The sequence below is a fragment of the Hungatella hominis genome (assembly GCF_014288005.1).
Lineage (GTDB): Bacteria > Bacillota > Clostridia > Lachnospirales > Lachnospiraceae > Hungatella > Hungatella effluvii.
In genome coordinates this window covers 230,685-346,027 of record NZ_JACOPB010000005.1, presented here as the reverse complement: position 1 = coordinate 346,027, position 115,343 = coordinate 230,685, and the positions used below count along the sequence as shown (strand labels likewise).

Sequence of the window (115,343 nt, the reverse complement as noted above, 5' to 3'; positions counted from 1 at the left end):
ATATGGAAAGGAGAGTTATGCCATTATATAACAGGTTGAAGGAGCACCGGGCAAGGCTCGGCGTGAATCAGGCGGAGTTGGGTAATCTGGCAGGTGTGTCCAGGCAGACGATCAGCTTAATTGAGCGGGGCGATTACTCCCCCTCGGTGACATTGGCGCTTAAGCTGGCACGGATTCTGTCCGTGACAGTGGAAGACATTTTTGCGTATGAAGAGGAGGAGACAAAATGAAAGTGAAAAATTCATATTTAAAATTAATGCTGTGGACTCTGTCAGGGGCGGCGATCGGAGCAGTGCTTGGAGCCGGATCCATCATGTTTGCTAAAAGGGGGGCTGCATCCCTGGCAGAATTGCTGTATGTAGGAGCGGTACGGTCTGCCTTATGGATTCAGCTGATAGTCTGGCTGGTACTGGGAGGCTGCTCCCTGGTTTTGATGAACAAGGCGAAAAAGTGGTCTCCCCTTATGGATTCCGATGAGGAAGGCGTAATGGAGAAAAAGGTAGGTAACGCTCAGAATACTGTTTTGACTCTTACCAATGTCAATTTGGTCATTCAGTTTATGGCATTCGGCATAGGATTTGATAAGAGAAACACGTTTGCGCTTTTGTCTGTGGTCGTATTTTTAGTATCCACAATCTCCATGGTTTGTGTGGAAATAGCGGTTATTAAACAGGTGAAAAAAACGAATCCACTGAAAAAGGGAGATCCCGCGGATTTTTCCTTTTTGAGGACGTGGGAAGAGAGCTGTGATGAAGCGGAACGGCTGCAGATTTACCGCTGCGGCTATAAGGCATTTCAGATAACGAGACATTCACTTTTGTTTGGACTTGTGATCGCATTTATAGGAAAGATAAACATGGGAACGGGCAGTATGTCGATCCTGCTGTTAGGCCTGATCATGTTGATTCAAAGCATTTCCTATGGGATCTATTCCTTGAGAGAAGGAAAAGGATTGCGGGAATAGGATTGTAATTTTACATGATATAAGGGCATGATATAAGGAAAAGGAAGTGATTCGCCGAAATCACTTCCTTTTCCTTATACCCTTACGGCTGCAGACCGAATATCCGCTTTACTTAAGGCCCATTTCTTCCCGAACTTCCATGAAGCATTTTACAATAAAATCAATGTCTTCTTTTGTATGGCTTGCGCATACCTGGGTGCGGATTCTCGCCTTCCCCTTTGGTACGACCGGGAACGAGAAAGCCACGACATAGACACCCTTTGCCATCATTCTCTTTGCAAATTCTCCAGCCAGTTTTTCATCATACAACATGACCGGCACGCAAGGGTGGGTTCCTGGAATGATATCGAATCCGTTGTCCGTCAGCTGCTTTCTGTAGTATGCGGTGGTTTCCTCAAGATGATCCCGCAGCTCCGTGCTTTCCTCCAGCATGTCAAACAGTTCTAAGCTGGCGCCGACGATCGCAGGGGCCAGAGTGTTGGAGAATAAGTATGGACGGCTTCTCTGACGAAGCAGATCGATGATTTCCCTGCGCCCGGAAGTGTATCCGCCTGACGCTCCGCCCAGGGCCTTGCCGAGAGTACCAGTGATGATATCCACGCGGCCTTCCACACCGTTGTATTCCGCCGTTCCGCGGCCGTGCTTTCCGATGAAGCCTACTGCGTGGCTGTCATCCACCATGACCAGCGCATGGTACTGGTCTGCCAGATCACAGACCCCCTTTAAGTTGCAGATAATTCCATCCATGGAGAAAACACCGTCAGTGGCGATCAGCTTTATTCTTGCTCCGGCCGCCGCCGCCTCCTGAAGCTTCTTTTCCAGATTGGCCATATCATTATTTTTGTAACGATACCGTTTGGCTTTGCAGAGCCGGACGCCGTCGATGATGGAAGCGTGGTTTAACTCGTCGCTGATAACCGCATCGTTCTCTGTGAGAATCGTCTCGAACAGGCCGCCATTGGCATCGAAGCAGGAGGAGTAAAGAATCGTATCATCTGTTCCAAGAAAATTGGAAATCTTTGCTTCCAGTTCCTTATGAATGTCCTGGGTTCCGCAGATGAAACGGACAGAAGCCATGCCGTAGCCCCGGTTGTCGTACGTTCTCTTTGCGGCTTCGATCAGTCTCTGGTTGTCGCCAAGGCCAAGATAGTTGTTCGCGCACATGTTGATGACTTCCCTGCCATCCTCCAGCTTTACGCGGGCGCCCTGGGCGGAAGCGATCGGTGCTTCTCCCTTAAACAGGCCGGCTTCCCTGATGTCTTCCACTTCTTTCGTATAAATACTTAAAATATCGTTTTTGCGTGCCATTTTCAAATCTCCTTTTTCCTTAATCATTGATATGGGACCAGTCCAGAATTACTTTGCCCGACTGTCCGGAAATCATAGCTTCAAATCCCTTTTCGTAATCGCGGATATCAAACCGGTGAGTGATAATCGGCGATATATCCAGACCGGCCTGAACCATGGTGGTCATCTTATACCAGGTATCCCAGACTTTTCTGCCGTAAATGCCGCGAAGATTCAGGCCATTGAATATAACGGTCTCCAAGTCAACCGTGGTTTCCCGTCCCTGGAGTCCCAACAGCGCAATCTTACCGCCGTGCTTCATGTTATGGATCATATCGGAAAGACCGGCCGGACTTCCGGACATCTCCATGCCCACGTCAAAGCCTTCCGTCATCCCGATGGATTTCATCACATCGGCCAGCGTCTCTTTTCTTAAGTTGACCGTTCTTGTAGCCCCCAGCTTCTTCGCCAGATCCAGCCGGTAATCGTTTAAATCCGTCACGACCACATGGCGCGCTCCGCAGAATTTTGCGATGGCTGCGGCCATGATACCGATAGGGCCTGCCCCGGCAATCAGGACGTCCTCGCCCAGAAGGTCGTAGGAGAGCGCTGTATGGGTGGCGTTGCCGAACGGATCGAAGATGGAGTAGAGTTCCTCCGGAATATTCGGATTACAGGGCCACACGTTGGAGGACGGAATCACCAGATATTCCGCAAACGCTCCGTTTCGGTTTACACCGACTCCTTTTGCATCCCGGCAGTTTTCCTTATGGCCTTCCAGACAGTTCCTACACTTACCGCAGGTGATATGGCCTTCACCGGATACCAGATCCCCCACCTGATGTCCGGTTACGCCCGCGCCTGTCTCCACGATCTCGCCCACATATTCGTGGCCTGCGGTCAGGCCGATCGGAATGGTGTGCTGTGCCCAGTCATTCCATTGATAAATGTGTACGTCCGTACCGCAGATGGCCGTCTTATGGATCTTGATTTTTACATCGTTCGGTCCAACGGCCGGAACCGGCACGCGCTCCATCCAGAGCCCTTCCTCCGGTTTCTTTTTCGTCAATGCCCACATGGTTTGTTCCTGCATGATATTACCCCCTTTACACTGCTTGATTATGGAAAAAATACGGTTTCCGTGTATCTGATACCTACATTATAAGGGGAGGCAGGGCAAATAGCAAGAAAAATATTCCGCATTGGGCGGACATTTTCGAAAGAAGTGTATTTGTATCACGAACACGAACGATTGTTTTTTTCTGGCATACACTTGGGAATCCCGATGGAATCCTGAGTGCTTTCCTGGCTCAATTTTTTGTTGCTGCTGACGGTCGCCTGTGTTAAACTACTGTGTAGTAATACAGAAGATTGGCAGGCATAAGGAGGGACTATGGTAAGATACGTACTACAGGAAGATAAAGAAATGATTCTGTCTATGATGGAATTGGTGAAAGATGATTTTGCAGGATATAAGGAAGAGGATTTTCTGGCGGCACTTAGTGAGGCAATCGGTATGAATGAGGCTTTCATAGACGACAGGAATGGCACATCGGCAGGTCTGATTCTATTCACAAAGGCGGGAAAAGAACTCACGTTTCTGGCAGCCCATCCGGATTATCGGAAAAATGGGGTGGCAAAAGGGCTTATTCGTAAGATGGCTGAGTGCTTCGAAACCGGCGATCAGGTCTCTGTCGTTACGTTTCAGGACGGTGATCCAAAGGGAATCGCGGCGCGGGCATGTTACCATTCCTGCGGGTTTACAGACGCGGAGGAACTGGTTGTCTTTGATTATCCCTGTCAGAAGATGATTTTAAAATTATAAAGAGATATTGTGTAATTTGACAATTATATATCACATATAGAGGTGGTGCATATACAATATATACAAATATATTTTGACTTTTGGGAAATGTAGGAATATAATAAAATTATGAAAGAAGGAGGTAATTATGGATACAAAAGCGAAAAAACTGACCAATGAAGTAGGAGCACCTGTCGCTGAAAATGAGCATTCGCTGACCGCGGGTCCGAGAGGCCCTGTCATGATGCAGGATGTCTGGCTTATGGAGAAATTAGCACATTTTGACAGAGAAGTAATTCCTGAGAGGCGTATGCATGCCAAGGGCTGGGGCGCTTATGGGACCTTTGAATGTACCGAGGATATCTCCGCTTTTACGAAGGCAAAGGTGCTGCAGAAGGGCACAAAAACAGATCTTTTTGTACGTTTTTCAACGGTAGCGGGGGAACGGGGCGCGGCTGACGCAGAGCGCGATATCCGCGGCGTGGCAATTAAGTTTTATACAGAAGAAGGAAACTGGGATCTGGTCGGAAATAATACACCAACCTTCTTCCTCCGTGATGTCCATAATTTCCCGGATTTGAACCGTGCGGTAAAACGCGATCCTCAGACCGGCATGCGCTCTGCGCAGAACAACTGGGATTTCTGGACGCTACTGCCGGAGACGTTCCATCAGACGACCGTTGTGATGTCTGACCGCGGAATTCCCGCGTCTTTCCGTCATATGAATCTCTATGGAGAACATACCTTTAGTTTTTACAATAAAGACAATGAGCGATTCTGGTGTAAATTCCATTTTATTACCCAGCAGGGGATTAAAAACCTGACGGACGAAGAGGCCGGGGCGCTGATCGCAAAAGACAGGGAGAGCCATGGCCGTGATTTGTATGAGTCGATCGTAAAAGGCGAATATCCGCGCTGGACTATGTATGTCCAGATTATGACAGAGGAACAGGCGCGGAATCATTATGAAAACCCGTTTGATATCACAAAGATCTGGCGTCATAAGGAATTCCCGCTTCAGAAGGTGGGCGTGCTGGAGTTAAACCGCAATCCGGAAAACTATTTCGCAGAAGTCGAGCAGTCCGCGTTTACACCGGCCCATGTCGTTCCCGGAATTGGTTTTTCACCGGATAAGTTCCTGCAGGGCCGCTTATTTGTCTACGGCGACGCGCAGAGATACCGTCTTGGCGTCAACTACAATCAGATTCCGGTTAATCGTCCCAAGGTCGAAGTTCACGATTACCACAGAGACGGACTCATGCGGACGGACGGCAATTACGGCGGCGCTCCCGCATATTCACCGAACAGCATGGGAGACTGGGCCGCTCAGCCTGACGTCATGGAACCGCCGCTGGATTTATCCGGGGCGATGTATGCCTATGATCCCCAGGATGATCCAACAGACGACTGCTTCCGGGCAGGCGGCGACCTGTGGAGAGTTTTGAAAGAGGACAAGCGGGAGCTGTTGATCGGCAACACCGCGAGAAATATTGCGTCTGTCACGGAGAATATTAAATACCGCCATGCCGTTCATTGCTACTGGGCCGATGAAGAGTATGGCATCCGGATCACGGAGGCCATGGGCCTTGACTTAAACCGCGTTCTGGAACTGGCGGAGCCTCACAGCCATGAGAAGCTGATTCAGGCTACGCTAAAGTGATATACAAGGAAGGGATGGTTCCGTCCGGGGATCGTCAAAGCAGATTTCTATTATTGAAGATACAGGAAAAAGCAAGGCTTTTGGGGAAGACTTAAGAAGCCTTGCTTTTTCCTGCGTCGGAGGTACCGTACTGATTCCCTTCATCGGGCAAATGTTGCTTTCATCCGGACAATCTGGTATACTTTTCTAATAGAAAACAGTAACCGGACGCGGAAGCACACAGAGGAAGCACACAGCGAATTCCCGCAGAGGAGGATGAGCTATGAAGGTAAAAACGGTAACCAGATATAAAAATCCCGGATACCCGGTAAAAGAGGAGATACTGGCGGATCCGCAGCTGATGAGACGAATTCCGTCCAGATGGGAAAAGAACGCATACGTTATGACTGCATTAGGTCTGACCGTATCCTTAAGCGCCTGCGGTGCAAGCACGGAAGGCGTCCAGGAAGTATCGGACCGGGTCGCTCCGGTCTTTATTCACGGCGGTGGAAGCGGAGCCTACGGCTGTGTTTCTGTCGTTTCGCCATACTTTCTGTCTGAAGAGGAGGCATTTGAGATCATACGGGCAGAGGCGGAAACCTACGGCGGCCTCTTACTGACACAGGAGGCCGCGCCGGAGTTAAAAAATGTAAAGCTTCCCGTCACACATATCTATCCCGAACCAGAAAAGACGAAAGAAAAAACGGTGAAAGGCAGTCTCCAGACAGATGGCTGGGATCCGGATAAGAAGATCGCCATTGAGTTTGTATCCAAATCAGATGTCGGGAACTGGAAGGAGACGGAAGAAGGCGTATATGCAACCGTAGAGAACTATGCGATGCGGAATACCGCGGTGAGGCTGCAAAAAAGCCTGGAAAAGACTTCTCCGGAAGAGGTCGTGGGAATATTCTATGATCCTTATTATTACAGCGATTTGATCGAAGAGTACAATAAAATCCAGAAGAAGTACGAAGGCAGAGAAGGAAACTACTGGGCGGCTATGTCAGAAGAGCAGGATGAGATGGCACGGGCAGCTGCCGAAGAGAATTTAAAGGCGCAGGTAAGGGACTTCATAGACTGGCTGAAGGGGCAGGGGGTAATCTGATGCATATGACCCTGCACCTGACCAATGACTGTAATTTGCAGTGCGGTTACTGCTACGTATGTCAGAAACCGGAGTATATGAACCGTTCCACCGCGGAACACGCAGTCCGTCTGGCAGCCGCTTTTGGAGAGCCTTCCTGCGGTATTATATTCTTTGGAGGGGAACCTCTTTTGTGCTGCGATACGATTCGCGATACGGTGGCATACTGCAGGACCATGGAACGGGAAAGTCCTGTCCGGTTTCATTTTAAGATGACGACCAATGGAACGCTGCTGGACCGGGATTTTCTGGAGTTTTCCCGAAAAGAGAATATATTTATCGCTCTGTCCCACGACGGAACGAGAGCGGCTCACGATTTCTTCAGGCGGGATCACAGCGGAGCGGGCACGTATGACCGCCTGGAAGCCGTGACGGACATGCTCCTGGTCTCGCGCCCCTATGCGCCGGTGATGATGACCGTCTCACCGGAAACAGCGGCAGAGTATGCGCAGGGGGTGAAGGAACTGTGGCAGAAGGGTTTTCATTATTTTATATGCAGCCTGAATTACGCGGGGAACTGGACGAAGGAATCGGTTCACGAATTAAGACGCCAGTACCGGGAACTGGCTGATTTTTACTATGAACTGACGAAGCGGGAGGAAAAATTCTATTTCAGCCCCTTTGAGGTGAAGATAGCCAGCCATATACAGGGAAAACAGTACTGCCACGAACGGTGTGAGCTGGGGCGTAAACAGATATCCGTCGCCCCTGACGGTCTCCTCTATCCCTGTACCCAGTTTGTTGGACACAGAGAGTTCTCGATTGGGGATGTCGTGGGCGGAATCGATGAGAAAAAGCGTACGGAACTGTTTGAACGCAATGAATTGGAAAAAGAGGAGTGTAAGGGCTGTGCCGTCATGGGCCGCTGCAACTGTCACTGCGGCTGCCTGAATTATCAGGTGACAGGCAGTATAGACCATGTGGCCCCCATGCTGTGCCAGCATGAACGAATCGTGATACCAGTCGTTGACAAGCTGGCCAAACAGCTGTTCCAGGAACGAAACGGTATGTTTATACAGAAACATTACAACGATGTGTTTCCACTGATCTCCATGGTGGAAGACATGGTGAAACCGGAAAAACGTGGCACGCAGTTTTCCAATGACCCAATTTTTCCGATAAAGCATAAAAGCACCGACAACGATTGAGTTCAACCGTTGCCGGTGCTTTTGAATTCTTACATTAGAAAAGTAAGGTTATTCTTTATCCCTGATCTCGCTGTGGAGAGACTGGAGGGAATGAACCTCTCCATGTCCGTGTTCCTTCACATACCGGATGCCGCTGGCCGTTGCTTTGGCGGCAGCGATGGTGGTCATGTACGGAACTTTCCCCTTGATGGCAGCCTTTCTCAAATAGCTGTCATCATGGATGCTGTCTTTTCCGACCGGGGAATTGACAATTAACTGGATCTGTCCGTTGGTGATCATATCCAGGATGTTGGGGCGTCCTTCGTAGAGCTTGTTGACGCGCGTCGCCGGGATTCCGGCGGCCTGGATCAATTCGTAGGTATTACCGGTTGCCACGATCTTTAATCCGTCCTCATGGAAACTTCTCGCAACGTCCACGACCTCTGCCTTATCCTTGCGGTTGACGGAAATAAGTACGGTTCCTTCCAGCGGCAGTTTGTTCTGTGTCGCCTCCTGGGCCTTATAGAACGCTTCGCCGTAAGAGTGGGAGAGTCCCAGCACTTCTCCGGTAGAACGCATCTCCGGCCCTAAGATCGGGTCTACTTCCTGGAACATATTGAACGGGAATACCGCTTCCTTCACGCCGTAGTTCGGAATAATCTGTTCCTTTAAAGCCGGCACAGGCGACGGACGCCCGGTCAGTTCGGAGGTGATGATATCAGTAGCCAGCGGAACCATACGGATGTTGCAGACCTTGGATACCAGCGGTACGGTACGGGAAGCGCGCGGGTTGGCCTCCAGAACGTATACTTTATCATTTTCTATGGCGTACTGCATATTCATCAGACCGACCACGTGCATCTCTTCCGCGATTTTGCGGGTGTACTCTTTGATAGTCTCCACATTTTCCGGAGAAATCTGTACGGACGGAATGATGCAGGCGGAGTCACCGGAGTGAACGCCGGCCAGCTCGATATGTTCCATGACTGCGGGCACAAACGCATGGGTGCCGTCGCTGATGGCGTCTGCCTCACATTCCATCGCGTGATTTAAGAAACGGTCGATCAGAATCGGACGGTCAGGAGTCACTCCGACTGCGGCCTTCATGTAACCGATCATGCTCTCGTCGTCGTAGACGACCTCCATGCCGCGTCCACCCAGTACGTAGGAAGGACGAACCATCACCGGATAGCCAATCTTTGCCGCGATTGCCAGCGCTTCTTCCACGCCCACTGCCATACCGGACTCAGGCATCGGAATCTCCAGTTTCTCCATCATGGCCCGGAATAAATCGCGGTCCTCGGCGAGATCGATGACAGAAGGCGGTGTTCCCAAAATCTTCACGCCGTTCTTTTCCAAATCCGCCGCAAGATTTAACGGTGTCTGGCCTCCGAACTGGGCGATCACGCCTGCCGGCTGTTCCTTCTTATAAATACTCAGCACGTCCTCCAGCGTCAGCGGCTCGAAATACAGCTTGTCCGAGGTATCGTAATCGGTGGATACGGTCTCTGGATTACAGTTGACGATGATGGTCTCAAAGCCCAGCTTCTTAAGGGCGAGAGAGGCGTGTACACAGCAGTAATCGAATTCTATGCCCTGGCCGATCCGGTTGGGACCGCCGCCCAGGATCATGATCTTCGGCCTGGCTGTGCTGACCGGGTTCTGATCCGGCGCGTTATAGGTGGAGTAGTAGTAAGCGCTGTCCTCAGTACCGCTTACATGAATGCCTTCCCACGCTTCCTCCACACCGATGGCGATACGGCGGCTGCGAATGGTTTCTTCCGGAATCTGGAGCAGCTGGCTTAAGTATTTGTCGGAGAAACCGTCTTTTTTAGCAGTGGTGAGCATCTCGTCAGACGGGAGTCCGCCTCTGCAGGCGAGGAGTGCTTCCTCCTCCTCAACCAGTTCCTTCATCTGCCCGATAAACCAGGCCTTAACCTTGGTAATCTCATGGATTTCTTCCACAGAAGCGCCTTTTCTCAGTGCCTCATACATGATGAAATGGCGTTCGCTGGAAGGGGTAATCAGCATGTGGAGAAGCTGTTCTTTCGTGTAAGTATCGAAATCCTTCGCATGGCCCAGACCGAAACGCCCCGTCTCCAGGCTGCGGATCGCCTTCTGGAAGGCTTCCTTATAGGTCTTGCCGACACTCATAACCTCGCCGACGGCACGCATCTGGGTTCCAAGCTTGTCCTCCACGCCTTTAAACTTTTCAAATGCCCAGCGGGCAAACTTGATAACCACATAATCGCCGTCCGGCACATACTTGTCCAGGGTGCCGTACTTTCCGCACGGAATGTCCTTTAAGGTCAGGCCGGTAGCCAGCATGGCGGACACAAGGGCGATGGGGAAGCCGGTGGCCTTGGAAGCCAGTGCGGAGGAGCGGGAGGTACGCGGATTGATTTCGATGACAATAATGCGGTCAGAAACAGGATCATGGGCAAACTGCACGTTGGTGCCGCCGATCACCTGCACCGATTCCACAATTCGGTAAGCCTGTTCCTGAAGGCGCTTCTGGCATTCTTCAGAGATGGTCAGCATGGGGGCGGAACAGAAAGAATCTCCCGTATGAACGCCTAACGGATCTATATTTTCAATAAAGCATACGGTGATCATACGTCCTTCCCTGTCACGGACAATCTCCAGCTCCAGTTCCTCCCAGCCGAGAATGGATTCCTCTACCAGAACCTGGCCTACCAGGCTGGCCTGTAAGCCTCTGGCGCAGACTGTCTGAAGCTCATCCCTGTTGTATACGAGACCGCCGCCGGCGCCTCCCATGGTATAAGCCGGGCGCAGAACGACCGGATAGCCCAGCTGGTCCGCGATCTTCAGCGCCTCGTCCACACTGTAAGCCACCTCGCTGCGCGCCATCTCGATTCCGAGTTCATTCATGGCCTTCTTGAATTCGACACGGTCCTCGCCGCGTTCGATGGCATCCACCTGTACACCGATGACCTGTACGTTATATTTTTCCAGAATTCCCGCTTTATTAAGCTCAGAACAAAGGTTTAAGCCAGACTGGCCGCCGAGATTTGGAAGCAGGGCATCGGGCCGTTCCTTTGCAATAATCTGCTCTAAGCGTTCCACATTGAGTGGCTCGATGTAAGTTACATCCGCTGTCTCCGGGTCTGTCATAATCGTAGCCGGGTTGGAATTAACCAGTACAATTTCGTATCCCAGTTTCCGAAGCGCTTTGCAGGCCTGAGTACCGGAGTAGTCAAACTCGCATGCCTGACCGATGATGATCGGGCCGGAACCGATAATTAGTACTTTGTGAATATCCGTTCTCTGTGACATAATAATGTCCTCCTTTTTTCTCTTCAGTCTATTCTAGTATAAGGCGGCTCAGTTTGAAAGTATTTTTTTCAATAATTTGCAAAAATAATGCATATTTTTTCCTTTTGGGGTGGGTGAATTTTCAACCTTCCCGTATTTATATTCAGTGCTTATAATTACTTATAATAAAAGAAAATGAAAGAGAAAACGGGACGCCGTTTCAGGAGGGACACGATGAAATTTACAGAAGGATACTGGTGTATAAAAAAGGAGATTACACCGCTTTATGCGGTAGAGTATGCGGACAGCAGACGGAACGATAACGAACTGATCGTCTATGCGCCGGGAAAACACATAGCAGACCGCGGCGACTGTCTGAATCTGGGCATGCTGACGATCCGGCTGACCAGCCCAATGGAGGATGTCATACGGGTTTCGGTCCGCCATTTCGACGGAACGGTCTGCCGCGGTCCCTTTGCCAGGATTTACGGGACATCACCTCGCACCGTAGTCGAGGAGACCGATGAGGAGATCCGTTACAGAAGCGGACGAACGACCGCGGTAATCGACAAGAGGCCCAATTCCTGGGGGATTCGTTTTCTGGATGGCGACCGGGAACTGACAAGTACCGGCTTTCGAAATATGGCTCACATGACAAACCGGGAGACCGGAAAATGCTACATGGTGGAACAACTGGCCCTCGACGTGGACGAGTATGTCTACGGGCTGGGAGAACGCTACACCCCGTTCATAAAAAATGGCCAGTCTGTTGAGATGTGGAATGAAGACGGCGGAACGGCCAGTGAGATTACATATAAAAACATTCCGTTTTACATTACTAACAAAGGATATGGCGTGCTTTTAGAAAACGAAGGGGATGCTGCCTATGAGATTGCCAGTGAGAAGGTGGAGCGTATACAGTTCTCTGTGGAAGGTGAACGCCTGGATTACTGTGTGATCAATGGCTCCACGCCTAAAGGGACCATATCCAAATACACGGCGCTGACCGGAAGGCCGGCTCTGCCGCCGGCCTGGTCCTTCGGTCTGTGGCTTACCACCTCCTTCACGACCAATTACGACGAGTCGACGACCTCAGGATTTATTGACGGTATGGCGGACCGGGATATTCCCCTGCACGTCTTTCACTTTGACTGTTACTGGATGGAGGCGTATGAGTGGTGCAATTTCACCTGGGATCCGAAGACATTTCCGGATCCGGAAGGCATGCTGCGGCGCTATCACGACAGAGGTTTGAAGATATGTGTGTGGATCAATCCCTATATCGGACAGAAGTCCCCGTTATTCGAGGAAGGGATGAGGCTGGGATACCTGATGAAAAAGACAAACGGGGACGTATGGCAGACGGATATGTGGCAGGCTGGTATGGGACTGGTGGATTTTACAAATCCCGGCGCAGTGGAATGGTATCAGGCAAAGCTGAAGACGCTTCTGGACATGGGCGTGGACTGCTTCAAAACGGATTTCGGTGAGCGGATTCCAGTAAAGGATATTGCATATTTTGACGGCTCCGATCCGGTGAAGATGCATAATTATTACACATACCTTTATAATCGGGCGGTCTTTGAACTTCTGGAACGGGAGCGCGGAACCGGGGAAGCAGTAGTATTTGCACGGTCCGCGACGGTGGGCGGCCAGCAGTTTCCCGCACACTGGGGCGGCGACTGTTCCGCGGCGTATTCTTCCATGGCGGAGACTATCCGCAGCGGCCTTTCCCTGGCATGCGCGGGATTCGGCTTCTGGAGCCACGATATCAGCGGCTTCGAGAATACGGCGCCGGCCGACATCTACAAAAGATGGTGCCAGTTTGGCCTCCTGAGTTCCCACAGCCGCCTTCACGGGTCCTCATCCTACCGGGTTCCGTGGCTCTTCGACGAGGAGGCGTGCTGTGTGCTTCGGAAATTCGTAAAGCTGAAATGTGCACTGATGCCGTATCTCTATCTTCAGGCGGTAAAGGCTCACGAGGAAGGTATTCCGATGATGCGGCCGATGTTCGTGGAATTTCCGGGCGACCGCGCCTGCGAAACGCTGGATAAACAGTATATGCTGGGTGATTCCCTGTTAGCTGCTCCGGTCTTTAAGGAATCCGGGGAGGTGGAATACTATCTGCCGGAGGGAACCTGGGTGAACCTGCTGACCGGTAAAGCCGTGACAGGCGGACGCTGGCATAAGGAGACCCACGATTACTTCTCCCTGCCGCTTATGGTCCGTCCCGGAAGTGTGATCGCAGTTGGCGCAAACAGCGAAAAACCTGATTACAACTACGCAGAAGGGGCGAAATTTCTTCTGTTTCTGCCGGAGGATGGTATGGAGGCTGCATCGGCTGTGACGGACCTGTCCGGAAAAATCGTGATGACGGCCTGCGCACGGAGAGAAGGAAACAGAATCTCTCTCTTTGTAAATGGCGGAAACGGTAATTATACGTATGAAGTTCTGGGGAAGGACCTGCTTTCCGTAGTCTGCGGTTAAATACAGTCAGTATTTTTTTGACTCTTTCAGGTATATTTCAGCTTTCTGTGGTACTTTTATTACAGAACAGAAAGAGGAGGAACATATATGCGTATTGTGCAAAGAGTGACAGCTTTTTTCCTGGCGGCAGTACTGATGACCAGTCCATTTACAGCCATGGCGGCCACGAGTACGAAGATAAGCGGCGTATCCCTTCGGATCGCCTCGGATATTGAAGTCGGAAGCAGCGGAGCAGATGTGTCGGTCTCCACAATTTCCAGCAAGTATTATGTGGAAGAGGTGGAGATAAAGAATGAACCTTCCGACGAGTGGGAGGACGGAGACAAGCCGAAGATCAAGGTAACTCTGGAGGCGGCCGATGATTACTACTTTGCCTCCGGTTTTTCGAAGGGAGACGTCAACTTAACCGGAAATGACGGCACGGTCACTTCGGTGAGCCGTACCAGCAGCACTCTCGTCGTCTCGATCACCCTGGAGGCACTGGAAGGAGAGAGCGAGTACGATCTGGATGTAGACGGCCTGGACTGGGATGCGGAGGATGGGACCGCCTACTGGAATGAAAATGAGGAAGCTAAAAAGTATGAGATCCGCCTTTACAGGGGAAGCACCGCCGTCACCTCCGTCATTACCACGACCAAAACCAGCTACCACTTCGGCAGCTACATAACGAAAGGCGGATATTACACCTTCCAGGTGCGCGGAGTCTACAATTCTTCAAACAAGGGAAGCTGGAAGGAGTCGGAGTCCTGGTATGTGACCTCCGCAGAAGCCGCTGAAATCAGTTCCAACAGCAGCTCCGATGACAACTCCGATGGAAGCAGCTCAGGAAGCAGCTCGGGCGCCAGCGGTCCGGGGGCCACGGCCGGTAGCGGGGCCTGGTTAAAGGATGACATCGGCTGGTGGTACTGCAACGCAGACCGGAGCTATACTGTGAGCAACTGGCAGTACATCGACAACGTCTGGTACTATTTTAATGAGACCGGCTACATGGTAACCGGCTGGGTCCAGTGGAACTCCAAATGGTACTACTGCAGCGACAGCGGAGTGATGCTCGCAAATACTACGACGCCGGATGGGTATTATGTGGGGAGCGACGGGGCGTGGATCTCGTAAATCCGCCTCTCAGTCGATCGCCCGCGCCTGTATACTGCCAGGATATAGACATCCTGGATAGAACATGATAGTATAAAGTCAGTTAAGAGAGAAGGAGGAAGCCATCATGTTTCGATTATCTGTACATCACAGCCATAAGGACCAGCGACAGGAAAACGCTTATAAACAGCGTGTTATTTTGTTACCCTTATGGTATACGCATAATCGGAAAGTATGATGCAGGGCGGTATCTGCCTGTAATTCACTCGTATTCCTTCAGCCGCAGTCTCACTAATCGTATGCAGTGTATCAACATTACAGAAAATAAGAGTATGAGTCCATATTGGAAATCTCTCCCTAAGATGGTATAATGGAAAAAGTGAAGCTCCAGGGGGAGGGACTTATGGACGAGTTTATCAGATCGGAAAAACAAATTCGGCGGAAGCAGGCTGTCAGGACCTTGATATGTATGGCCCTGTTGATCCTGCTGTCCGCCGTTTTATATGGATGCAGCAAAACAGAAGAAACCGGTCCCGCGGCCGCGGCCGGAACCGGGGGCAGTCGGCAGGCGGAAGGTTACGGAGTCAGCGAAGACAAAAAGCTGATCGTATACACCTCCCATAAAGAGGAAGTATACGGCCCTATTATCAGGGAGTTCGAAGAGCGGACCGGCATATGGGTCGAGGTGAGGGACGGCGGTTCCACCGAGCTTTTAGAGGCCATCGGCCGGGAAGCGGGACAGCAGACGTGTGACATTATGTTCGGAGGCGGAGTGGAAAGCTATGAGGCTTACCGGGAGTATTTTGAGCCGTACCGGTGTAAGCTGAGCGATAAACTGGACGATCAGTATTTGTCTCCGGATGACAGCTGGACCGCGTTTACGGAGCTTCCTATCGTGTTTATCTACAACAACAAGCTGGTAAGTGCGGAGGCGGCGCCTCACAGCTGGAAGGACTTTTTAGATGACGAGTGGCGGGGGAAAATCGCATTTGCGGCGCCTGGAAAATCGGGTACCAGCTATACGGCTCTCGCTACCATGATTCAGGTGCTTGACATGGACGAGCGGGAGCTGATGGAGGACTTTGTATCCGCTCTGGATGGAAAGGTCTCAGCCGGTTCCGGGGAGGTCGTGGATGAGGTCAGTACGGGAATTCATCTCGTCGGGATCACGCTGGAGGAGACAGCAAAAAAGCGGATAGCCAAAGGGGCGGATATCACCATGATTTATCCGGAGGAAGGCACCAGCACCGTGCCGGACGGCTGTGCCCTGGTCAAGGGGGCTCCCCACGAGGACAACGCGAAGCTGTTCATTGATTTTACGGTCAGCGACGATGTCCAGAATCTGATTATGGACCAGTTCTGCCGCCGGACAGTGAGGAAGGATTTACAGATGAAAACGGCCGGTGAGGAGATGAAGATCATGGATTTTGATCTCGAATGGGCCAGCGCGCATCAGGATGAGATCCTGGCGCTGTGGTCGGAACTGATCCGGTAGAGAGGAATCGCCATGTGGAACTTTATCAGAAAATCGTTTAAACGGGAACTTCTCGTAAGTTTTGTGGCCGTCGCGCTGCTTCCTCTGGTCCTCAGCTGTATCTTCCTGATTCAGATGTTCAAAGTGAAACTGGAACGCGACTACCAGAAAAAAGATATGGAACAGGCGGCTGTCATGGAAGAAAAGCTGACTACCCTGTTTCAGACCATCGATGAGGTGACGCTGCGTCTGAGCGAAGAGCCGGAGATTGCGGCTTCCATCAGGGAATCCGGCAACCGGGGCAGAAGCGCGGTCTATGCGAAGCTGTACGAGGAGACTGCCAGCCTGCGGGAGATGGCTCAGTTTGATCTCTACTCAGAAGAGGGCGTCTGCCTCTACTCTACCGGCGCAGGCATGTTTCATACCCAGCTTCCGGTTTACTGGGGAATCTTAAAGGTGGCAGAGGCTCACCCGGACGAGATGACCGTACGGCGTGAGAAGGAATATTCAGGATCGTCCAATATTCTGCTGCGGGCCGCCCGTCCCATCCTGGATTCCGAAGACAGCAGCGTGGGGTATGTTCTTGTGAGTATCAATGGCTCCAATTTTGAAAAGATTCTGGGCGGAACTTACGGCAGCCAGGATGGCGTCTGTATCTTAAACAGCTTTTGGGAAACGGTCTACAGTACGGGAACCGCGGTCCGTGAGGAGATCGGGACGGTTCTGAGGCACCGACTGATGGCGGGCGCGGCAGTTGATGAGCCATTTCATAATAACAGCATCTATATTTCTGAGATCGACGGGACGGGACTCTACAGCGTCTTTCTGCGGCCGAAGGTATTTACGGCTGATACGACGAAATCCATGTACAGCGTGCTGATCGTCATGACGGCCGCCAGTCTGATGCTTTGTGTGGCGGTGGCAGCGAAGATGAGCAACCATCTGTCGCGTCCGATCCAGAGCCTGAATGAGGCCATGCACGAGGTGCAGAACGGAAATCTCGACGTGAGGGTCATTTCCACGAGGAATGATGAGTTCGGCCAGCTGTCCGGCAGCTTCAACACCATGGCGTCGGAGCTTAAGACCTATATGGAAATGCAGGTCAGCCAGCAGAAGAAGCTAAACGAGGTACAGATCGCAATGATGCAGGCCCAGCTGAATCCCCATTTCCTGTACAATACACTGGATACGATGAAATGGGTCGCCAAGGCGAACCACATCCCGGAGATTGCCACCCTGGCGGCAAAGCTGGCAAAGATTCTGCGAACCAGCATATCCAATGCCCAGTTTATCACCCTGAAGGAGGAACTGGAGCTTGTGGGCTGCTACGCGGAGATACAGAAGATCCGCTTTCAGGGGAAATTCTGTTTCGATTACGAGCTTCCAGAGGAGCTTGCAGACTGTGTGGTTCCGAAACTGGTCGTTCAGCCAATTGTGGAAAACGCCATGATACACGGACTGAGAGACTGTGAGGAAGGCCATATCCTCGTCAGGGCATTTTCAAAGGAGGAGCGGCTCTTTATAGAGGTGATGGATGATGGCTGCGGAATCAGCGACGAGGTACTGAACCATTTAAATAATCGGACGGCAGGAGCGGGCATACCGTCAGAGGGCGGAGAGGAAGATCTGCTCCGGCTGGGACATATCGGTTTTTACAATGTGGATACGATTATCCGGCTGCACTACGGTGCAGAGTATGGGCTGTCGGTCTGCAGACCGGAAGAAGGAGGCACGAAGGTGACCATCATGATTCCGGTCAGACAGGGAGAGGAGTTAGGAGATGCTTAAGGTATTGGTAATTGACGACGAGGTATTTGTAAGAAAAGGAATTGTCATGGAGACGGACTGGGCGTCCTTAGACTGCATGGTGGCCGGAGAGGCGGCCAATGGCCTCGAGGGCCTGGAGGCGTGCCGCAAATACAACCCGGATCTGATCATCTCCGATATCCGGATGCCGAAGATGGATGGAATCGAGATGCTAAGAGTCCTTCGGGAGGAGGGAAACCATGTCTCCGTCATCTTTCTGACCGCCTACAGCGAATTCGAATACGCCAGAAACGCGTTAAAGCTTTTGGCTTTCGATTATTTACTGAAACCGTTTGAGGATGGCGAACTGGAGGACGCAGTCAGCAGGGTGCGCGATAAGCTGGTAAAAGAACGGGAAGAAAAGGAACGTCAGGAGGAGTCAAAGATTCTTTCTCCCGGAATCAAGACGGGTGATAAGAGCCGGTATATCAAAGAGGCAATCGCCTACATAACCGAGCATTACAATGACAGTGACTTAAGTGTGGGAACGATCGCCGAATCTCTTGGAATCAGCGAAGGACACTTAAGCCATCTGTTCAAGAAAGAGACGGATTACACCGTTATGGCCTATATAACCCGGTGCAGAATCAGGGAGGCGATGAAGCTTCTGACCAACTGCCGCTATAAGGTGTATGAGGTGGGAGAGATGGTCGGCTACCGGGATATCACTTATTTCTCCAGCACATTTAAGAAAATAGCGGGCGTCACCCCCTCCGAATACCAGGCTGTGAATTCTTAAGGCCAATCTTAAGGCTATTCGGCGCTTTAGCAGCAGTCAAAGATCGTCTTGGCAGTGAGTAAGCTGCCGTACTTTGCTTTCCAGTCACGGTGAATATCGGAAGCGTCGAAAACAGCAAGCGCCTCGCGCTCCAGCTCTATTAAAATCATGAAATCGTATCGGTTAGGCAGATCAATCACGGAAGGATAGAAGGATACCTGGTGTATACCTTCTATTTTTTCTGCCTTTTTAAACAGGACTTCTATTTCCGGATACAGGGCTTCTTTCTCTTTGACGGTTTCAGAAAATTTTACAATGATATAATGTTTCATGGGATGACGGCTCCTTTTCATGTGGAAATAATGATTGGAAATAAATGTTGGGGAGATTGTTTCTGTATTGTATCAAGTATAGCATAAGCGGGGGATTTCGAAAAGTATGGCAAGAAACAGTTAAAACCGGCAAAAAGCGCCACTATACACAGTTACATTAAGCTGTTACGTCGGTATGATGTGCAATATATATAATAATGCCGATGCAGGAACAGGAAAAACATACAAAAATATCAGAATACACAAAGGAATAACAGTATTGTCCAGTTCAAAATGACGAAGAGACCAGATATAATAATTACATCAGATGATGCTGCAGCATCGAAAAGGCAGGAAATAAGAAGCCACTCCACTAAGCTCGTGAAAGACCTCGCTAAGTGGAGATGACATGTATCGCACGTAGGAGACCAAAATACGGTCTCCAAGTGCTCATAACAAGGAGGAGTAAGAAGTGAAAAAACAAATTTTATCAGCAGTTCTAATCAGTACCATGTTGGCGGCAACACTTGCCGGATGCGGTTCTAAAGCGGCGGATCCAACGACCGCAGCACCAGCGGCTCAGACAGAGGCCGCGAAGGGGGAGGAGACAAAGGCCCCCGAGACCGATGCAAAGGCAGAGGAACCGAAAGTGGACGATGCAAATCTTTCGGAAGTGGAAAAGATTATTAAAGAAGCCCAGACCATGAGCATGGAAGAACTGGCAAAGAAGGCAATCGAAGAGTCCAACGGAAAGACCTTCTACGGAGTTGGCAACTCCAGCCGTGGAAAGACCGCTTTACCGCTGTTCATCGAATACTTACAGTCCATCGATCCTTCCTATACCATGGAATATGAGTGGCAGCAGCCAAAGAATAATAAGATCTTCGAACAGCTGTCGGCTGACTCTTTGAAGTCTTCCGGAACATTTGCCATGACTCTGATCCAGGATGGCAACCAGATCGAATCCAAGATGGTTCAGACCGGTATTTTAAAGACCTTTATTCCGAAGGAATGGGCAGATGCCAACGGCACTACAGCAGACGCTTACACAGGATTCCTTCCATTGCAGACTTTGAACAAGGTATTCATGTACAATTCCACCGGAAATGCGGAATTCAATAACTGCTGGGATTTCGTGGCAGAAGGCGTTCACCCGTTATACATGGACATTGATTCAGAGGTTGTAGGAAAGAACTTCCTATACATGCTGACAGAAGATAAGTACGCCGGATGGTTAAAAGAGGCATATGATGCGTTAGACAGCAGTAAACAGGCGTATTTCAAGCCGGTGGTCGATGAGATGGCAACCGATGCCGAAGATTTGGGACTCGGTGAAAATGGCGCCTACGCCCTGGCATGGATCAAACTCTGGGTAGAAAATTACAATGAACAGACCGATGACGGCCCGATCTGCAACACCCTGGTATCCAAGACTGCTACAGACCAGTGCGGACTTCTCGTATATTCAAAGCTTCGTTCCGTTGAGGAATCTTCGGAAGTATCCGTCAACAATATTAAAGTTGCAGCCTACCAGGATGGCTACAAGGGCATCGGCGGCTACGGCTACTGCCATTACTTATTCCTGACCAACAACAGCCCGCTTCCGTGGACCTCCTGTGCATTCATCGCCTATATGACCAACACAGCAGACGGATTCTCCGCATGGGGCAAAGATATGGGCGGTTACTCCTCTAACCCGAAGGTTATGGAAGAGACCGAAAAGATCTACGGCCACAGCAAGGGCGGCTACAATGACAAGGGCGAGAACGAATTCGACAGCAAGAACGACAGAGGATATGAGTGGTGGACCACTGACGGCGAACTGGTTCTGGAAGATCCGGAATACTGTGCGGACGTATCCTTTACAGTAGGAAGCTGGATTGAGCTGCTGACAAAATACAGCGATTCTGCTCAGTAAACGATCACTCGCAGAAGCTCAAGAGGGTCACCGCAGCAATGAGATAACGGGAGTGCCGCATTAAGGCTGTTCTTAATGCGGCAGCCCATTTTATAAGGAGTTAGTTATGGACCAGACAGTTAATCGTAAGTCAAACAATAAGGTCATCGTGCTTAATAAGATCAAGACATACTTTTCCAAACCGCAGAATGTCATCCTTCTGTTGTTCGGCATTGTGCTGACTTTTACAACGGTTGCACCAATCGTGGCAATTGTGAAGGATACGCTCATGATCCATCCGGGAACCATCGATGCCCATTTAACGGGAAAGGCATCTGGCTATACAATTGTCAACTATGTTGACTTATTTACCAGCCGGCTGGCCAGAACGAATCTGTGGAAACCGTTATGGAATACGCTGCTTTTAGCGGTATTGACCTGTCTCATCTCGATTCTCTATGGCGGCGTGTTCGCATTCCTTGTCACGAGGACCAATTTAAAATTCAAGAAGTATTTAAGCTCTATCTTCATTTTCCCGTACATTATGCCTCAGTGGACACTGGCGGTCGTATGGCAGAACTTATTTAACAGCAACGCGGTCGTGGGAACGTCCAATGGGCTTTTGGCTTCGCTGTTCGGGATTCTGGCGCCCAAATGGGTATGCCAGGGACTCTTTCCCAGTGCGGTCGTCCTGGGCCTTCACTATGCGCCATTCGCCTATATCCTGATCGGCGGTATTTTCCGCAACATGGATGCCAATCTGGAGGAAGCGGCCACCATTCTCGATACGCCGAAATGGAAAACCATGTTCCGGATCACGCTTCCAATGGTAAAACCGGCGATTCTCTCCACCGTTCTTCTGGTATTCGGAAGCGCCATGGGAAGTTATCCAGTACCGCATTATCTGGGCTTTACGACGCTTTCCACCAAGTATATCTCCATGAACTCCAAGTATACCGGTGAAGCCAGTATTCTTGCCATTATTATGATGGTATTCGGCGTGGCGATCCTGACCATGAACCAGGTGAGTTTAAAGAGCAGAAAGAATTACACGACGGTTACCGGTAAATCGGGCCAGCTCTCCAAGATCAATCTCGGGAAAATGGGGAAATATGTCATCGGTATCGTGATGATCGTGGCAACCTTCTTTACGAGTATTTTCCCGATCCTTTCCTTCGCACTGGAGACCTTCCTTCCGAACCCGGGAGATTACAGCTTCCTGTACACGAGAAATTTAAGCAACTTAACGACCAAATGGTGGATCACCAGTGAAAATATTACGGAAAACGGAATGTACGGCCAGAAGGGAATCCTATATAACTCCACGATCTGGCACGCCTTCTGGGGAACGCTTCTCGTTTCCATATGCTGCGCATTGATTGCCGGAACGATCGGTACCTTAATCGGATACGCGGTATCGAAGAACCGGAGGAGCAAATGGGCCAACTACGTGAACGGAATGGCTTTCCTGCCATACTTGATGCCGTCCATCGCAGTAGGCGCGGCGTTCTTCATTCTCTTTTCCAATGAGAAGATCAATTTATTCAACACCTATACGCTGTTAATCATTGCAGGTACCATAAAGTACATACCATTTGCCAGCAGGAGCGCATTAAACTCCATGCTGCAGATCAGCAATGAGATCGAGGAAGCGGCGATTATTCAGGATCTGCCGTGGTTTAAGAGGATGTTCCGGATCATTATTCCGATTCAGAAATCGGCCATCATCAGCGGATACATGCTTCCGTTTATGACGTGTTTAAGAGAGTTATCCTTATTCCTGCTTCTCTGTACGCAGGGCTTCATTCTTTCCACGACTCTGGATTACTTTGACGAGATGGGCTTATACGCATTTTCCAGCGCCATCAACTTAATCCTGATCGTAACGATCCTGATATTCAATACATTAGTAAATAAACTGACCGGAGCGAGTCTGGACGACGGTATCGGAGGTAATTAACATGCCAGAAATAAAATTAACAAATGTGACAAAGAGATGGGGGAAGTTTTACGCAGTAGACAACTTGAACCTCGATATAGAAGATAATTCTTTCATCACCCTGCTAGGCCCCTCCGGCTGCGGAAAGACAACAACACTTCGTATGATCGCAGGTTTGGAGACACCTACCAGCGGCCGGATCTCCATCGGCGACCGGGTAGTATTTGACAGTGAGGCAGGCATCAATGTGCCGGCCAACAAACGAAAAGTGGGATTCTTATTCCAAAACTACGCGCTGTGGCCCAATATGACCGTCTATCAGAATATCTCCTTTGGACTCAGCAACATCAAGGAGGAACTGCCGCAGATCGATTTCGAGGCAAAGACCACCAATGATTTGATCCAGGCCTTAAAGAGCGGAAAACGAATCGGTGAACTGGTGGAAGAGTGCCGCGATAAAAAAGGCAGGCTGGATATGGATAAGGTCTATTTAAAGCTGATCGACGCCTACACACTGTCGATCTACACAGCAAAGACACTGTTCGGCTTGGGTATTCAGGAAAGCTCTGATCCGGAGGTTGCTGCGAAGGCAAAGGCCGCAGAGCTTCAGGCAAAGCTGGATTCCCTCCGTGCTTCCTACAGGGGAAAAGGCCAGGAATTAAACAATGACTTCGCCGTAGTAAGCGGCGGAAAAGTGCTGACAGAAAACAGAAAGCTCCATAAAGAAGAGGTGGAGCAGGCGGTGAGACGTGTCTCCCGTATCGTCAAGATCGGACCGTTCATGAACCGTTACCCGGCAGAGTTATCCGGCGGGCAGCAGCAGCGAGTCGCCATTGCCAGGACCCTGGCGCCTGAACCTGCGGTGCTCTTCATGGATGAGCCGCTGTCGAACTTAGACGCCAAGCTGCGTCTGGAGATGCGTTATGAGCTTCAGCGTCTGCATGTGGAGACGGGCAGTACCTTCGTCTATGTTACCCATGATCAGATGGAGGCCATGACACTGGCTACAAAGATCTGCCTCATCAACAACGGCGTACTCCAGCAGTATGAGGCGCCCTTAGACGTTTACAACCGTCCGCGCAATCTCTTTGTGGCAGACTTCGTCGGCAATCCTTCCATCAACTTCATGGAGGCAAAGGGCAGACAGAGATCGGATGGTTCCATGGAGCTGACCGTCCTGGACGGTGAAAAAGCCGTATTCCTGCCGGAAAAACCGCTTTCCATGGATCGCTGGTTTATGGAACGGAACCAGGCTGATGAGGAGGCCGAGAAGAAAAAACAGGAAGTCTTAAAAGACAAGAAGGCCGTGGAAAAAGGAAATAAAGATGAGACCTTTAAATACCATATTGCGAAGGTAGACGAAAGCGATTACGCGGTGGAAGACGATCCCGTGATCACAGACGAGGACTTTGTCATCGGTGTCAGACCGGAATGCCTGAAACTGAGTCCCGCCGGCCAGGGAAGCTTAGAAGCCACCGTCTACGGCGCCATGCCTACCGGTATGGAGTCCACCGTTAAACTGCGCGTCGGCGATTTCCTGCTGACAGGAGTAATCTTCGGAGGCGTTACCTATCAGATCGGAGAGAAGACGGGCGTGGATATTGAAGGAAATGATATCCTGCTGTTTGACCGTAAGTCCGGAAAATGTGTGACTGCGGGAAAGATTGAGTTTATCAGATAACGTGTATAGAAAAGGTGCAGCTTTACCAGGCAATTCATATACCTGGTAAGGCTGCACCTTTTACGCTAAAGGCCAAATTCCTCAAAAAGCTTCTCCTGGAACTCCCGGTCCCTGGCTGCGCGGATCATATCTTCTGTACGGGAGGCCTCAATCAATTTAAGATTCAGCTGATTGACCCGTTCCAGCCCTTCTTCCAGCCCTTCTTTCAGACCTTCCTTACGGATCATCTGTTCCCGTTCCCATGATTTCATATAGTTGATTCCAACCTCCTTATCCCGTTTTACTTTATCGACAAATCCATGGATTTTGGCAATGTTCTCATCCGTTACATTGTCGTCCGTACTGTTCTCTATATATTTTAACATATCACGAAGGGCTTTTCCAGGATTTCCGGCGGTTCCTTTCGTGTAAAGATAGATTTTTTTCAGCCCGTCATCATAAGAAACTGACGAATCCTCCACGCAGCGGTTCTGTACTGTGTATACCATACGTTTTCTGTCAAATGGGTCATACGGAAGAATCATAATAATTATGACATTTTTCATATGACCGTAATCTGTCCCTGATTCTAAAAGCTGAGAGTCAATGAGCGCATCATAATAACGCGTCCGCCTGGGCAGAGATTCCTTTTCATAGGTATTGTTTGGCTCGATATTATAGACATCCGTTGAAACCTCTATGTCATCTGTGGAAATATCATCAGAGGATATCTCCTGGACATAAGCGTCAAGCCGGATCCCGTGGTTGCCGGTATCAATTCCTGCCACAGTTTTTTGCGGGATGATTCTCACTTTCTGTATAGTTCTGTTCAGGATAGTACTGAGGAGAATCCGGCAGAATTCCTCCCCAATTCCTTCTTTGGATACCATCTCCTGAAACAGGAAATCGTCTGGGAATTGCGTCGGCGGAATGCCGGGGATTTTTTCGTTCTCCTGGCAGGAGAACAGAATGTATGCCGCAGCAAAAAACTGCGGCGATTAAACTATAATATGACTATAAACCATCTCAGCCGGTATGACAAGCAAAAATTCATCAGCCAAAGCTTCAGTAAAAATTCATCAGCCAAAGCTTCCGCTGCGCCTGTCGTTACTCACCGAGCTGTTCCTGATAGCGCGCCCTGTAGTCGTTGGGCGTCATCCCTGTAGACTTCTTAAACTGGCGTGAAAAGTATTTTTCATCTTCGAAACCGACCTCGTGGGCGATCTGGCGGATTTTTATCATGGGATCCTTCAGCATCTGCCTGGCCTGGTTGATTCTAAGATCGTTCAAATACGTGATCATGGTCACGTGGAAGGTCTGCTTGAATTTCCGGCAAAGGTATTCCTGGTTGACGAAAAAGGTCTGGGCACACGCTGCCTGACTGAAAGGCTGGTTATAATTCAGTTCAATATAGTGTGCGACCTGATAGATCATATCAGCCTCCGGAGAGTGAATGGACTTCAGCTCCCCATGGAGAAACAGGATATCCGCCCGCATTCGGCGGCGGAAGCGTTCAAAGGATATCCGCATCGATCCATCCATGATGTCGCGGAAGTTTAAGACCACATACTCCGTCTGATGGCGGAATCCTTTGTGACGGTTTTCGAACAGTTCAGCCCAGGAGGCAAACAGACGGTTTTCATCCTGAACTGCTTCCAGCACAATGGCAAGAAGCGGAGCATCTTCCGGAATGCGGCTGCGAATCCAGAGAGAGATACTGTCGTCAATCAGCTGCTCATTCCCTGTCAGCAGAGCAGAAAGCAGCATGCGGTCATTCACTTCCTTCTGTTTTTCGGTCAAACCATGGAATGGCCTGTGGAAACCGGGTTCCAGACTGCAGAGTACAGGAGAGAGGCTCGCCATATTGCAGGCTCCAAAGGCGGCTCTTGCCTTCTGGTACGTCTCCATAATTCCTCCGGGAAAAATACCGGCTGCCGCCCCCATGCAGACCGGAAACGGCAGTGACTGCCGCACTGACTGCAAAAAATTCTTTAATTGCTCCTGAAAGGCCGGACTGTAATCGGTGAGAAAAACAGCGATCTCATACCGGCTGTCCGCAGGCAGCAGAAAGCCCGCACCAGAATCGGCCAGAAAGCAGGCGAGCGCGTCTCTGTAGCGGTGAAAGGACTCGTTCCAGGAAGCTTCTTCCCCGGATATAAATGGTTCCAGATTGCAGTAGGTAAATCCGCAGGCGGTAAGCTCCGAAAGCTCGGGAGACAGCTCCATCAGTTTTCTGCAGGCCTGCTCCGGATGGTCGCCGTGAATCAGACGCGACAGCAGATTCTCACGGCACAGGGTGGCCATGGAATCGATCTGGTCCTTGTGGATTTGAGCCGTATGGTATAAATCGTGCTCCTGATTCCAGGCGCCAGCCGCCTTCTTTACGGCCTCGATCAGCTGATCCTGATCCAGTGGCTTTAAAAGATAATCCACACCTCCATGCTGGAGAGAGCTTCTCACATAATCGAAGTTATTATAGCCGGAAATAACGATGACCTTGATATGCTTCAGGGAACCCGCAATATATTTCATCAGGTCAATTCCGCTTAAATCCTGCATGACAATGTCGGTGATTAAGATCTCCGGCTGTTCCGCCTCAATGATGCGGATCGCATCCTGGGGCGTGAGCGCTTCGTAAGTTTCCGTAATTCCCAGTTCCTGCCACGGCACCAGGAGTTTTACGGCCCTGATGACATGGGCTTCATCATCTACGATTAAGACTTTCATGATTTTCTCCATTCTTCTGTGATATTCAGTGATGCTCCAGCATCCGGTAATCTGCCTGGATATGGATCACCGTCCCGCTTTTTCCATCAGAACTGATCTCCATGGAGCACTGGTTCTTGTAATTTAACAGGAGGCGCTGGTAGACGTTGCGCATGCCGATATTGTTTGACACGTATCGGTTTTCCCGGTCTGTCTCCAGCTGCTGTTCACTTTGAATATCAGCGGTTCTGGAAGCGGGACGTTCTTCGGAAAATCGGTTAAGCGCATCGACAAAGGTTTCCGCATCGGATGAGGAGGCAGCTGCCTTTACCTGCTGAAGCGAGTGCGTGAGCTCCTCCAGTCTTTCAGCAGAAATGCCGGTTCCGGTATCTTTGACGAATAAATGGAGGTAATTGCCTTCCACAAAAGCGCGTATGGTCAGGCGGCTGTTGTCAAGCTTCAGAAGATTACCGTGCCGGATCGAGTTTTCAACCAGCGGCTGCAGCGTCATCTTCGGAATCAGCATGGCGCCTGCCTCATCGGATATGTCAAATTCTGTCTCCAGCGTGTTGGGAAAACGCAGCTTTTGCAGCTTTAAATACAGCTCGATGTAATGGAGCGCATCGTTTATGGGCACGAGATTGTGAGCGGTGTCCATGGAGTAGTGCATCATCTGTCCCAGGGCCGTGATGGACTGGTACAGAGGCAGATTGCCGCCCTCCAGGGCATTGGTCGCCAGGCACTGGAGCGTATTGTGGATAAAGTGAGGATTGATCTGGGCCTGAAGGGCCTTTAATTCACTTGTCCGGTTTGCCAGCTCCAGCTGGTACTGGTGAATGATAAAGTTTTTTATGGAGTACATCATCTTGCGGATCGTGATGAGCAGAGAGCCAATCTCGTCATTTTTCGTATAGGTGATGTAGGACGACATATTGGCATCCAGATCACCGGCGCTGACGGCTTCCGCATAGGCTGTCACCTTTCGGATCGGCGCGGTAAAACGTATGACGGTTATGACGATCAGAAGAATCTCCGCCAGAGTCACGATGATAAAGGAGTAAAGCATCATGTGGAAGAAGCGGCTTGCCTTTTCATAGACAAAGGCTTTCGGAGATATCTTGATTAAATACCAGTCCACCGGATCCTCCAGAATGCGGCTGCAAATGACGATGTCCTCGGAATCCGTGTCGAGGACCAGCGGGACGCCAGGCTCCAGGGAAGAGGAAAGGATATCCTGAATAACCGGATTGCGGGTCTGTGTGGCGATCTCTGCGGGAGTGCTGCTGTAGACGTAGCTGCCATTTCCATCCACCAGACAGAGGTACTCCTTTTCTTTGAACAGGGGAGAGCAGATGGAATCCAGAACCGATATGGGAATGTCGATGGTAATTTCTCCCAGGGAATCGGTGACGGAAGGAATCTGATAAATGGGCATATGCAGAGAAAAAACCAGGGAAAATTCCCGCCCCGAAAGCTCATGAAAATTATAGTTGGACTGCATGTGGGCCGATGTCACATAGGAGTGGTACGGTTCACATGGGAAACGCCGTTCCTGGCTTAAATAGATATGGTCCTTTTCATACCGCTGCATATCGGACTGAAGCAGCAGGGACTTTTTTAAGTTAAATGCGGAAAGCTGGATCTGTGAGGCATCCGGCACACTGGAATAAAGGGTCTGAAGGAAATCGAAGATGCGGGACTCCGTCTGAAGCAGGCGGTAGCTGGATACAGACTGTTCCTTTTCCGACAGGATGTCCATGACCTCAGAGTTGAAATAGAGGCCCCGCGCCGTATAATCCACCAGCTTCACGTAATCGGAAATACTGTTTCCGGTGGCGCGCATCGTATCAGTCGTCTGAGAGACGAACTCTTCGTCCAGTGACGTTTTGATATACTCATAGGAAAAAAACCAGTATACCAGAAACGGAACGAGAATGCAGATAAAGAGCAGTGATAATAATTTGATTCGGATACTGACAAAACGCTGACTGTTCATACTTACTTCCCCCAAAACACAGTTATCTGGCACCATTCTACCACAAACAGTAAATTCGCGAAAGACCATGAAGTCAAAATAGTCCTCCTATCATATCAAAAACATGAGTGTAAAAAGAAGTCACGTTCTATTACAATGAAGGCACAACAAAGAAAGAGAGAGAAAATCCAGGAAACAGAGTGATGGTTATTTTTAGTTCCCGCCCCTGTAACTGTCATGGTATACTATAAAAAATACTGTGACAACAACACATCAGGGGGAGTGTTTTACGATGAAGAGAAGGGTTAGAATCGGTTTAATAACAGCAGGTATTGTGCTGGCCGCAGTGGGATGCAAAAGTCAAAACACAGAAACCGGCGCGGCAGAAGCAGCCGCAGAACCAGGAATTGTACTTACCGTAAGCATGCCGTCTTCCGAATGGAGCGGATATGTGAAGGAACTGTCGGATCTGTACAGAAAGGAGCACCCGGAGATCGGGAGCATCGAATGGAATCTGGTGGACCGGAGTATGTATTCCGATTTGCTGCGGGTCAGCCTGGCGTCTCAGAAGCTTCCGGATATTATCTACGTCGGCTTCGAGGGTTCCATGGAAGAGTGGAAGGACCATCTGCTTCCGCTGGAAGCTCAAAACGTACTGCAGAAGCTTCCGATGCCGTACCGCACCATGGGAAGTCTGGAGGGAACGGTCTACTCGGTACCGCTCCAGATTCAGGGGATCGGTATCGCCTATAACCAGAAGCTTTTAAGGGCAGCCGGCTGGGAACGTTTTCCTGAAACGACATCCGAATTCGAACAGTTATGTTTGGATCTGGAGGAACAGGACATAAAGCCCATGATGAACCATTATAAAGAAACGCTGCTTACCATGGCGGGCAACTTATTCATGCTTCCTGCGATGGCGGAGGACAATCCCACCGCGTATATGGAATCCCTGTTAGAGGAAGACCGTCAGCAGGAGTATGAAGAGAACTGGCAGGCGCTGGCGGACTATTTTGATCTGACCCTGCGTTTCGGAAACCGGGATTCCTTAACAACCGGAGCCCCGACCGCAAGAGATTACTTCTTCATTGAAAAATACGCAATGCTGAATGACGAGGGCAGCTGGCTCGCGCCGGTTCTGGCAAAGTCCAAACCGGCTCTGGAACGGGATATCTCCATCGGAGCGATTCCCCTCTACGAGGAAGCGGAGAGAAATAAGCTGATCGTGGAAGTCCAGGCACTGTCTGTGGTGAAAAGCAGCCGGCATCCGAAGGAAGCCGAGGAATTCTTATACTGGCTCGCCACTTCAACAGAGGCGTCCCGGTATTTAAGAGAGACGATGGGCTGCCTTCCGGTCATGGCCATGAACGACGAAAGCCTGGAGGGGCTGTCCCCTCTGGCGGCCGAAGTAAAGGAAAGCATCAAGAAAGGCGGGACCGCGCTCGACGTGGTAAACTGCCTTCCCGGGGAACTGAAAAAAAAGAGTGCCGAACTCTGGGGCTTTTATCTGACCGGCGATTTGAGCCGGGAGGATGTTTTACAGGAGTATCAATCTCTCTGGAAAGATTATATGAAACATAATTAGGCCACTCCACTAAGCTCGTGAGATACCTCACTAAGTGGAGATGACATGCATCGCACGTAAGCGGTTAAAATACAACCGCTAAGTGCTCATAGCGAGGAGGTTATTTAAGATGTCAGTGATTCATTACCAGAAAAAAGAAGACATGAAATTTGAGACAGCAGGAAACGGAATTTTAAGAGCGGAGATGCTTCCGGGCATGGTAGACGGCGTACATACCTACAAATGCAAAGTGGCAGCCGGTACCGTGGTTACGCTGGAAACCTTTGGCGATCAGACACAGATTTACTACTTTACCAGGGGCGAAGGCTATGTGGCCACACCGAAGAAGGCGTTTAATATCGAAGAACCTTCTCTGTTTATCCCAAACATGGACAAAGAAGCGAATATTTTACACGCCGCAACAGACATGGAATTTTTACAGCTGACTTCTGTCATGCTTCCGGAGGATTACGAGCAGTTTGAGCACTGGCACATTGCACTGCCTAGATTCTGTCCATTAAGCGGCTGTATCGAATATATCGAGGGCTTCCGTCCGGAAGGCATCAAGGCGCTTTCCATTCTGGATACCCATTTCCTCACCCGCATGACCATGGGTGCTATTATCGGTAAGGGACCGAACAAGGCGGCTCCTCACAGCCATGATAACCTTTATCAGTGGTATTACGGAATGCCGGGAACGAAGTTCATCTACCGCGCGGCGGATGAGGAAATCGAGCTTCATGAGGGAGACTGGGCGTTTATACCGACCGATATTGAGCATGCGATCGAAATCGAAGAGGATGAAAATGTGAACTACGTCTGGTTTGAAATTGAGCTGACGAAAGCCGAACTGGAAGCAAAAAAAGCGCAGTAACCGATAAAAGGAGAGGGAAAGATCATGATGAAAAAAATGACAGCTGCGGTTTTAGCCGCGGCAATGGCAGCATCACTTACGGCATGCGGGGGCAATGCCGCGAAGGAGACAACACAGACTACGGCACAGACGCCGCAGGAGGCAGCCACCGTTGCGGGAGGCGCATCCACGACGGACGGAAAAGAACCTGTTACCCTGCGGTTCTCCTGGTGGGGCGGGGAGACGAGACATAAGGCGACCATGGCGGCCGTCGAGGCATTTGAACAGGAATATCCCTGGGTTACCGTAGAATGTGAATACTCCTCCTGGGATGGATGGACCGATAAGGTGGCTACCCAGCTGGCAGGCGGAACAGCCCCTGATTTGATGCAGATCAACTGGAACTGGCTTTACCAGTTTTCATCTGACGGCTCCAAATTCGCAGATTTGAATCAGTTTAAAGACATTATTTCCCTGGATAACTGGTCGGAGACCAACCTGGCGGCCATGACCGTCGGCGGAAAGCTTCAGGGCGTACCGGTTTCCATCACGGGAAAGCTTCCGATGTACAACAAGACTACCTTTGACAAGGCGGGAGTGGCCATTCCTACTTCATTTGAAGATCTTCGCGCCGCAGGCAAAGCGTTCCGGGAAAAACTCGGCGACGATTACTATCCGCTGGCTGAGGAAGGCTACGAGAGAATGATCTGGATGGTAATGTACCTTCAGGAAAAGTACGGAAAGGAATGGATTAAGGATTTATCCGTCAATTACACGGTGGAAGAAGTGACAGAGGGCATGGAATGGATCAATTCTCTGGAAGAAGACCACGTATTCCCGAAGATCTCCACGATCGCCGGAGATGGTGCGGAAAACTTCTTATCCAACAAAAAATGGATGGATGGCCACTACGCCGGACTGACCGAATACGATTCCAACGTCCAGGAAATCGCTGATTCCTTAGATGAAGGCCAGGAGCTGGTACTTGGAGATTACCCAACTGATTTAGGACCCAATCCGGCCGGCATGAGCAAGGTTTCCCAGGGCTTCGCCATCACCGAGACCTCCGAACACAAGGAAGAGGCCGCCTTACTTCTGGAATACATCACTTCCAATGAAAACGGTGTAAAATTAATGGGAACCGAGCGCGGCACCGTTTGCAACACGGCGGCAAAGAAGATCCTGGAGGATGCGGATATCTTAGGCGGACAGACTCTGGAAGGCAACCAGAAGGTGCTTGCGTTCTGTCACTATACCTTTGATCCGAACTTCGAAAACTCCGCGTTAAAGGAACGTACCGGTGCTTATTACGAAGTATTTGACAACTTAAGCGCGGGAGCAGATCCGGCGGAGATGGCACAGTATTTAATCGATTCCATCAATGACGTGAATGCGGCTAACCCATACTAATTAAGAGCGATAGGATATAGCAAAAAGGGACGCTGCCGGGGCGGCGTCCCCTTTTTGTACCCGAAAGTGTGCAGTGTTTGGAAAACTCAGCTATAAACAAAAAAGGAGAAGGAGCACATTATATGAATCTTACACCAATTTTCAAAGAATATATGAAAAATTACGAAGGGCTCGATGATTATCTGGTGGAAATTGACGGCCAGTCCATGTATGAATGGAACTATGAGGATGGCTGCTTATTTGTCGGTGCCTCCCGTCTTTACAAGCTGACGGGAGACCGTGAGTATCTGGATTTTATCGTTAAGATGGTGAGCCCCTATATTGAAGAGAATGGAGCCATAAAGAGTTATCACCGTGAAGAATACAATCTGGATTTTATTAACGCGGGGAAAATCTTCTACTTCCTCTATGATGAGACGGGAGAGGAAAGGTACCGGAAAGCATGCGATACCCTGATGACCCAGCTGATCTACCAGCCCCGCCTGACTACAGGAAACTTCTGGCATAAGCTGATCTATCCCTTTCAGGTATGGCTGGACGGCCTTTATATGGGACAGCCGTTTTATATGGAATATGAAAACCGTTTTAACGAGAGGAGGAATTACAGCGATATCATGAATCAGTTCAACCAGGCGAGAAAGCTTCTGTACGATGAGAAAACCGGCCTGTATTACCATGCCTATGATGAGTATAAAGACAGAAAATGGGCCGATCCCGCAACAGGGCTGTCCCCAAACTTCTGGCTTCGATCCATCGGCTGGTATTTAATGGCTCTCGTTGACTGCTGCGAGCTGGCCTCCGAGGAGATTTATGAGGTGAAAGCCAGGTTTGGCGAGCTTTTAAGAGAAGCAGTACACGGGATCTTAAAGTACCAGGATCAGGAGAGCAGGCTTTTCTACCAGCTTCCGGCACTTCCGGAGCAGGAGGGGAATTACCTGGAAACCTCCGGATCACTCATGGTGGCTTACGCGGTCTTAAAAGGCTGCCGCCTGGGGGCGCTTCTGGAAGAAAAATATGCTGCAAGGGGAAGGGAAATCTATGATGCCGTTCTGGAGCAGAAAATATACCAGGCAGACGACGGTGCATACCATTTATCCGGCACATGCGCAGTGGCAGGCCTTGGACCGCGCACGGAGCGGGATGGAAGCATTGACTACTACTTGTCGGAGCCGGTAGTCGATGATGATGTAAAGGCCATGGGGGTACTTATGATGGTAACGGCCGAACTGATGAAAATGGAATGATAGGAGTGAGAGTATGGAAGCACAGCCCGTAAAGATACGAAACTGGAAGAACTTTTGCCGCAAATACAGAGGATTTTTTTACATTCTGCCGTGGATCATTGGATTTATGATTTTTAAGTTTTATCCATTTATTATGTCCCTGTTTTACAGTTTTACTAACTACAGTTTATTTAAGCCGGGAACGGAATTCATCGGTCTCGACAATTACTTAAGCATATTTCATACGAAGAAATACATAAAGGCATTTAAGGTTACATTTCAATATGCGTTTCTCACGGTGCCGCTGAAACTGGCATTTTCCCTGTTCATCGCATATATCTTGAATTTTAAACTGAAATTCGTCAAAATGTTCCGGACTATCTACTACATTCCTTCCATTCTGGGAGGTTCTGTGGCGATCGCGGTCGTGTGGAAATTCATTTTCCAGGGAGACGGTTTGATCAACCAGTTTATCCAGATGTTTGGCGGTGAAAAGATTAATTTCCTCGGCAGCACACACTACGCGCTCTTCGTCATCTGCCTGCTTCGCGTATGGCAGTTTGGTTCCGCCATGGTGATCTTTCTCGCCGCGTTAAAGGGTGTTCCGCAGGAGCTTTACGAGGCCGCCTCTATCGACGGTGCCGGCAAATGGAGACAGTTTTTCTCCGTTACAGTACCGCTTATTACACCAGTTATTTTTTATAACCTGATCACACAGCTCTGTGAGGCATTCCAGGAGTTCAACAGCGCATTTATCATCACGAAGGGCGGACCGCTGGGATCGACGACGCTGATCTCCCTGTTAATTTACCAGAATGCGTTCCGTACGTATGAGATGGGGCTTGCCAGTGCAATGGCGTGGCTGTTGTTTATCATCATCTGTACTCTGACCGTGGTCTCCTTTGCCAGCCAGAAGTACTGGGTGTATTACTCGGATGATGAGAGATAAGGGGGACGATTGAGATGAGTAAGAAAACAAGAGAACAGATCAGTACCGTGGTTCGCTATACCGTTCTGATCCTGGTAGGCTTCGTCATGTTTTACCCTATGCTCTGGATGGTGGGCGCATCGTTTAAGGCGAGCAACAATGAGATTTATTCAACCATCAGCTTCCTTCCGAAGAGTCCGTCGTTTCAGGCTTACATTGACGGCTGGACCGCGACAGGCAATCCATACAGCCTTTACCTGATCAATACTTTTAAGATTGTCATACCGAAGGTGATTGGAGCGGTGGTGGCCAGCATTGTTACGGCATACGGATTTTCCCGTTTCGAGTTTCCGGGAAAGACTTTCTGGTTCTCCATCCTGCTGGCGACGCTGTTCCTGCCGCAGGTAGTGCTTAACATTCCACAGTTCCTCTTATTCCGGACATGGGGATGGACGAATTCCTACCTGCCGCTGGTGGTTCCGGCCTTTTTCGGAGCCGAACCATACTTCATCTTCATGCTGGTTCAGTTCATGCGGTCTGTATCCAGGGAACTGGAGGAAGCGGCAGAAATCGACGGCTGCAATTCCTTCGAACGGCTGGTATACATCGTGGTGCCCATGGTAAAGCCAACCATCGTTTCAGTGGCGCTGTTCCAGTTCATGTGGGCATTTAACGACTTCCAGGGACCGTTAATCTATATCGACAGTGTAAAGAAGTATCCGACTTCCCTTGGGCTCCGCCTTTTAACGGATGCGGAGACCGGCTTTGAGTGGAATAAGGTTCTGGCGCTGTCGGTCGTCACCCTGCTTCCGTCTCTGATCGTATTCTTCCTGGCACAGGATCAGTTCGTGGACGGCATTGCGGCAGGCGGTGTAAAGGGGTAAAAATATGAAAGCAAACGTGATTTTCAAGACTTCCCGGAAGTTCCTTCTGGAATGGGAGGACTTCGGAGTCTTCTATACGGAAAAAGAGTATGAAGTATGGCTGGATGACCGGTTCATCTTAACAAGCAGCCGCGTCATCCAGACTGTGCCGGGCCTTACGCCCGACACGGAGTACCGCGTATCCCTGCGGTGCGGCGGAGAGATTTATGCGGAGTTTTCGGTCCGTACCGATTATGAGTTTGTTACGCTGAACGTGCGGCGCTTTGGAGCAAAGGGCGACGGAATCCATGACGACACGCTGGCCATCCAGACGGCGATCGCCTCCTGCCCGAAAGACGGGAGAGTGTTTATCCCGGAGGGAACGTATCTCGTAACCAGCCTGTTTTTAAAGAGTGACTTCACACTTGATATCGGGAAGAACGCCGTGCTCCTGGGCCATGCAGAGCGGGAACGGTTCGGCGTGCTTCCCGGCATGATTCAGAGCTATGATGAGACAGCGGAGTACAATCTCGGATCCTGGGAGGGAAATCCCCTCGATATCTTTACCAGTATGATTACGGGAATCCATGTTTCAAATGTGGTGATCACCGGAGAGGGAATCCTGGATGGAAACGCCACCTTTCAGGACTGGTGGGAGGACGACAGGGCGAAAATCATCGCATTCCGCCCCCGTATGGTATTTTTGAATCACTGTGATCATGTGGTGCTTCATGGAGTCACCGTGCAGAACAGTCCTTCCTGGAATATCCATCCCTATTTCTCGAATGATCTCCGTTTCCTGGATTTGACCATCTTAAATCCATGGGATTCACCGAATACAGACGGCATGGATCCTGAGTCTGTGAATGGTCTGGAAATCGCCGGCATCTATTTCTCTCTGGGAGATGACTGTATTGCACTAAAGTCTGGAAAATATTATATGGGGCACAAATATAAGATACCGTCACAGAACGTCGAAGTACGCCAGTGCTGCATGAATAATGGGCACGGAGCTGTGACCATCGGCAGTGAAATGGCGGCAGGAGTGAAGCATGTTCATGTAAAAGACTGTTTATTTCTGCACACCGACAGGGGACTGCGGATCAAGACGAGACGTGGGAGAGGAAAAGATGCCGTTGTTGAAGATATCTGTTTTGAGAATATCCGCATGGACCATGTGCTGACGCCCTTTGTTTTAAATTCTTACTACAACTGCTGTGATCCCGACTGCCATTCGGATTATGTGAAATGTAAATCGCCACTTCCAGTAGACGAGCGGACCCCATCGGTAAAGCAGATGATTTTTCGAAACATCGAGGCTCATAACTGCCATGTAGCTGGAGCATTTTTATACGGATTGCCGGAGATGAAGGTGGATTACGTGGAATTTGACCATGTGACTATTGATTACGATGAGAATCCGGAACCGGATGAACCAGCCATGATGGATGACATCCAGCTGACTGCAAAATTAGGCCTCTACATCAAGAATGTTCAGGAACTTGTTTTAAACGATGTTTCCATAAGCGGATGCGACGGTGAACCGCTGCTTTTGGAGAACATCGATAAAATAACCGGAAATGGAGCCATTTCCAATTCTGCCGCTGAAGGAGAACAAATATGAGTATGACGATTGCAGCTACAGCAAGTGTATCCGCAGGCGGGGATGATCCCATCCTGTTTCGGGGACCGTTTGAAGAGACGGTTCCTCAGATGGCCGCGCTGGGATATCGTGCTGCAGAACTTCACATTTACGATTCGGATCAGATCGACCGAAAACAGTTATACCTGATTTTGGAGGAGAACCAGGTAGTACTCACCTCCATCGGTACAGGTTCCGCCTATGAGAAAGACGGAATCTGTCTCGGCAGCGCAGATCCGGGGAAAAGAGCTGCAGCCATCCGCCGTCTGACCGGGCACATGGTGACAGCCTCTCCATATCATGGTATAGTTATCATTGGTCTCATCGCTGGAAGATTTTCCGACTGCGGTCAGGATGGAGAAGCATTTAAAAGGAATCTGACGGAGAGCTTAAAACTCTGTGTGAAAGAAGCGGAAGTACACGACGTAACCTTAGGTTTTGAGGTGATGAACCGGTTTGAGAGTGATTATGGTACCACGATCAGAGAGGCATTAGAGCTTCTTCGCGTGGTTGGCTCTAACCGGCTGAAGCTTCACCTGGATACGGTACACTTAAATATCGAGGAAGATGATATCGGGAAAGCCATCGAAAGCGCCGGCGGCGCCATCTGCCACGTCCATGTGGCAGATAATAACCGCTGGTATCCGGGGCATGCGCATTATAACTTTGCGGAAACGCTGGCAGCATTAAGCCGTGTCGGTTATAACGGAGCACTGGCATTGGAAATCACGAATGATCCGGATACGGAAACAGCCGCCAAAAACAGCCTCTCCTACTTAAACGCAATACTTGAGACACTATCATATTGAGGAATATTTCCCTCAGGGAGGTTTTATTTTGTTATTAAAAAAGTTTTTCAAGTTCGTAATTCCATCTATTGTATCCATGTGGATCTTTGCGCTGTATACCATGGTGGACGGGATGTTTGTGGCATGGGGAGTCGGTGAGAGCGCGCTGGCATCGGTGAATCTTTCCATGCCCTATGTAATCTGCATTTTTTCCATAGGTCTGCTGATGGCGACGGGCACTTCCACGCTGATTTCCATTGCGCTGGGACAGAAGAAGGAGGAAGAGGCGAGCAGCCTATTCTCCATGAATCTGGTCGTCTTAACCATTGTCTCCCTTGTAGTGACCGCGCTCACGTTCCTGTTTCTGGAGCCTCTCGCCATGTTTCTTGGCGCATCCCCGGACAATCTGGAGTACGTAAAGAGCTATGTGGGAACCATCGGGGCCTTTGCCGTATTTTTTATCCTGTCCTATAATATGGAGGCACTGGTGAAAACAGATGGAACGCCTGTCGTTTCAACGATCGGGGTCATGGTGTGCGGACTGACTAATGTCATCCTGGATTATGTCTTTGTCATGGTATTTCACTGGGGTGTCTGGGGAGCGGCATTCGCTACCGGACTGGCTCAGGTTGCCTCCACAATCATATTCTTTACATATTTTGCATGTTTTCGGAAGAAACTCTGTTTCCACAGATTCAAATGGAATCCGGGCGTTTATAAAAAGATCATTCCCCTCGGTCTGGCCAATGGCTTCACGGAGCTTTCAGGCGGTCTTGTGGTGTTCCTGTTCAATCAGACCATTCTTCGCGTGATCGGGGAGAGCGGTATCGTCAGCTATACGGTCATTTCCTATATAAATACCCTGGTACTGAACACCATGGCTGGGATTGCCCAGGGGATGCAGCCAGTTACAAGCTACCATTACGGTGCCAGGGAACTTGGTCATTGCCGGAGACTCTTAAAGTATTCGCTCCTGATGGAAGTGATTGTGTCGGTTGTCTATGTATTTGTCCTGGAATTCTTTCCGCAGATCTTTGTCGGCGCGTTTCTGGACCGGAGGGACGGCGAACTGTTTGTCTATACCATTAGGGCGCTTCGCCTTTATTCGCTGTCGTTTTTGTTTATTGGCTTTAACGTGGTGTCGGCCGGTTACTTTACCGCGATGGAGCGGCCCTGGCAGTCCTTTGCTGTCTCGGCGGGAAGAGGACTTTTCTTCCTTGCTGCGGCTCTTGGCGTCATGGTTGTTCTTCTGGGAGAGAATGGAATCTGGCTTTCACCGGTTGTTTCGGAATTTATCTGCGCCATTTTGGCGGCGGTATTTTTCCTTCATAAAAAGACAGGTCCCGTGAAATTAAGGAAGTGATAAGATGCTATTTGACAGAAAACAACTGGTTAGGCTGATTGTACCGCTGGTTTTGGAGCAGGTGATCATGGGGACCATCGGAATCGCGGACATGTTGATGGTCGCATCGGTGGGGGAGACAGCGATTTCGGGTATTTCCCTCATAGATTCCATTAACATGCTGTTTAGCAGCATGTTCGCTGCGCTGGTGACGGGGGGAACCATCATCTGTACCCAGTATCTGGGGAAAAGGGACGAAGATATGGCCAATCTGGCCGCAAAGCACCTGCTCCTTGTCTCCCTTCTGTTTTCCCTGATGATTGCGGCACTGTGTTTTCTGTTCCGCAAAACGGTCGTTTACGGCCTCTATGGGGCCGCGGAGACGGAGGTTCTTCGTCAGGCCATGATCTATTTCTATTTTTCCATGGCTTCCTACCCCTTCCTGATGATGTTTGACAGCGGCAGTGCGATTTTCCGTTCCATGGGGAATGCGGCGCTGCCGTTTACCGTATCATTTCTCATGAGTGTAATTAATGTCGTGCTAAACGCCGTCTTTATCTTTGAATTGCACTGGGGCGTATTCGGAGCCGGATTCGCTACCTTACTGGCGAGAGTCGTCAGCAGCGCGGCGATTTTTATTCTTTTGTACCGTTACCAGGGAGTCATTCGGCTTCAGCTGTTCTTAAAGAGCGGCTGGCACGGCTTCATGGTAAAAAATATTCTGAGATTGGCGGTCCCCACCGGCCTGGAGGACAGTATCTTTCATATTGGTAAGCTGCTGGTTCAGGGGATTGTCACCTCCTTCGGGACAACGGCAATTGCCGCCAACGCGGTGGCGCTGACTATCTCCGAGTTCACCCATATGCCTGGATTTGCCATCGGCCTTTCGCTGATTACCGTAGTGGGAAGATGCGCAGGAGCTGGAGATTTGGAGCAGGCGCGGTATTACGTGAAGAAAATTACCAGACTCTCTTTCCTGGTGACTGGTGCCGTGGCGGCGCTGTCCTGGATTTTTGCCGGTCCGGTGGTGGGGTTCTACCAGATGAACCATGCCACATGGGTGCTGGCGGTGGAAATCGTGAGATGGCAGGCTCTGGCATGTCTTTTCGTCTGGGTGCCGGCCTTTAACATCTCCGATGCGCTGAGAGCGGCCAGCGATGTGAAGTTTACGATGGCTGTCTCCATGATTTCCATGTGGATATTCCGGGTGGGCTGCAGTTTTCTGTTCCGGTCTCTTCTGGATGTGGGCGTCATCTGTGTATGGTTTGCGATGTTTCTGGACTGGATGTTCCGGGCCGGGGTTTTCACACTTCGTTTTCGCGGTACGAAATGGGAGGGCAGGATGTTTCTTTGACGAAACATCCTGCTTTTTTGTTGACATTACTTCGATATCGAAGTATTATAAAAGAAAAACATTCGATATCGAAGTAAATCGGGAAAGAGAGGACGGACCATGATCTATGAGGGCGAGGAAAAATTAAAAAGACAGGCAGAAAACGGATTTCCAAAAGGAATTACGAAGATCTGTGACCGTGTATATTTTGCTTTGGGATATGGCGGGAGCACGTGTACACTTGTGATAGGAGAGGAGTCCTGCATTTTGGTGGATACGTTAAACGGTGTCACACCAGCCAAGGAAGCCAGGAAAGCGTTTGAGAAGCTGACGGATAAGCCTGTCCGGACGATCATTTATACGCACTATTTTCATTTCGACCACACCTCAGGCGCATCGGTATTCGCAGGCCCCGATACGCGGATTATCGGGAGAAAGCCGTCGTATCCCCAGTATGGAAGGACCGGCCTGATCAAGGACATCTGCGGCGTGCGCGGAGCGAGACAGTTCGGCGTCGGTTTGCCGCCGGAGGAAAACATCTGTGTGGGAATCGGGCCCAGAAATGAAATCAACGGGGAAAAGGGAAATCTTCCATGCAGGGAGCTCTTCGAGGAGGAGCTGCTGGAACTGGAAATCGACGGTACGAAGGTCGTTCTCGGGGCCGCCCCCGGGGAGACAGACGATCAGATCTTTGTCTGGTTCCCTCAGCACCGCGTTCTCTGCTGCGGTGACAATTATTATGAATCCTGGCCTAATTTATACGCCATCCGCGGCGGCCAGTACCGGGATATCAGCGGCTGGATCGATTCCCTGGATAAGATGAGGGAGTACAGGGCCGAGTATCTGCTTCCCGGTCACACCAGAGCCGTGATTGGAAGCGCAGAGGTGGAGACGACGCTTAAAAATTACCGGGATGCGCTGGAATACGTGCTGACAGAGACGCTTCGCGGCATGAACGAGGGCCTTACACCGGATGAACTGGCTGACAGCATCCGCCTTCCTGAGCGCCTGGCGTCACTTCCCTATTTACAGGAGTACTACGGAACCGTAGAGTGGTCTGTCCGGTCCATTTATACCGGTTATCTGGGGTGGTTTGACGGAAATCCAACGAAGCTGGGTCACATGAATACGAAGGAACGGGCAGAAAAGATCACAGCGATGATGGGAGGCGCCGGTCAGGTGCTGGCTGAGGGAAAGGCCGCCCTGGAGCGTGGTGAGGCGCAGTGGACCGCAGAGCTGTGTGATCTCCTGTTAGACTGCGGCCGGGAGATAGAAGCGGCCTCCGGCCTCAAGGCTGATGCGCTGACCGAGCTTGGCCGGAGGCAGACGAGTGCCAATGCCCGCCACTATTATCTGGCGTGCGCCAGACAGTTGAGAGGAAACGGCAAGCCCCTTAAGCTGAACGGCGCCATGCTGGATGTGGTGAAAAGGCAGGACGATAAGTCATGATTGACAATACCTTTACGCTGATCAGCCGCATAGATGGAGAGATACGCCGTTTCATTGCCGAAGAGCTGGCGGGGGACGGCATCACGGATATCGTACCCTCACAAGGCGCCATTATTTTGGAATTGATGAAGCATGGGCAAATGCCCATGAACGAACTGGCGCATGATATTGACCGGACGCCTCAGACCGTGACCCATCTCATAAAAAAGCTTGTAAAAGCCGGTTACGTGGAGACCAGAAAGGCACCGGAGGACAATCGGGTGACAATGGCCGTGTTGACAGAAGCGGGAATTCATCTTGCTGATGCACTCTGCCACATTTCCGAAAAAATCTATGACCTCCAGTACAATGGAATAAAGGAAGATGAGATTGTAGTCCTGCGCGGAGCATTAGCACAAATGTATGCAAATTTTACGGGAAGCGCAGGCAGGTCTGATTAAATGTGTCACAGAATTTCCTGTATTTCCAAAGACCATCCGGGGCCGCCGTACATATAGGATTCAGTAAGCGCCACCGTATGCAGACGGCCGTTAAGCCTGACGGTGGCCGGAATGTCTTTCTTAATGTATTCCAGCGCGATAGAGCTCTTTTGACAGTAGGTTTCCAGAACTGCAAAGAACTCTTCCGGGGTAACCGGTTTTTTCTCCAGATCTATGAGGAGAATCCTTCCGGCTGCACCACTGTTCAAATCTTTTGCAACAGATTTTAAATATCGGTACTCCGCTTCCCACAGCAGCAAAAGCACTGCGGTACTGGTCAAAAACATGACCTGGATGGAACGAGGGAATAGGTGTGCCAGAGAAAACAGGCAGAACAGGAAAATATAGCACCAGGCCAACGCGGCTGCACCGCGAAAGAACGAGGAGTCCAGCCGTGCAGCCAGGCCGCGCAGCAAATGCAGGAGACAGCCTGCAGCCATGTATCCCAACAGGACTGCTGGGAACAGGGACCATACAGGCCCGATTTCTTCCGGCGCAGCCAGCCTCAGCGCCGTGAGAGAGCACAGCAGCAGCAGCGTTCCAAGAAGAAGGCCCTGCTTAAGGGTTTCCACAAGATTTTCTTTCATTTCGCACCTCCATTATCTGACTGCGAACGTCTTTTAAGTATTTTCGTGATATATAGACGGTTTTGTTATTGGGAAAAGATACCTCCATTAAACCATTTACCATTGGGCGGTATGACGATACACGGTCCATATTAATGATGACGGATTTGGAAATCCGGATAAATCCGGCCGGAAGAAGATGCTCCAGTTCATACAGCCTTTTCTTTACCTCAAGCGTTTCGGAATCCGTGTGTACCAACTGCTTTTCACGTACCGTCTCAATAAAGCAGATCGCACGCTCTTTAAGCTTTACGATTTCATCTTCGCGATAACATGTGAGCATCATGGTGTGATACCGTTCCTGTTCCACATATTCTACCAGCCTTTCTATGGACTGGTCTTTACAATGTACATAGAATTCCGCATGTTCAGGTTCCTTTTCCGGAATCACTCTGATCAGAGTCTGCATGTCTGTCTCCTCCTGCCCTTTTCTTCTTATTTTTGTTCCCTATCCGTTTTTTATTCTCCTATCAGGGATTTGCTCCAGATGGGTTTATTATAAAGGAAGTGTCGGAAAATATCCATGAGTTTCCGGTAAGCGGCAGTTTTTCAGGGGTAAGCGGCAGCCACGGGCAGCGGCTGAATTCCTGCAGCCGTTTTTGAAAAAGTGACATTATTTCATAAAAAGGTTTTTTTAAGCGGAAAAATCTGGTATGATAAAAATCAGGGAATTAAGTACGACAGATCGAGGAAAATACCATATGAAGATACAGCTGGAAGAAATGTACAAAGATCCTGTAACAGGAGGCGGAAACGAGTACTGGATCAAAGAAAAATACCAGGAAAACTGTCTGCGCCGGATGAGTCATTATGCGGTTATGACCATCAACATAAAAAAATTCAGAAAGTATCATCTGCGGTACGGAAAGATAGCGTCTGATGAGATATTGAAGGAGATTTACGATATTTTAGACGGTTTTCTCCATGAAAATGAATATCTTTCCAGAATTTATTCCGACAATTTTGTTATACTGCTTCACCGGGAGAATAAGGAGGCTCTCGTACAGTTTATTTATGATACTGACTGGGCGGGATATCAGTGTGAGGATCCCAGGATTTATATGAAGATATTCTTTTCCTTTGGTGTCTATATGATCGATAATCCGGACGACGATTTCCATACTGCTCTCAATAAGGCGGAGCTGGCCCGAACGATGTGCGGACACGTTCATCTGAGGAATACCTCTTATGATTTCTACAGCAGCAGTATATCAAAAAGGTATTTGCATGACTGCGATATTGAAGAAAAAGCGGTGGAGGCAGTGAATCAGGAGCGCTTTACCCCCTATCTGCAGCCTAAAGTGCGCCTGAGTGATGAGAAAATCGTAGGAGCGTAGGTTCTGCTTCGCTGGTTTGATGAGAACGGAAAGCTGATTCCGATTACGGACTACCTCCCGGTTCTTGACAGCAATGGTTATATCAGAAATGTAGATCTGTATATTTTTGAAAAGATCTGCCAGAAGCTGCAGGAGTGCAAAGAGAGCAGTATACCGGTGGTGCCGCTGTCTTTTAATATATCCAAATCCTATTATAATGACGATGATCTGTTTGCTGACTATATGGCGGTGTTTGAACAGTACGATGTACCGGAATCCTGGATTCAGTTTGAGCTGATGGAAAGTATCTCCTTTGACGACGGCGCCAGAATGATGCGGCTGATCCCCGGATTCAAGAGGAGGGGATTCGCCTGTATGCTGGACGATTTCGGAAGCGGGTATTCGTCCTTTCAAGTAATTTCCAGCCTTCAGCTGGACGCTCTGAAGATAGACCGGCAGTTTTTTGCAAAAGATTTTAACCCCCAGGACTGCGCTGTTGTGGCGACTATTATTCATATTGCAAAAGCACTTCACATGGAGACAATCGCTGAGGGGGTGGAGCAGAAGGAGTACATCGATTTTCTGAAAAACGCGGGCTGTGACATGGTACAGGGGTTCTATTATTACAGACCTATGCCGGTAGATGAGTTCCTTGCCCTGCTTGCTTCTCAGAATGAGTTCTGATTTCTGAAATTTTATATTGATTTATAGAATAATATTTAGTATATTATGTAATAGGTTATCTTAGGCCAGACTTGAAAGGGGAATTGTGATGATAAAAGTAGCTGTTGATGTCATGGGCGGCGATTATGCACCGGCTGAGATGGTAGCAGGTGCCGTGCAGGCGGTGAACGCGAACAGGGAGATCTCCGTTCTCCTGGTAGGGCAGGAACCGGCAGTAGCTGAGGAGCTGAAAAAGCATAACTTTCCGGTGGAGCAGATACAGATTGTTCCTGCAACAGAGATAATCGAAACGGAAGAACCTCCGGTGAATGCCATACGAAAGAAAAAAGACTCTTCCATTGTGGTTGGCATGAATCTGGTGAAAAAGAAGGAAGCGGATGCCTTCGTTTCAGCCGGCAGTTCCGGCGCCATATTAGTTGGCGGTCAGGTCATTGTCGGAAGAATAAAGGGTGTGGAAAGACCTCCGCTTGCGCCGTTAATCCCCACGGAAAAGGGCGCGTCTCTGCTGATTGACTGCGGTGCCAATGTCGACGCCAGGGCTTCCCATCTGGTACAGTTTGCACGCATGGGCTCCATCTACATGGAACATGTGATGGGGGTGAAGAACCCACGGGTCGCCATCGTCAATATCGGGGCAGAGGAAGAGAAAGGAAACGCACTTGTTAAGGAGACGTTTCCGCTTCTCAAGGAATGCAGGGACATAAACTTCATCGGAAGCATTGAGGCGAGGGAGATACCGCACGGCGGCGCAGATGTTATCGTATGCGAGGCATTTGTAGGCAACGTAATCCTGAAGCTTTACGAAGGAGTAGGTGCCACTCTGATCAGTAAGGTCAAGAGCGGCATGATGGTGAACTTAAGAAGCAAGGTTGGAGCACTGCTTGTAAAACCAGCGCTTAAGGAGACACTGAAATCCTTTGATTCGTCTCAGTACGGAGGAGCACCGCTTCTCGGTCTGAACGGTCTGGTGGTGAAAACCCACGGGAATTCCAAGGCAAAGGAAGTGTGTAATTCCATTCTTCAATGCGTGGCCTTTAAAGAACAGGGGATTAATGATAAGATAAGAGAGAGCCTGACTGCTGAAAATCAGGAAAATAAAGAATAGGAGAGAGGAAGGGAAAAGATGGAATTTGAAAAGTTACAGAATATTGTCGCAGAGGTACTTAACGTTGAACCGGAGGAGGTAACCATGGCTTCTACATTCGTAGATGACTTAGGTGCAGATTCCCTGGATGTATTCCAGATCATCATGGGTATCGAAGAAGAATTCGATATCGAGATACCGTCCGAGGTAGCGGAGAAGATCGCTACAGTCGGTGATGCGGTAGAACAGATTAAGAACGCGCTGAATTAATAGATGTGGGTGTTGCAGGGCGGCATAATGCCGCCTGTCCGCAACACCTTCTTTCATAGTAAAGGAAAGAGGACCGCAATGAACAAAAAACTGAATGAGCTGGAAGGGCGGATTGGCTACCGTTTTTCGGACAGGCAGCTGCTTACAAGGGCCATGACCCACAGCTCCTACGCCAACGAACACCGCTTAAACAAGCTGGAATGCAATGAGCGGCTGGAATTTTTAGGTGATTCCGTGCTGGAGGTCGTTTCCAGCGATTTTTTATATCACAAATATCCGGATAAGCCGGAAGGGGATTTAACGAAGATCCGCGCCAGCATCGTATGCGAACCGACGCTCGCCTACTGTGCCGAGGACATTGAATTAGGAAATTACTTACTGCTGGGAAAGGGAGAAGAGGCGACCGGCGGACGCGGAAGGGCCTCAGTCGTATCGGACGCCATGGAAGCGCTAATCGGCGCAATATATCTGGACGGTGGTTTTGCTAATGCAAAAGAGTTTATCCTTCGATTTATCATGAACGACATCGAGCATAAACAGCTCTTTTTTGATAGCAAGACTATCTTGCAGGAGATCGTACAGAGTCAGACGGAAAAACCGCTTGCCTATGAACTGCTGCGGGAAGAAGGGCCTGATCACAATAAGATCTTTGAATCCCGGGCTCTCATTGGAGCGGAAGAGATCGGCCGGGGGACCGGAAGGACGAAAAAGGCTGCGGAAGCAGTAGCCGCCTATCACGGAATTTTAAAGCTTAAGAAAATGGAAAAGGAAAGGCAGGCATAGACGTCTGCCAACATAAAGTATGTATTTAAAAAGCATTGAGATACAGGGCTTTAAATCATTTGCCAATAAGATCGTATTCGAATTTCATAACGGAATCACCGGCATCGTGGGACCCAATGGCAGCGGCAAGAGCAATGTCGCTGATGCGGTGCGCTGGGTGCTGGGAGAGCAGAAGGTCAAACAGCTTCGAAGCTCCAGCATGCAGGACGTCATCTTCTCCGGTACGGAGACGAGGAAGCCCCAGGGCTTTGCCAGTGTAGCCATCACTCTGGACAACTCTGACCACCAGCTGGCCATCGATTACGATCAGGTGACGGTTACGAGACGTGTCTACCGCTCCGGTGAAAGCGAATATATGATCAACGGAAGCACCTGCCGCCTGAAGGATATCAACGAACTGTTCTACGACACCGGTATTGGCAAGGAAGGCTACTCCATCATTGGACAGGGCCAGATCGACAAGATATTAAGCGGTAAACCGGAGGAACGGCGGGAACTCTTCGACGAGGCGGCCGGAATCGTAAAATTCAAACGCAGAAAAGCCATCGCCCAGAAGAAGCTGGAGGATGAGAAACAGAATCTGGTCCGTGTGACCGATATTCTAACGGAATTGGAGAAACAGGTCGGCCCTCTGGCAAAACAGTCCGAGGCCGCGAAGGAGTATCTGCGTTTAAAGGAAGACTTAAAGAAATACGATGTGAACCAGTTCCTGCTGGAAACCGCCGGAACGCGCAGCCAGTTAAAAGAGACGGAAGAAAAAGCAGCCATCGTATCGAAGGATTTGGAAGATACGAGGCAGGCTTCCGAACATATCCGTGTGGAATATGAGACCCTGGACGCCCTTTTATCCGGGCTGGAGGTAGCCGCAGGCGAGGCCAGAACGGCTCTTGGCGAGACCAACATGGAAAAGGGCACCCTCGAAGGCCGTGTAGGCGTGCTGAACGAGCAGATCAACACGGAAAAGATGAACGCGGAACATATTGGAAAGCGAATGACAGCGATCCATGGGGAAATCGCGGATAAGAAGACGAAGGTCTCCGCCTATGAAGAAGAGCGAAGCGGCATTGCCGCCCAGGTTAAGGAATCCTTAGAGCGTCTGGCCGCGGCCGAAGAGGCGCTTAAGAGGAAGGATGAGGAGATCCGGGCGCTGGAAGAAGAGATTGAATCCGGCAAGGGCAGCATCATCGACACCTTAAACGAGAAGGCCTCCATTAACGCCAGACAGCAGCGGTACGAAACCATGCTGGAACAGGTAAATGTCCGGCGTTCCGAGGTGTGCCAGAAGCTTTTAAAGTACAAAAGCGACGAATCGGAGCAGGACGGCCAGTTAGATGAATTAAACCGTCAGCTGGAAGAGATCGAGGCAGAGATCGCCAGTCTCGGAGATGCCCAGGCGGCGGCTGAGACGAGGACGGAGGAGCTGGAACACGAGGTCCGCCGTCTGAACAAGAATTTAAACGACAGGCAGCAGGAATACCACACCAGCTATACGAAGCTGGAATCGCTGAAGAATATAGCGGAACGGTATGAGGGCTACGGCGGAAGCATCCGCCGCGTCATGGAGGTCAGAGACCGCATTCACGGCATCCACGGCGTTGTGGCCGATTTAATCACCGTTCCAAAGAAGTATGAGATCGCGGTGGAGACGGCGCTGGGCGGAAGCATCCAGAACATTGTAACGGATTCCGAGCAGACGGCGAAGCAGCTGATCGAATATCTGAAGAAAAACCGGTACGGAAGGGCGACCTTCTTACCGCTTACCAGTATCGGCAACAGGAACACCTTTAATCAGGACAAGGCGTTAAAGGAGCCCGGTGTCTTAGGACTAGCCAACAGTCTGGTGGAGACAGACGGCCAGTATGAAGGGCTGATCCGGTATCTGCTGGGGCGGGTCGTGGTGGTGGATACCATCGACAACGCCATTGCACTGGCCAGGAAATTCCAGTATTCCCTGCGGATCGTCACCCTGGAGGGCGAGCTTTTAAGCGCGGGCGGGTCCATGACCGGCGGTGCGTTTAAGAACACCAGCAACTTACTGGGCAGAAAGCGTGAGATCGAGGAACTGGAAGGAGCCTGCACCAAGGCGCTGACCGATGTGGACCGGATCGAACAGGATCTGGTGATGAACGAGGCGCTCCTGGCCGAAAGCCGGGAAGAGCTGGAATCATTGAAATCCAGAAGGCAGGAGAGCTATCTGCGTCAGAATACGGTCCGCATGAGCATTTCCAGGACCGAGGATAAAAAGGAAGAGATTCGGGAATCCTATGGCGATCTGGAACGCGAAAACAGCCAGCTGGAGGATCAGATCCGGGAGATCGGCAAGAGCCGGAACGAGCTGGCAGGCGAGGTCATCCGGCTGGAGGGGCAGAATCAGGATATCAACAGCCGTCTGGATTCCTGCCACGAGCGTCTTGACGCGGCCAAGGCAGAACGGGAGGAGGCTTCCAAAGCGCTCTCCACCGTCCAGCTGGAGGCGTCCGGACTCAAGCAGAAGGATGACTTCGAACTGGAGAATATCCGGCGGGTGAGGGAAGACGTCCGCCGCCTGGAGGAAGAGCTTTCCGGTCTCTCCGGGGGCACTGATGACTCCAACCTGGTTATCGAAGAAAAACTGGCGGAAATCGCCGGATTAAAGTCACAGATTGAGAATACCGTTATACGTGCCGCCGGCCTTGAGGCCGTGATTGCGGAGAAGACGGCAGAGAGAGAGGAAAAGTCGAGACAGCAGAAGGAACTCTTCCAGAAGCGGGAAGAACTTTCCGACCGAATGAGCCGTCTGGATAAAGATTTATTTCGTTTGCAGAGTCAGAAGGAGAAGCTGGAGGAGCGCCTGGAAACTTTTGCAAACTACATGTGGGATGAGTACGAACTGACCTATTCCGCCGCACTGGAGCTTAGGAGCGGGGAGGAGGAATCTCTGGCGGAGATCCGAAAGCATATCGCCTCCCTGAAAGAAGAGATCAAAAAGCTTGGCAATGTCAATGTCAACGCCATCGAGGATTATAAGGAAGTATCGGAGCGGTATGTGTTCATGAAGACCCAGCACGACGATCTGGTTACGGCGGAAGAGACGCTGCTTAAGATCATCGAGGAGCTGGACACCGGCATGAGAAGGCAGTTTGAAGAGAAATTCAGGGAGATTCGCACCGAGTTCGACAAGGTGTTTAAGGAGCTCTTCGGCGGCGGCCGCGGCACTCTGGAGCTGGTGGAAGATGAGGATATCCTGGAAGCGGGCATTCAGATTATCTCCCAGCCGCCGGGCAAAAAACTGCAGAACATGATGCAGCTTTCCGGTGGAGAGAAGGCCCTGACAGCCATTGCGCTGCTGTTTGCAATTCAGAACTTAAAGCCGTCGCCGTTCTGCCTGTTGGATGAAATCGAAGCGGCGTTAGATGACTCGAATGTGGACAGATACGCAAAATATTTACATAAACTGACGAAATATACACAGTTTATCGTTATCACCCACCGTCACGGAACGATGGTGGCGGCAGACCGTTTATACGGTATTACCATGCAGGAGAAAGGCGTTTCAACGCTTGTTTCGGTAAATCTGATAGAAGAAGATTTAGATAAGTAAAAGGAGGCCGTCTATGAGTGAGAAAAAGGGATTCTTTGGGAAACTGGTAGCAGGACTGCAAAAGACAAGGGACAATATTATATCGGGGATGGATTCCATTTTCAGCGGCTTTTCAGCCATCGATGATGAGTTTTATGAGGAGATCGAAGAGACTCTGATTATGGGAGATCTTGGAATTCAGACCACCATGTCGATTGTGGAGGATTTGAGAAAAAAGGTAAAGGAACAGGGAATAAAGGACCCGGCCGAATGCAAGGAGCTTCTGATGGAAAGCATCCGGGATCAGATGGATTTAGGGGAAAATGCGTATGAATACGAGAACCGCCAGTCCGTTCTTCTGATCATCGGGGTCAACGGAGTGGGAAAGACCACCTCCGTCGGCAAGCTGGCCGGCCAGTTAAAGGACGACGGGAAAAAGGTGATTCTCGCGGCGGCAGACACCTTCCGCGCGGCGGCCATTGAGCAGCTGACGGAGTGGGCCAACCGGGCGGGCGTGGACATCATCGCCCAGCAGGAAGGCTCCGATCCGGCCGCTGTAGTCTATGATGCCGTGGCCGCAGCCAAATCACGCCATGCGGATATTCTGATCTGCGATACGGCGGGACGGCTTCACAATAAGAAAAATCTGATGGAAGAGCTTAAGAAGATTAACCGGATCATCGACAAGGAGTTCCCGGAGGCGTACCGGGAAACGCTGGTGGTACTGGACGGAACGACCGGCCAGAATGCGCTTTCACAGGCCAGACAGTTTATGGAAGTGGCGGATATCACAGGAATCATCTTAACGAAGCTGGACGGAACCGCCAAGGGCGGAATCGCCGTGGCAATCCAGTCGGAACTTGGAATACCAGTCAAATACGTGGGGGTTGGAGAGAAGATCGACGATTTGCAGAAATTTAACGCAGGGGAGTTTGTGAATGCATTATTCCATGTAGAAGAGAAAGAAGAGGCGTAAGTTATGTTGACATTGGAGAAATTTGAAGAGGCAACAGAGGTTGTAAGCAAGGTAACGCAGGAGACAAAGTTGGTGTACAGCGAGTATTTTTCCTCCCAGACCGGCAACAGGGTCTGGTTTAAGCCGGAAAACATGCAGTATACAGGCGCTTATAAGGTAAGAGGCGCTTACTATAAGATCAGCACCTTGAGCGAGGAGGAGAAGGCTAAGGGCTTAATCACCGCTTCCGCCGGCAATCACGCTCAGGGCGTGGCCTACGCCGCGAAGCTGGCCGGAATCTCCGCGACCATCGTGATGCCGACGACAACGCCCCTCATGAAGGTAAACCGGACGAAGGGATACGGCGCAGAAGTCGTTCTGGAAGGCGATGTATTCGATGAAGCCTGCAGTTACGCTTACAGGCTGGCAGAGGAAAAAGGCCTTACCTTTATCCATCCGTTTAACGATTTGGACGTAGCTACGGGCCAGGGAACCATTGCCATGGAGATAATCAAGGAACTGCCGACCGTGGATTACATACTCGTTCCCATCGGCGGAGGCGGACTCTGTACCGGCGTTGCCACACTGGCGAAGATGCTCAATCCTAAGATCAAGGTGATCGGTGTGGAGCCGGCTGGTGCCAACTGCATGCAGGAATCCCTGCGCCAGGGCAAGGTAGTCTCCTTACATGGTGTCAACACCATCGCGGACGGCACGGCGGTACAGTGCCCCGGTGATCTGCTGTTCCCCTATATCCAGGAGAATGTGGATGACATCATCACCATCGAAGATTCGGAACTGATCGTTTCCTTCCTCGACATGGTGGAGAATCACAAGATGATCGTGGAGAACTCCGGCCTTCTGACCGTAGCGGCCTTAAAGCATATGAAGGTGGAAAACAAGAAGATCGTCTCCATCCTGAGCGGCGGCAACATGGATGTCATCACTATGGCCTCCATCGTACAGCACGGCCTGATCCAGAGAGACAGAGTCTTTACCGTCTCTGTCCTGCTTCCGGACAAACCAGGCGAGCTGGCCAAGGTTTCCACACTTCTCGCCAAAGAGCAGGGCAACGTAATCCGTCTGGAACACAACCAGTTCATCAGCATCAACCGAAATTCGGCTGTGGAACTGCGCATCACACTGGAGGCTTACGGCACCGACCACAAGAACTCCATCATGGCCGCGCTCACCGAGGCTGGATACCGACCGAAGCTGGTGAAGTCCAAAGGAACTTATGCGGATTAAAACTATATGGATTAGAATTATGCAGATTAGAAGATTATAAAAAGGCATCAGAACTGCGGGGAATGACGATACTGCGGCTCTGATGCCTTTATTTTGCGTCACGGAAAAGTCGTTTTTTTCAGCCTTCTCTGTGTACATCAGGGCTAATAAATTGACATATGCTGTTTTTTATGATAAACTTATTTGACACAGGTACACAGAATGACAGCACGTAAGTATGGAAATCAATACGAAATTCAGAGAATCTTTTGTCCGTTCAATCAGAAGAATGTCCTAAGAGGAAAAATAAGATGAAGTACGAAAAATTTCAATATGACAGAATTTTTGAAATATTAAGGAACAAAATCGAATCCGGACTGATACCGAAAGGCACTGTGCTTCCCTCCATTGCTGATCTTTGCAAGGAGTACAAAGTATCCAGCAAAACGATACGCCGCGTGGTGGCTATGTTGTCTGACGCCGGACTTATTGAGACAAGAGAGCGGCAGCTTTCTGTAGTTATTTATGATCAAGCCAACTCCGTATACGATTCTGTACACAATTTGCAAGAGCCGATTATCCCTATTATGACAGACATCTTAAAAACAGCGGAAATTGTTTATTATCCTTTTATTTGTTATGGAATTTCTCTGTGCAACAAGTACGATTGGGATATCCCCGAACGTATAGTTCAGCAATTAAATCCTAAGAATCCCAAACTTTTTTGGAAAAATTCTAAACTGATTTGGCGCTTTTTTATCGCCAGATGTGAAAACGAGTTGAGTCTTCATATCGTTGATTGTCTTGGATTTCTAGGGGTAGAATATAGGGAAAACAATTTCTGTTCACGCGTTGCATATCAAAAGACAATGATGGATTTTATCCAAAAGAGCAGAATAACGGCGCCTGCAGGCGATGCAGTCAAAGATTTCCTTGCCTATATTCATTTTATTACGATTTCAAGGGAAGATTTTCAATGTTACGTTCCTGCTGATTCGCCTTTTCGCCTCGGTATTCGGGGACTGGATCAAAGGATGAAAACAGCAGAAGAACGCTACTCCAGTGTATACTTAGATATTTTGGGCCTCATTGCGATCGGTTACTATCAGCCGGGAGATAAGCTGCCGTCTCACGATCAATTGCGCAAACAGTACGGTGTCAGTGTAAACACGACGACACAAGCCATTCAATGCCTGCAAAAATGGGGGATTGTAGAGGCGACCCCAGGGAAGGGGATTTTTGTTTCTGCGAATATTGAAGCGTTAAATGATATTTATGTGGACCCAAAACTGATTGCCAGCCATATCAGAAGATATTTCGACAGTTTGGAGCTGCTTTCCTTAACCGCTGAGGGGGTAGCTTACCATGTTGCGGCTCATGTTTCTTTTGAGCATATACAAACACTCATTCAGCGCTTGAACGAAGTGAAAAATTACGGTAACTTATATCAACCTGCACCTGTTATTCTGCTGGAATTTTTAACAGAACATATTCCATATGAAGCCCTGCGATCTATCTATACGATTATACTCAAAAACTATCGAATTGGTCGTAAAATACCAAAACTAATCAATAGAGGAAAAGCGTCAGTAAAACATGAAATACACTGCAGGTGTGTAGAAGCGGCAAATATTTTGATCGGAGGGAATCAAAGCGCTTTTGCAAAACAAACGGCGGAGATATTCAGGTTTACCCATCAACTTACCATTGAAGAGTGTAAAAAGCTGGGTTATTGGCAGACGGTTCAGGACCTGTACGATGGCTCTCAGCTATGGAAATAGTATGAATTAGCCAGTTCAGCATAAAGCAGCCGGCACAATTGTAATACTATTCTATACCGAAGGAGGAAGAGAACACAAATGAAAAAGAGGCTCTGGAGAGTAACCATTTTGCTGGCGGCGCTGCTCCTCTCCGAGATTTTTTTGTTTATCGCTACATATCGTAATTTGAACCAATCCATTCAAAATGAGCGGATAGACTCTATCGAGCAAATGAGCACCCTCATTTCTGAAAAGTTACTTCTGTTGAGGCAGCATTATGATGATATGGTACGGCAGGCAGCCTATATCATCACAAGTAACCAGGTCCGGTTTCAGGATATGGAGACGCTTCTGGCCTTTGAACAGTTATACCTGCTGGCCGAGGACGGTTCCTGTGTCTCTTTAAAAGGAGAAAAAATCGTACTGTCTGAATCGGAAGAAATAAAAAAACTCAGAACTTCGGATGCGGTTCGGACAGATTTCTGTACGGTACAGACCAAAGGTGATTTTTGGATTTTTATGTCCCCTCTTACCAATGTGACCATAGATAATAAAAAGTTCTTTGGCGTTATTATGCTGGTGGATGCAAACACCTATTCAGAGATTGCAGCCACTGCCTTGTATGAGAACCAGGGCGCTTCCTATGTAGTGAATCGCCTGGGCGTGATAGAACTGCGGCCGACAGAGTCAACTGCCAATTATTATTTTGGCGGATATAACCTGCTCCATATCTTGCGGGATAAAAATGTGGATGAGCAGCAGATCCTTGCATTGCAGCAAGGTCTGGAACAGCAGCACAAGGTGGAATTTACAGCCAAAATAGAGGGAGAAACCTGGCGTATTCAAAGCTTTCCGGAAAGCGAGGGCAACAGCATAGTTATTGCGGTCCCCATTTCGATCACGGCCCAATCAACCTTTTACGGAATGCGTCAAGTGATCATTATGATTGTGCTTACTCTCTTAACCGTGGTGGCTATGGCTGCCGTTTGGATCTACTATTATGTAAAAAATGGGCAGCAAATCAAGCTGGAGCAGGCAAAGGCCGCCTTGAAAAGCGATTTTATGAATAAGGTCTCCCATGATATTCGCACACCACTGACCGCAGTGATTGGACTGAATGACCTGCTGCTGCGCAATGCGGACAAACCGGATATTGTGGCGGACTGTGCGCAAAAAGCAAAAAAGTCCGGTGAATATCTCGTCTCTATCATCAACGATGTGCTGGATATGAGCAGGATCGAAAATGGAAAGCTGCGGATTTCCCATACAGCGTTTGACATGAAGGAACTGCTGGAGACTGTTGTTCAGCTGGAAACATTTCCTGTTGCTGAAAAGGGGCTGGCCTTTCGTCTGGACTGTCCAAACAACTTCCACAGGGGATATTTAGGAGACGCCGTCCGCATCAAGCAGTGTCTCGTTAACCTGGTTTCTAATGCCGTAAAATTTACTCCCGAACATGGAACTGTGACCCTGACTTACAGGGAAGAGATGGAAAGCGGCATATATGCCAGGACCATATTTATCGTTGAGGATACAGGGATCGGTATGAGCGAAGAGTTTATGCAGCATATGTTCCACCCCTTTGAGCAGGAACAGTCGTCTCTTACCTCCGCCCATGTGGGCAGTGGCCTGGGACTGGCAATCGTACACAGTCTTGTGACGCTCATGAAAGGCACCATCCATGCGGAGAGTACATTGGATCAGGGCAGCCGATTTGTCATCGAGCTTCCGCTGGAGCGGACCGTATTGAGTGAATTAAGTCCGAAAGAGGAACCGAGCGATGAATTACCCGTATATTTGCGTGGCAAGAGAATCCTGTTGGCGGAGGATAACGATATTAACCGTGAAATCGTCGCAGAGCTTTTAGACGGGCTCGGTTTTGTGGTAGATGGGGTGGTCAATGGCGCGGAGGCAGTGGAATGTTTTCAAAACTCCTCCAGTGGATATTATTCGATGATACTGGTGGATATCCAAATGCCGGTAATGAATGGTCTGGAAGCAGCAGTCGCTATTCGCAGTTCGGCACACATGGACAGCTGCAGCATCCCCATTATTGCATTATCCGCAAATGCCTTTGATGAGGACATGGAGAATTCTCTTGCACACGGGATGCAGGCCCATATCAGCAAGCCGGTGGAAATCGGGGTTCTCAAAAAAATACTTGTCAAATATATCGATTAAGGAGGGGGATCCATGAAAAGGCAACGACTATTCTGCTTCTTTATTGCGGGTTCCATGCTGTTGGGAATGACTGGCTGCAGCGATGTGCCAGGCAGATCAAAGGCAGAGGCACGGTTCTGCGCGGACAACGAGATTTTGACCTATGAGCCGGTGAATTTTGAGAAAACCATTGTTACCATCGGCGCATACGCTCCCGGCAATACAAAGCCGATGGAGCTTGCCATTGAGGCGGCATTTCCCGATATAGACATTGTCATCCTAAATCAGATCAGCATTTCTAATGTGGAAGAGCATGCAAAGCATCCTGGCGTGCAGAAGGATTTGGAGGATATTATCATTACTGGCTATATCAAGGATTCGGGGGTAAGCAACAGCGTTTTTTATGATGTATCAGCAGAGGATTTCACCTCCCGATACTACCAATCTGTGCTGAATGATTTGAGCGTCGATGGAATGCTGTATCAGCTCCCCATCAACAACTCGGTACACGGCATCTTTTACAACAAAAGCCTGTTTGAAGCCCATGGCTGGGAAATTCCGCAGACTATCGATGAATTCTATACGCTGTGCGACGAAATCTCTGCAAAGGGCATCCGTCCTTTTGTCCCCTGTTTTAAGTATTCTCCAGACGGGGTAGGCCTTGGGTTCAGTAACCGCGCCGTTTTTTCCACTCCGGAAAAGAGGGAGCAATATGAACTTTTTTGTAGTGGTCAGGCCTCCTGTGCGGGGCTGCTTGAGCCATACTTCGAGGAACTGAAAAAGCTTTATGATAAAGGAATCATAGCGGAGGACGACTTCTCCTCCAGCCTGACGAAAAACCGCCATGCTCTCTACGCAGGTGAGATCGCCATGCTGCCGGAACAGTTGACCATGTTTTCTCTGTACGAGGACGAACAGCCGGAATGTGAAGTCGGCTTTTTTGGCTACCCCTCCGATACACACGGAGAGCGTTGGATGCAGATGGCGCCAGGCCGCTGTATGGCGCTGTCGAAAGCGTCCATGGAGGATCGTGATAAAAAGGAGATACTGCTGGACATTTTCACGTTTCTCAGCACCAATGAGGGGCAGACGGCCCTGTTGGAGGTCTATTCAGGGCTGAGCAGCGTAAAATCCGTTCAGGCAAATTTTCGGAAAGAATATTGGGACGTGCAGACATGCATTGAAAACGGGCAGATTTTCTATGCGGACAGAATCGGAAACGAGCTTCACAACCAAACCCTGAAGGCGTATTTGGAGGGCGCGTTGACCCTGGAGCAGACTCTGGCCGAAACAGATGCCATGGTTGAAAGCATCTCGGCGGTCCAGGAGACGAAGTCCTCCGCCGGAACCGCTGCCGAGGACTTTACCATATTGGAGACCAGCTTTTTTATTGCCGACACCATGCGCTCCGCAACCGGAGCGGAGATTGGCCTCATCCCCCACGGCACCTATTATAAAGGAAATTTAGCGAAAATTTATGCCGGCGATTTGACCATGCCATATAGCTTTTACCTTCGTGGACTGGGCGCTGAGGACTATCTTACTACCTATGAGATTACCGGCGCCAGCCTGAAAAAACTTATGGAGCACCCCATAATTAACGGCGAGGAGATCAACGCCTTATACGCATTTTCCGGCCTTGCCATGGAATACGCCCCCTGGCGGGAACGGGATAAAAATGTGATCAAATTGACCTTGGCGGATGGCAGCGAAATCGAAGATGATAAATTCTATACTGTAGCCGCTTGGGCGACCTCCGTCGATGAAGCATATATTTCTTCCACCCTGAGCGTTCTTAGTGAGGCTGGCAGTAATATTGATTTGGTTACTGCCGCTGTCAGACAAGCAGGCACCATCTCGCCGCCAAAGGATAAGCGACTTGCCTTGATATGGGATATAAAATAAGAAAAAAATTGGAACAAGGTATGGGGGAGGAGGATATATGGGATATTTGATGAGAAAAAAAAGAAAGAACATCATAAAGTTATTGGCCTCCGTTTTGCTGCTTGCTGCGATAATTTCAAGCGCCATGCCAATTTCTGCTGCGGGAAATTCTCCCGTTCGGATTCGGGTTCCGTTTCCGGAAGCCGAAGGATTTACCATGACCGATGAAAACGGGAACCGCTCCGGTCTGGTGGTTGATTTTCTATATGAAATCGCTAAATACACCGGTTGGTTATACGAATTTATTGATGTCGATGCCAACGATATGACGAAAGAGTTTATTGCCGGTAAATATGACCTTATGGGCGGTACATACTATTCTGAGGCGTTTGAAAAATACTTTGCCTACCCGGATTATAGCTGCGGCAATACCAAAGCGGTATTGCTGACTCGTCAGGATAACGATAACATTAAAGGTTATGATTTAAGGGATCTAAACGGGAAAACCATAGGCGTTGTAGAGCGGGCAACCGATAATATACGCCGGCTGGAAGCGTTTCTTTCTACCAATGGCTTAAGCTACACACTTAGACCATATACCTCCGAAGAAGTTGCCGCTAATCAAATCAACTTGGATTTGAAGGCCGGAAAAATCGACCTGAAACTAGGGAATGCAACGGATGATACGGGAGAGTATCGTGCGGTTGCGTATTTTGATGCGCAGCCTCATTATCTGGTTGCGCAACCGGACAATAGGGAACTGCTTAACCAACTGAATTGGGCAATGGAGCGTATTATGTTATCGGACCCACATTTTCCCGAAGAAGTATATACACGGTATTTCAATGATACAAGTGTGGAAAACCTTCTGCTGATCGAGGAAGAAAAATCTTATATCAAACAGAAAGGTACGGTAACTGTGGCGGTTCCTGACCATTTTCATCCGCTATACTGCATTGGCTACGAGGACGGTGATCATACTGGACTGGTCCCAGAGCTGCTGAAAAAAATAACTGCACGATATGGTATCGAGTTCTCCTACATAATTGCAGATTCCTATGCTCATACGCAGCAACTCGTTATCGAAGGTAAAGCCGATATGGCCGGCATTTTTTTCGATGATGCGGCAGAGACCATGAGAGAGGAATTGGTACAGACCAAGTCCTACGCCGCATTAAGTGACTTAATTGTGCGCAACCGGGCCGTGACCTATCCGGCAGACGGATTAACCTGCGGCCTTTTAGAGGGACGCCAACTGCCCTCTTATGCAAAAGCAAGCAAAATTACGTATTTTAAAACCATTGAAGAGGTTTTGTCTGCAGTGAATACAGGCAGGGTGGATTTTGCTTGTGGACTTTCCGCACGGGTGGAACAGATGATGCAGGACAACATCTATGCCAACGTAGTTCCTGTTACCTTATCGGCAAACCGCATGAATATCAGCTTTGCTATGCCTATGCCTGCTAATCCAGAGCTGTTGTCCATCATGAACAAAGGCATTAACAGCTTATCCGAGGAAGACAGAAATTCCCTCTTGGATCATAATCTGGTTTCTATCGGAGACGCTCATGTATCACTGAAAAATTTTGTGGAGACCAATCCCATTTTAGCAATCACCGTTATCTCAACTTTTTTACTGCTGGTCATAATAGCAATTATTGTCATAGCCAACCTGCGTGTAAAAAGCGCTAATATGCAAAAAGACATTGTGAAAGCAGAGGCGGACAGCAGAGCAAAAAGTGAATTTCTCTCCCGTATGAGCCACGAAATCCGTACACCGATGAACGCCATTGTAGGAACGACAACACTCATGGCAATGGAGGATAATATCCCCGAGAGTATAAAAGTAAATTTGGCAAAGTTAAGTTCAACTTCACAGTATTTATTAGGGTTGATCAATGATATTTTAGAAATGAGCCGAATTGATAACGGTATGCTTACTATTGCAAAAGAAGATTTCTCCTTACAGCAGCAGCTTGATGAACTTTGCAGCATGATGCAGACACAAGCACAGGCGCGTGAAATAACGCTTTGCTGTGAAACAAATTTCAAGCATTCCGATTTGAAGGGGGATGCGATCCGGCTAAAGCAGGTTTTGATGAACCTGATTTCCAATGCCATTAAGTTTACATCACCAGGAGGAAGAGTATATTTGAGAGTGGAGGAAACCACAACCACTGACAAGGAGGCCATTTATCTGTTTCGTGTCTCTGACTCCGGCATTGGTATCAAAGCAGAGGATTTAGAGCGCATTTTTGAATCCTTCGAGCAGGCCGGAGCCAATCAGATCCGCAGTCAGGGGACTGGGTTGGGCTTGCCCATCAGCCGGAATATTGTCCGGCTCATGGGCGGCACTTTGAAAGTGAAGAGTAAAATAAATGTGGGCAGCGAATTTTTCTTTTCCATTCCCCTTAGTTTTGGAAAGCCCATAGAATTAAACACACATTTAGAGCCTTCCTTCGATTTAAAAAATGTACGAATTCTATTGGCAGAGGATAATGCCATTAATGCAGAGATCGCGATAGAGATTTTAAACCTGAAGGGAATACGCACAGAGCATGCTGTGGATGGAGCAGAAGCAGTCAAGTGCTTTGAACAAAGTGCCCCCGGATATTTTAATCTCATTTTAATGGATTTGAGGATGCCGAATATGGGAGGTCTGGAGGCAACAAGAGCCATACGGGCCTCCGGTCATTCAGACGCAGCAAAAATTCCTATTGTTGCTTTAACTGCCAACTCTTTTCAAAAAGACCGGGATATGGCAAAAGAAGCTGGCATGAATGATTTCCTTGCAAAACCAATGGATATTGACCTGCTCTATGCTGTGCTTAAGAAATGTCTTTTGAATAAAAATGATAATTCTAAATAATCATATTATGTCCAGGGGCAGGTCAGAAATTTATGTTCCTTCAATTGCTTTTCTGTGTTTCCTATGTTAATATTTTAGGGAACTGTTAAATACGAAAGAAGAAAGATGAAGATAGATGTACGATCAGATCACAGTTATGGCAAAGGAACTTTATGAGAAAAGCGTGGCGCTAAGAAGAGACCTGCACCGGCACCCGGAGACGGGCTGGCTGGAGATGCGCACCTCTGCCGTCATCGCCGGGATTTTAACGAATCTGGGCTATGAAGTGCTGACTGGCCGCCAGGTGGTGGATGACGGAGCCAGAATGGGCCTTCCATCCGAAGAGGCACGGCGGGAACACGCAAAGCTGGTCAGGGAAGGCTGGGATACGCCCCTTACATACCTGACAGAGGAGATGGAGGCGGGATACACCGGGGTAATCGGAATCCTGCGCTGCGGGCAGGGACCCGTATGCGCCCTCCGTTTTGATATCGACGCCCTCGGCGTCCTGGAGGATGAAAACGCCTGCCACAGACCGGCGCGGGAGGGCTTTGCATCGCAGTGCCCCGGAGTCATGCACGCCTGCGGCCACGACGGCCATACCGCTATCGGCCTCGGCGTGGCGGAAGTGCTCATGAATCTACGGGCACAGCTGCACGGAACGGTAAAACTGATCTTTCAGCCCGCCGAAGAAGGCGTGCGGGGAGCCAGAGCCATCGTTTCCAAAGGCCATTTGGACGATGTGGATTATTTCGTGGGAACGCATCTTGCGCCTTTAGACGGCCCCGATGACGGAGCGGTGACTCCGGCGACCTATGGCTCCCTTGCGACCACCAAGTACGACATCCTCTACCGCGGTGCACCGGCCCATGCGGGCGGCTTCCCTGAAAAGGGACGAAACGCCCTTCTGGCGGCGGCCTGCGCGGCGATGGGGTTAGCGGCGATTCCGCGTCACAGCGAAGGCTCCAGCCGGGTCAATGTGGGGACGCTTCACGCAGGCACCGGAAGAAATGTCATCCCCGATTACGCAAAAATGGAGATAGAGCTGCGTGGGGAGACGACTGAGATCAACGAGTATATGGCAGAGAACGCCAGACGCGTCTGTGAGGCGGCTGCAGCCATGTACGGCTGTACCTGTGAGATGATCTGCATGGGCGCTGCCGATTCCCACCACAGCGATTTGACGCTGGCAGACAGGGCCGCTGCGGTTATTGAGCGGGAGCTTCCTGATATCCGGGTCAGCAGTGTGCGCTGCGCCAGAAACTGGGGCAGCGAGGACATATCTCTGATGATGAACCGTGTTCAGTCTCATGGCGGCCAGGCCATCTGCATGCGGAATATAACGGCCATGGAAGCGCCGCAGCATACGGCAGATTTCGATTTCGACGAAAAAGTGCTGGAAGAAGGAATACGGGTATTTTCCGCCATTGCTTACGATTTACTGCGGGATGAGCCGCTGCACGGCTGAATAGTTACGACTATACAACAAGGAGAATACGAGTCAATTACCCATGTCTAATGCCCGATGAAGTGGGGCAGACCCAGGCACGGGCTTGTAACTCAACTACACGTAGTACGACATGTGATTCATGTCTCCTACCTCAAACATTGGCTACAATAGGCTGATTGACGGCAGCCCGCCTGCTTCGGTTCTGCCTAACAGGCCTCTGCGAACAGAGTGTTACATCCTTTACGGTAAATGTTTATGGCTCCGGTACGGTCGTCATTACTCCGGTAACCACAGACAGTACAGCAAAATTCATGCTTCTTTCTGTTACGGTTAGCCTTTGTTGCATTACCGCAGACCGGACAGCTCTGGCTGGTGTACTTCGGGTCTATCGCAAGGACTTCTGAATGCGACAGCGCAGCTTTGTATTCCAGCATCTCCCGGAACTGGTAAAACGCCCAGGAGACTATTACGTATCGGGATTTTAAACGGACGTGCTCCGTGACAGTACGAATCCCGGTTAAATCTTCTATAATAAAAAGCGTACCTGCTCCATACTGTGAGATAAGTGCCTTCGTAACCGCGTGATTTACCGCAGTTACGTAACGGGTTTCTTTCTCACGGAGCTTTTTCAGCTTACGCTTTGCTGATTTTGTTCCACATGTCTGCAGGCGCTTGCGCAGGGCAAGGGCTTTTGCACGTTTTTCCTTGATTGCGCGGCCGGAAAAGAATCTGGTGTTCCCTTCATCATCAAAGGAAACTGCCAAATGGTTCACGCCGAGATCAATTCCAACGATATGGTTTAAGATATTCCTGTTCTCAACTTCCAGGGTGACCGGTATATGCAGATAATATTTCCTGTTTTTTCGAATCAGTTTGGCAGTGCCAAAGCGTCCTCCGGAACAAAACCAGTGTTCCATCCCTTTCGATTCAAAGGGGATATGTAATCTGCCGGAAAGGGTATTTAAGCTGACGGACTGATACGATATGGAGTAATCCCGGTTCCAGACCAGATCATACTCGAAGTTTCGAAAAGATACTTTCGAAAAGGGGTGTCCATTGCTTTTCATGGATTTATATTTTGCAAGGACGGTCTTAAATACACTCTGTGTCATCTGAGAGCGGAGTCCAAACTGCTGCCTGACCGGGTAGTATAAGGCATGGTTTAATTCGAGATAGCGGATGCCTTCCTGTCCAAAAACGAATGCGGAGACAAAGTTCAGCACATCCCGGATAACGGACAGTGTCTTATTCAAAATAATCATCTGCTCTGATGTAGGGTATAGTTTGACTTTAGCAGTAATAGTAATAGATTTCATAGATTTTATACCTCATAATAGATTATGGACTGAATATATTTTACCACAATCAGAAGTAAAAATCAAACAAACGTTCGAGAAGCTAAAAAACAAAAAGGAGAAGGAGCTTGCGAAAGAGTCAGGAGGGGCACAATTCCTCTCATGTCTAAAGGCACGAGTCTCCATGTGCAGTTTATGAAAATTATCATATCCCCGGCCAAGAAGATGCGGGTACAGACAGACATCATAGAGGAGACGGGCATGCCTGTTTTTTTAGAGGATGCGAAACGGCTTCACGATATTTTAAAGGCGTATTCCATGGAGCAGCTGAAGAAGCTGTTCGGCGCCAATGACGCGATTACAAGGCAGAATTACGAGCGTTACCAGACAATGGATTTAGAGAGGAGCCTGACACCGGCCGTACTGGCTTATGTCGGCCTCCAGTACCAGTCCATGGCTCCCGATATTTTTACCGGTTCCCAGTGGGAATATGTGAAGGAACATTTACGGATACTCAGCGGATTTTACGGCGTTTTAAAGGCATGTGACGGCGTTGTTCCATACAGGCTGGAGATGCAGGCCAGACTCCCGGTCGATGGAAAGAAAGATTTGTATGGTTTCTGGGGAAACCGGCTTTATGAGGAGCTGACGGCAGATGGGGATGGCGTGATTGTCAATCTCGCATCGAAAGAGTACAGCCGCGCGGTGGAACCCTGGCTTACCGCTTCCGACACCTTCATCACCTGTGTCTTCGGCACAGAGCAGGAGGGAAAGGTCCGTGTGAGAGCGACCGCCGCGAAGATGGCGAGGGGCGAGATGGTGCGTTTCATGGCCGCAAACGGCGTAAAGACCGCCGAAGAGCTAAAGGAATTTTATGCATTAGGATACCGTTACCGGGAAGAATATTCCTTTGAAAATGAATATGTTTATGTTCAGGAGACTTGATTATGCGGCATAAAAAGAACATTTGGAGTTATTTTGTACTCTGTATGGCAGTGGTATTTGCGGGCCTCATGCCCACGACAGCGTACGGGGCGGCAGACTGGCCGTCCGAAGTGGCCATCGAGGCGGATGGCGGAATCCTGATGGACGCGGAGACCGGAACGATCCTTTATGGAAAGAATATCAACGAGGCGTATTATCCGGCCAGCATCACGAAGCTACTGACGGCTCAGGTAGTGCTGGACCGCTGTAAACTGGATGAAACGGTGGAATTCTCACAGAATGCGGTCTACAACGTGGAACAGGGGAGCAAGAGCCTGAGCATGGATACGGGAGACCGGATGTCGGTGAAGGACAGCCTGTACGGCCTGATCCTGCATTCTGCCAATGAGGTGGCCAATGCACTTGCGGAGCATGCGGCCGGAAGCACGGAAGAATTTGCAAAGCTGATGAATCAAAAGGCAGAGGAGCTGGGCTGTACCGGGTCTAATTTCGTCAATCCCAGCGGTTTAAACGATCCGGAGCATTACACGACGGCATACGATATGGCATTGATCGCCCGGGCGGCGCTGAATTATCCCGAGATCGTTGAAATCATGGGGACGAGAGTCTATAAGATTCCGCCCTCCCAGAAGGCTCCCGAGGGACAGACAATCTCGCCTGGTCACAAGATGCTTAAGAAGAACGATGCCGCCTATGATTCCAGGGTTTTCGGCGGGAAAACCGGATTTACTTCACTGGCCGGCAACACGCTGGTGACGTATGCAAAGAAAGACGATATGACGCTGATCGCTGTCATTTTAAACGGCCATCAGACACATTATACCGATACGAAAAAGCTGCTGGATTTCGGTTTCAGCCGCTTTCAGTCCATGAAGCTTACCGACTATGAAGGCAGTCTCGTACCGGAGAATCATCTGACCTACTCGGATTCCAATACGGATCAGTCGCTTCTTCTGCTGAACCAGAACAGCCGGATCGTGCTGCCGAAGGAGGCGGATCTGTCTGCCGTCGTTCCCATTGTGAGCTATGATGAGACGTCCCTGACTCCGTCGGGAACCGTGGTCACGGTGAATTACTTATACGGAGAGCGGACGGTCGGCCACGCCTGGATCACCCCCAATCCCGCGGTCAGGAGCCGTCTCACCAGATCCGCCGTTCCCGAAGGCCTGTCAGACCAGGCCGCCTCCGGCGGGCGCTTCCGGATGAATCTGTCCCGCGGCTGGCTCCTGGCGGCCGGAGCTTCCGCTGCACTGGCCGCCGTCGCATGCGGTATTCTCTTCTTCTTAAAGAGGCAGAAAATCAGGGAGGCGAGAGCCGCGGCCGTGAGAAAACACCGCCGAGAGCAGTGGATGCAGGAATCCGGCTGTTCGGCGGAAGAATTCGAGGCCCTGCTTGCCAAACGTAAGGGCTCTTCCGGGAAGAAGCGCAGGCATTAATCTTGCCTGCCAGGAAGGGTAGTGTTATAATAAAAAAGAATGACAAAACAAGGAGGGCAATATGGATTATAGAAAAGCGGCGGAAGCCAGAAAATCAATCAGAGAATTTACGGACAAACCAGTATCCGGTGAAGTGAAAGCAGCACTCACAAAGTATTTTGCAGAATGCAGGCGTCTTGTACCAGATATCAAAACAGACATTGTTATACTTGATGGATCAGAATGCGGCCAGCTTCAGGGGAATGCCGGATACGAAGGCCTTACGTTCGAGGCGCCGGCCTACCTGCTTCTCCTGTCGGAAGTGAAGCCGGGATATCTTGAAAACGCCGGCTATATGAATGAAGATATGATACTTCACATGACCGACCTGGGACTCGACAGCTGCTGGCTGACGGTTGACGACGATCCGGCGCTTCGTGCGGCGTTAAAAATTGGGGATGGCAAAAAGGTAGCCGCCGTCACAGCCTTTGGCTATGGAAAAAAAGAGCGAAGCTTAACGAGACTGCATATCAGAAGTATTTCCGATGTGGATGTCATCACGAGAGAGGGCCATCTCGCCCCGAAGATTTCCCTTGCACAGATGGTATACGGCGATGCATGGGGAAAAGATGCCGATTTAGATGAGATGTATATCGATGACGGTCTCAGAGAGGCCTTATATGCGGCAAGCTACGCGCCTACCTTTTTAAACCGCCAGTCCTTCCGCCTCCTTCTGGCAGATGGAAAAGCAATCCTGGTGAAGATGATGGACTCCATGACCGGAGAAGTCGACGCCAGATTAAACTGCGGGGCTGTCATGCTGAATTTTGCGGCGGTTCTCGACGAGCGCCGTCCATTCCCGACAGAGTGGACCATCGGCAGTTTGAACGGGTATGAGCTTCCGGCAGATTGTGAGATCGTCGGATACTGCAGTCTGTAACAAAAAACCATATTTTCTCTGAACCATATCAGTGATATCAGCAGGCCGGGACGACTTTTATGCGTCCCGGCCCTTTGTGCATTCGGCCATTATTTCCACAATTGTGTTGACATTAATGACTACATGATGTAATATCAAAGCATGACTACATCATGTAATAAAAAAGAGGTGCTATTATGGAAGAGATACAGGGAATGTCCGATGCGGAAAAAGAAATTATGGAAATTATCTGGAATAGCGGCGGATCCATCTATATCGCCGAGCTGTTAGAAAAAGCAGAAGAGAACGGGCGGGGCTGGAAGCGGACCACGATTCGCACCTTTATCACCCGTCTGATTGAAAAGGGATTTATCATTTCCACCCGCCGCGGCAGAATGAGCGAATATAGGGCTGCGGTGACAAGAGAAGAGTATCTGTCAGGGCAGGCCCATACGTTTGTACGGGAATATTTCGGCGGCAGTGTCAAGCATCTGCTCACCTCCCTGTTTGGTCAGGAGCAGCTGGACTCCAAAGCGGCGGATGAGCTGCAGCGGTTCTGGGAGAAGTGTAAGGAGGAGTCCTGATGCAGAAGCTTTTTTACCTCTACTTATCCGTTTCTTTATCGGCCTCTGTCATTATCGCCGCACTGTTCCTGTGCCGGCCGCTGTGGAAACGTCGGTTCAGCAAGTCATGGCAGTACTATATCTGGCTGCTGGCTGTGGTGAGACTGCTGATTCCACTGTCCCCGCATCCCGGCATGATCGGCCGCGCCGCCGATTGGGGCTCGGAGCGTCTGGCCGCAGGCGTCTCTGCTGTCATGGCTCCCGAAGATCAGATTTCTACGGATCCGGTTTCTCCAGTTCCGGTTTCTACGATTCCCGTTTCTCCGATGGATGATGGATACGCGCAGCCCGATGACGAGATGTCTGACCTGGAAGAACCGTTCACGGCAGGCGATTCCGGGCCGCAGAAGCCTTCCAGTAATCCTGTTGCAATAGCCGCCGTCGGCTCACGGGCGTTTTCCTTCCTGTGGGTCATCTGGTTTATCCCCGCGCTGCTGATTTTCTGCCGCCAGATATTCGCGTACCGCAGATGTTTAAAGCTTCTCCGGTCGGTCTCGGTGTCCGCAGAAGACACCGCGGCCGCCGGAATCTGCCGCAGTGTGGCGCTGGAACTGAAGATTCGGCGCAGGATCCCGGTGTATTACTGCAAAGAAACGTTTTCTCCCATGCTGGCGGGGATTTTAAAGCCCTGTATTCTGCTTCCGGAGATCGACCTTATGCCGTCTGAGCTATACGATATCTTCCGCCACGAGCTGATTCACTACAAGCGGAAGGATATTCTCTATAAATGGCTGATCCAGCTTGCTGTCTCCATCCACTGGTTTAACCCGCTCGTCTATTTTATGCGCCGGGAATGCGATCACGCGTGTGAGCTTTCCTGCGACGAGAAAGCGATTTCCGGCCTGTCCGCGGAACAGCGGATGGCCTACGGCGATACGCTCCTTTTCTCTTTGAAGGGAACCGGAACGGCCGGACACGCGGTTTCCATGCCGCTCTGTGAAAATACCCATATGCTTAAAGAAAGACTGGAGGCTGTTATGAAAACAAGAAAGACCACAAGAATTCAAAAGATGGCATCGCTCATGATAACCGCACTTTTAACCGGTTCACTTCTGGCCCTCGGCGGTTTTTCAGCAGGAGCGCAGGAGACAGGCCTGCAGATACAAAAAAGTTCAGAGAGGAAGGATGCCTGGCTCAACGACTCAACGAATCCCGAAAGCAAAAAATGGCGGCACAGCTTTAAAGTCACAGGCTTTTTCGTAAACAAGTACGGAATTCGTCTGGCGTGGAACAACGATTCCTCCCTGTATCAGACAACCCGCCAGGTCACGGCCGGAGAAGTATATACGGTGTCCTTTATCGAAGAGATGAAACAGTATGCAGATGATCCGGAGGTTCTGGAAGCCATTCGTCTGGCCATTCTGGAGGAACGCAAGACAGAAGAGAATTCCACCAATCAGTGGGTCACAAACTTCATCATGACGAATCCGGTCGTGGTGGGAGTGGACGGTCCCTATCGGGAGACATACGATGAGCTGGCCGTTAAATTTTATGAAGGAAATAAGTTAGACTACTATTCTGCTGTGCTGGAAAAAGCATCGAAGAAGACGCAGAACACGATGATCGACCGGGCTTATCAGGAGAAGAATATTCCCTGTTTCAGTCTGTCAGATAAGCTTCTGACGACAGAGGAGAGGCGCCAGTATCTGAAAAAAGCCTATCAGGATGACCAGGTCCCATTTTTCAGCATTCTCATGGATGAGGCAGACGGGGATCTCTTAAAAGAGACAGGAGAGCAGGCGTATCAAGATGAAAAAATCTCTTTCTTTTCCATCCTGTTTTCAGATTTCCCCGAGGAAGACCAGATAAAATATGCATACCGGGCCTACGAAGACGGACGGGAGCAGGTTTTCGCGATCGCCGTAAAAGCCTTAAACTCCTATCAGTGTGAGGAATTGGCCAAACGGGCCTACAGGGAAGGGAAGAAGAGTTTCCTGTTCCTGATCCCAGGCGCTGACGACGACTTCTAACTGCAATATCCCGAAAAAAGCGGGGGCGTCTCCAGTCCATACTGCAAACGTATGGTACCGGAGACGCCCCCGTCGTTTTATGAGACAGGTTTTACGAGCCGGTTTTCACGAGGCAGGCGTCCTGTTTTCGTGTTCTCTTGGCGAGATTCCCGTCACTTTCTTAAATACCTTGCTGAAATAATAGGGGTTATCAAACCCCAGCATATCTGAAATCTCATACATCAGATACTGGTGAGTATCGATCAGTTCCTTGGCATGTTCGATTTTCACCGTGGCGATATAATCGGACAGGGTGCTGCCGGTCAGCTTTTTGAAGGTATTGCTCAAATGGCCGGCGCTGATATTCAGACTGTCCGCGATATCGGCCAGGGTCAGCTTTTCCATATAATGCTCGTCCACATAGGCCCTGGCCTGCTCCACCAGCTTGTCGGAGCGGGTGGATTTGCGGTCATTCAACAGGCGGCAGAGCTTGCTGCAAAAGCTTTGAAGCCATGTCAGTATATCGGCCAGGCTGTTAAACTGATAGAGCCGCCCCGCCACATTGATGGCGTAAGGAAAGATATCGCCGTAGCTGTTGTCCGCACTCTCGAAATAGGAATACAGATACGTATAGAGGTTGATGCATGCGCTGGCCGCCTGCTCCTTGCCCGGCTGGTTTTCCTTAAACAGGGTGATGATCTGTTCAAAGACGGCCGCCAGCTTATCGCTGTCATTCTGCGCAATCGCGGCGGATAAATCTTTTTTGAAAATATTGATATTGAAATCCTTTGCCCGGCTCATGTGATACCTCTGCCCCTGGTAGAAGACCACCGGGGAGCTGGACTCGAAATAGTAGACTTCCAGCGCGGTCTGCGCCTCTGCCAGCGCGTCTGTTAGAAGCGGGATCTCAGTTTTCCTTGTACTCACACCGAATACGGCGCTGAACTCGAAATACGTCTTTAGAGCCACCGCCATCTTCTGACAGAATTCCGATACAACCGTCTCAAACACATCGCCGTCCTTTAAGGAAGCGGCCAGTAAGTACGTATCCGTCCGGAACTCCAGAAGCGTGTGGCGCAGGAAGGTTCTGGTGGCGATTCCGCCCAGGATATCCATCAGCTGTTTGCTGATCTGATGGAAATCGTAAGGATCGTCATCCGTTTCAAAAGCGATATTGATGGGACTTACAGAGAAGAGAAGAAGAAATGGTTCCGGATACTCCTCCTTCACCTTATCCGGCACTTCCGGGGCGTTCCCGGACAGCAGAAGCTGGCTTAAATAGTTCTTTGACAAATTCTCCTGATTGTCCTTTATCAGATCATTCAGCAGCTGGTGCTGCTTCTGGCTTACGAGCAGTTCACAGGCGTCTTTGGCCCGCGCCAGGGAGGCAGCGAGCGCTTCCTCATTCAAATCCAGCTTGACGAGATAGTCGGAGGCGCCCAGGGAGAGTGCCTTCCGAACGAGATGAAACTCCTCTAAATTCGTCAGTACAATGAAGGAGAAGGTACAGCCTTCATCCTTGCATTTCTCCACCAGCTCCAGTCCGTTTAACACCGGCATCCGGATGTCGGTGATGACAATATCCGGCTTCAGTTCCATAATCATATCGAAAGCGGAGGGGCCGTTGGTGGCCTTGCCGATGATGGTACAGTCATACTCCTCCCAGGTGATAAGAGATGCAATACCAGCCAGTATAAGCGGTTCATCATCCACGATAATAACTCTGTACATATTTTACTTTCCTCCCCGCGGCCAGCCTCTAAAATTCCAGCGGCAGCGTTATGGTAATAGTGGTATACTGATCAACTACACTTTCAATCGTAAGGCCGTAATCCTCGCCATAGACCAGCTTAAACCTGCGGTCTACATTGGGAAGACCGATGCCGCTCATGTTGCTGCGGGTGATTCTGGAGGTATCGGTCAGCAGTTTTTCAATGTTTTCCGGAGAAATGCCGATGCCGTTGTCCGTGACAGATATATGCAGGACACCGGCCTTAACCCAGACGCGGATCGTGATGAGACCGGTGCGCCCGCTGGGTTCAATGCCGCTGAAGATGGCGTTTTCCACGATGGGCTGCAGCGTCAGCTTGATGATCCTCGCGTCGTAGAGTTCCTCCTGATCGACAATAATGTCGATGTCAAACAGTTCAATATACCGAATCTTCTCAATAATAACATAATTTTGAAGAAAATCCAACTCCTGGCGAAGCGTGACCTTCTCGTTGAAGCCCTTCGCCATGTTCTTTAACAGCGAGGAGAGGGCCGTGACTACGGACACAATTCCGCTGTTTTTCTGCATGGTGGCGATCCATTTGATGGAATCCAGCGTATTATAGAGGAAATGGGGATTGATCTGCGCCTGCAGCATCTTGATCTCCATATCTTTTTTCTCCTTTTCACTTTCTACCCTGGTCTCTAAAAGGTTGGAGATGCGTCCAGACATCTGATTGATCTGCCGCCCGATCATACCGATCTCATCGTCCGTCTCAATGGAGTGATCCGGTTCGAAATCTCCCTTTGATATCAGCTCCAGGCGCTTCGTCAGACGGCTGATGGGCGCGCCTAACTGGCGGGAGATCAGAAGTGAGAGAGTGAGCCCGATGGCGATGCAGAAGAAAAATATGATCAGAACGGTTCTCCTGATGACGCCGTGATCCAGCTGCATCCGGCTCTCTGGCCGGATTTCAAAGAAAAGCAGGCCGCTGACCGGCTGCTTCGTATAGGTGATCACACAGTTTTCGTGATGGAGCTTCATCTGGTAATTGCCTTCCTGCTCTTTGGATGCCAGTAGGCTGGCAATAATAGGAGCGGTATCAAATTCCTGTTCTCTGTCGGTGGAGGCGATAATATCCCCGCCCTCGGTGACCGCGTATACGAGGACATCCGAGGGCAGACTTTTTAACGTGTCGGAGAACAGGGTGGGCGCGATCCCTAAAAAGACCCAGGATTCCTCCGGCTTGTTGCGTGCGCTGTACTGGAGGGGGCGGAGAAGCGGAAGAAGCTTCGGTACTGTGGGCCGGCCTTTGCCGGACTTGAACGGATTGTCCTCCAGCGAGAGGGTATATTGAGCGTTCTCTCTGTATAAAAGGGAGGAAAACCATGGGGCTTTCATAATGTTTTCCACATCCATGGACGCGCCGAAGGAATTCCCGGCCTGAAGGACGAGACCGTTATGGTAGAGAACGATTTTATTGATGTACCTGCTGTAACCGGAGATGGCACAGAAATCCCGGAGCACATCGGAGGCGTAGACGGCCATGGAGGTATTATAAGGCTTGTTTGGGCTGTCCAGCGTGGTGGCGAAGAACAGCGACTTGCGCTCCGCGCAGTTTAATACGATATTCACCATCTCATCGTATGCAACCTGCAGGCGTTCAGACAGGGTGCGGACACGGTTTGCGGAGTTATTGGTCTCGCTGATGATGACATCCTGGCAATAGGAGCGATAGTTATAGAAGCTTACCGCGCTCGCGATGCAGATGATGACCAGCATATTATATAAGATCAGTTTTTTCTGAAATGTCTTCGGCATTTTCCCGTTTTTCTGTCTCTCTTCTTTATTCATATTCCAACCCTTTCTCCACATTCTTATGGATATCATACTAATAAAACAGCAGGATTTCAATTGCCAGAAAGGCCTGATATGAAAAAAATACAAGAATCTGTAAATATTATATTTTTTCTCTTTCCCATTTCCCCAAATCAGAAAAATAGTAACAGAATTATAAAAATCGTTAATTTAACGGAAGGGAAAAATCTGGTATTCTTATGTCATCAAAGGAACACAAACAATTGTGATTCAAGAATAGGGAGGTTTTAACATGAAGTTAAAGAGAGTTGCAGCATTGACACTTGCAGCCGGTATGGTATGTACATCACTCGCAGCATGCGGAAGCAAGGACACAGCAACAAAGGCACCTGAGACGACAGCGAAGGAAGAGGGCACAACAGCGGCAGGAGCTGAGAGCAAGGAAGAGACCACAGCGGCCGCAAGCGGTGAGAAGCAGGTTCTTTCTGTAACCACATGGGATTACGATACAACCCCGCAGTTCTCCGCAGTAGTAAAAGCATATGAAGCAAAGAATCCAAACGTAGAGATCAAGGTAATCGACACTTCCGCAGACGAGTACAACAACTCCCTGGGAATCAGCTTATCCGCTGCTCAGGCCGATCCGGATGTTATCTGGGTAAAGGACATGGGCTCCATGCTTCAGATGGCAGACAAGGGCCAGCTGCTTCCGTTAGATGAGATGATCAAGGCGGACAATCTGGACTTATCCGTATACAGCGGTGCGGCAGAGCAGTTAATGTACAACGACACTACCTACGGACTTCCTTACCGTTCAGACTGGTACGTATTATATTATAACAAAGATTTATTCGACGCAGCCGGTGTTGAGTATCCTTCCAACGACATGACATGGAAAGAGTACGACGAACTGGCAGCAAAGATGACCTCCGGCGAGGGAAGTGCAAAGGTATACGGAACACATGACCATACATGGCAGGCGCTCGTTACCAACTGGGCAGTACAGGACGGAAAGCACACCGTTGTTGAGAAAGATTACTCCTTCTTAAAGCCATATTATGAGGAAGCACTTGCATTACAGGAAAATGGTTATATGCAGGACTACTCCACATTAAAGACAGCCAACATTCATTATTCATCTGTATTTAAAAATCAGCAGTGTGCCATGATGCCGATGGGCAGCTGGTTCATCGCAACCATGATGCAGGCTCAGGCAGAAGGCGAGACAGACTTCAACTGGGGCGTAGCAAGAATTCCTCATCCGGAAGATACAGAATCCGGCTACACCGTAGGTGCTTTAACACCAATCGGAATCAGCGCTTATACAGATCAGAAAGATTTAGCATGGGATTTCGTAAAGTTTGCATCCTCTGAAGAAGCAGCCAACATTCTTGCTGAGCAGGGCGTATTCACAGGCATCCAGACAGACGAATCCATCAACACCATCGCATCCGCAGAGTATTTCCCGGAAGGCGACAGCAACAAGGAAGCTTTAACTTATACACATTACGCATTTGACCGTCCTCTTGATCCGCAGATCGAAGAGATCCGTAAGCCATTAGACGAAGTACATGAGATGATCATGATCAAGGCTTACTCCATCGATGATGGTATTGCAGAACTGAACAAACGTGTAGCAGAAATAAAGGGCTGGAACTAATTATTAACAGGTTCCCATGACAGAAAGAGCGCCTCTGTAAACTTATTATAGTGAGCGCTCTTTCTTATGGGAAAAAGTGCAGAAGCCAGGAGGTATAATAAATGGAAGAGAAAAAAAAGAAAGGTTTTTCCTCGCGTCAGAAACGAGTAATCCGCGACAATATGGTCGGTTACGCGTTCATACTGCCGAATCTGATCGGTTACGCGATTTTCATCTTCATTCCCGTATGTTTTTCTTTTGTATTAAGTGTTATGAAATGGGATGCCTCCCAGGCTCCCATGGAGTTTGTCGGACTTGCCAATTTTGCACAGATATTTCAGGACGAAATATTCATGAAGTCCTTCTGGAACACCATCGAGTACGCACTCATGACGGTCCTTCCGACCCTGGTGCTTTCTCTGCTTTTGGCCGTCCTTTTAAACAATAAGCTGAAAGGAATCGCCATTTTCCGTACGGCAATCTATTTCCCATATATTGCCTCCATCGTGGCGGTGGGAGCTGTCTGGAACATGCTGTTTCAGCCGGATTTCGGACCGGTTAATGAGTTCCTGAAATTCATAGGAATTGCCAATCCGCCCCGCTGGGTGGTCGATGTGAATTGGGCCATGGTGGCCATTTCCATCGTCAGCATCTGGAAATACATGGGGTATTACATGATCGTTTACTTAGCAGCCCTTCAGGGAATCTCAAGCTCCCTCTACGAAGCGGCCAGCATCGACGGGGCCAACGGCTGGCAGAAGCTTCGTTACATTACGATTCCGATGCTGACACCTACCACATTCTTCGTCCTGATCATGCTGACGATCCAGTGCTTCAAGGTATTCGACTTAGTATACGTTATGACCGGCGGCGGCCCTGGCAATGCAACCAAGACCCTGGTCAACTACATCTATGAAAAAGCATTTACCAGCTGGCAGCTGGGGCCGGCAAGCGCAGGCGCGATCATTCTCTTCGCCGTTGTACTTGTCATCACGCTCGTTCAGTTCGCCGGTGAGAAAAAATGGTCTCAGGACTTAATGTAAAGGAGGGAAACGGTATGCAGACAAAACAGAAATCATACAAAGGTTTGATCTATATTTTATTAGTTTTACTGTCCTTATTCATGCTGGTTCCTTTCTACTGGATGGTGATTTCCTCCTTAAAGCTTAACAAGGACGTATTCTCCATTCCCATGAAATGGTGGCCGGATACCATACACTGGAACAATTACCAGATTATCTGGAAAAAGCTTCCGCTTACGACCTTCTTCTTAAATACTGCGAAGCTGACAATCTGTACCACCGTAATCCAGCTGTTCACCAGCTGTCTTGCGGCTTACGGCTTCACAAAGACGAAATTCAAGGGAAGAGACTTAATTTTCCTGATGTATGTTACTACCATTGCAGTTCCGTGGCAGGTATACATGATTCCTCAGTTCATTCTGATCTCCAAGATGGGCTTAAATGATACTCATATCGGACTGATCCTGATGCAGGCATTCTCCGCATTTGGCGTATTCTTAATCCGTCAGTTCTATATCAGTATCCCGGATGAACTCTGCGAGGCCGCCAGAATCGATGGTTTAAATGAGTTCGGCATCTTCTGGAGAATCGTTCTTCCACTGGGAAAACCGGCGATGGCGACCTTGACGATCTTCACCTTCACCAATGTGTGGAACGACTTCATGGGTCCCCTCATTTACTTAAAGACAAAGGAATTGAAGACAATTCAGTTAGGTATCCGTATGTTTATATCCCAGTATGGCGCCGACTACGCATGGATCATGGCGGCTTCCGTCTGTTCCCTGATCCCGGTTGTCATCGTATTCTTAAGCTGTCAGAAGTTCTTCGTGGAAGGCGTTGCAGCCAGCGGAATTAAGGGGTAAAATGAAAGGAAAAGAATAAGGAGAATAGACTATGGCACAGACCCTTAACACAATCCGGAATTATCCGGGCATGGAAGAGGGGATGACAACTACGGCGCTTAACGGCGCCGTAGCTGTTATCCGGGAAAACCTTCCGGTATTTACAGAGAAATTTCAGTCCTCCAACAGCTTCGGCGGCTTCTATGAGCCGACGGAAAATGTGGAATGGACCACCGGATTCTGGACCGGCTCGATCTGGCTGGCCTATGAGCATACCGGTGACGAGGCATTTAAAAAGGCCGCCGACATTCAGGTAGAAAGCTTTTTAGAGCGAATCGAGAAGAAAATCGACGTAAACCACCACGACATGGGCTTCTTATACAGCCTGTCCTGTGTGGCGGCTTACAAGCTGACCGGCAATGAGCATGCAAAAAAGGCGGCGCTTCTGGCGGCCGATCATCTGGCGGAACGCTACAGGGAGAAAGGAAACTTCCTTCAGGCTTGGGGAAATCCGGGAGAGCCTAAGGAGTACCGGCTGATCATCGACTGTCTGTTAAACCTTCCCATCCTTTACTGGGCGACGGAGGTGACCGGAGATGAGTCCTACGCACAGAAGGCGGAGCATCACATCAAAACCGCCATGAAATGCATCCTGAGACCCGATAATTCCACCTACCATACCCATTTCTTCGATGTGGAGACGGGAGAGCCCACTTACGGCGTAACCCATCAGGGCAACCGGAACGGTTCCGCATGGGCGAGAGGCCAGGCATGGGGCGTCTACGGGATCGCGCTCAGCTACCGCTATTTAAAGAACCCGGAATACATCGATTTATTCTGCCGTGTTACGGACTACTTCATCGAACATCTGCCGGAAAATCTCGTTCCCTACTGGGATTTTGATTTCGACACGGGAAGCACAGAACCGAGGGATTCCTCCGCGTCAGCCATCGCTGTCTGCGGAATCCTGGAGATGGCAAAGTATTTAGATCAGGAGAAGTCCGACCGCTATTTAACGGCTGCGGACCGTATGCTTAGGGCACTTGTTGATCACTGCGCCAACACGGACATCACGAAATCCAACGGGCTGCTGCTCCACGGTACGTATGCCCGGGATTCCAAGGAGAACACCTGCACGAACCGCGGTGTGGATGAATGCAATACATGGGGAGATTATTTCTATATGGAAGCCCTGACCCGGCTTTCGAAGGATTGGAAGTTATACTGGTAAAGGAGATGAGACATCGATGAAAACCAATCTTTTGTATGTCTTCGCTGACCAGTGGCGCGCCGAGGCTATAGGCGCTCTCGGTAGCGATCAGGCAGTAACGCCGAATATTGACCGTTTTTCAGAGGAAAGTGTCTGCTGTACCAATGCGTACAGCACCTTTCCCTTATGTTCCCCGCACCGGGCTTCGCTCATGACGGGCAAATACCCATTCCGTGTGGGAATGTGGACCAACTGCAAGATCGGCCTGGAAGAGAAGATCATGCTGAAGCCCCAGGAGACCTGTATCGCCAATGTTTTAAAGGACGCGGGCTTCGCGACAGGTTATATCGGCAAATGGCATCTGGATGCGTCGGAGCTCAATTTCAATCCGCATCCAAAGTCCGGCGCCAGAGAGTGGGACGCCTATACGCCGCCGGGAGAGAGAAGACAGGGCTTTGATTATTTCCTGTCCTACGGGGCGTGCGACGATCACCTCGATCCCCACTACTGGCTGAATGATGAGACTCAGATCAGGCCCGGCAAATGGTCCGCGGAATACGAGACCGACAAAGCCATCGAATATATGGATCAGAAGAAGGACGAAGATGAACCGTTCGCACTGTTTGTATCCTATAATCCGCCGCACCTGCCTTATGAGCTGGTGCCGGAGCGCTATTATGAAAAGTTTAAGGATTTAAAGGTCCACTACCGTCCCAATGTGCCGGAATCCATGCGGAAAGAGGGCGGTCTCTTAGAGACGCAGACACGCCAGTATTTTGCTGCGGTTTATGGAATCGACGAACAGTTTGGCAGAATCCTGACCTGGCTTAAGGAAAACGGCATGGAGGAAAACACTCTGGTGGTGCTGTCCGCCGATCACGGGGAGATGCTGGGATCTCACGGACTTATGAGCAAGAACATCTGGTACGATGAGGCGCTTCACATTCCGCTCATTTTCCGGCAGAAGGGAAGACTGGAGCCCGGAAAGAATGAGGCGATCTTCGCAAGTCCCGACCACATGCCGACGCTTCTGGAGCTTCTGGATCTGGATGTGCCGGAGACGTGCGAGGGTTACAGCCACGCAGGAAGCTTGACCACGACTCCGGCAGAGGCCGGCAGTGCAGTGTCCGGCGAGCCGGAAGATATGCTGATCTGTTCCTATCCCGGAGGCGCGGACATGGTTGCTGCATTTTCAAAGCGCGGTCTGGCGCACAAAGCCTATGGCTGGCGGGGTATCAGGAACAAACGGTATACCTACGTCATCACCAATGGCTACACCCCCGATGAGCCGCAGAGAGAGCTTCTCTATGACAGAGAGCTCGACCCGTATGAAATGAATCCACTGGTAGTGGAAAAGGACTGCGCGGATGCGCGGATCCTGGCATTTCGGGAACGGCTGAAGCATTATCTGGAGTTGACAGAGGACCCGTTTCTGTGGGACAGGATCGGATAGTCTATATAAAATGATTTTGTATTTCCAAAAAGCGCTTTGTCCCCAGTTCGCTTGGCTCCCCCTTTTTACAGAAGGTGAGCTTAGCCAGTTTTGGCACGACCCGTTCCACCACGATCTGCCCGTTTACCGTTCTCGCCTCCAGCTCGTGAAATGCCTCCAGGAAACGGGGATCCTTTCTGGCACGGTCATAGAAGGAGAGGAGATAGACGTATTCAAAAAGATTATAGTTCCGAAACGGATACTCCACCTGCATGAACAGCGTTCCGATTCCATAATGGCACGGGCCGATGGGCTTCCTAATCGTCCAGTGCTCCAGTAAAAACTCCACCGCCCGGTCCAGCGCAGGTTCCCGGTTTAAATAATCGCTGAAGCGGAAGGCATCGAGCGCCAGAAGTGTCGGATGCGGGTTGGAGTATTCCGTCTCAGGACCGTGCCCGAAGGAAAATTTCCTGCATCGCCAGCCGCCGTCGGGATACTGGGTATCCAGAAAATAACGGAATGTGGTCTGCAGCCGCCCGTCATTCGCATATCCCAGATGGCAGAGCACCTGCGCCGCACAGGCCGTATGGCAGGGATAAATACTTCCCTTTGGGTAAAGCCTGATACGGCCATCCTCCTGCCATGCGCTGAGTATCAGATCTGCGGCCTCCTTTAATATGGGTTCTTCCGGGTCCATCCCCAGCTCCAGGAGATAGCTCACACAGTCCAGAGTGGAAAACGGCGCCCCTTTCTGCAGGCGGTGGTCCGGTGTGTCCCACAGCGTGCCTCCCTGGTCGTAGCGGTGGGAGAGGATCACAGCGACGTCCGCCTCGTATTTTTTATCAACTGCCATACGGTACCTCCAATCGATTTCATTCTGTAAATGTCTGAGAACATATTCTGTAAATGTCTGAGAACATTCAGATATTTCTGATACGAGTATAACTGTTTAAATATGACAGCGTCCTGTCATATTTCACGTTAACCGTCTAATATAATGCTGCCATCTGCTCCAGATACTGTTTCATTTCCTGCCGGAGACTGTCCGGCGCCAGAATCTCGGCTTTGTTTCCGAATCCGGAAAAAGTGCTCAGAACCCATTCCGGCCTCCCGGTGAGAAATGTAACAACAATATCGTTCTCCCCGTAAACCAGATTTTCGCGGCCAAAGAAATCAATCGCCAGAAATTCAAGAGAACGGTCCATTTTCACGGTGACCGTCTGGCCTCTGTCGTTGACAAAATGGCTTTCCATCGAAGGAATCTCATAATCGCTCCGTTCATCAAAGACGGAATCACTGACCTCTAAATCCGTAATCCGGCTCAGGCGGAACATGCGGAATTCCTGTCTCAGCAGACAGAAGGCCAGCAGGTACCACGTCTCCTGTTTGAAAATCAGCTTATACGGCTCGACACGTCTCGTCACCGTGCCGCTGGGGCTGCAGTAACCCATTTCCACGATAAAATGCCCGGCGATCGCTTTCCGCAGCATCCCGATCCTGGATAGGAAAGAGCTGTTCTGATTCCAGGAAGTGAAATCCAGAATGATGTCATTTTCCAGCAGCAGCCGATTGCCGTCGCTGAAGCGGAGCTTCGCCAGCAGCGTCTTCATCCGCGCGCTGTCATCGATGGTAGCCAATCCCTCGATGCCGGCCAGTATCACTTTCATATCATCTTCGCTGAGCGCCGATTTATTATAGCAGAAATTCGGCAGGAGTGAGACTCCGCCGCCGACTCCCTGTCTCGTCACCACCGGAAATCCGGAAGCGGATAAATCCAGCAAATCCCTGTGAATCGTGCGTGTGGACACCTCAAAATATCTGGCCAGTTCTCTTACGGTCACATTCTCCCGTTCCAGAAGAATACACAGAATTCCAAACATGCGGCCACTCTTCAAACATTTCACCTCCAGTGGCTTTATCATACGAAATACGACATTTCATGTCAAGTTTATTCTTTTACAAAGAGTCCGCTAAGCCGGACCCGCGCGCCGGAGCGCGGCCGTTTCAGCGGTCATATAACACAAAAAAACCCATTTCCTCCAGGACGGCCTGATTCTATGCCGCCTGTATGAAATGGGCAAATTCTTATCTGTATAAAATCATCTCCCGGATCAGGAATTCTTTTTTTCGCTGACTTCCTCGAGAAGCAGCTTCGGCTCGGCCACCAGCGAGTAATTCGTGTGGTAAATGACGAATCCCGGTGCAGCACCGGCCACTTTCCGGATATGCTTTCTCTGAATGTAGTCGATCTCCACCTTCTCGTTCTCCCGGCCCTTGGAGTAGTAAGCGGCCAGGGCGCCGGCCTCCTCAAATACGTGGTCGGGCAGCTCTTTTCCCTCCGTCTTTACAATGACGTGGGAGCCGGGAATGCCCTTTGCGTGGAACCACCAGTCGCCGCCATTCGCCAGCTTGAAGGTGAGTTCGTCGTTCTGGTAGTTGTTCTTGCCGACGTAGACGTGAAATCCGTCTGAGGTGATATAATGGAAGGGACGGCTGGTGATTTTCGGTTTCTTGTCTCCGGCGCGCCTGTGCTTGATGTAACCATACTCCATCAGTTCTTCCTTGATCTGAACGAGATCTTCTTCCTTCAGCGCGATATCAAGCGCGGCACTGACCGATTCCAGGTGATCGATTTCCCGTTTCGTTTCCAGGGTCTGTTCCGACAGGGCCTCGTACGTCCGCTTCAGTTTGTTGTATTTATCAAAAAACTTCTGAGAATTCTCCCGGGCCGACAGCTGGTCATCCAGCGGGATAGTGATTTCCTCGTTCGTATAGTAGTTTAAGCAGGTGAGCTTTTTCTCACCGCCCTCCAGCTCATAGCCGTACGTGTTGAGCAGTTCACCGTAGACCTTGTATTTGTCGCGTTTTTCTGTATCCTTTAACTGCTTCATCTGAAGATCATACTTTTTATAGTTTCGCTCCAGAGCGGTCTGGACGATTTTCCGCAGGTCCACGGACTTCTGGCGGATTCTCGTTAAGATGTTCCTGGACGCATAGTATTCCTCCAGCAGCGTGCTGATGGAATCGTAAGTTACGGCCTGGTACTTTTCTCCTTCAAAACAGGTAAGCGGGAGAGCGGAAAATTCCACCGGCTCGTTCTGGTAATAAATAATGTTCGGGGTGAAGCTGCGGCTTTTCACGTCGTCCATCATCAGGGAAAACATATGGTAGAGATGGATGAGCTCTGCCTCCGTCAGTTCATTGGCAGACACATCGCCGTCGATGGAGGCCAGATGGCAAAGCTCCGTGCCGACGATCGGGCTGATGCCTGTCAGCTTCATATAGAGCGCTTTCTGTACCGGCGCGGCCGTGTGGCCGATCAGTTCCGTAAATTCCGCCTCCGATATGGAGAGCGGGTCTTTTTTCTCCACGGTCTGCGGGATAAAATAGGGCCGTCCGGGCAGAACCTCACGAACGGAGCTGACCTGGGCCGAAATATGCTTGATGCTGTCGAGAATCATGTCTTCGTCATTGCAGAAGATAATGTTGCTGTGCTTGCCCATGATCTCAATATAGAGTTTCTTGATCCGCTTGTCCCCCAGTTCGTCTAGATGCTCGATTTCCATGCAGATGATACGCTCCAGCCCCGGCTGGCTGACCCTCATGATACGGCCGTTTCCAATATGCTTTCTTAAGAGCATACAGAAATTGGGCGCTGTCATAGGGCTCTGCTTGTTCTGCTCCGTAAAGTAGAGAAGCGGAAGACTGGCGCTTGCCGAAATGAGCAGGCGCCATGTGTTTTTTTGATTTTTGACTGTAAACAGCAGTTCATCCTTTTCCGGCTGGGCGATCTTCGCAATCTTTCCGCCCTCCAGCCGATTACCGATTTCCGCTGTGAGACTGGCCATTACAGTTCCGTCTAATGCCATTGTTATACCTCGATCCTTCCGTGTTCCTGTCTTCTAATATCCGTGTCTGTCTAATATCTATGTCCGCCTAATGTTCATGCCCTTCAAACGAGTCTAAGTCCGCCTCTGTATCATCGCCGTCCTCGCCGTGATTCATGAATTCCCTGGCGCTGACACGGTTCCTTAAGCGTTCTTCCTCCACCTTCTTGGAGAGCATCTCCTTCACGTGGTCGCTGTCTTTAATATTGGTAATTCTTAAGCATTTTAAATCCAGATCCGTGCTGTCAATGTGAATCGTACCCAGTCCGAAAATCCTCTGTATAATATTTTTGCTCAGACTGATGTTTAAAATGCGGTAGAGGCGAACTTCCTCTTCCTTCGTATTTAAAAAGCCGGTCTCTACAAAAAGACGGCCCTCGTCCATTCCATATTTCGTAAAGGTCCATGGGAGTCCGCACCAGAGACGCTTTCTATCGTACCAGATCATACTTTCCTTCTTCATAGCTGTTCTCCTTTTTAACTGACTGAATGAAACTGGCTATATTATACTATGGAATCCACCTTTCGTCCAGTTGTAACAGTTCACTCCCCGCCTGTGTCCCCGCAGTCCAGAAAACTATTTGACTTGTTTTTTATTATGACTTATAATGGATGGTATCTATGGCGAAAGGAAGGCACAAGGAATGATAAAAAGCATGACAGGTTTTGGAAGATTCGAAACCGTCACGGATGAATATAAGATTTCCGTCGAGATGAAGGCGGTCAATCACAGATACCTGGATTTAAGCATCAAGATGCCAAAGAAGTTCAATTTTTTTGAAGCCGGAATCAGGAATCTGCTGAAGAATTATATCCAGCGCGGAAAAGTCGACGTATTTATTACTTATGAAGACTACACGGAGAACAAGCTGTGCTTGAAGTATAACAGCGCGCTTGCCGCCGAATATATGGATTATTTTGCCAGGATGGAGACTCAGTTTGGTATACGAAATGATGTGACAGTATCCACGCTTTCCAGATGTCCGGAAGTTCTCTCGATGGAGGAGGTTCCGGAAGATGAGGAACACATGTGGAAGCTTCTGTCCGAGACGGTTGAAGAGGCCGCCAGACGGTTTGTTGATACCAGAGTCACGGAGGGTGAGAATCTAAAGGCTGATTTACAGGGCAAGTTAAGCTTTATGACCAGTCTTGTGGATTTTATCGAGGAGCGCTCCCCGCGGATTATGGAGGAGTACCGCACCAAGCTGGAAGACAAGGTAAAAGAACTGCTTTCCAATACGACCATTGATGAAGGAAGAATCGCCACAGAGGTGACGATCTTTGCCGATAAGATCTGTGTGGATGAAGAGACCGTACGTCTGAGAAGCCACATTGAGAATACGAAGGCGGAGCTGGAAGCCGGCGGCAGCGTGGGAAGGAAACTGGATTTCATTGCCCAGGAGATGAACCGGGAGGCCAACACCATTTTATCGAAGGCCAATGATTTGGAGATTTCGGATAAGGCCATTGCGCTGAAGACCGAGATCGAGAAGGTAAGGGAACAGATTCAGAACATAGAATAGAGTACAGACGCTGAGTAGAGGCGCTAAGTGCTCATAACGAGGTGGAAACTTATGAACGAACATGGTGTGCTGGCAGTCATATCGGGATTTTCAGGCGCCGGAAAAGGCACCCTTATGAAGGCTCTGCTTGAGAAGTATGACAATTATGCGTTATCCATATCCGCTACCACCAGGAATCCCAGAGAGGGAGAAGTGGATGGACGGGAATATTTTTTTGTGACGGAAGACCGATTTAAAGAGATGATGGAACAGGATGCGCTGATCGAATACGCGCAGTACGTCAATCATTACTACGGAACTCCGAAGGAGTATGTATTAAGACAGATGGAACAGGGAAAAGACGTGCTTTTAGAGATCGAGATTCAGGGCGCTTTAAAAGTAAAGGAGCGTTTCCCGGAAGCCATCCTGATCTTTGTCATGCCGCCGGGCGCGGAAGAATTAAAGAGACGCCTGATCGGCAGAGGCACGGAAAGCATGGATGTGATTAATGCAAGACTTCGCCGGGCAGTGGAAGAGGCGGAGGGCATGGATTCCTACGATTATATTTTAATCAACGATGAAATCAGTTCCTGTACAGAGCAGCTTCATAAGATGATTGCGGTACAGCACAGCAGAGTTTCAAATAATTTGGCATTTTTATCCCAGATCAGGGAAGAATTAAAGAATATATAGCTATCAGGAAAGGGGAATGAAAGATGTTACATCCATCTTATTCAGATTTAATTAAAGTAGTAAACAGCGAGGTAGAACCAGGAGAACAGCCGGTTGTTCAGAGCCGTTATTCCATCGTGATCGCCGCGGCAAAGAGAGCGAGACAGATCATCGGTGGAGCCGAGTCTGATCTTCCAATTGCCGGAAAGAAGCCGCTTTCCGTTGCCGTAGAAGAATTATATGACGGCGATGTAAAGATCTTAAGCGAAGCGGACGCAACGGAAGAAGACGATTGATAAGGCACTGTTAAGAAACAACTTGGACAGATGATGCAGGATAAAGCTTCATGCGCAAGGCGGAGGAATGAGGCGTACGGCGTACGCCGATTGACGACAACGCGGCGTATGGAGCTTTAGACAAATCAGATGGCTGCGTTATTTCTTAACAGTGCCCGGGGTTGAAGGCCGTCTCCACATTGGCAGAGATGGCCTTTCCATTTTCCATTCACCGTGGTGTTACGGACAGCAGCATGTCCGCCAGTTCACTGGCCGCGAGGATTGAAACAAAGATACGAAATGAATGATACAATGATGCAATGATGCAATGATGCAAATACATGATACGAAATAAAGATGCAAAAAGACATACGAAAAGACAGGAGTTATAATATTTTATGAAATTACTATGCATTTCGCTGGGCTGTGATAAGAACCTGGTGGATACGGAGATGATGCTGGGGCTTTTAAACAAGGACGGCTATACCTTTACGGATGACGAGTACGATGCGGATGTCATTGTCATCAACACATGCTGCTTCATCGGTGACGCCAAGGAGGAGAGCGTTAACACAATCCTCGAGATGGCGCAGATGAAGGAAGTGGGGAAGTGTAAGGCGCTGATCGTTACCGGCTGCCTGGCTCAGCGCTACAAACAGGAGATCATCGATGAGATTCCGGAAGTCGATGGAATCCTCGGTACCACCACCTATGACGAGATATCCCATGTGCTGGCCGAGGCGCTTGGCGGCAGAGAGCACGTCCAGTGCTTCCACGATCTGGATCTCATTCCTGAGGTGAAGACAGACCGGGTAATCACTACCGGAGGCCATTACGCATTCTTAAAGATTGCCGAAGGCTGTGACAAGCACTGTACCTACTGTATTATTCCCAGCCTGCGCGGCAATTTCCGCAGTGTTCCCATGGAACGGCTGGTATCGGAGGCACAGTCACTGGCCGATCAGGGCGTAAAGGAACTGATCCTGGTAGCCCAGGAGACGACGCTGTACGGCGTGGATCTCTATGGAAAGAAGTCGCTTCCGGAGCTTTTAAAGAGACTCTGCCGCATTTCCGGCCTTCAGTGGATCCGGATTCAGTACTGCTATCCGGAGGAGATCACCGATGAGCTGATCGAAACCATAAAAACAGAGGAAAAGGTCTGCCATTATCTTGACATGCCGATTCAGCATGCCAGCGATACCATCCTGCACCGCATGGGAAGGAGAACTTCCAGGGAGCAGTTAAAGGAGATCGTCGGTAAACTCCGCAGTGAGATTCCCGATATCGCAATCCGTACGACCCTCATATCCGGATTTCCGGGAGAGACGGAGGAGGATCATGAGACGCTGATGGAATTCGTGGACGAGATGGAGTTTGAGCGCCTCGGCGTGTTCGCTTACTCCGCGGAGGAAGACACTCCGGCGGCCGGATTCCCGGATCAGATTCCGCAGGAAGTGAAGGAAGAACGGCGCGATGCCATCATGGAGCTCCAGCAGGAAATCTCCTTTGACCATTCTCAGTCCATGATTGGAAGATCCCTGGATGTCATGATCGAAGGCAAGGTTGCCGATGAAAACGCCTATGTGGGACGAACCTATATGGACGGCCCTGGCGTGGATGGCATGATTTTCATCCAGACCGGCGAGGAGCTGATGTCCGGAACCTTTGTAAGGGCCAGGGTGACAGGCGCGCTGGAATACGATTTAATAGGAGAGATAGAAGGTCAATAGCCCATTGCAAAAGTGACAGGCTTTCAAAGCCTTTATTGACTAGACCCGGTGCTTAATGTACTCCGTTATATAAGAATATATAGTTACCAGTGGACGTACAGCCTAATCCACTGCTCTAAGAATAGCGATTAAACAGTTTTAACGGGCAGAAACAGTGTTGCTATCAGAAAACCTTATATAACATCGTCTAAGGCTGCATGACTTCAGCATACAGGAGGATTTAAAATCATGGTGTATGTATTGAATATGAATGGGCAACCCTTAATGCCCTGTAAGGAGGCAAAGGCGAGGAAGCTGTTGAAGAATCATTGTGCAAAACCAGTAAAAAAAGAACCTTTTACGATTCAATTGCTGTTTGACTGTGAAAATCAGGTACAGAATATTACTCTTGGTATCGATGCAGGAAGTAAGCATATTGGCTTATCAGCAACTACAGAACAAAAGGAATTATATGCAGCTGATGTAGAACTTCGAAATAATGTTGTAGAATTGTTATCAACCCGCAAACAATATAGACGGGCTCGCAGAAGCAAATTAAGATATCGTGCTCCAAGATTTTATAACCGGGTTCATTCAAAAAACAAAGGCTGGCTGGCACCGTCCATAGAACAGAAAATCTCGACTCATTTACGGGTGGTTTGTGATGTATACAAGATTCTTCCAGTCTCAAAAATTATTGTGGAAACAGCTTCTTTTGATATCCAGAGAATTGAGAATCCAGACATAAGCGGTAAAGAGTACCAACAGGGGAGTCAACTGAGTTTTTGGAATGTCAGAGAATATGTATTGTGGAAAGATAACCATGAATGTCAGTGCTGTCATGGAAAATCTAAAGATAATATTTTAAATGTGCATCATATTGAAAGCCGGAAAACCGGTGGCGATTCACCAAATAATCTAATTACTCTGTGCAGATACTGCCATGACAAGTATCATAAGGGCAAAATAGAAATGGACTTAAAGCGAAGATTATCACTGCGTGATGCGGCGTTTATGGGGACGATGCGATGGTCCTTCTATCATCGGCTAAAAGAAAAATTTCCAGATGTATCAATGACGTATGGCTATATTACAAAAAACACGAGAATACAGTATGGTTTACCCAAAACTCACTATACTGATGCCCGCTGTATATCAGGAAACCTGTTGGCAGAACCACTTGGGTATTATTTTTTTCAGAAGAAAGTACGTTGTCATAACCGTCAGATTCATAAAATAAATATTCAAAAAGGTGGAAAACGAAAACGGAATCAGGCAAAGTATTTAGTAAAAGGATTTCGTTTATTTGATAAAGTCAGGTACAAGAATCAAATTGGTTTCGTTTTAGGCCGAAGAGCGAGTGGATACTTTGATATTAGAACATTGAATGGTGAAGTGATTCATCGTTCCGCATTATATAAGAAATTAGAATTAATAGACACAAGAAAAGCATTATTAACAGAAAGGAGACAGGCAGTTCTTCTCATGGCTTTAAATGTGAGTATTCCTGCTTGAAATTTCAATGAATTTACCGAATAAACTGACGATTCTTCGAATCATCATGATTCCGTTTTTTGTACTCTTTATGCTGCTTGACGGCGGTGTCAACCAGACGTACCGCTATATCGCCGCGGTCATTTTCATCGTAGCCAGCTTTACAGACTTACTGGATGGAAAGATCGCCAGGAAATACAATCTGGTAACCAACTTTGGAAAATTCATGGACCCGCTGGCAGACAAGCTCCTGGTCTGTTCCGGCTTAATCTGTTTCGTCGGCCTTGGCCAGCTTCCGGCCTGGTTCGTGATTATCATCATCAGCCGCGAGTTCATCATCAGCGGCTTCCGTCTGGTAGCATCTGACAACGGTGTCGTGATCGCCGCCAGCTACTGGGGAAAATTTAAGACCGTCTCTCAGATGATTATGTCTGTGCTGCTGATTGTAAATATCCCGGCACTGTCCATTCTGACCACCATTTTCAGCGTCATCGCGCTGGTTCTGACGGTGGTTTCACTGATCGATTACATTGCGAAAAATTATCGTGTTCTTACGGAAGGGAGTCTGTAAATCATTATGGTTGTTGAATTAATTTCAGTCGGAACAGAACTTTTACTTGGAAATATCGTGAATACCAACGCCCAGTTCCTCGCGGAGAAATGCGCGTCACTCGGCCTCTCCATGTACCATCAGGTAACGGTGGGAGACAACCGGGAACGGCTGGCGGAAGATATTAACACGGCTCTGCAAAGGGCGGATATCATCATCCTGACCGGCGGCCTTGGACCTACGGAGGACGACATCACAAAGGAAGTCTGCGCCGAGGTTATGGGCTTTAAGCTGGTGGAAGACCCGCATACGAGAGAGCGGATCGAGACGTATTTCAAGAATAGCATCTATCCGGTTATCACGGAAAACAACTGGAAACAGGCGCTTATTCCGGAAGGCTGCAAAGTTCTTGACAATCATAACGGCACAGCCCCCGGACTCATTCTGGAAAAGGCAGGAAAGGCAGCGATTCTCCTTCCCGGCCCCTTTAACGAGTTAAAGCCGCTTTTCCTGGACGCGGTATCCCCATATCTTCAGGAATTACAGCCTGAGGTGATCCGTTCCCAGATGATCAAGATCTGCGGCCACGGGGAGAGCCAGGTGGCAGACCAGATCAAGGATTTAATCGCCGCACAGACGAATCCGACCATCGCCCCTTACGCAAAGACGGCGGAGGTACATCTGCGTGTAACGGCACGCGCGGCCGATGACGAGACGGCCAAGAGCCTGATTAAGCCTGTCGTAAAGGAGATCAAGAACCGTTTCGGTGATGATATCTATACCACAAAGGAAGAGGAGACCCTGGAGATGGCAGTCGTCCGTCTTCTTAAAAAGTATGAGCTCACAGTTACTACCGCGGAGTCCTGTACCGGCGGCCTGATCGCCGGGCGCCTGGTTAATGTGTCGGGAGCCTCCGAAGTATTCCGTGAGGGCTTCGTCACCTACTCCAATAAGGCAAAGAGGAAAATTCTCGATGTCAGCAAGGGAACCCTCAAGAAATACGGTGCCGTTAGCGAACAAACTGCGAAGGAGATGGCCACAGGCGGTGTATTTGCAACTGACGCCGATGTCTGTATCGCCGTCACCGGAATTGCCGGACCTTCGACCGAGGGAGACAAGCCTGTGGGGCTCGTTTATATTGCCTGCTATATGAAAGATAAGGTGAAAGTGGAAGAGTACCACTTCAAGGGCAACCGGGATAAGATCAGAGAGCAGGCCGTCGTAAAGTCTCTCGATCTATTGCGCAGGTCCATACTCGCAAATTATCGGGGATAAGTCTTCAGGAGGATAATACATTGGAAACCCGTTTCATAAAAAAACAGATGACAGCGGCGTATCAATATTCTTATACGAGGCTGGCACTCAATTACTATACTTTATACGAAACCCTGACAGAGGAACCGGAGCTTCCCGGAAAAGGCGGCGCGTTTCTTCTGACCCTCAATGAGCTCATTGGAGCGTATCTGGAGGGGAAAGAGATCCTTAACCGGCTGGACCAGCTCCGGGAAGAGGTTACCCGTGAGGTGGAGATTCTGACGGCTTACACAGACTGCTTTCAGATTTACGAATATGTGTTAAACCGGCTGGAGAGATCCTATAAGACTCTGCCGGAAACCGGCTACAACGACGAGACCTTTACGGATATGCTGATGGCATTTATCACGAATACCAAGGAATCTGCCGTTATGAACGGGCGCATCCGCCAGATCATCGGCCAGCTCCCTGTTCGTCTGACAAAGCAGAAATTCTACAGCCTCGTGCTGGAGGGGCTCTCGGTTTATACCGGTTCTCCTGTGGACAGCTTAAATGACATGATGTATACGCTTAAGACCGAATCCATGGCATCCCTTCCGGAAGGGATGGCGGAGGGACGCAGATCCTTATATGAGACACTTAAGCAGTTCGGCCATATGGATTACCGCAGCCTTTCACCGGAGGCGTTTTCGGAAGCCCAGGCGAAGCTTATGGGTGTGAGTGCAGAGCTGAATGAAGAAGCAGAATGCTTCGTAAGCCTGCAGGAAATTATCAATGACTTATACGTTCTTTCTCTCGCTAAGAGCGACGCAGTAATCGATGTCAGCGAGGAGAAGCTCTATCATTCCATCATCACCGGAGTGTTAAATGGCTTAACGAAAAATGGCGGCGGAGAAGCGGAAGAGTCCTTCACGGCGCTTCTTACACAGCTGGAAGGGCGTCAGGAAGCCTATTATGAGAGATATCTCCGTTCGGAATTTCCGCCGGAGACACCGGAGCTGCTCGCCGATCCCGATTATGTGAGAGCCGGCAACGTTGATCTTCTCCTTTCCGGAAGTTCCTTTATGGATTTAAAGAAGGTCACCGCAGAAAGCGGCGAAGAAGAGGACGGCTCGCAGGAGCTGGTAGACAGGGCGTACCTGGAAAAAACCGCAGAAGCATATTTTGGTCAGCTGGAAACCGTATTTTCCGGCACCTCCAGACCAGTCATGCGCGCCATTATGGCGAAAGTGCTCTCGGACCTTCCGGTGTACTTTAATTCAATTGATGAGATCAAATCCTACATCAGAGGGAGCCTGGAAAGCTGCGGGGACGAGGCGGAAAAAGAAACCTGCAAGGAATTATTGGAAGAGCTGATGGAATATGAAGATAAGCTGGTATGACCACTTATATGTGGGTGACAAAGCGAAAAAGAAACGGTATCAAATCATTCAGGCAATCAGAAATTCCCGCCTGATTTCAGGGGCCTATGTGATTACACCCTCATTAAGTGGGAATAATGTACTTGATATCTATCCGGCCATGGAGCTTTCGGCTCCGTGGTACAGGGATGAGGAGTTCTTCATCATCGGTATTGCTGCCGACTACTGGGAGGCCCTGGAGGTGACAAGGCAGATTATAGATGAACTGTACCGGAATACCGGCGGCTTCGATTTGACCGGTTATATAAACGGTCACTCGCACGCTCCGTGTACGGGCGGCCGCGACAATCAGGCCCGAAACATGTCTGAACATGTTCCAGAAGCCGGCGAGATGTGAGGTGTCCATGCTTCCTATCATATTATTTATTTTAAAACTGCTGGGAATTCTGGTCCTGATTCTGCTGGGACTTATTCTCGGCGTGCTTCTTCTGATTCTCTTCGTACCGGTCAGATACCGGATCGAAGGCTCTTATTACGAACGGCTGAAAGGGAAAGTCCGGGTCACATGGCTGCTACATATTGTCTCTGTAACGGCAGCTTATGAGGACGAGTTCTCCATTCTCATCCGGCTGTTCGGCTTCCGGCTCTTCAAACCCGTGGAAGAGAGCAGAGAGGATGCGGAAGAGATGCTGGTCCACGCCATGGAAGTGACTGACGAGGATGCGGAAGAATTCTCCGGCGATATCCTGAAGGATGTGGAACGCTCCGGGAAAAAACGGCTCACGGAAGAAGGAAAACTTCCCGAAGGCACTGCTTCTGACAGCGAGCGCACAAATTCAGAAGAAAAGCGCAACGAGCCGCAGAAAATAGAGCCGCAGAAATCGTCACGGCTGAATGAAGAGCCAGGTCAGGGTAATTCAAATCAGAATGGTTCAGTGCAGGAAGGTTCAGATCAGAATAGTTCCGACAAGGAACATGAAAGTAAAAAGACAAGCGGCGGAAAGGCCCAGGCGGCAGCCGACAGGCTTTCGTCAATTTTCGCAAAACTTAAGTATTCTTTCGAGGGGATCTGTGATAAACTAAAAACCATAAAAGAGAAAAAAGAAGAGATTCAATCCTGGATTTCCAATGAGAATAACCGAAAGACAATCCGCCTTCTTCTGAGGCAGTTAAAGAAACTGGTCCGCCACCTCCTTCCCAAAAAAGGAAAGGGCGAAGTGGTATTCGGCTTCGACGATCCCTATACGACCGGTCAGGTTTTAACTGCGGTCAGCGCGGTTTACCCGTTCTGCCATAAGCAGCTTGACATTTACCCGGTATTTGACAGACAGGTATTTACGGCGGAGGGACATTTTAAAGGAAGAATCCGGGCCGGCACACTGCTTCTCATTGCGGGAAGGATGCTGCTCGATAAGAATTTCAGAGGCCTGTTAAGAAAATGGCTTCGTTAAAGGAGGAACAGATCAGATGGCAGATAATTATTTTACATCTACAGTGGAGGCTCTGTTCAAGGGTATGGATACCTTTGTAACGACAAAAACCGTAGTGGGAGAGGCAGTAAAGGTGGACGATACCATCATTCTTCCTCTGGTTGATGTGACCTGCGGCATGGCTGCCGGCTCATTTGCTGAAAGCGCAAAGCAGAAGGGCGCAGGCGGTATGAATGCCAAGATGAGCCCCAGCGCCATTTTAATTATTCAGAACGGCGTGACGAAGCTGGTCAACATCAAACAGCAGGATGCCATGACGAAGATCCTGGACATGGTGCCTGATTTTGTCAATAAGTTTACAGGGGGTTCCCAAGATGTTTCCCCTGAAGCATTAAAGGTAGCGGAAGAGATGGCTGCGGCAGACGAGGAAAAAACTGAATAAGAAGAGGATAAGCCGCATACTATATCATATAGCATGTAAATGGATTGAGGGATTATATGAAGAGAGTATGTGGTCTGATGCTGTTCTGCTTTGGCGCAGGAATGGCAATTCTGCTTTTTATCCCGGCAACAATCATGACGATATTGTTCATCATCGCCTGTATGGTACTGGGATACAACTTATTCTGTTGGTAGAGAGTGTTTGTTGGAAACGGGAGAGATGCGCTGATACCCGTTTCCATTTAAAATAAAGAGTTCTAAAACTGCTTCAGCAGGAGCATTTTCCGGCAAAACAAAAAAAGCTCCAGGCTATTATCAGCCTGGAGTTTTCCTAAATGATTAAGCTCTCTCAACTAAACCAGATCTTAAGCAGGAAGTACATACGTACATCTTCTTATTGCCTCCGTTAACTTTAACTTTAACGGACTTTACGTTTGCTTTCCACATCTTGTTAGATCTTCTATGGGAATGGCTCACCGCATTACCAAAGTGAGCAGCTTTTTCACAGATTGCACATTTAGCCATGATTGCACCTCCTTAAACGCTACTTGGATTTTCTGTTATAAAAATCCACAACAAATGTATGATAACAGAAATTGCATACTTTTGCAAGTGAAATTTAAAAATTTGTTTCTTTTTTTGGGAAAATAATGTATAATCAAATCAGTCAGAATGATAGGAGGTAAAAATTATGAAGGGTTACATCAATAATAAACTGGGTGAAATCCAGATTGGCCCTGATGTTATCGCTATGTACGCGGGCACTACTGCAGTAGAATGTTTCGGTATTGTCGGCATGGCGGCTGTTAGCATGAAGGACGGCCTTGTTAAGCTTTTAAAACGCGAAAGTCTGACGCACGGAATTAACGTGAATATACAGGACAACCATATCACCATCGACTTCCATGTCATCGTAGCATATGGAATCAGCATTTCGGCGGTAGCTGACAATCTGATCGAAAATGTGAAGTACAAAGTAGAAGAGTTCACCGGCATGACGGTAGATAAGATCAACATCTTCGTTGAAGGTGTAAGAGTGATAGATTAAGGAGGAAACTACCTGTGGGTATGAAGTATATAGACGGAGAGATGCTGAAGAAAGCATTTCTGGCCGGTGCAAAAGGATTGGAAGCTAAGAAGGAATGGATCAATGAACTCAACGTGTTCCCGGTTCCGGACGGGGATACGGGTACGAATATGACGATGACCATCATGTCGGCGGCAAGGGAAGTGGCGGCCATCGAACATCCGGACATGGAATCTCTGGCAAAGGCCATTTCTTCCGGCTCGTTAAGAGGCGCCCGCGGCAATTCCGGCGTTATTCTTTCCCAGCTTTTCAGAGGCTTTACAAAAGAAATAAAGACGGTGGATAAGATCACGACGACGACTCTTGCGAATTCCTTCGTCAGAGCGACAGAGACGGCTTACAAGGCCGTTATGAAGCCGAAAGAGGGAACGATCCTGACGGTTGCCAAGGGAATGGCGGACAAGGCTGTGGAACTGGTGACAGAGACGGAAGATATCATCGAATTTTGTCAGAAGGTTATCGAACACGGCGATTATGTGCTGAGCCAGACTCCGGAGATGCTTCCCGTGCTGAAACAGGCCGGTGTCGTCGATTCCGGCGGACAGGGCCTTATGCAGGTCGTAAAGAGCGCTCTCGACTGTCTGATGGGCAAGGAACTGGATTTATCCGTGGAAGGTGCAGCGAGCGCCGGAAGCGTATCAGGCGGTGCTGCGGTAACCGATGATTTCGATATCAAGTTCGGTTACTGTACGGAATTTATCGTGAATCTGGAGAAGCCTTACGATGAGAAGAGCGAACATGAATTTAAGGGATATTTAGAATCCATCGGCGATTCCATCGTTGTCGTTTCAGATGACGATATCGTCAAGGTTCACGTCCATACCAACGATCCTGGACTCGCGATTCAGAAGGCACTGACCTTTGGCTCCCTGTCACGTATGAAGATCGACAACATGAGGGAAGAGCATCAGGAAAAACTGATTAAGGATTCGGAAAAGCTGGCCGCTCAGCAGAAAGCGGATGAAGAGAAGAACGCAGGACCGAGAAAGCCTTACGGCTTCATCTCCGTATCCGTCGGCGAGGGGCTCGACGAGATCTTTAAGGGAATTGGAGCCGATTACCTGATTCAGGGCGGCCAGACCATGAACCCAAGCACCGAAGATATGTTAAACGCCATCGACCGTGTCAATGCCGATACGGTTTATATTCTTCCGAACAACAAGAACATCATACTTGCGGCAGAACAGGCCAAGAAGCTTACAAAGGATAAGCATGTCATCGTAATTCCGTCCAGAACGATCCCTCAGGGAATTACAGCTCTGATCAATTTCGCACCGGATTTATCAGCAGAAGAGAATGAGAAAGTAATGACCGAGGAGATGCAGCGCGTCAAAACCGGACAGATTACTTATGCGGTGCGCAACACCATGATCGATAACATTGAGATCAACGAGGGCGACATCATGGCTCTCGGAGACCACGGAATCCTGGCGGTGGGGAAAGCCATCGAGCATACGGCGCTGGAATCCCTCAAATCCATGGTGGATGAAGAATCTGAGCTGATTACCATCTATTACGGCGCGGACGTGTCGGAGGAAGACGCGGAGACGCTTCGTGAGAAGGCAGAGGAGTCGTTCGGCGACTGTGAAGTAGAGCTCCATCCGGGCGGCCAGCCAATCTACTATTATCTGATATCCGTAGAGTAGAACAGAAGAAACAGGAACAGCTCCCGGGCAGACAATCTGCCCGGGAACTTTTTTGGGAAAGGTGAAAGAAACATGAATCAACAACCTTTGGATACCTTAAAAGGCATTGGTGAGAAGACCGGAAAACTGTTTGGGAAGCTGGGAATCGGAACCGTGGATGAACTGCTGGAATACTATCCGCGGGCCTATGATGCCTACGAGGAACCGGTCTCTGTCGGAGAACTGAAGCCGGATACCGTGATGGCAGTCTCCGGAGTGCTGTTTAAAAGCGCCGAAGTGAAGCGTTACAGCCATATTCAGGTGATTACCACCATGATCAGGGACATTACGGGTTCCCTGACCCTTACCTGGTACAACATGCCTTATCTGCACGCCACTTTAAAGGCCGGTATGCGCGCCGTGTTCCGCGGACGGGTGGTTAAGAAAAACGGACGCCTTACGATGGAACAGCCGGAGATATTTCTGGGCGATGCCTACGGGGAGGTTATCCACTCCATGCAGCCCATCTACGGACAGACAAAGGGGCTTCCCAACAAGACCATTGTGCGGGCAGTGAAGCAGGCCCTGTCGGTGAGACAGATGGTCCGCGATTACATGCCCTTAGATCTGCGGATCCGCCATGAACTGGCGGAATATAATTTTGCTATCGAACATATTCATTTCCCCACAGACCGGACGGAACTGCTCTTCGCCAGGAAACGGCTCGTTTTCGACGAATTCTTCCTGTTTCTCATGGCTGTACGCCGTTTAAAGGACAGGCGTGTGGACCGGGAAAGCCACTTTCGGATGACGCCCTCCGATGAAGTAATCAGCCTCGTGAAAAATCTTCCCTACGCGCTGACGGGCGCGCAGAGCAAGGTGCTTACGGAGGTGTTTCGCGATATGACGAGCGGAAAGGTGATGAACCGGTTAATACAGGGTGATGTCGGCTCCGGAAAGACCATTATCGCCGTCCTCGCCCTGCTGGAGGCGGCTTACAACGGATATCAGGGCGCGCTCATGGTGCCGACTGAGGTTCTTGCCAGACAGCACTACGAGTCCATGCTCTCCCTGTTCGAGGAAAATGGCATTGACAAACAGGTGGTGCTGGTAACCGGTTCCATGACGGCAAAGGAGAAGCGGACCGCCTACGGGAAAATCGCCTCCCACGAAGCCGATATCATTATCGGAACCCATGCGCTCATACAGGAGAAGGTGGTATACGACAAGCTGGCCCTCGTCATTACCGATGAGCAGCACCGGTTCGGTGTCAGCCAGCGCGAGATGCTGGGCGGCAAAGGGGACGAGCCTCACGTTCTTGTTATGAGTGCGACGCCGATCCCCAGAACACTGGCCATAATCATTTACGGCGACCTCGATATTTCCATCATCGATGAACTGCCGGCCAACCGGCTCCCTATCAAGAATTGTGTTGTGGACACCAGTTACCGGAACACGGCGTATTCCTTTATCAAAGGGGAGGTGGCCGCCGGGCGTCAGGCGTACGTGATCTGCCCCATGGTGGAGGCCAGTGAGATGATCGAGGCGGAGAATGTTCTGGATTATGCGAAGAAACTCCAGAGCGCGCTGCCGGGGATTCCGGTGGAATATCTCCACGGTAAGATGAAGGCGAAAGAGAAAAATGCGGTCATGGAACGGTTTGCCGCCGGGGAGATCAAGGTTCTCGTCTCCACCACCGTCGTGGAAGTAGGCGTCAACGTTCCCAATGCCACCGTTATGATGGTTGAAAATGCGGAGCGCTTCGGACTGGCCCAGCTTCATCAGCTGCGGGGCCGTGTCGGCCGTGGAAAGCACCAGTCCTACTGCATCCTGGTGGACGGCTCCGGTCAGGATGGAACCAGGGAACGTCTGACGATCCTGAGCAAATCCAACGATGGCTTCTTCATTGCCTCCGAGGATTTAAAGCTGCGCGGCCCGGGAGACATCTTCGGGCTCAGACAAAGCGGTGATCTGGAATTTAAACTGGCCGACATCTTTACCGATGCCAATATCTTAAAGACGGTGTCTGAGGAGGTCAACCGGCTGTTGGATGAGGATCCGGAGCTCATCTCAGAGGATCACGCCGAACTTGGTAAAAAACTCAATCTGTATTTGGAAAAAAGTTATGACAAGCTAAATCTGTAACCGTATTACTTTCAAATTAAGCACATTTTCAGAAAATGGTTGAAATTAACAGGTCGGCGTGATAGACTTATGCTGTTAAAAATATAACAGTTCAGCGACATATAAGGAGGGCATGTATGAATAGGCAGGAATTAAAATTTGATGCTAAAAATAAGATGCGGGAGGCAGCTGTCAACCCCTATGTGGTTACGCTCATCATGGGAGTGGTCGTTATGATTCTTTCCGGTGTTCAGTTTATTCTCGATTTCTGGGGCAATATCATTAGCACGGGATCTTCCGCCAACACAGGGGAAACCAGCACGTATATTGTTTCTTCTCTCGTATTTTTTATCATTTACTTAGTGATCAGCACGGTTTTACAGTTTGGATACAGCAGCTACTGCCTGAAAGTGGCAAACCGGGATGGGTCCATGTCTTACGGAGATTTGTTTTCTTCGGTTCGTTATCTGCTGAAAGCCATAGGGCTGACGCTTATGATATCGGTTTTTGTCCTGCTCTGGTGTATACTGCTTGTAATACCGGGTATCATTGCAGCGTACCGTTATTCCCAGGCCATCTTCATCATGGTTGAGGATCCCAATAAAGGAATTATGCAGTGTATCCGCGAGAGCAAGGAGATGATGGCCGGCCACAAGATGGAATACTTTATCCTGGAGTTCTCTTTCTTCTTCTGGATGCTGCTCGGCGGCGTTACCTGCGGTCTGGCGTATATCTATGTATATCCGTATATGACGGTTACATTTGCCAATTACTACAACCATTTGAAGCCGGTTTCCGTGGTCTATGAGAATGCAGATACCATAATTTAACTGAATAACCAGGAAAAATGACCGCCTCTTTATCCAGAAAGAGGCGGTTCTTCTTGTATGCCTGCGGTTAATTTGATAAAATAGCAGGAAAGGTTATAATTTCCATATTATGGCAGGAGGCACTGGAATGAAAGAAGTGATCGAAGCAATCAAGGCAAATATAGGACGGGTACTGGTGGGAAAAGAAGAGGTGACGGACTTACTTCTCTCTGCGATTCTGGCAGGAGGCCACGTACTTTTGGAGGATGTTCCCGGAACCGGCAAGACCATGCTGGCAAAGTCTCTGGCAAAGAGTATGGAGCTGTCCTTTTCGAGGGTCCAGTTCACACCGGACCTGCTGCCGTCTGACATAACCGGGCTCAACTATTACAATCAGAAGGCCGGAGAGTTCATCTTTCGCGGCGGTCCGGTGTTTACCAATCTGCTTCTGGCGGATGAGATCAACCGGGCCACGCCCAGGACACAGTCCAGCCTGCTGGAGTGTATGGAAGAGCACCAGGTGACCATCGACGGGGAAACGAAGAAGCTGGAAGAACCGTTTTTCGTTATTGCGACTCAGAATCCCATCGAGACGGCGGGGACGTATCCGCTCCCCGAGGCCCAGCTGGACCGTTTTCTGATGCAGATCCCCATGGGACTTCCGGACGCGGTGGAGGAGCGGCAGATCCTTGAACGCTTCGGCAAAGAGAATCCCTATGACAGCCTGACCGCCGTATGTGGCCGGGAGGCGCTTTTAAACCTGATGAAGGAAGCGGAGGCGGTATACGTCCATCCCCATCTGATGGATTATCTCGTCGAACTGGTTCTCGCCACCAGGAAGCACAGCGAAGTGGAAGGGGGCGTCAGTCCCCGCGGCAGCCTGGCCTTTTACCGGGCAGCCCGGGCCTATGCCCTGGTGAAGGGACGGGACTACGTGGTTCCCGAGGATATCAAGGCGCTGGCCGTTCCCGTCCTGGCTCACAGGCTGGTTCTCGCCAGAACGCTGACCGGAAGAAGTACGGGCCGCCAGATTATCGAACAGCTCTTAAATACCGTCTTTGTGCCTACAGAGGAGTGGAATACATAAATGGAACTGATCCTGATGGCCCTTGGGGCCGGCTTTCTCTATGTCCTTCAGCGCGTCTTGTACGAGCGGTTCTGGAAGAAGGGGCTGACTGCGGACGCTGCGTTTCAGGGAAATCCCGCGGTTTGCGGCGGCGAGGCGTATCTACTGGAGACCGTTGTCAATGCGAAGTTTCTTCCGCTCTCGATTCTGCGGGTCAAATTCCGCATCGGCAGAGAACTGGAATTCGTCACGGGGGAGAACTCCGCTGTCTCCGACTATACGTACCGCAACGACGTCTTCTCCGTCTTTCCTTATCAGAAGATCACGAGAAAGCTGCGGTTCCACTGCCGCAAACGCGGATATTACGAAATAAAGAGTCTGGATCTGGTCAGCCATGATCTGTTCTTTTCCGGCCATTTCATTGAGACTCTGTCCCTGGATTCTCATTTATACGTCTATCCGGCGGCTGCGGACTGCGGCCGTCTGAATGTTCCATTTCAGAAGATGATGGGCACCTGCCTGTCGAGAAGCAGACTGGTTACCGATCCCTTTGAACTGAAGGGAATCCGGGAGTATCAGACCTACGACTCCATGCGCAGTGTCAACTGGAAGGCCACGGCCCGAACCGGAGCTTTAAAGGTCAACGTACATGAGTCCACGGCCTCCCAGAATATCTTCCTCTTTCTGAATATGGATTCGGACTATCCGTGGGCGTCGGAGGCGCTCCGGGAGGAGGCCATCTCGATCTGCGGTTCTTTCATCGACTCCTTTGTCTCCGCGGGAATTCCAACTGGATTTTTCAGCAACGGCATCGACGCGGCGGCCGAAGAGCCCTCCTTCGTCCCCGCCGGAGCAGGAGCGAGCCACGTCACCCGGTGCATGGAGGCGCTCAGCCGTCTCCGCTATGACATTTCCCTGACTCCCTTCGAGACACTGATGAGGGAAGGAAGTCTGGAAAAGAAGGCGGAAGACTGTCTATACATCATGATCTCATCCTGCAAACGGCCGGAGCTTCAGACGGCATACCAGGAATTCTGCCGCTATAGTCCGGGATCTTTATGGATCGCACCGCTGCGGCCGGAAGACGAGGCAGTATTTTCCCTCTGTCCGGCTGCTCTGACGATGAAGTGGGAGGTGCCTTATGACAAGATTTAAATGGATCAACCGCTGGATTACCGCCGATTTAAGCGGAATCCATATAATTTTGGCCGGCGTGTCTGTTTTCCTCTACATTGCCGGATACTTCATTCCCAGTTCACGGCTCATGACAGCAGGGTATGCGGGATTATATCTGGTAATCCTTTTCTATCTGCTTCATCTGCAGCTCCATTCCTGCGACAGTTTTCTGAGCATGCATCCGGCGACGGATCAGATTCCGAAATCGCAGATGAAGCTGGTAAATGGAGTGTACATGGCCGTGTTTCTGGCCGTAACGGGAGCTTTCATGGCCGTGTTCTCCCTTCTTCACCTGAACTGGCTGGTGAACGGGTTAAAGTCTGTCCTGACCGCCATTCTTCGCTTTCTGTCCAGTTTTCTTCCGGAAGCCGTAAACGAGCCAGTGGAATCCATGCCTTCCGGGAGCTTTATCCCTCCGGAGCTGGGAGAAGAGGCGGCGGCGCCTTCGCTCATCGCAAAAATCCTGGATGCGGCTCTCACAGCCGCTGCCGTCGTTTTCATGGTACTTCTCGCTGTATATTTGCTCAGGCAGCTGTTTTTCCTGCTGATCCGTCTATTGAAGCAGAGAGAAGACGGAGATGAAAAGGAATTCATGAAACCGGCCGTTGTTTTCAGCAGGATCCATACCGGACAGGCGAAGGGAACGCCTCTGTGGAGAGATTTTACCATTGAGGGAAGAATCCGCAGGGCGTATAAAAGAGAAATTTTGAGACGGCTTAACGGCAGAGGCCGGATTTCCCGGACGGAAACGCCGGAGGAGCTGGAAAATAAAAGCGGATTCCCGGAGGAGCCTTCCCTCTGCGGGATCTACCATCAGGTATACGAGAAGGCGCGTTATGGAAATGGATGCACCAAAGAGGATTTGGAGCGTTTGAATGAGATTCGCAGATCGAATCAAAAGAATACAGAGAGTAAATACAAAAAAACACGGGAGGAATAAATCTATGAAGAGCATATTAATTGGAATCGCAGGGGGGACCGGATCAGGGAAATCCACATTTACCAACCGGTTAAAGGATGCGTTTCACGATGATATCGCCGTCCTTTATCACGATAATTACTATAAAAAGCAGGATGGCATTCCCTTTGAGGAGCGGAAAAAAATGAATTACGATCATCCGGAGGCGTTTGAGACGGAGCTTCTCCTGGATCAGCTGTCCAGACTGCGGGGCGGCAAGGCCATTGAATGTCCCGTATACGATTATTCCCAGCACAACCGGTCGGATCAGTTTCTCACAGTCCTTCCCAAAAGGGTAATCCTGGTGGAGGGAATTCTGGTATTTGCCGACCAGCGGCTCCGCGATATGTTTGACATCAAGATATTTGTGGAGGCGGACGCGGATGAACGGATTCTGCGGCGGGTGATCCGGGATGTCAAGGAACGCGGACGGGATATCGAGGGCGTGGTGGAACAGTATCTGACAACCGTCAAGCCCATGCATTACTTATATGTAGAACCTACCAAACCGCTGGCGGACATCATCATCAACAGCGGAATGAACGAAGTGGCCTTCCAGCTGGTAAAGACCTCGATCGAAAAAATACTGGGAGAACCATTGAATCAATAGGAGGACACAAACCATGTTTTTCTGGCAGAAAAAAGAAGTTCTGGTTACATTTTCACTGAATGATTTTAACCGTGTAAAGGATATTCTGGCTGAGAATCAGATCCCGTATGACTGGAAAACCGTGCCTGACTGCGGAAGACGTGGCCGCCGGACGCTGGGAACTGCATTTATGGATGAATCCGTCTTAAGACAGTATTACCTTTATGTTGAAAAAAAAGAGTATGAGAGGGCAGAATATCTCGTGAAGACCGTATTGACCGGTGGGAAACGGTAAACGAGGTCGGAATTTTTTCAAAAATTTCATTTAAGCCTTGACATTATACCCTGTATACCCCTTACTCTGAGACTGAAAGGAGGCGGAGCAGGATGACGATCAAAGATGTGGAACAACTTACAGGCATTACGCGTCAGAATATCCGTTTTTATGAAAGAGAGGGGTTAATCGCGCCGTGCCGGAATCCGGAGAACCAGTACCGGGAATATTCTGCGGATGACGTGAAGACGCTGCATCAGATCAGGCTTTACCGGAAGCTGAATGTATCCATCGAAGATATCAGGAGTATGGAAGGCCGTACTCTGTCCCTGGAAAGCTGCATGGAACAATGTATTTCCAACACAGAAAGGGAGATGGTAAGAATGGCAAAAATAAAGGAGGTTTGCGAGGGACTCAGGAAACAGGATTTAGAGGGAAAAGCACCGGACATAGAAAAAGCATTAAAACAAATCGACGCTTATGAAAAATCAGGGTATCAGTTCACCGATATAACCAAAGACTATTGGAGTATGGAAGTTGTCCATGAAGTAAGAAATCTAAACAGGCAGATGATAAAGGCATTGTTGTTTTCTTTTGTGACGGTAATTTTCTGCAATATGCTCTACTTTTCTCTGCCAAAGCCACAGTGGATGGCAATGATTCCAGCCGCTGTAATCGGATATACTGCGGCGTGGGTTCACTGGGGCAGAAAAAATAAGGTTATCTTGAGGAGACATATCCACTTTACGCATATTTCATCTGGCATTTACCTGGCTTCAGCCGTTATCGGCGTCTTATTTTATATCATTGAAAACGGCAGCATCGCAGTCACTATGGCTGTCCTTCCTAACCCTGCACTCATGGCGCGCTCTGTTACTGGCGCGGGTTACGTCTGGCTTTTCCTGATTCTGCTTTTCAGGAATATGTTTTACAGCATGATTGCCTGTATCCTGTTTTACGATACCTTTAAACAGAAAAGTGTGGTTTCCGCTCTGGTTCTGAGTGCCCTGTTGTATGCCCTGACATGTCTCAATCCTTACACAGCTCCCGGATACCTGTTGATTGGAGTCTGCCTGGGTCTTCTATATGAGTTTACAGATTCCCTGGCGGTCTGTATGGTACCGGTGTTTTTTGAAGCTGTCAGCGATGGTATACTGACCATGCTGGAGTTTCGTTTTCCCAATGTCCTGCCGGAATTTTTGGGGACGAGAGCATATTTGCCTGTTATGGAACTGCTTCCATGGCTGCTTCTCGCCATACTTTTAATTCTGATTCTTCTTTACGCAGTAAGCCGCGCATCCGGCAAAAAAGTCGACTGGGGCCAGGAATGGGTTAAAGCATGGTTCATTTCAGCACCTCCCGCAGAAGGGGCTACAATTCTGAATCAAAAGGCTTTTCATGAAATCGAAAAAGAAAGAAAACGCAGTTATCGTCTCGTGGACGGATATTTGGCGGCAGCAGTTCTCCTTTCCATATGGTACATGACAAGTATTCTATGACATAAAATTTTGGAAAAACCTTCTAGTGTATTATTCTCCTTCAGAGCCATAATAGGAGTGTAGCACAAAACACACCATGAAAAACACAAAACAAAAGCATGGTGATAGACGAAAAGGAGGCATATCAATATGTCAGGAAAATCTTCTAACACAACAAACGTACCAGAAGCAAGAGAAGCAATGGACAGATTCAAAATGGAAGTTGCAAACGAGATCGGTGTTCCGTTAACTAACGGTTACAACGGAAACTTAACCTCTGCACAGAACGGTTCTGTTGGTGGCTATATGGTTAAGAAAATGATCGAAGCTCAGGAAAGACAGATGGCTGGTAAATAAGCCAAGAAACAATAAGGAAGAGCCTTCAGTTTAAAACTGAAGGTTCTTTTTTACTGTAATTGGGTTGTATATCTTCCGTTTTCATACTATAATGGTACATAACACCAGAAGAATGAGGGACACCATTTCATGAGAGTAATAGCAGGAAAAGCCAGAAGGCTTCTTTTAAAAACCATAGAGGGTCAGGATACGAGACCCACCACAGACCGCATCAAGGAGACTTTATTCAACATTTTAAATCCGGATCTGCCGGGCACCACCTTTCTCGATCTCTTTTCCGGAAGCGGCGGCATCGGCATCGAGGCCTTAAGCCGCGGAGCCGACAGGGCAGTCTTTATCGAGATGAATCCAAAGGCCGCGGAATGCATCAGGGAGAACTTACAGACCACGAAGTTTACGGAAGAGTCCGTTGTCATGAACTGTGACGTTCTCACCGGCCTGCGCCGCCTGGAGGGTAAGGATTACGTCTTTGATTTCGTCTTCATGGACCCTCCCTACGGGAAGGAATCCGAACGCCAGGTTCTAGAGTATCTGGCATCTTCCCCGCTTATTTCAGAGGACACGCTCCTAATTGTGGAAGCGGATTTAAACACCGGCTTCGAATATCTGGAATCCTTGGGGTACGAATGCCGCAGAGAAAAGATCTATAAGACGAATAAACATGTTTTTATAGCAAAAGGAGTGGTTTTATGAAAACGGCCGTATATCCGGGAAGCTTCGATCCGGTGACGCTGGGCCATCTCGATATCATCGAGCGTTCGGCCCGGATGTCCGATCAGTTAATTATCGGAGTTTTGAATAATAATTCAAAAACTCCGTTGTTTTCTGTCCAAGAACGTGTTAATATGTTAAAGGAAATAACGAAAGATTTAGGCAATGTGGAAGTGAAAGCTTTTGCAGGGCTTTTGATTGATTTTGTGCGTGCGAATCAGGCTGATGTCGTAGTCCGCGGACTCCGTGCCGTCACTGATTTTGAGTACGAGCTTCAGCTGGCACAGACCAACCGGGTTATCGCGCCGGAAGTGGATACCATATTTTTGACAACGAATTTAAAATACTCCTATTTGAGCTCCAGTATCGTCAAGGAAATCGCGTTCTATGACGGAGACATCAGTGCATTCGTTCCTGCCAGTGTGGCAGAATGCATCAGGAGGAAGATGGCAGATAGAAAATAGATAGAAAAACGGGTAAGGAGAGAGACGCATTATGATGAGTAGAATTGAACAGTTAATTGGTGAAATTGAAGAATATATCGATGGTTGTAAGTACCAGCCGCTTTCCAACAGTAAGATCGTCGTAAACCGTGACGAACTGGAAGAGCTTCTTGTGGAGCTGCGCCTTCGGATTCCGGATGAGATCAAACAGTATCAGAAGATCATCAGCAACCGCGACGTGATCTTAAACGAGGCTCATCAGCAGGCAGATTCCATACTCGCCCAGGCATCCGCCCATACGGATGAACTGGTTAACGAGCATGAGATCATGCAGAAGGCATACGCCCAGGCCAATGAGATCATCAATCAGGCGAATTTACAGGCCCAGGACATCGTCGAGAAGGCCGTTTCCGACGCCAACGATATCCGCCAGAGCGCCGTCCAGTACACGGACGATATGTTAAAGAGCCTTCAGACCATCATCAGCCACTCCATGGAAGGAGCACAGGGCAGATTTGATGCCTTTATGACTTCCATGCAGTCCAGCTATGATATTGTCTCCTCCAACCGTCAGGAGCTGACCGGCGCGGTTATGCCGCCCACGGAAGCTGACGGCAGCATGCCAATAGAATAAAGATTGCCGCAGAAAGCAGACTGTGAACCGCTTTCCATGCTACATAGTGCCGGATGGATAATCCGGCATTTTTTATGACACTCTTTGTCTGAAAGATTCCGGACAGCCCGCCGAAGGCGGTAGCGGCGGCGATCCACATGCCCCCCGCCATGGACGGAATCGAACTGGAGATGGCGCGGATTCCCGTTGTGATCTCCACAAAACCAAGCAGTGCCGCTTTTCCGGCCGGATTATGTAACGGGAGTTCCGTAATATAAAAGACAAGAATCGAAAACAGCATGATATAGCCGCCGATTTTCACCATGACCTCGCAGGAATCCATCAAACTTTCATCGAAGGTCAGCTGTGCCTCCCTGGAATATGGAAGCGACGGAGAGACAGTATGGATCCCATAGAGCTTCCGGGACAGCCAGGCGATTAAGACCACCGGCAAATAAACAGCGGCCATAAGCATCCACACCGGTACGGCACCCGGCAGCTCTGAAGCCGCGTAGCCCAGCAGAAACATGGGACTGGGATGGTTGCAGATGCTTAATAAGTATCTCGCTTCCGCCTTCGTGATCCGTTCCCCATCGAGAAAATCGCTGCAGTTTCTGGCTCCCATGGGATAGCCGCAGAGGAGGCCGGAGACGAGAATGTAGCTTCCTGCGTCCGAAAGCTTTAAAAAATTACGAAGGAACCCGCGGAAGGGAAATGTAAGAATATGGATCGCGTCCAGTGCGACGATGACGTTGGAACAGATCATGAACGGCAGGAGTGTGGGGAGAACTACCGTGGCCCACAGAACCAGTCCGTTTTTTGCCCCCTGAGTCGCGGCCGCCGGACTTAACAGAAGAACGCAGAGCACCGCAACGGAACAGAAGCGGAAGAAGGATTTTTTCATGAGCACCTGAATAGATTGTTTTATACAAATATATGATGAGGCCGTATCGATATGATGATGATTCTTCTTTTAATCCTGCTTCTTTCCTTCTTTCATGTGACCATGATCGATTACCTTTACAACAATCCTACCTATTACCAGCTGGACGCCTATACCTGTGAGAGCGATGATTTCCGCAGTATGAGGCTGGGTAACCTGATCGCAGAATCCGGTCCCCTCGATTACGATCTGCTCACTTCCCTGATGATCGAGCACAATTACGATCTGACCGATGTCAAGGATACCGCCTGCCATACAGACCGCCTGCTGGCCGTGAAACCGGCGGAATACCGGAAGCTGAAACAGGCGTATGAGACCGTCCTCGGCGATTTAAAGTTCTTTCCCATCCCGGAAAATACGAACGCCGCATCTCCCCCCGTCACCTTTGAAAACGGCTGGATGGATAAGCGCACGTACGGCGGAGAGCGCGGCCACGAGGGCTGTGACATCATGGGGACAGAGCGGCCCCGGGGATATTATCCCGTTGTCTCCATGTCGGATGGGGTTGTGGAAAAGGTGGGGTGGCTGGAGAAAGGCGGATGGCGGATCGGAATCCGCGCTCCCGGCGGCGCTTATCTCTATTACGCCCATTTGTACGGCTACAGCCGGCAGTGGCAGGAGGGCGATGCCGTAAAGGCCGGAGAGCTGCTGGGCTTTATGGGTGACACCGGGTACAGCACGGTGGAAGGGACCACCGGTAATTTTGAAGTTCATCTTCATGTCGGGATCTATATGAAGACGGACCATGAAGACGAAATGAGCTTAAATCCCTACTGGGTATTAAAATATCTGCAGAAATACCGGTTGAAATATTCCTATTAGTATATTAAGATTGCCATAGAGAAAGGCAGGAGTTACACACGTGAGCGAATTGAAACTTTCCGAAGAGTATTTAAACAGAATGAGAGACTTACTGGGGGAAGAGGAATTTTCCGCCTATCTAAAAAGCTTCGACGAGGAACGGCTGTATGGACTGCGGGTCAATACGGCAAAGGTCACGCCGGAAGCATTTCCTGAGCTGGTTTCCTGGGATTTAAAGCCGGTTCCCTGGATTCCAAACGGATTTTATTACGAGGGGACGGAACGTCCGGCCAAGGATCCCTATTATTACGCCGGACTCTATTACCTGCAGGAGCCCAGCGCCATGACTCCGGCCATGCTTCTTCCGGTGGAGCCGGGAGACCGGGTCCTGGATTTGTGCGGGGCGCCCGGAGGGAAGAGCACGGAGCTGGGTGTTAAGCTGGCTGGAAAAGGCGTCCTTATCTCCAACGACATCAGCAATTCGAGGGCGAAAGCGCTGCTTAAAAACCTGGAACTCTGGGGGATTTCCAACATCTGTGTCACCAGCGAGACTCCCGATAAACTGGCCGATGTATTCGGCCCGTGGTTCGATAAGATTCTGATCGACGCGCCGTGTTCCGGGGAAGGAATGTTCCGCAAGGACGATGATATGGTTAAAAGCTATGAGGAGCGCGGACCGGAGTACTACAGTGAAATCCAGAAGGAGATCACGGACCAGGCGGTCCGCATGCTGGCTCCAGGCGGCCTGCTGCTTTACTCTACCTGCACCTTTTCACGCTGCGAGGATGAGGAGATTATCTGCCATATTCTGGAGAACCACCAGGAGATGGAACTGATCAGGCTCCCTCTGTTTGAAGGCGCATCGGGCGGAATCGGCCTCGACGGCTGTATCCGTCTGTTTCCTCATAAGATAAAGGGCGAGGGGCATTTCATATCCCTGCTGCGGAAAAATGGCGGTGGAGCGCAGAGGACGGCTGCAGGCATCCGCGAACGTTCCAGGATGGAGCCGCAGGGGAAAAAGGCCTCAGCCCTTCCAACGGAGCTTACGGATTTTCTCGCCCTCATGAACCGGGAATTCGATGGTTCCAGAATCATGATTAAAAATGATTCTGTCTACTATCTGCCGGAAAACTTTGTTCCGGCAAAGGAACTCCGTTATCTGAGAACGGGGCTTCTCCTGGGCGAACTGAAGAACAAACGCTTTGAGCCTGGACAGGCTCTTGCCATGACCCTTCATGCAGAAGAATTTAGGCAGACTATCTCCTGGAAAAAGGATGATGACCGCGTCATCCGGTATTTAAAGGGAGAAACGATCTCCCTGACGCCGGAGGAAGGGCCGGTCAAGGGCTGGTGCCTCGTCTGCGTGGACGGCTATCCCCTGGGGTTTGCCAAGGGAACGGGCATGGCGCTCAAGAACAAATACTATCCGGGATGGCGGTGGCAGTGATGAAGGATACCATTAGGCTGGACAAATATTTAACGGAGATGGGCGAGGGAACGAGAAGCCAGATCAAAGAGATGGCCCGAAAGGGGCGCATCGCTGTAAACGGTATAACGGAGAAGAAGAGTGAGCGTAAGATTTCTCCCTCCTCCGACACGGTTGCCGTAGATGGACGGAACGTGTCCTATGTGGAATATGAATACTATATGCTCCATAAACCGCAGGGCGTCGTCTCTGCGACGGAAGACAGGCTGCATGAGACGGTGGTGGATCTGATCACCGACAGGAAACGGGATGATTTATTTCCTGTGGGCCGCCTCGATATCGACACAGAGGGGCTGCTCCTCTTAACCAATGACGGAGATTTAACCCACCGCCTGCTCTCGCCGAAAAAGCACGTGGACAAGGTCTACTACGCCAAAATAGAGGGAATGCTTCCAGAAGACGCGAAAGACCGTATGGCGGAGGGCCTGGTTCTCTCAGACGGAACGGAAACGCTCCCTGCTGATTTGGAAGTCCTTCATAGAGGGGACTTAAGTGAGCTGTCTGAGATCCGCCTTACGATTCATGAAGGAAAATTCCATCAGGTAAAACGGATGTTTGAAACACTGGGGTGTCATGTGGTATACTTAAAGAGGTTATCCATGGGGATGCTCGTGCTCGATGAGGCACTGAAGCCGGGAGAGTACCGGCCGCTGACCCATGAGGAACTGGAACTGCTAAAAAAGACAAATCAGGAGTAATGATGATGATAGAAGAGACAAAAGCGGTCATATTCGACCTGGATGGAACGCTTGTGGACTCCATGTGGATGTGGAAGGATATCGACATTGAGTTCCTTAAAAACTATGGACACGACTGTCCTCCGGAGCTGCAGAAGGAGATCGAGGGGATGAGTTTTTCCGAGACCGCCGTCTATTTCAAGGACCGGTTCGGACTGAGGGAATCCATCGAAGACATCAAAGCCATCTGGCGGGAGATGTCCATTGAGAAATACCGCCATCAGGTGCCGTTAAAGGCCGGCGCCCGTGAATTTCTCAACCATTTGAAGTCCCGCGGCATCGCAGCCGGCATTGCCACCAGCAATGGAAGAGAGATGGTAGACGCAGTCATCGATACTTTGAAGATCGGAGACTATTTTCAAGTAATCGCCACCGCCTGCGAGGTGGCAGCCGGAAAACCGGCGCCCGACATCTATCTGAATGTAGCTGGCCGTCTGGGTGTAACCCCTGGTAAATGCCTTGTCTTCGAAGACGTACCCGCCGGAATACTGGCCGGGAAACGGGCCGGCATGACGGTCTGTGCTGTGGATGACGAATTTTCCAGGCATATGGAAGCGGAGAAGAAGAGTCTGGCCGACTACTTTATCCGCGATTATTACGATATTATAAACAGAAATGGAGCTGCAATATGATACACGATTACCTGCCAATGAACCGCGCCGATATGAATATCCGCGGCTGGAACCAATGTGACTTTGTCTATGTGAGCGGTGACGCCTATGTGGACCACCCCTCCTTCGGACACGCCATCATAACCCGGCTTCTGGAGGCGCACGGCTACAAGGTGGGGATCATCGCCCAGCCGGACTGGAAAGATCCGGAGAGTATCCGGGTGCTGGGAGAGCCCCGGTTGGGCTTCTTCGTATCCGGCGGAAATATGGACTCCATGGTAAACCACTATTCCGTTTCCAAAAAGCGGAGACTTAAGGATTCCTACACGCCGGGCGGCGTTATGGGAAAGCGGCCCGATTACGCGACGGTCGTCTACTGCAACCTGATCCGCAGCGTCTACAAACGGGTTCCCATCATCATCGGCGGCATCGAAGCCAGCTTAAGGCGGCTGGCCCATTACGATTACTGGTCTGACCGGTTAAAGCATTCGATCCTGATCGACTCCCAGGCTGATTTAATCTCCTACGGAATGGGAGAGCGGTCCGTCGTCGAGATTGCAGACGCATTAAACAGCGGAATCGATATCAAAGACATTACCTTCATAGACGGAACGGTATACAAGACCAGCAGCCTGGACAGCGTCTACGACGCGCTGACTCTGCCATCCTACGGCGCCATGAAAGAGGAAAGACAAGAATACGCCAGGAGCTATTATATCCAGTACAGCAACACGGATCCATTTACAGGGAAACGTCTGGTGGAACCGTACCAGGACAATTGCTACGTCGTTCAGAATCCGCCTTCCAAGCCATTAACCACCGAGGAGATGGATGAGGTTTACGACCTTCCGTATATGAGGAACTATCACCCGTCCTACGAAGAGGAGGGCGGTGTTCCGGCCATTCGGGAGATCAAATTCAGCCTCATCAGCAACCGCGGCTGTTTCGGCGCATGCAGCTTCTGCGCACTGACCTTCCATCAGGGACGGATCATTCAGGTGAGAAGCCATGATTCGCTGGTGGCTGAGGCAAAGCTTCTGACCGAAGAACCGGACTTTAAGGGCTATATCCACGATGTGGGCGGCCCCACCGCTGATTTCCGTTCGCCTGCCTGCGAGAAACAGCTGACCAAAGGCGCATGTCCGAACCGCCAGTGCCTGTTCCCGGAACCGTGCAGGAATTTAAAGGCAGATCACTCGGATTATATTGAACTGCTCCGGAAGCTTCGCTCTCTGCCAAAGGTGAAAAAGGTCTTTATCCGTTCAGGAATCCGGTTTGACTACGTGCTGGCAGACCCCAGCCGGAAGTTTTTAAAGGAACTGTGCCAGTACCATATCAGCGGCCAGTTAAAGGTAGCCCCGGAGCACGTGGCGGACAAGGTGCTAAGCCGCATGGGCAAGCCGCAAAATAAGGTGTACCGACAGTTTGTCAAAGAATATAAGGATATGAACGCACAGCTTGGCATGAAGCAGTATCTCGTCCCGTATCTGATGTCCTCCCATCCAGGCTCCGGCCTGCCCGAGGCCATCGAACTGGCCGAGTACTTGCGGGATCTGGGATACATGCCGGAACAGGTGCAGGATTTCTATCCGACGCCGTCCACCATCTCCACCTGCATGTACTACACCGGATACGATCCGCGCACCATGGAAAAGGTCTATGTCCCCACGAATCCGCATGAAAAGGCCATGCAGAGAGCGCTCATCCAGTACCGCAACCCAAAGAATTACGAACTGGTGGAGGAAGCGCTGAAGAAAGCCGGACGCACTGACTTAATCGGATACGACAAAAAATGTCTGATTCGTCCCAGATTTTCCGGCGGCGGACAGTCTGCCGGTGGGAAAAGGCCGGGGAATGGGCAGCCAGCAAGTGGCAGAAGACCAGGGAATGGGCAGCCATCAGGCGGTTATCCGGCTGCAAAGCAGCGGGACGACAAAACGGCGGGAAAGAAAAAGACCATAAGAAACGTTCATAAAAAGGTTAAAAAATAAAAGAGAAAAGAAGGGATTCAAATGAAGATTGCAGTTGTAACAGGGGCCTCCTCAGGAATGGGCAGAGAATTTGTCAGGCAGCTGGCGGACCGTTTTAACGGAATCGATGAAATCTGGGTTATCGCCAGACGCGAAGACCGGCTGAAGGAGCTGGTATCCACGGTTCCAGTGCGTTTGCGCATCTTCGCCGTGGATTTAACAGACCATAAGGAGCTGATGGATTTTCAGTGCACGCTGGAGGAAGAGCACCCCGATGTCAAATGGCTGATCAACTCGGCGGGCT

Annotated in this window: 99 protein-coding genes (1 of these 99 only partly in view); 81 read left to right on the top strand and 18 right to left on the bottom strand. The window is 49.7% G+C overall.

What is annotated here, in order from left to right; translation table 11 throughout:
* The first annotated feature begins 17 nt into the window (after nt 1-17).
* A complete protein-coding gene (locus tag H8S75_RS14010) occupies nt 18-230 on the top strand; it encodes a helix-turn-helix transcriptional regulator (protein ID WP_025530979.1) in 213 nt (70 codons plus the stop codon).
* Nucleotides 227-964 (top strand): DUF3169 family protein, encoded by a 738-nt coding sequence (locus tag H8S75_RS14005; protein ID WP_187022149.1) that lies wholly within the window; start codon nt 227-229, stop codon nt 962-964. The genes H8S75_RS14010 and H8S75_RS14005 overlap by 4 nt, the downstream gene beginning before the upstream one ends.
* A gap of 108 nt (nt 965-1,072) precedes the next feature.
* Here the strand turns inward: H8S75_RS14005 and H8S75_RS14000 are convergent, their stop codons facing one another.
* Nucleotides 1,073-2,272: a glycine C-acetyltransferase gene (locus H8S75_RS14000; RefSeq protein WP_187022148.1), complete on the bottom strand. Its 1,200-nt coding sequence runs from the start codon at nt 2,270-2,272 to the stop codon at nt 1,073-1,075.
* A gap of 19 nt (nt 2,273-2,291) precedes the next feature.
* Nucleotides 2,292-3,344, bottom strand: coding sequence for an L-threonine 3-dehydrogenase (gene tdh / locus H8S75_RS13995; protein ID WP_117623498.1), 1,053 nt, complete (start codon nt 3,342-3,344; stop codon nt 2,292-2,294).
* A gap of 300 nt (nt 3,345-3,644) precedes the next feature.
* Between tdh and H8S75_RS13990 the strand changes: the two genes are divergently transcribed.
* From H8S75_RS13990 to H8S75_RS13975, 4 genes are all read left to right on the top strand, one after another.
* The gene (locus tag H8S75_RS13990; RefSeq protein ID WP_187022147.1) at nt 3,645-4,076 is read left to right on the top strand and encodes a GNAT family N-acetyltransferase; all 432 of its coding nucleotides are present in this window, start codon (nt 3,645-3,647) and stop codon (nt 4,074-4,076) included.
* 127 nt (nt 4,077-4,203) lie between these two features.
* Complete coding sequence (locus H8S75_RS13985) at nt 4,204-5,715, top strand: catalase (protein ID WP_187022146.1); 1,512 nt, start codon at nt 4,204-4,206, stop codon at nt 5,713-5,715.
* A 262-nt stretch (nt 5,716-5,977) separates the two neighbouring features.
* Nucleotides 5,978-6,799 carry a metalloprotease gene (locus H8S75_RS13980; RefSeq protein ID WP_187022145.1) on the top strand — a complete coding sequence of 274 codons (822 nt, stop codon included), beginning with the start codon at nt 5,978-5,980 and terminating at the stop codon, nt 6,797-6,799.
* Nucleotides 6,799-7,986 carry a radical SAM/SPASM domain-containing protein gene (locus tag H8S75_RS13975; RefSeq protein ID WP_187022144.1) on the top strand — a complete coding sequence of 396 codons (1,188 nt, stop codon included), beginning with the start codon at nt 6,799-6,801 and terminating at the stop codon, nt 7,984-7,986. The genes H8S75_RS13980 and H8S75_RS13975 overlap by 1 nt, the downstream gene beginning before the upstream one ends.
* Nucleotides 7,987-8,034: 48 nt before the next feature.
* Here the strand turns inward: H8S75_RS13975 and carB are convergent, their stop codons facing one another.
* Nucleotides 8,035-11,262, bottom strand: coding sequence for a carbamoyl-phosphate synthase large subunit (carB, locus tag H8S75_RS13970; RefSeq protein WP_187022143.1), 3,228 nt, complete (start codon nt 11,260-11,262; stop codon nt 8,035-8,037).
* 213 nt (nt 11,263-11,475) lie between these two features.
* Here carB and yicI point away from each other — a divergent pair, with 213 nt between their 5' ends.
* The 5 genes from yicI to H8S75_RS13945 all read left to right on the top strand — a co-directional run bounded on the left by yicI (nt 11,476) and on the right by H8S75_RS13945 (nt 18,839).
* Nucleotides 11,476-13,728, top strand: a complete 2,253-nt coding sequence (gene yicI, locus H8S75_RS13965) for an alpha-xylosidase (RefSeq protein ID WP_187022142.1) — start codon at nt 11,476-11,478, stop codon at nt 13,726-13,728.
* An 87-nt stretch (nt 13,729-13,815) separates the two neighbouring features.
* Entirely contained in the window at nt 13,816-14,841 is a 1,026-nt protein-coding gene (locus tag H8S75_RS13960; protein ID WP_187022141.1) for a hypothetical protein, read from the top strand.
* 382 nt (nt 14,842-15,223) lie between these two features.
* The gene (locus H8S75_RS13955) at nt 15,224-16,315 is read left to right on the top strand and encodes an ABC transporter substrate-binding protein (protein ID WP_187022140.1); all 1,092 of its coding nucleotides are present in this window, start codon (nt 15,224-15,226) and stop codon (nt 16,313-16,315) included.
* Between the two features lie 12 nt (nt 16,316-16,327).
* On the top strand, nt 16,328-18,082 hold the full coding sequence (locus H8S75_RS13950) for a sensor histidine kinase (protein ID WP_187022139.1): 1,755 nt from the start codon (nt 16,328-16,330) through the stop codon (nt 18,080-18,082).
* On the top strand, nt 18,075-18,839 hold the full coding sequence (locus H8S75_RS13945) for a response regulator transcription factor (protein ID WP_187022138.1): 765 nt from the start codon (nt 18,075-18,077) through the stop codon (nt 18,837-18,839). Before H8S75_RS13950 ends, H8S75_RS13945 begins: the two co-directional genes overlap by 8 nt.
* A gap of 26 nt (nt 18,840-18,865) precedes the next feature.
* On the opposite strand, the gene H8S75_RS13940 is transcribed toward H8S75_RS13945, so the two are convergent.
* Complete coding sequence (locus H8S75_RS13940) at nt 18,866-19,150, bottom strand: hypothetical protein (protein WP_002604221.1); 285 nt, start codon at nt 19,148-19,150, stop codon at nt 18,866-18,868.
* Between the two features lie 490 nt (nt 19,151-19,640).
* Here H8S75_RS13940 and H8S75_RS13935 point away from each other — a divergent pair, with 490 nt between their 5' ends.
* The 3 genes from H8S75_RS13935 to H8S75_RS13925 all read left to right on the top strand — a co-directional run bounded on the left by H8S75_RS13935 (nt 19,641) and on the right by H8S75_RS13925 (nt 24,646).
* Nucleotides 19,641-21,047 carry a hypothetical protein gene (locus H8S75_RS13935; protein WP_207729139.1) on the top strand — a complete coding sequence of 469 codons (1,407 nt, stop codon included), beginning with the start codon at nt 19,641-19,643 and terminating at the stop codon, nt 21,045-21,047.
* Between the two features lie 106 nt (nt 21,048-21,153).
* Nucleotides 21,154-22,986, top strand: a complete 1,833-nt coding sequence (locus H8S75_RS13930) for an ABC transporter permease (protein ID WP_002604219.1) — start codon at nt 21,154-21,156, stop codon at nt 22,984-22,986.
* Nucleotide 22,987: 1 nt separating this feature from the next.
* Complete coding sequence (locus H8S75_RS13925; RefSeq protein ID WP_187022136.1) at nt 22,988-24,646, top strand: ABC transporter ATP-binding protein; 1,659 nt, start codon at nt 22,988-22,990, stop codon at nt 24,644-24,646.
* A gap of 65 nt (nt 24,647-24,711) precedes the next feature.
* On the opposite strand, the gene H8S75_RS13920 is transcribed toward H8S75_RS13925, so the two are convergent.
* The 3 genes from H8S75_RS13920 to H8S75_RS13910 all read right to left on the bottom strand — a co-directional run bounded on the left by H8S75_RS13920 (nt 24,712) and on the right by H8S75_RS13910 (nt 29,327).
* A complete protein-coding gene (locus H8S75_RS13920; protein ID WP_279288679.1) occupies nt 24,712-25,527 on the bottom strand; it encodes an Rpn family recombination-promoting nuclease/putative transposase in 816 nt (271 codons plus the stop codon).
* 205 nt (nt 25,528-25,732) lie between these two features.
* Nucleotides 25,733-27,352, bottom strand: a complete 1,620-nt coding sequence (locus H8S75_RS13915; protein WP_187022134.1) for a response regulator — start codon at nt 27,350-27,352, stop codon at nt 25,733-25,735.
* A 25-nt stretch (nt 27,353-27,377) separates the two neighbouring features.
* Nucleotides 27,378-29,327: a sensor histidine kinase gene (locus H8S75_RS13910; protein ID WP_187022133.1), complete on the bottom strand. Its 1,950-nt coding sequence runs from the start codon at nt 29,325-29,327 to the stop codon at nt 27,378-27,380.
* A gap of 271 nt (nt 29,328-29,598) precedes the next feature.
* Between H8S75_RS13910 and H8S75_RS13905 the strand changes: the two genes are divergently transcribed.
* From H8S75_RS13905 to H8S75_RS13850, 12 genes are all read left to right on the top strand, one after another.
* Nucleotides 29,599-30,891, top strand: a complete 1,293-nt coding sequence (locus H8S75_RS13905; RefSeq protein WP_187022132.1) for an ABC transporter substrate-binding protein — start codon at nt 29,599-29,601, stop codon at nt 30,889-30,891.
* Between the two features lie 109 nt (nt 30,892-31,000).
* Nucleotides 31,001-31,744 carry a cupin domain-containing protein gene (locus H8S75_RS13900; protein ID WP_187022131.1) on the top strand — a complete coding sequence of 248 codons (744 nt, stop codon included), beginning with the start codon at nt 31,001-31,003 and terminating at the stop codon, nt 31,742-31,744.
* A gap of 24 nt (nt 31,745-31,768) precedes the next feature.
* Nucleotides 31,769-33,133, top strand: coding sequence for an ABC transporter substrate-binding protein (locus H8S75_RS13895; RefSeq protein ID WP_187022130.1), 1,365 nt, complete (start codon nt 31,769-31,771; stop codon nt 33,131-33,133).
* 122 nt (nt 33,134-33,255) lie between these two features.
* Entirely contained in the window at nt 33,256-34,377 is a 1,122-nt protein-coding gene (locus tag H8S75_RS13890; RefSeq protein ID WP_187022129.1) for a glycoside hydrolase family 88/105 protein, read from the top strand.
* Nucleotides 34,378-34,390: 13 nt separating this feature from the next.
* Nucleotides 34,391-35,305, top strand: coding sequence for a carbohydrate ABC transporter permease (locus H8S75_RS13885; RefSeq protein ID WP_187022128.1), 915 nt, complete (start codon nt 34,391-34,393; stop codon nt 35,303-35,305).
* A 14-nt stretch (nt 35,306-35,319) separates the two neighbouring features.
* Nucleotides 35,320-36,168 carry a carbohydrate ABC transporter permease gene (locus H8S75_RS13880; protein ID WP_187022127.1) on the top strand — a complete coding sequence of 283 codons (849 nt, stop codon included), beginning with the start codon at nt 35,320-35,322 and terminating at the stop codon, nt 36,166-36,168.
* Nucleotides 36,169-36,172: 4 nt separating this feature from the next.
* On the top strand, nt 36,173-37,771 hold the full coding sequence (locus tag H8S75_RS13875) for a glycoside hydrolase family 28 protein (RefSeq protein ID WP_187022126.1): 1,599 nt from the start codon (nt 36,173-36,175) through the stop codon (nt 37,769-37,771).
* Nucleotides 37,768-38,598: a sugar phosphate isomerase/epimerase family protein gene (locus H8S75_RS13870; protein WP_187022125.1), complete on the top strand. Its 831-nt coding sequence runs from the start codon at nt 37,768-37,770 to the stop codon at nt 38,596-38,598. Before H8S75_RS13875 ends, H8S75_RS13870 begins: the two co-directional genes overlap by 4 nt.
* A 28-nt stretch (nt 38,599-38,626) precedes the next feature.
* Nucleotides 38,627-39,940 (top strand): MATE family efflux transporter, encoded by a 1,314-nt coding sequence (locus H8S75_RS13865; RefSeq protein ID WP_187022124.1) that lies wholly within the window; start codon nt 38,627-38,629, stop codon nt 39,938-39,940.
* A gap of 4 nt (nt 39,941-39,944) precedes the next feature.
* Nucleotides 39,945-41,273 carry an MATE family efflux transporter gene (locus tag H8S75_RS13860; protein WP_187022123.1) on the top strand — a complete coding sequence of 443 codons (1,329 nt, stop codon included), beginning with the start codon at nt 39,945-39,947 and terminating at the stop codon, nt 41,271-41,273.
* A 99-nt stretch (nt 41,274-41,372) separates the two neighbouring features.
* Nucleotides 41,373-42,701: an alkyl/aryl-sulfatase gene (locus H8S75_RS13855; protein ID WP_187022122.1), complete on the top strand. Its 1,329-nt coding sequence runs from the start codon at nt 41,373-41,375 to the stop codon at nt 42,699-42,701.
* Entirely contained in the window at nt 42,698-43,141 is a 444-nt protein-coding gene (locus tag H8S75_RS13850; RefSeq protein ID WP_187022121.1) for a MarR family winged helix-turn-helix transcriptional regulator, read from the top strand. The genes H8S75_RS13855 and H8S75_RS13850 overlap by 4 nt, the downstream gene beginning before the upstream one ends.
* A gap of 5 nt (nt 43,142-43,146) precedes the next feature.
* Here H8S75_RS13850 and H8S75_RS13845 read toward each other — a convergent pair whose 3' ends face one another.
* Nucleotides 43,147-43,767: a DUF4318 domain-containing protein gene (locus H8S75_RS13845; RefSeq protein WP_187022120.1), complete on the bottom strand. Its 621-nt coding sequence runs from the start codon at nt 43,765-43,767 to the stop codon at nt 43,147-43,149.
* A complete protein-coding gene (locus H8S75_RS13840; RefSeq protein WP_187022119.1) occupies nt 43,739-44,215 on the bottom strand; it encodes a LytTR family DNA-binding domain-containing protein in 477 nt (158 codons plus the stop codon). The genes H8S75_RS13845 and H8S75_RS13840 overlap by 29 nt, the downstream gene beginning before the upstream one ends.
* 292 nt (nt 44,216-44,507) lie before the next feature.
* On the opposite strand from H8S75_RS13840, the gene H8S75_RS13835 reads away from it, so the two are divergent.
* The 13 genes from H8S75_RS13835 (at nt 44,508) to H8S75_RS13775 (ending at nt 63,804) form a co-directional block, all read left to right on the top strand.
* Entirely contained in the window at nt 44,508-45,143 is a 636-nt protein-coding gene (locus H8S75_RS13835) for a GGDEF domain-containing protein (RefSeq protein ID WP_187022118.1), read from the top strand.
* A gap of 3 nt (nt 45,144-45,146) precedes the next feature.
* Entirely contained in the window at nt 45,147-45,806 is a 660-nt protein-coding gene (locus H8S75_RS13830; protein WP_187022216.1) for an EAL domain-containing protein, read from the top strand.
* An 88-nt stretch (nt 45,807-45,894) separates the two neighbouring features.
* On the top strand, nt 45,895-46,911 hold the full coding sequence (gene plsX, locus H8S75_RS13825) for a phosphate acyltransferase PlsX (RefSeq protein ID WP_187022117.1): 1,017 nt from the start codon (nt 45,895-45,897) through the stop codon (nt 46,909-46,911).
* Nucleotides 46,912-46,929: 18 nt separating this feature from the next.
* Nucleotides 46,930-47,160 carry an acyl carrier protein gene (gene acpP / locus H8S75_RS13820; RefSeq protein WP_002604200.1) on the top strand — a complete coding sequence of 77 codons (231 nt, stop codon included), beginning with the start codon at nt 46,930-46,932 and terminating at the stop codon, nt 47,158-47,160.
* Between the two features lie 78 nt (nt 47,161-47,238).
* Nucleotides 47,239-47,943 (top strand): ribonuclease III, encoded by a 705-nt coding sequence (gene rnc / locus H8S75_RS13815; protein ID WP_187022116.1) that lies wholly within the window; start codon nt 47,239-47,241, stop codon nt 47,941-47,943.
* 19 nt (nt 47,944-47,962) lie between these two features.
* Nucleotides 47,963-51,523, top strand: coding sequence for a chromosome segregation protein SMC (smc, locus tag H8S75_RS13810; RefSeq protein WP_187022115.1), 3,561 nt, complete (start codon nt 47,963-47,965; stop codon nt 51,521-51,523).
* A 13-nt stretch (nt 51,524-51,536) separates the two neighbouring features.
* The gene (gene ftsY / locus H8S75_RS13805; protein ID WP_002604197.1) at nt 51,537-52,478 is read left to right on the top strand and encodes a signal recognition particle-docking protein FtsY; all 942 of its coding nucleotides are present in this window, start codon (nt 51,537-51,539) and stop codon (nt 52,476-52,478) included.
* Nucleotides 52,479-52,481: 3 nt separating this feature from the next.
* Nucleotides 52,482-53,705: a threonine ammonia-lyase gene (ilvA, locus tag H8S75_RS13800; protein ID WP_187022114.1), complete on the top strand. Its 1,224-nt coding sequence runs from the start codon at nt 52,482-52,484 to the stop codon at nt 53,703-53,705.
* A 290-nt stretch (nt 53,706-53,995) separates the two neighbouring features.
* The gene (locus tag H8S75_RS13795) at nt 53,996-55,465 is read left to right on the top strand and encodes a GntR family transcriptional regulator (protein WP_187022113.1); all 1,470 of its coding nucleotides are present in this window, start codon (nt 53,996-53,998) and stop codon (nt 55,463-55,465) included.
* A 78-nt stretch (nt 55,466-55,543) separates the two neighbouring features.
* Nucleotides 55,544-57,625 (top strand): ATP-binding response regulator, encoded by a 2,082-nt coding sequence (locus tag H8S75_RS13790; RefSeq protein WP_187022112.1) that lies wholly within the window; start codon nt 55,544-55,546, stop codon nt 57,623-57,625.
* 12 nt (nt 57,626-57,637) lie between these two features.
* Entirely contained in the window at nt 57,638-59,509 is a 1,872-nt protein-coding gene (locus H8S75_RS13785) for an extracellular solute-binding protein (protein WP_187022111.1), read from the top strand.
* 37 nt (nt 59,510-59,546) lie between these two features.
* On the top strand, nt 59,547-62,357 hold the full coding sequence (locus tag H8S75_RS13780) for an ATP-binding protein (protein ID WP_187022110.1): 2,811 nt from the start codon (nt 59,547-59,549) through the stop codon (nt 62,355-62,357).
* A 115-nt stretch (nt 62,358-62,472) separates the two neighbouring features.
* Nucleotides 62,473-63,804, top strand: coding sequence for an amidohydrolase (locus tag H8S75_RS13775; protein ID WP_187022109.1), 1,332 nt, complete (start codon nt 62,473-62,475; stop codon nt 63,802-63,804).
* 188 nt (nt 63,805-63,992) lie between these two features.
* On the opposite strand, the gene H8S75_RS13770 is transcribed toward H8S75_RS13775, so the two are convergent.
* A complete protein-coding gene (locus H8S75_RS13770) occupies nt 63,993-65,102 on the bottom strand; it encodes an RNA-guided endonuclease InsQ/TnpB family protein (protein WP_187022108.1) in 1,110 nt (369 codons plus the stop codon).
* Nucleotides 65,103-65,276: 174 nt separating this feature from the next.
* On the opposite strand from H8S75_RS13770, the gene yaaA reads away from it, so the two are divergent.
* The 5 genes from yaaA (at nt 65,277) to H8S75_RS13745 (ending at nt 70,953) form a co-directional block, all read left to right on the top strand.
* Nucleotides 65,277-66,026, top strand: coding sequence for a peroxide stress protein YaaA (yaaA, locus tag H8S75_RS13765; RefSeq protein WP_187022107.1), 750 nt, complete (start codon nt 65,277-65,279; stop codon nt 66,024-66,026).
* 2 nt (nt 66,027-66,028) lie between these two features.
* Nucleotides 66,029-67,462 carry a serine hydrolase gene (locus tag H8S75_RS13760; RefSeq protein WP_187022106.1) on the top strand — a complete coding sequence of 478 codons (1,434 nt, stop codon included), beginning with the start codon at nt 66,029-66,031 and terminating at the stop codon, nt 67,460-67,462.
* Nucleotides 67,463-67,523: 61 nt separating this feature from the next.
* Complete coding sequence (locus H8S75_RS13755; RefSeq protein ID WP_187022105.1) at nt 67,524-68,381, top strand: nitroreductase family protein; 858 nt, start codon at nt 67,524-67,526, stop codon at nt 68,379-68,381.
* Between the two features lie 176 nt (nt 68,382-68,557).
* Entirely contained in the window at nt 68,558-68,944 is a 387-nt protein-coding gene (locus H8S75_RS13750; RefSeq protein ID WP_187022104.1) for a BlaI/MecI/CopY family transcriptional regulator, read from the top strand.
* A complete protein-coding gene (locus H8S75_RS13745; RefSeq protein WP_187022103.1) occupies nt 68,944-70,953 on the top strand; it encodes a M56 family metallopeptidase in 2,010 nt (669 codons plus the stop codon). Before H8S75_RS13750 ends, H8S75_RS13745 begins: the two co-directional genes overlap by 1 nt.
* A gap of 105 nt (nt 70,954-71,058) precedes the next feature.
* On the opposite strand, the gene H8S75_RS13740 is transcribed toward H8S75_RS13745, so the two are convergent.
* Nucleotides 71,059-72,663 (bottom strand): response regulator transcription factor, encoded by a 1,605-nt coding sequence (locus tag H8S75_RS13740; RefSeq protein WP_187022102.1) that lies wholly within the window; start codon nt 72,661-72,663, stop codon nt 71,059-71,061.
* A 28-nt stretch (nt 72,664-72,691) separates the two neighbouring features.
* The gene (locus tag H8S75_RS13735; protein WP_187022101.1) at nt 72,692-74,497 is read right to left on the bottom strand and encodes a sensor histidine kinase; all 1,806 of its coding nucleotides are present in this window, start codon (nt 74,495-74,497) and stop codon (nt 72,692-72,694) included.
* 256 nt (nt 74,498-74,753) lie between these two features.
* Here H8S75_RS13735 and H8S75_RS13730 point away from each other — a divergent pair, with 256 nt between their 5' ends.
* The 5 genes from H8S75_RS13730 (at nt 74,754) to H8S75_RS13710 (ending at nt 80,627) form a co-directional block, all read left to right on the top strand.
* A complete protein-coding gene (locus H8S75_RS13730; protein ID WP_055652703.1) occupies nt 74,754-76,121 on the top strand; it encodes an ABC transporter substrate-binding protein in 1,368 nt (455 codons plus the stop codon).
* 101 nt (nt 76,122-76,222) lie between these two features.
* Complete coding sequence (locus H8S75_RS13725; RefSeq protein WP_002604185.1) at nt 76,223-77,143, top strand: carbohydrate ABC transporter permease; 921 nt, start codon at nt 76,223-76,225, stop codon at nt 77,141-77,143.
* 14 nt (nt 77,144-77,157) lie between these two features.
* Entirely contained in the window at nt 77,158-77,985 is an 828-nt protein-coding gene (locus tag H8S75_RS13720) for a carbohydrate ABC transporter permease (protein ID WP_187022100.1), read from the top strand.
* A 31-nt stretch (nt 77,986-78,016) separates the two neighbouring features.
* Nucleotides 78,017-79,195 carry a glycoside hydrolase family 88 protein gene (locus H8S75_RS13715; RefSeq protein ID WP_187022099.1) on the top strand — a complete coding sequence of 393 codons (1,179 nt, stop codon included), beginning with the start codon at nt 78,017-78,019 and terminating at the stop codon, nt 79,193-79,195.
* Between the two features lie 16 nt (nt 79,196-79,211).
* Entirely contained in the window at nt 79,212-80,627 is a 1,416-nt protein-coding gene (locus H8S75_RS13710) for a sulfatase family protein (protein WP_187022098.1), read from the top strand.
* Nucleotide 80,628: 1 nt separating this feature from the next.
* On the opposite strand, the gene H8S75_RS13705 is transcribed toward H8S75_RS13710, so the two are convergent.
* The 4 genes from H8S75_RS13705 to H8S75_RS13690 all read right to left on the bottom strand — a co-directional run bounded on the left by H8S75_RS13705 (nt 80,629) and on the right by H8S75_RS13690 (nt 84,956).
* Nucleotides 80,629-81,459: a prenyltransferase/squalene oxidase repeat-containing protein gene (locus H8S75_RS13705; protein WP_187022097.1), complete on the bottom strand. Its 831-nt coding sequence runs from the start codon at nt 81,457-81,459 to the stop codon at nt 80,629-80,631.
* Nucleotides 81,460-81,595: 136 nt separating this feature from the next.
* Complete coding sequence (locus H8S75_RS13700) at nt 81,596-82,510, bottom strand: helix-turn-helix transcriptional regulator (RefSeq protein WP_349768925.1); 915 nt, start codon at nt 82,508-82,510, stop codon at nt 81,596-81,598.
* A 207-nt stretch (nt 82,511-82,717) separates the two neighbouring features.
* A complete protein-coding gene (locus tag H8S75_RS13695; RefSeq protein WP_187022095.1) occupies nt 82,718-84,475 on the bottom strand; it encodes an Rqc2 family fibronectin-binding protein in 1,758 nt (585 codons plus the stop codon).
* Nucleotides 84,476-84,542: 67 nt separating this feature from the next.
* Nucleotides 84,543-84,956, bottom strand: coding sequence for a PH domain-containing protein (locus H8S75_RS13690; RefSeq protein ID WP_002604177.1), 414 nt, complete (start codon nt 84,954-84,956; stop codon nt 84,543-84,545).
* 181 nt (nt 84,957-85,137) lie between these two features.
* Between H8S75_RS13690 and H8S75_RS13685 the strand changes: the two genes are divergently transcribed.
* From H8S75_RS13685 to H8S75_RS13630, 12 genes are all read left to right on the top strand, one after another.
* A complete protein-coding gene (locus tag H8S75_RS13685) occupies nt 85,138-86,016 on the top strand; it encodes a YicC/YloC family endoribonuclease (RefSeq protein ID WP_025530418.1) in 879 nt (292 codons plus the stop codon).
* A gap of 51 nt (nt 86,017-86,067) precedes the next feature.
* Entirely contained in the window at nt 86,068-86,688 is a 621-nt protein-coding gene (gene gmk, locus H8S75_RS13680) for a guanylate kinase (RefSeq protein ID WP_187022094.1), read from the top strand.
* 23 nt (nt 86,689-86,711) lie between these two features.
* Complete coding sequence (rpoZ, locus tag H8S75_RS13675; RefSeq protein WP_110323322.1) at nt 86,712-86,963, top strand: DNA-directed RNA polymerase subunit omega; 252 nt, start codon at nt 86,712-86,714, stop codon at nt 86,961-86,963.
* Between the two features lie 377 nt (nt 86,964-87,340).
* Nucleotides 87,341-88,672 (top strand): 30S ribosomal protein S12 methylthiotransferase RimO, encoded by a 1,332-nt coding sequence (gene rimO / locus H8S75_RS13670; protein WP_187022093.1) that lies wholly within the window; start codon nt 87,341-87,343, stop codon nt 88,670-88,672.
* Between the two features lie 228 nt (nt 88,673-88,900).
* Nucleotides 88,901-90,166 (top strand): RNA-guided endonuclease IscB, encoded by a 1,266-nt coding sequence (iscB, locus tag H8S75_RS13665; protein WP_187022092.1) that lies wholly within the window; start codon nt 88,901-88,903, stop codon nt 90,164-90,166.
* Between the two features lie 7 nt (nt 90,167-90,173).
* Nucleotides 90,174-90,716 (top strand): CDP-diacylglycerol--glycerol-3-phosphate 3-phosphatidyltransferase, encoded by a 543-nt coding sequence (pgsA, locus tag H8S75_RS13660; RefSeq protein ID WP_187022091.1) that lies wholly within the window; start codon nt 90,174-90,176, stop codon nt 90,714-90,716.
* A 6-nt stretch (nt 90,717-90,722) separates the two neighbouring features.
* Nucleotides 90,723-91,970, top strand: a complete 1,248-nt coding sequence (locus H8S75_RS13655) for a competence/damage-inducible protein A (protein ID WP_002604171.1) — start codon at nt 90,723-90,725, stop codon at nt 91,968-91,970.
* Nucleotides 91,971-91,990: 20 nt separating this feature from the next.
* Nucleotides 91,991-93,331 carry a hypothetical protein gene (locus H8S75_RS13650; RefSeq protein ID WP_243270265.1) on the top strand — a complete coding sequence of 447 codons (1,341 nt, stop codon included), beginning with the start codon at nt 91,991-91,993 and terminating at the stop codon, nt 93,329-93,331.
* The gene (locus H8S75_RS13645; RefSeq protein ID WP_187022090.1) at nt 93,312-93,707 is read left to right on the top strand and encodes a hypothetical protein; all 396 of its coding nucleotides are present in this window, start codon (nt 93,312-93,314) and stop codon (nt 93,705-93,707) included. Before H8S75_RS13650 ends, H8S75_RS13645 begins: the two co-directional genes overlap by 20 nt.
* 7 nt (nt 93,708-93,714) lie before the next feature.
* Nucleotides 93,715-94,761 carry a DUF2953 domain-containing protein gene (locus tag H8S75_RS13640; protein ID WP_187022089.1) on the top strand — a complete coding sequence of 349 codons (1,047 nt, stop codon included), beginning with the start codon at nt 93,715-93,717 and terminating at the stop codon, nt 94,759-94,761.
* A 16-nt stretch (nt 94,762-94,777) separates the two neighbouring features.
* A complete protein-coding gene (locus H8S75_RS13635) occupies nt 94,778-95,182 on the top strand; it encodes a GerW family sporulation protein (protein ID WP_002604167.1) in 405 nt (134 codons plus the stop codon).
* A 56-nt stretch (nt 95,183-95,238) separates the two neighbouring features.
* Nucleotides 95,239-95,376 (top strand): hypothetical protein, encoded by a 138-nt coding sequence (locus H8S75_RS13630; RefSeq protein WP_002604166.1) that lies wholly within the window; start codon nt 95,239-95,241, stop codon nt 95,374-95,376.
* Between the two features lie 144 nt (nt 95,377-95,520).
* On the opposite strand, the gene rpmB is transcribed toward H8S75_RS13630, so the two are convergent.
* Entirely contained in the window at nt 95,521-95,706 is a 186-nt protein-coding gene (rpmB, locus tag H8S75_RS13625; RefSeq protein WP_002604165.1) for a 50S ribosomal protein L28, read from the bottom strand.
* Between the two features lie 166 nt (nt 95,707-95,872).
* Here rpmB and H8S75_RS13620 point away from each other — a divergent pair, with 166 nt between their 5' ends.
* The 14 genes from H8S75_RS13620 (at nt 95,873) to H8S75_RS13555 (ending at nt 108,512) form a co-directional block, all read left to right on the top strand.
* The gene (locus H8S75_RS13620; protein WP_002604164.1) at nt 95,873-96,229 is read left to right on the top strand and encodes an Asp23/Gls24 family envelope stress response protein; all 357 of its coding nucleotides are present in this window, start codon (nt 95,873-95,875) and stop codon (nt 96,227-96,229) included.
* Between the two features lie 14 nt (nt 96,230-96,243).
* Nucleotides 96,244-97,914 (top strand): DAK2 domain-containing protein, encoded by a 1,671-nt coding sequence (locus tag H8S75_RS13615; protein WP_187022088.1) that lies wholly within the window; start codon nt 96,244-96,246, stop codon nt 97,912-97,914.
* Between the two features lie 72 nt (nt 97,915-97,986).
* The gene (gene recG / locus H8S75_RS13610) at nt 97,987-100,038 is read left to right on the top strand and encodes an ATP-dependent DNA helicase RecG (RefSeq protein WP_187022087.1); all 2,052 of its coding nucleotides are present in this window, start codon (nt 97,987-97,989) and stop codon (nt 100,036-100,038) included.
* 116 nt (nt 100,039-100,154) lie between these two features.
* A complete protein-coding gene (locus H8S75_RS13605; protein WP_187022086.1) occupies nt 100,155-100,847 on the top strand; it encodes a DUF975 family protein in 693 nt (230 codons plus the stop codon).
* A 127-nt stretch (nt 100,848-100,974) separates the two neighbouring features.
* A complete protein-coding gene (locus tag H8S75_RS13600; protein ID WP_207729129.1) occupies nt 100,975-101,913 on the top strand; it encodes an AAA family ATPase in 939 nt (312 codons plus the stop codon).
* Nucleotides 101,914-103,047, top strand: a complete 1,134-nt coding sequence (locus H8S75_RS13595; RefSeq protein ID WP_187022084.1) for a DUF58 domain-containing protein — start codon at nt 101,914-101,916, stop codon at nt 103,045-103,047.
* On the top strand, nt 103,034-104,008 hold the full coding sequence (locus H8S75_RS13590) for a sodium:solute symporter (protein ID WP_187022083.1): 975 nt from the start codon (nt 103,034-103,036) through the stop codon (nt 104,006-104,008). The genes H8S75_RS13595 and H8S75_RS13590 overlap by 14 nt, the downstream gene beginning before the upstream one ends.
* Nucleotides 104,009-104,012: 4 nt before the next feature.
* A complete protein-coding gene (gene udk / locus H8S75_RS13585; RefSeq protein ID WP_187022082.1) occupies nt 104,013-104,636 on the top strand; it encodes a uridine kinase in 624 nt (207 codons plus the stop codon).
* Nucleotides 104,637-104,649: 13 nt separating this feature from the next.
* Nucleotides 104,650-104,910, top strand: a complete 261-nt coding sequence (locus H8S75_RS13580; protein WP_187022081.1) for a hypothetical protein — start codon at nt 104,650-104,652, stop codon at nt 104,908-104,910.
* Nucleotides 104,911-105,002: 92 nt separating this feature from the next.
* Complete coding sequence (locus H8S75_RS13575; protein WP_187022080.1) at nt 105,003-106,388, top strand: MerR family transcriptional regulator; 1,386 nt, start codon at nt 105,003-105,005, stop codon at nt 106,386-106,388.
* 129 nt (nt 106,389-106,517) lie between these two features.
* The gene (locus H8S75_RS13570; RefSeq protein ID WP_002604153.1) at nt 106,518-106,724 is read left to right on the top strand and encodes an alpha/beta-type small acid-soluble spore protein; all 207 of its coding nucleotides are present in this window, start codon (nt 106,518-106,520) and stop codon (nt 106,722-106,724) included.
* A gap of 129 nt (nt 106,725-106,853) precedes the next feature.
* Nucleotides 106,854-107,417, top strand: a complete 564-nt coding sequence (gene rsmD, locus H8S75_RS13565) for a 16S rRNA (guanine(966)-N(2))-methyltransferase RsmD (protein WP_187022079.1) — start codon at nt 106,854-106,856, stop codon at nt 107,415-107,417.
* Nucleotides 107,414-107,899, top strand: a complete 486-nt coding sequence (gene coaD, locus H8S75_RS13560) for a pantetheine-phosphate adenylyltransferase (protein WP_002604151.1) — start codon at nt 107,414-107,416, stop codon at nt 107,897-107,899. The genes rsmD and coaD overlap by 4 nt, the downstream gene beginning before the upstream one ends.
* A gap of 31 nt (nt 107,900-107,930) precedes the next feature.
* The gene (locus H8S75_RS13555) at nt 107,931-108,512 is read left to right on the top strand and encodes a hypothetical protein (protein ID WP_002604150.1); all 582 of its coding nucleotides are present in this window, start codon (nt 107,931-107,933) and stop codon (nt 108,510-108,512) included.
* Here the strand turns inward: H8S75_RS13555 and H8S75_RS13550 are convergent.
* A complete protein-coding gene (locus H8S75_RS13550) occupies nt 108,469-109,395 on the bottom strand; it encodes a nucleoside recognition protein (RefSeq protein ID WP_187022078.1) in 927 nt (308 codons plus the stop codon). The two genes, H8S75_RS13555 and H8S75_RS13550, sit on opposite strands and share 44 nt — an antisense overlap.
* A gap of 57 nt (nt 109,396-109,452) precedes the next feature.
* Between H8S75_RS13550 and H8S75_RS13545 the strand changes: the two genes are divergently transcribed.
* The 6 genes from H8S75_RS13545 to H8S75_RS13520 all read left to right on the top strand — a co-directional run.
* Complete coding sequence (locus H8S75_RS13545; protein WP_463323697.1) at nt 109,453-110,256, top strand: M23 family metallopeptidase; 804 nt, start codon at nt 109,453-109,455, stop codon at nt 110,254-110,256.
* Nucleotides 110,257-110,335: 79 nt separating this feature from the next.
* Nucleotides 110,336-111,682, top strand: coding sequence for an RsmF rRNA methyltransferase first C-terminal domain-containing protein (locus tag H8S75_RS13540; RefSeq protein ID WP_207729137.1), 1,347 nt, complete (start codon nt 110,336-110,338; stop codon nt 111,680-111,682).
* Complete coding sequence (locus tag H8S75_RS13535; protein ID WP_187022076.1) at nt 111,682-112,419, top strand: pseudouridine synthase; 738 nt, start codon at nt 111,682-111,684, stop codon at nt 112,417-112,419. The genes H8S75_RS13540 and H8S75_RS13535 overlap by 1 nt, the downstream gene beginning before the upstream one ends.
* 2 nt (nt 112,420-112,421) lie before the next feature.
* Nucleotides 112,422-113,090 (top strand): HAD family hydrolase, encoded by a 669-nt coding sequence (locus tag H8S75_RS13530; RefSeq protein ID WP_187022214.1) that lies wholly within the window; start codon nt 112,422-112,424, stop codon nt 113,088-113,090.
* On the top strand, nt 113,087-115,060 hold the full coding sequence (locus H8S75_RS13525) for a YgiQ family radical SAM protein (RefSeq protein WP_187022075.1): 1,974 nt from the start codon (nt 113,087-113,089) through the stop codon (nt 115,058-115,060). The genes H8S75_RS13530 and H8S75_RS13525 overlap by 4 nt, the downstream gene beginning before the upstream one ends.
* Nucleotides 115,061-115,081: 21 nt before the next feature.
* On the top strand, nt 115,082-115,343 hold the 5' end (the start) of the coding sequence (locus H8S75_RS13520) for an SDR family NAD(P)-dependent oxidoreductase (RefSeq protein ID WP_002604143.1). It continues 497 nt past the right edge of the window; the window shows 262 of its 759 coding nt (coding positions 1-262); the start codon lies at nt 115,082-115,084; the stop codon falls past the right edge of the window.

Coding starts and splice junctions, on each gene's coding strand:
- H8S75_RS14010 (WP_025530979.1), top strand. CDS start 18: ATGCCATTATATAACAGGTTGAAGGAGCACCGGGCAAGGCTCGGCGTG.
- H8S75_RS14005 (WP_187022149.1), top strand. CDS start 227: ATGAAAGTGAAAAATTCATATTTAAAATTAATGCTGTGGACTCTGTCA.
- H8S75_RS14000 (WP_187022148.1), bottom strand. CDS start 2,272: ATGGCACGCAAAAACGATATTTTAAGTATTTATACGAAAGAAGTGGAA.
- tdh (WP_117623498.1), bottom strand. CDS start 3,344: ATGCAGGAACAAACCATGTGGGCATTGACGAAAAAGAAACCGGAGGAA.
- H8S75_RS13990 (WP_187022147.1), top strand. CDS start 3,645: ATGGTAAGATACGTACTACAGGAAGATAAAGAAATGATTCTGTCTATG.
- H8S75_RS13985 (WP_187022146.1), top strand. CDS start 4,204: ATGGATACAAAAGCGAAAAAACTGACCAATGAAGTAGGAGCACCTGTC.
- H8S75_RS13980 (WP_187022145.1), top strand. CDS start 5,978: ATGAAGGTAAAAACGGTAACCAGATATAAAAATCCCGGATACCCGGTA.
- H8S75_RS13975 (WP_187022144.1), top strand. CDS start 6,799: ATGCATATGACCCTGCACCTGACCAATGACTGTAATTTGCAGTGCGGT.
- carB (WP_187022143.1), bottom strand. CDS start 11,262: ATGTCACAGAGAACGGATATTCACAAAGTACTAATTATCGGTTCCGGC.
- yicI (WP_187022142.1), top strand. CDS start 11,476: ATGAAATTTACAGAAGGATACTGGTGTATAAAAAAGGAGATTACACCG.
- H8S75_RS13960 (WP_187022141.1), top strand. CDS start 13,816: ATGCGTATTGTGCAAAGAGTGACAGCTTTTTTCCTGGCGGCAGTACTG.
- H8S75_RS13955 (WP_187022140.1), top strand. CDS start 15,224: ATGGACGAGTTTATCAGATCGGAAAAACAAATTCGGCGGAAGCAGGCT.
- H8S75_RS13950 (WP_187022139.1), top strand. CDS start 16,328: ATGTGGAACTTTATCAGAAAATCGTTTAAACGGGAACTTCTCGTAAGT.
- H8S75_RS13945 (WP_187022138.1), top strand. CDS start 18,075: ATGCTTAAGGTATTGGTAATTGACGACGAGGTATTTGTAAGAAAAGGA.
- H8S75_RS13940 (WP_002604221.1), bottom strand. CDS start 19,150: ATGAAACATTATATCATTGTAAAATTTTCTGAAACCGTCAAAGAGAAA.
- H8S75_RS13935 (WP_207729139.1), top strand. CDS start 19,641: ATGTTGGCGGCAACACTTGCCGGATGCGGTTCTAAAGCGGCGGATCCA.
- H8S75_RS13930 (WP_002604219.1), top strand. CDS start 21,154: ATGGACCAGACAGTTAATCGTAAGTCAAACAATAAGGTCATCGTGCTT.
- H8S75_RS13925 (WP_187022136.1), top strand. CDS start 22,988: ATGCCAGAAATAAAATTAACAAATGTGACAAAGAGATGGGGGAAGTTT.
- H8S75_RS13915 (WP_187022134.1), bottom strand. CDS start 27,352: ATGAAAGTCTTAATCGTAGATGATGAAGCCCATGTCATCAGGGCCGTA.
- H8S75_RS13910 (WP_187022133.1), bottom strand. CDS start 29,327: ATGAACAGTCAGCGTTTTGTCAGTATCCGAATCAAATTATTATCACTG.
- H8S75_RS13905 (WP_187022132.1), top strand. CDS start 29,599: ATGAAGAGAAGGGTTAGAATCGGTTTAATAACAGCAGGTATTGTGCTG.
- H8S75_RS13900 (WP_187022131.1), top strand. CDS start 31,001: ATGTCAGTGATTCATTACCAGAAAAAAGAAGACATGAAATTTGAGACA.
- H8S75_RS13895 (WP_187022130.1), top strand. CDS start 31,769: ATGATGAAAAAAATGACAGCTGCGGTTTTAGCCGCGGCAATGGCAGCA.
- H8S75_RS13890 (WP_187022129.1), top strand. CDS start 33,256: ATGAATCTTACACCAATTTTCAAAGAATATATGAAAAATTACGAAGGG.
- H8S75_RS13885 (WP_187022128.1), top strand. CDS start 34,391: ATGGAAGCACAGCCCGTAAAGATACGAAACTGGAAGAACTTTTGCCGC.
- H8S75_RS13880 (WP_187022127.1), top strand. CDS start 35,320: ATGAGTAAGAAAACAAGAGAACAGATCAGTACCGTGGTTCGCTATACC.
- H8S75_RS13875 (WP_187022126.1), top strand. CDS start 36,173: ATGAAAGCAAACGTGATTTTCAAGACTTCCCGGAAGTTCCTTCTGGAA.
- H8S75_RS13870 (WP_187022125.1), top strand. CDS start 37,768: ATGAGTATGACGATTGCAGCTACAGCAAGTGTATCCGCAGGCGGGGAT.
- H8S75_RS13860 (WP_187022123.1), top strand. CDS start 39,945: ATGCTATTTGACAGAAAACAACTGGTTAGGCTGATTGTACCGCTGGTT.
- H8S75_RS13855 (WP_187022122.1), top strand. CDS start 41,373: ATGATCTATGAGGGCGAGGAAAAATTAAAAAGACAGGCAGAAAACGGA.
- H8S75_RS13850 (WP_187022121.1), top strand. CDS start 42,698: ATGATTGACAATACCTTTACGCTGATCAGCCGCATAGATGGAGAGATA.
- H8S75_RS13845 (WP_187022120.1), bottom strand. CDS start 43,767: ATGAAAGAAAATCTTGTGGAAACCCTTAAGCAGGGCCTTCTTCTTGGA.
- H8S75_RS13840 (WP_187022119.1), bottom strand. CDS start 44,215: ATGCAGACTCTGATCAGAGTGATTCCGGAAAAGGAACCTGAACATGCG.
- H8S75_RS13835 (WP_187022118.1), top strand. CDS start 44,508: ATGAAGATACAGCTGGAAGAAATGTACAAAGATCCTGTAACAGGAGGC.
- plsX (WP_187022117.1), top strand. CDS start 45,895: ATGATAAAAGTAGCTGTTGATGTCATGGGCGGCGATTATGCACCGGCT.
- acpP (WP_002604200.1), top strand. CDS start 46,930: ATGGAATTTGAAAAGTTACAGAATATTGTCGCAGAGGTACTTAACGTT.
- rnc (WP_187022116.1), top strand. CDS start 47,239: ATGAACAAAAAACTGAATGAGCTGGAAGGGCGGATTGGCTACCGTTTT.
- smc (WP_187022115.1), top strand. CDS start 47,963: ATGTATTTAAAAAGCATTGAGATACAGGGCTTTAAATCATTTGCCAAT.
- ftsY (WP_002604197.1), top strand. CDS start 51,537: ATGAGTGAGAAAAAGGGATTCTTTGGGAAACTGGTAGCAGGACTGCAA.
- ilvA (WP_187022114.1), top strand. CDS start 52,482: ATGTTGACATTGGAGAAATTTGAAGAGGCAACAGAGGTTGTAAGCAAG.
- H8S75_RS13795 (WP_187022113.1), top strand. CDS start 53,996: ATGAAGTACGAAAAATTTCAATATGACAGAATTTTTGAAATATTAAGG.
- H8S75_RS13790 (WP_187022112.1), top strand. CDS start 55,544: ATGAAAAAGAGGCTCTGGAGAGTAACCATTTTGCTGGCGGCGCTGCTC.
- H8S75_RS13785 (WP_187022111.1), top strand. CDS start 57,638: ATGAAAAGGCAACGACTATTCTGCTTCTTTATTGCGGGTTCCATGCTG.
- H8S75_RS13780 (WP_187022110.1), top strand. CDS start 59,547: ATGGGATATTTGATGAGAAAAAAAAGAAAGAACATCATAAAGTTATTG.
- H8S75_RS13775 (WP_187022109.1), top strand. CDS start 62,473: ATGTACGATCAGATCACAGTTATGGCAAAGGAACTTTATGAGAAAAGC.
- H8S75_RS13770 (WP_187022108.1), bottom strand. CDS start 65,102: ATGAAATCTATTACTATTACTGCTAAAGTCAAACTATACCCTACATCA.
- yaaA (WP_187022107.1), top strand. CDS start 65,277: ATGAAAATTATCATATCCCCGGCCAAGAAGATGCGGGTACAGACAGAC.
- H8S75_RS13760 (WP_187022106.1), top strand. CDS start 66,029: ATGCGGCATAAAAAGAACATTTGGAGTTATTTTGTACTCTGTATGGCA.
- H8S75_RS13755 (WP_187022105.1), top strand. CDS start 67,524: ATGGATTATAGAAAAGCGGCGGAAGCCAGAAAATCAATCAGAGAATTT.
- H8S75_RS13750 (WP_187022104.1), top strand. CDS start 68,558: ATGGAAGAGATACAGGGAATGTCCGATGCGGAAAAAGAAATTATGGAA.
- H8S75_RS13745 (WP_187022103.1), top strand. CDS start 68,944: ATGCAGAAGCTTTTTTACCTCTACTTATCCGTTTCTTTATCGGCCTCT.
- H8S75_RS13740 (WP_187022102.1), bottom strand. CDS start 72,663: ATGTACAGAGTTATTATCGTGGATGATGAACCGCTTATACTGGCTGGT.
- H8S75_RS13735 (WP_187022101.1), bottom strand. CDS start 74,497: ATGAATAAAGAAGAGAGACAGAAAAACGGGAAAATGCCGAAGACATTT.
- H8S75_RS13730 (WP_055652703.1), top strand. CDS start 74,754: ATGAAGTTAAAGAGAGTTGCAGCATTGACACTTGCAGCCGGTATGGTA.
- H8S75_RS13725 (WP_002604185.1), top strand. CDS start 76,223: ATGGAAGAGAAAAAAAAGAAAGGTTTTTCCTCGCGTCAGAAACGAGTA.
- H8S75_RS13720 (WP_187022100.1), top strand. CDS start 77,158: ATGCAGACAAAACAGAAATCATACAAAGGTTTGATCTATATTTTATTA.
- H8S75_RS13715 (WP_187022099.1), top strand. CDS start 78,017: ATGGCACAGACCCTTAACACAATCCGGAATTATCCGGGCATGGAAGAG.
- H8S75_RS13710 (WP_187022098.1), top strand. CDS start 79,212: ATGAAAACCAATCTTTTGTATGTCTTCGCTGACCAGTGGCGCGCCGAG.
- H8S75_RS13705 (WP_187022097.1), bottom strand. CDS start 81,459: ATGGCAGTTGATAAAAAATACGAGGCGGACGTCGCTGTGATCCTCTCC.
- H8S75_RS13695 (WP_187022095.1), bottom strand. CDS start 84,475: ATGGCATTAGACGGAACTGTAATGGCCAGTCTCACAGCGGAAATCGGT.
- H8S75_RS13690 (WP_002604177.1), bottom strand. CDS start 84,956: ATGAAGAAGGAAAGTATGATCTGGTACGATAGAAAGCGTCTCTGGTGC.
- H8S75_RS13685 (WP_025530418.1), top strand. CDS start 85,138: ATGATAAAAAGCATGACAGGTTTTGGAAGATTCGAAACCGTCACGGAT.
- gmk (WP_187022094.1), top strand. CDS start 86,068: ATGAACGAACATGGTGTGCTGGCAGTCATATCGGGATTTTCAGGCGCC.
- rpoZ (WP_110323322.1), top strand. CDS start 86,712: ATGTTACATCCATCTTATTCAGATTTAATTAAAGTAGTAAACAGCGAG.
- rimO (WP_187022093.1), top strand. CDS start 87,341: ATGAAATTACTATGCATTTCGCTGGGCTGTGATAAGAACCTGGTGGAT.
- iscB (WP_187022092.1), top strand. CDS start 88,901: ATGGTGTATGTATTGAATATGAATGGGCAACCCTTAATGCCCTGTAAG.
- pgsA (WP_187022091.1), top strand. CDS start 90,174: ATGAATTTACCGAATAAACTGACGATTCTTCGAATCATCATGATTCCG.
- H8S75_RS13655 (WP_002604171.1), top strand. CDS start 90,723: ATGGTTGTTGAATTAATTTCAGTCGGAACAGAACTTTTACTTGGAAAT.
- H8S75_RS13645 (WP_187022090.1), top strand. CDS start 93,312: ATGAAGATAAGCTGGTATGACCACTTATATGTGGGTGACAAAGCGAAA.
- H8S75_RS13640 (WP_187022089.1), top strand. CDS start 93,715: ATGCTTCCTATCATATTATTTATTTTAAAACTGCTGGGAATTCTGGTC.
- H8S75_RS13635 (WP_002604167.1), top strand. CDS start 94,778: ATGGCAGATAATTATTTTACATCTACAGTGGAGGCTCTGTTCAAGGGT.
- H8S75_RS13630 (WP_002604166.1), top strand. CDS start 95,239: ATGAAGAGAGTATGTGGTCTGATGCTGTTCTGCTTTGGCGCAGGAATG.
- rpmB (WP_002604165.1), bottom strand. CDS start 95,706: ATGGCTAAATGTGCAATCTGTGAAAAAGCTGCTCACTTTGGTAATGCG.
- H8S75_RS13620 (WP_002604164.1), top strand. CDS start 95,873: ATGAAGGGTTACATCAATAATAAACTGGGTGAAATCCAGATTGGCCCT.
- recG (WP_187022087.1), top strand. CDS start 97,987: ATGAATCAACAACCTTTGGATACCTTAAAAGGCATTGGTGAGAAGACC.
- H8S75_RS13605 (WP_187022086.1), top strand. CDS start 100,155: ATGAATAGGCAGGAATTAAAATTTGATGCTAAAAATAAGATGCGGGAG.
- H8S75_RS13600 (WP_207729129.1), top strand. CDS start 100,975: ATGAAAGAAGTGATCGAAGCAATCAAGGCAAATATAGGACGGGTACTG.
- H8S75_RS13595 (WP_187022084.1), top strand. CDS start 101,914: ATGGAACTGATCCTGATGGCCCTTGGGGCCGGCTTTCTCTATGTCCTT.
- H8S75_RS13590 (WP_187022083.1), top strand. CDS start 103,034: ATGACAAGATTTAAATGGATCAACCGCTGGATTACCGCCGATTTAAGC.
- udk (WP_187022082.1), top strand. CDS start 104,013: ATGAAGAGCATATTAATTGGAATCGCAGGGGGGACCGGATCAGGGAAA.
- H8S75_RS13580 (WP_187022081.1), top strand. CDS start 104,650: ATGTTTTTCTGGCAGAAAAAAGAAGTTCTGGTTACATTTTCACTGAAT.
- H8S75_RS13575 (WP_187022080.1), top strand. CDS start 105,003: ATGACGATCAAAGATGTGGAACAACTTACAGGCATTACGCGTCAGAAT.
- H8S75_RS13570 (WP_002604153.1), top strand. CDS start 106,518: ATGTCAGGAAAATCTTCTAACACAACAAACGTACCAGAAGCAAGAGAA.
- rsmD (WP_187022079.1), top strand. CDS start 106,854: ATGAGAGTAATAGCAGGAAAAGCCAGAAGGCTTCTTTTAAAAACCATA.
- coaD (WP_002604151.1), top strand. CDS start 107,414: ATGAAAACGGCCGTATATCCGGGAAGCTTCGATCCGGTGACGCTGGGC.
- H8S75_RS13555 (WP_002604150.1), top strand. CDS start 107,931: ATGATGAGTAGAATTGAACAGTTAATTGGTGAAATTGAAGAATATATC.
- H8S75_RS13550 (WP_187022078.1), bottom strand. CDS start 109,395: ATGAAAAAATCCTTCTTCCGCTTCTGTTCCGTTGCGGTGCTCTGCGTT.
- H8S75_RS13545 (WP_463323697.1), top strand. CDS start 109,453: ATGATTCTTCTTTTAATCCTGCTTCTTTCCTTCTTTCATGTGACCATG.
- H8S75_RS13540 (WP_207729137.1), top strand. CDS start 110,336: ATGAGAGACTTACTGGGGGAAGAGGAATTTTCCGCCTATCTAAAAAGC.
- H8S75_RS13535 (WP_187022076.1), top strand. CDS start 111,682: ATGAAGGATACCATTAGGCTGGACAAATATTTAACGGAGATGGGCGAG.
- H8S75_RS13530 (WP_187022214.1), top strand. CDS start 112,422: ATGATGATAGAAGAGACAAAAGCGGTCATATTCGACCTGGATGGAACG.
- H8S75_RS13525 (WP_187022075.1), top strand. CDS start 113,087: ATGATACACGATTACCTGCCAATGAACCGCGCCGATATGAATATCCGC.